Origin of the sequence: Chryseobacterium jejuense, from assembly GCF_900100075.1 — a bacterium.
Taxonomy (GTDB): Bacteria; Bacteroidota; Bacteroidia; order Flavobacteriales; family Weeksellaceae; genus Chryseobacterium; species Chryseobacterium jejuense.
Window position 1 is genome coordinate 57,672 of sequence record NZ_FNEG01000010.1, and the last position, 83,859, is coordinate 141,530.

The following is an 83,859-nucleotide window of genomic DNA, read 5'->3' on the forward strand; positions in this document are numbered from 1 at the left end:
TGCAGCTTTCTGGTGATGATTTAATTAATTATTTGAGATCTGTTCCTGTTAGTGACATAAAAAATATAGAAGTGATTACTACACCTCCAGCTAAATATAGTGCGGAAGGAAATAGTGGGATCATTAATATATCTTTAAAAAAAGCTAAGAACAATAGCTGGAATTCTACCTTTAATACTAGTTATCGACAGGGTTTTTATGGAATGGGAAGTATTGGCGGGCTATTCAATTATCAAAAGAATAAACTTGCCCTAAGTACGAGTATTAATTACTTGAACGGAGCATATTTCAGTGAAGAAAACGCTTCTATTTTTTATCCTGAGAATACCTGGAATAACCGTAACAGGTACAAGAATTATCAGGATAATCTCAATCTCAGGGTATCAATGGATTATGATATTTCAAAAAGATGGACAACTGGATTTCAGTATATTGGCAATTTATCAAATCCCAATGTTTCGGAAAGATTGAATACAGATATTTTAGGATTTAATGGCCAAAGAACTAATCTTTATACTACAGGACTGAATAGAAGGGATAACGATCTTACATCATTAAACTGGCATTCGAAAATAGATTTGGATACATTAGGCAGAAAGTTGAATATCGATTTTGATTATTTTAATTATAAAGCAAGTAATAATAGAGATTATTATACCAAAACAACGGGATCTTTTATAAACGGGATTGAAGATGGGGAAGTTTTTGTAAATAATAGTTCTTTGCAAAAAATCAATAATTATTCTATACAATTTGATATTCAGCACCCACTGAAATGGATGAAACTAAATTATGGTTCTAGATTGTCTTTTTCTACAACCAATAATAACATTACTTTGAACAGGATATCTGAAAATAAAACTGAACTAGATGATTTCCGTTACAAAGAGGATGTACAGGCTGTTTATGTTTCAGGAAATAAAAGCTTTGCAGAAGGCATTTGGGATGTACAGTTAGGGATAAGAGCAGAAAATACACAAACTAATGGAACATCGGGATCTTTGAATGAAACAACTAAAAATAATTATTTAAAATTTTTTCCAACAGCTTACGTAAAATATAAACCTAATAAAAAGCATACATACAGTTTAAATTATAGTAGAAGAATTTACCGGCCTGCTTTCGGACAGCTTAATCCGTTTAGATGGTATTCTAATGATTTTGCATATTCTACGGGGAATCCGTCTCTAATGCCAGTTTTTGTAGATAATTTGGAGTTCAATTATTCATACAAAGAAAATCTGCAGACCACACTTTACTATAGTTATGACAGTAATAACTCTTCGAGGGTAGTTTATTTTGATGAGAATACTTACAATCAGATCTCTATTCCTCTTAATTATTTTGATGATTATAGTATAGGAGTTAAGCAGCTTTATATTTTTCAAAAGCTGAAGTGGTTGGAAAGTACCAATCAGATGGATGTGTATTATTTTCATTCCAATTCTAGAATATATCCGATTACTCCTAGAAGTTCGGAGGGGATTGGAGCTGTGGTATCTACCTATAATAACTTTAGCTTGAATAAAGAAAAAACAATACAGATAGGTTTAAATTTTCAATATTTTTTTCCTAGAAAATCTGGGGATTTGGTTGAAAATAAAGGAATGGCTCTGATGGGCTTGTCTTCGAAGTTTTTGTTTTTAAAGAATAAATTACTTGTAGCACTGTCTGTCAATAACCTATTGAAGTCTTTTGATTATAATACAGAGAGCTACAGAAATAACATTTATAATCAATACAATGGGTATTTTGATTCCCAATATGTAAGACTTTCGCTTCGCTATCAATTTGGTAGCGATAGACCGAAGGACCAGATGCGAAATGTGGGAAATAAAGAAGAAAGACAGAGAATTAATTAGAATATAGTTTCATAAGGTTTTAGTGCGCAATACTACCTTGGATTTTATATAGTTTGCAAACGCTAGTCCAATAATGGTTTTTATGACTTTAAAAGATAAATCAATAACCATCAAATATCATTAACATGAAAAAAAAGTTTGACATCTCTAAATTTGAAGCTCTAGCAGCTTCTGGAGAAAAGCTAAAAGGAGGGTTCTCCAGTGCATTCAAAACTGCTACAACTAAATCTGTAGGTGGTAATAACTGCTTCGGAGGAAACTGTGCTGCAGGATGTAGTATCAAGGATATACCAACTACTACCACTAGCTAAAAGGGTTTATTCCATAATAAAGGTTAACGAAAGGCTTGCCAAGTAGTTAACCTCTTTTTTAAACTTTTAATATCCAAAAAATGAAATATAGTCAGTTTAATAGTATATTGCCTTATAATGGCAGCTTGGCGCTGTACAATTCATTTCAGCAGAAAGTCTTGTTTTTGGAAAATGAACTAAACGATTTGCTGCAGGCAGCCAGGGCAGAAGGAATTGATATTTTGGGGAATTATCATCCGGATTTTTATAACTATTTGAAAGATAATCGTTTTATTATTGAAGACGATATCAATGAACTAGAAGAGGTTAAAAAAAAGAGTAAATCAGTGGATGAAACCCAAGAAGAGTTCGTATTGACAATCAATCCCACTATGAATTGTAATTTTAAGTGCTGGTATTGCTACGAAACTCATATTAAGGATTCCCGATTGGAAGTCACTGTTATGGATTCCATCAATTTACTGGTAAATAAAATTTGTTCAAAACCTGAGTTGAAGACACTTACTTTGGCTTTTTTCGGAGGCGAACCCCTTTTATATTTTAAGAAAAATGTGATCCCGATAGTAGATCATGTAGTAGAGGTTTGTGAAAAATATGATAAAGAGTTTACCATTAGCTTCACAACCAACGGTTATCTTACCGATGATTACTTTATAGAATATTTCAGAAAAAAGAATCTCAATATACACTTGCAGATCACCTTTGACGGATACAAAGAAGAACATGATGAAGTAAGATTTGTCTCTAAAACTAAGGGAAGTTATGATGAGATCATCAAAAACATTAGAAAGTTACTTTCTTATGACAACTTTACGATAAAAGCAAGAATCAATTATACGGATAAAAATATACACAACTGTCACAAGATTGTCGATGATTTCGCTGATATTATTGAGAAGATTGATAAGAATAAATTGATGTTTGATTATCACAGGGTTTGGCAAAATGATCAGTTGGATGATACCAGTAAGTTTCTTGATGAAAACAGCAAAAAAATGCAGGAGAAAGGATTCATGACCCATGTACATTATTCTCCTAATAATGTCAATGATTCGTGTTATGCAGACAAACGAAACAGTGTGGTGGTAAACTACAATGGTGATATCTACAAATGTACTGCCAGAGACTTTGTACCCAAAGACAGAGCAGGATATCTGTCAGAAGACGGAGAGTTAATATGGAATGACGGCTATATTGAAAAAAGGATGGATTCTAAATTCAATAATAAGCCTTGCTTGTCCTGCCGAATTATGCCTCTGTGTAATGGGGGATGCTCACAGCATGCAATAGAAAATCTGGGAGGTGATGGTTACTGTGTGTACCATGGGGACGAACAGCAAAAGAGTAATGTTATATTAGCTAAAATAGATGAGATTGTAAATGCTCCGCAAGAAGTTTAATACCCATTTTCAGTATCAAGTCGAGAGTAGCGACTGTGCTGCAGCCTGTCTGACCATGATTGTGCGTGGCTTCAATAAGCCTTGTTCATTGAATCAGATAAAATCACTGTTTGAATTTACCAGGGTAGGGGTTTCTATCCAGGATATACTGGATGTCTCTGAGAAGCTGGGTTTAGAATCTTCAGCACTGAAATTGTCTTTAGATGATTTATTAGAGATCCCTAAACCTCTTATCTTGTATTGGAAACAGGATCATTTTGTAGTGCTGCAAAAAATAAAATTTAAAAACAACATTCCCTATTTTTATATTGGAGATCCTGGATATGGAGAGATTGTGATTGATGCAGAAACTTTGCAAAGCGAATGGAATGGAGACAATGACAAGGGTGTGGTCATCTACTTTGAGGAGGGAGAAGAGTTTCAGAATCTTCAACTTCCTAAAGTAGAAAAACAATCTTATTTTGATAATAAATATTTCCAGGAGACCTTTTTATTTCTTAAAAAACATAAAGTAAAGTATGCTATTTCCTTTGGTTTGATACTTTTAAGTCTTCTCGCCAATTTTTTTATTCCTTTTGTTTTTCAAAAAACTATTGATTTAGGAGTAGTGCCTAAATCCATTACTATTGTTTATTACTTTTTGCTGGCGCAGTTTGTTCTTTTTATTTCAGGTTTTATCTTCGAATTCGGAAACAATGTTATTCTTACAAGGTTAAATTTCAATTTAAGTATAAGAATGAAAGAGTTTCTGATGAAGAAATTAATAAAATTGCCCATCAATTTTTTTGATACCCGATTAAATACTGAAACATTACAGCGGCTCTCCGACCAGGATAGAATTCAAACCTTTTTAACCTGGAAGGGAATTGATTTTGTGTTGAGTTTTATTAATATTTTAGCATTTGGACTTATTCTTCTTTACTTCAATAAATTTATCTTTTTGGTATATTTTGTCTTTTCAATATTTTCTGTGCTTTGGATTGCTTTCTTTTTGAAAAGAAGAGCCATGATAGAATACGGTATGTTCATAAAACAATCTCAAAATAATAACAATATATATGAGTTTATTATGAATATGCCTGAAATTAAGATTAATAATGCTCAGAATAAGGTGATTGATAAGATACTTACAATCCAAGACAAATTGAATAAATTGTCTTTAAATTCCCTTTTTCTTAATATGTACCAGTTGTTTGGGATGAACTTTTTTACCAAACTCAAAGAGCTGGCGGCATTTGGTATCTGTGCGATTCTAATTATAAATGGTGAATTGACATTGGGAAGCTTATTAAGTATTTCCTATATCATAGGACAGCTGAATACTCCAATCCAGAAAATGTTATTTCTCATTAGAGATACCCAAGATGCAGACATTTCCAATCAAAGAGTTAGTGAAATCTACAGTAAAGAAGAAGAAGATATATGCGCTACGCAACATTTAGATGGATTTGAGATTGAACAGATTCAAATCAGAGATCTGAAGTTCAAATATCCTGGAAAGTTCAGTCCTTATGTGTTGGACGACGTGAGTTTTACCATCAATGCAAATTCTACCACGGCTATTGTTGGTTCAAGCGGTAGCGGAAAGTCGACATTGTTGAAATTGTTACTCAACTTTTACATGATAGAACATGGAACCATTAAGTTGAATGACATCAATATTAATGACGTATATTCCAGTGAATGGCGAAAGAAGTGCGGAATTGTGATGCAGGATGGTAATATATTCAGTGGTACAATTCTGGACAATATTGTATTCTCAGATATTGAAGTTGATGAAGAACGGGTAGTGAATGCCGCTAAAATGGCTTGTATATATGATTTTATTCTGACGTTACCCATGGGTTTTAATACAAGAGTAGGAACCTCTGGAATAGAACTGTCAGGAGGACAAAAGCAGCGTATACTTATTGCAAGAGCAGTATACAAGGACCCAGAATATATCTTTTTTGATGAAGCTACTTCAGCTTTGGATGCAGAAAATGAAAAGAATATCCATGACAATCTTCAAGAGTTCTTCAAAGGTAAAACAGTGATCATTATTGCTCATCGTTTATCCACCGTAAAAAATGCAGACCAAATCATTGTGCTCAAGAATGGAAAAATTGTAGAACAAGGGGGACATCTGGAATTGGTGGAGAATAAATCAAACTATTATAGTTTAGTCAAAAATCAGCTGGAGCTTGGAGGATAATTATGCATTAGAATATAAAACTGTACCCTTCAGATATTTTTTCAGCTTCTTCATAGGAGGAGGCTTATGATCTATTGGCATCTCTTTTTAGAAGCATACTTTTATAGACTTTTCAATACCTTTCGCTTAAAAATAATTTCTATGTTTGAAATCTTTTGTGTTTGATATCATGAGGTTTAAATCAGAATAGCTACTTTTGCATTTTTACAGATGGAACTTAAAGAAAAACAAAGGAAAATATTAGACGTAGCAGTAGAACTTTTCAAAGAGAAAGGGTATATGGGGAGCTCGGTAAGAGACTTGGCTACGAAGCTTAATATCAAAGCTGCATCATTGTATGCACACATCCGCTCGAAGGAAGAAATTCTGGAGTGGGTTTGTTTTGGTATTGCGCAGGAGTTTTTTGATGAACTTCAGGAAGTAAAAAATACAGATATTGCTCCAAGAGAAAAACTGAACTTATTTTTAGATAAACACCTGTCTGTTGTTCTTAAAAACCGTGATGTTACTCATATTTATTCCATAGAATGGAGGCATCTTGAAGAAAGGCTTTCCGAATTTGTGGAATTAAGAAAAAATTATCAGCAGGAAGTTGAGGAGCTTATTTCAGAAGTTTACCTGGCGGAAAACTGGGAACTGAAATCACCTTCATTTACAACAAGATTCATTCTACATACCCTAAATAATTCCTATTTCTGGTTCAAAAGAAGTAGTGATTCTACTGATGAAATTACCGATGAGATAAGGGATAAAATCCTTTATGGCTTACTGGGAAATGAAAAGCAGTAATCTTTTTTCAGTAGTTACTGATTTTTTAAAATTTATTTACAGGCCTGATTGTAAGAAAGTTGATGACTTTTTTGCAGTAAAGATTCAAAAGTTATTGTTACTTTTTTTAATAGTTCTTGTTATAAGAGTAATTCTAATTTCCATGGGCGAATTCTTTATTTCTACTTCTTTTAAAAAGGATATATCCCAACCGGACCTCAAAATTCTTTTACTATCCTGTTCACTGGTTCCGGTCCTGGAAGAAATAGCATTTAGGCTGCCACTGCTTTTCTCTTCAATTAATTTATCTCTTTCAACAAGTATTTTATCTTTTTTTCTAATCAATAGATTCTTTCTTGTAGATAATCATTACGATATTGGAAATTATTTTTTTCTAAGAGCTCTGATGGCGCTGATAATTGGTGCTATAGTTTGGTTTATGAGTAAAAAATATGCTTATAATCTAAAACTTTTTTATAGTAGGAAGCTTTGCCTTATTGTATATGGCTATAGTTTGATATTCGCATTAATGCATATTGGTAATTATGAAATGAAATCAAATTTTCTGATAGCATCTGTTTGGCTTGTTTTACCACATATTGCCGCAGGTTTGTTATATAGTTTTGTAAGAGTAAAATATGGATTTTTTTACTCTCTTTCGATACATGTTATCAACAATTTAATTCCCGTGATCGCTTTCTTTTTTATTTAGAATCGTTCAAAATATGACGAAAATCATAAAAATTTTGCCAGCTTCCAAAATCTTTTTAAATTTACACCTAACAAATGTTAGTTAGTTTTATGGATTTTTCAGTTGAATATCTGGAGCTGGGTCAGTTGAGACAGCTTCAATCCGACCGGTTAGTAAATCTCATGGGTTATCTGAACGGTAAGTCGGAATTTTATAAAAGAAAGTTTGATGAATTGCAGATATCTCCGCAGGATATAAGGACCATTGAGGATATCACGAAACTTCCAATTACTTACAAACAGGATTTAAGAGACCATTACCCATTTGGTTTATTTACAGTTCCAAAAAGTGAACTTCAGAGAATTCATTGTTCAAGCGGAACTACAGGAAAACCAACCGTGGTAGGATATACAAAAGAAGATGTAGATCTTTTCAGTGAAGTAGTGGCTAGATCATTACATGCTGCAGGTGCCAGACCGGGAATGCAACTACACAATGCTTATGGTTATGGGATTTTTACGGGTGGATTAGGGCTTCATTACGGTGCAGAAATGCTGGGAATGAGTGTTCTTCCTATTTCAGGAGGAATGACAGCAAGACAGGTAGATCTTATTGTAGACTTTAAACCGGAAGTGATTTGCTGTTCACCATCCTATGCTCTAACCATTGCAGATGAATTTGCGAAGCGAGGAATTTCAGCAGAAGAAATTAGTCTTAAGTATGCTGTATTGGGCTCTGAACCTTGGACAGAAATTATCAGAGGCCATATCGAGGAAAGATTAGGTGTTCATGCTACCAATATTTATGGTTTAAGCGAAATTATCGGTCCTGGAGTCTCCATGGAAGATTTTGAAGAAAAAGGAGGTTCCTACATTTGGGAAGATCATTTTTATCCTGAAATTTTGGACCCGATCACCAAAGAACCAGTTCCTTTCGGAGAAGAAGGTGTATTGGTGATTACAACGTTAACGAAAAAGGCAATGCCGCTGCTGCGTTACTGGACGAATGATATTACGAGCCTTTATTACGACGAAAATGCCAAAAGAACAATGGTGAAAATGAAACCGATTGTGGGCAGAGCAGATGATATGCTGATTGTAAGAGGTGTAAATGTATACCCTAGCCAGATTGAAGATGCATTTTCTTATGTAGAAGGGGTGGTTCCTAATTATTATTTGACTCCTGTTGAAAAAGAACAGATGTGTGTAGCCTTAGATATTGACATTGAAATTGATGATGAATTGGTAAAGGCTCGAAAAATAGAAGCAAATACCGATGATTATTTTAATTTTGTCGGAAGCTTCGGAAAAAATATAGAAAACGAAATAAAAAAGAGAGTAGGCATCACAACAAAAGTGAAAGTTCATGCTCAGGACAGTTTGCCGAAGTGCGAAGGTGGAAAAATTAATAGAATACTAAAAAAATAATGAATTCATTTTATAAACTTAAAACTGTAAGGGTTCAGAAGGATACTTCAGACGCTGTGAATGTAGCGGTGGAAATTCCTGAAGAACTGAAAGACAAGTTCAGGTTCAAACAAGGACAATACCTTAATTTCCGTATGATGATTAACGGAAATGAAGAAAGACGTTCTTACTCTATCTGTAATGCTCCAAGTGAAAAAAGCAATACATTGGAAGTTTTAGTGAAATTGCTTGAAAACGGAAAAGTATCTGGATACTTCAATGAGCATCTTCACATGGATGAAATGCTGGAAGTAATGCCTCCAATGGGAGGTTTTAATACTTCTTATCACCCGACTAACGTAAAAACATATGTTGGTTTGGCGGCAGGAAGCGGAATTACACCGGTTTTATCCAATATCAAAGAAAGCCTTTACCAGGAACCTAACAGTAATGCTTATTTGTTTTACAGTAACAGAAGCATGAATCACATTTTAAGAAAAGCTGAAATTGATAAGTTGGTAGAACAGTTCAATGGAAGATTTAAAGTGATTTATCTGGTAAGTCGTGAAAAACACGAAGATCCTGTTTTTGAAGGAAGAATTTCCCCTGAAAAGTTGGATCAGCTGTTTGAAAGATATACCGATATAGATGTAAAAGAATCCACTTATTTTATCTGTGGTCCTTCAGAAATGATCAAAGGAATTGCAGATTATCTGAAAAAAGATAAAAAAGTACCAGCTATTCAGGTTTTATTTGAATACTTCACGGCTCCTGATGAAGAAAATACGGAGGAAATGAGTGATGAATTCAAAGCGATTGCCAATATTGAAAGTATGGTAACGGTAATCATTGATGATGATGAGTATTCGTTCCATCTTAATTCCAAAAAAGAAAGTATCTTAGATAAAGCATTGAAAGACAATCTTCCAGTACCTTTTGCATGTAAAGGAGGAGTTTGTTGTACGTGTAAAGCGGAAGTTTTAGAAGGAGAAGTTTTCATGGAGAAAAACTACGCGCTTACCGAAGACGAAGTAGCCAGAGGTTACGTTCTTACCTGCCAATGTCACCCGACAACGAATGTGGTGATGCTTAATTATGATGTTTAAAAATTAATGTAACAATGTAACAATTTACCAGTGTAACAATCATTGGTACATTGCTAGACTGATACATTGCTAAATTGAAAAAATTATGGACTTAGAAAAATTTGTTCAATACGTTCACGAAGAAAATAAAGTAGAACCAAAAGACGTAATGCCTGATGATTACAGAAAATTATTGGTTCGTCAGATTTCACAGCACGCCCATTCTGAAATTGTAGGAATGCTACCGGAAGCCAACTGGATTTCCAGAGCCCCTTCATTGAGAAGAAAAATGGCGCTTTTGGCCAAAGTTCAGGATGAAGCAGGACATGGTTTATACTTATATTCTGCTACTGAAACTCTAGGAGACGGAAGCATCAGAGCAGACAGAGATGCTACTTATGATGACATGCTGGAAGGAAAAGCAAAATACTCAAGTATCTTCAATTATCCAACGTTAAGCTGGGCTGATATCGGTGCCATCGGTTGGTTGGTTGATGGTGCGGCTATTATGAATCAGGTAATGTTAATGGGGAATTCTTATGGGCCTTATTCAAGAGCGATGGTGAAGATCTGTAAAGAAGAATCTTTCCACCAAAGACAAGGCTATGAGATTCTGATGGCTCTTTGCCGTGGTACAAAACAACAGAAAGAAATGGCTCAAGCATCGTTAAACCGTTTCTGGTGGCCAGCTTTAATGATGTTTGGACCGAATGATGACAGCTCGCCAAACTCTAAAATCTCTATGAATTACAGAGTAAAAAGAGAAAGTAACGACAGTCTTCGTCAGAGATTTATTGATGTTACTGTTTCTCAGGCTGAATTCTTAGGGTTAACCATTCCGGATAAAGACCTGAAATGGAATGAGGAAAGGCAACATTATGATTTCGGAGAGCTTCCTTGGGGTGAATTCATGGAAATCTTAAAAGGAAACGGACCTTGCAACAAAAAGCGTATCGAAACCAAGAGAAAAGCTCAGAGAGAAAATTCGTGGGTAAAAGAAGCAGCGATTGCTTTTGCAGAAAAACAACAAAAAGAAGTAATATAATAATGTAACAATATACCAATGTAAAAATGTAACAATCAATTGTCATGCTGAGCGAAGCAAAGCATCTCATTGGTAAACTGGTACATTGATGCATTGTTAAATTAATTTGAATATGGCAAATTTAGATATGTGGGAAGTGTTTATTCAGACTAAACCGGGATTATCTCACAAACACGTTGGAATAGTACAGGCGCCAACAGCAGAAATGGCTTTACAGAACGCAAGAGACGTTTATACAAGAAGAAAAGAAGGAACTTCTGTTTGGGTAGTTCCAAGTAAATATATTGTAACTTCGGAAGGAGTGGATAAAGAAGCATTCTTCGATCCGGCTGATGACAAACTATACCGTCATCCAACTTTCTACGAGATTCCAAACGACGTAAAAAATATGTAATATGAATAAGACTTGAAGATAATAGACGAATAGATAAAAGACTTTAAGGTTTACCCATCTATTATCTATCCGTCTATTATCTATTGGTCTTCAAATCTATTAAACAATGAACCCATTATATAATTATTTATTAAAACTAGCAGACGACAGTTTCATTATGGGGCAACGTTTGTCTGCGTGGTGCGGTGAAGGTCCTTATTTAGAGGAAGATATTGCATTAACGAACATCGCTTTGGATCAACTTGGGCAGGCTAACAACTTTTATGTGTATGCTTCAAGGGTTATTGACAATGGTAAAAGTGAGGATGATATCGCTTTTTTAAGATACGAGCACGAATATGTGAACGCACACTGGACAGAGCTTCCCAATGAAGATTATGCTCAGACGATCCTAAAAGTGTATGTTTTCTCTGTGTATCAGAAATTGATGTACGAGGCGTTGTCAAATTCGGCTAATGAAGAACTATCGGCAATTGCTCAAAAATCATTGAAAGAAGTAAGGTATCACTATACTCACACTGCATCCTGGATGAAAATTTTCGCTCAGGGAACAGAAGAAAGCCGTACACGTTTAGAAAGAGCTATTGAAGATATCTGGGAATATACAAAAGGACTTTTTGCAAAATCAGAAGGTGAAGATGATCTTGTTGTTTTAAACATTGTTCCTAATGTTGATGAACTATACAAAGAGTTTATTTCCATTACAGAGAAGGATTTCCAGAGCTTCGGATTAGAATATCCAACAAATCCTTTCATGCAGCCAAAATCAAGAACAGGATATCATACAGAGTATTTCGGATTTATTCTTTGTGAGCTTCAGTATATGCAGAGAGCGTATCCTGGATGTACGTGGTAGATTTTGGAATGTAACAGTGTAGCAATTTATCAATGTAACAATCTTAAAATTGAGATATTGATAAACTGTTTTTTGTTGACTTTGCTAAGTGAAACGTCTTTGCGAACTTAAAAACATTTAGCTTTCAAAAAAATCTTAGCGCATTTTGCGTTAAAAAAATTAGAAAAAAGATTGAAAAATCCTTTAGAAATATTAGAATTAGTTCCCGATCCGGAAATTCCGGTGATTAACATTGTGGAGCTGGGAATTGTAAGAGGTGCACAAATTACAGGAGATAATTCTTGTGAAGTGACAATCACCCCTACATATTCTGCTTGTCCGGCAATGTTCACCATTGAAGAAGATATCATGAAGATCATGAAGGAAAACGGATGGGAAGCCAAAGTAGTCACCAAAATGTTTCCAATATGGACAACAGATTGGCTGACAGATGAAGCGAGAGAAAAACTTCGTGCTTTCGGAATCACACCACCTGAAAAGGGAGCAGATGAACATCACATCGGGAAACCGAAAAAATGTCCACGTTGTGGTTCTGAACACACCAAACAGATCAGCAGATTTGGGTCTACTTTGTGTAAGGCTTCTTATCAATGCTTAGACTGTTTAGAACCTTTTGATTATTTTAAATGTCACTAAAATGAATGAGACAATAAATCAAAGTATCAGTTTATTGATAAGGTTTACGGACTATGCAAAACATAACGATGATAGGGCTAGATTGTTAAATTGTTAAGCTGTTACATTGATTAATATTGTTAAATTAGTGCATTGTTAAATATAAAATATAAAAACTATGTATACACAACTTGATATTGAATCGCATTTTGACGGAAAGCTTAAAATTGCATATCTAAATCAGCCTGAAACGATGAATGCGCTTACGAAGCCAGCTTTAGGAGATTTGAAAGATTTCATTAAAGAATGCAGTGAAGATGAAACTGTAAGATGCGTTGCTATTTCTGGAAGAGGAAGAGCTTTTTGTTCCGGTCAAAACCTTGAAGAAGCTTTTGCTGTAGGCAAAGAGCACCACGATCAGGACATCATCAGAAAAATTGTGGTAGATTACTATAACCCATTGGTAATGGAAGTTACCCGTTGTAAGAAACCAGTTATTGCGTTAGTAAACGGTCCTGCTGTAGGGGCTGGCGCCATGTTGGCATTAATCTGTGACTTTGTGTTAGCCAATAACAAAGCTTATTTTGCTCAGGCGTTTTCAAATATCGGTTTAATTCCTGATACAGGAGGAACCTATTTCTTACCGAAGCTTTTAGGTAGACAATTGGCTAATTATTTAGCTTTTACAGGTAAAAAATTATCTGCTGAAGAATCTAAAACCCATGGTCTTGTTGCTGAGGTCTTCACTGAAGAAGAGTTCGGACCAAAATCAATGGAAATTCTTGAGAAAATGGCGAATATGCCAACAGCAGCTCTTAAATTAACTAAAAAAGCTTTTGCTAGTTCTTATACCAATACTTTAAAAGAACAGTTGGAACTGGAAGGTGACCTACAACAGGAAGCGGCAGAAACAGAAGACTTCATAGAAGGTGTAAATGCCTTTTTACAGAAAAGAAAACCTGACTATAAAGGAAAATAAGATTAATATAACAATTTACCAATGTAACAGTTTACCAATCAATATAAATGCTTAGTCAAGATTCAATTTTTTCGATAAAATTGTTACATTGGTAAACTGATACATTGTTACATTACTTTTTTTAACTATGAATATTGGAATTATTGGGGCTGGAACCATGGGCGTAGGAATTGCTCAGGTGGCTGCAACAGCAGGATGCAAGGTCGTTTTATTCGATGCTAATGCTCCACAAATAGATAAAGCACTTACAGGTTTAGAGAAAACCCTTCAGAAATTAACTGAAAAAGGAAAGATTTCTCAGGAAAAAGCTGCAGAGATCAGAAACAATATCGTAAAAGGTGAAGCATTGCAGGATTTAAAAGATTCTAATCTAGTCATCGAAGCGATTATTGAAAACAAAGACATTAAAACCAAAGTTTTTACAGAACTTGAAACGTATGTTTCTGAAGACTGTATCATCGGTTCCAATACATCATCCATCTCTATCACCTCTCTAGGTGCAGAATTAAAGAAACCAGAACGCTTCATAGGAATTCACTTTTTCAATCCGGCTCCATTGATGCCTTTAGTAGAAGTAATTCCCTCTTTATTAACAGAAAAAACTTTAGCTGAAAAAATATACAACCTCATGAAAGAATGGGGAAAAATACCTGTTATTGCTAAAGATATTCCAGGATTTATCGTCAACAGAATTGCCCGTCCATATTATGGTGAAGCCTTAAGAATTGTTGAAGAAAATATTGCAACACCTGAGCAGGTAGATGAAGCGATGAAAACTTTAGGAAACTTCAAAATGGGCCCTTTTGAATTAATGGATCTTATTGGAGTAGATGTAAACTTTGCTGTAACCACAACAGTTTACAAAGATTATTTCTATGATCCTAAGTATAAGCCTTCTTTACTGCAACAGAGAATGTCTGAAGCTAAACTTCACGGCAGAAAAACAGGAAAAGGTTTCTATGATTACAGCGAAGGAGCTGCAAAACCGGAAGCGCAGAAAGACGATGCTCTTTATCAGCAGATCTTTTTAAGAATTATTTCAATGCTGATTAATGAAGCTGTGGAAGCTAAAAGATTAGGAGTTGCCAATGATGAAGACATCGAACTGGCCATGCAGAAAGGAGTAAATTATCCAAAAGGATTATTAGGTTGGGGACAGGAAATTGGATATTCAAAAATCTCAGAAACCCTACAGAACCTTTACAACGAATATCAGGAAGAAAGGTATAGACAAAGCCCTTTACTGCGTAAAATGTAACAATATACCAATCTAACAATGTAGCAATTGCGCTGTCATGCTGAGCTTGTCGAAGCATCTCATTGGTAAACTGTTACATTGTTAAATTATTAGATTGAATAAATGAATATAGAAGAATTCAGAGCTGAGTTGGAGACCAGACTTTTAATTGAGAAGCAGTATTTAACTCAGGAAGCTTCCTCTATTGATGAGCAGGAAAGACTTGAGTTGCTAGGAGAGTTTAATGAGAAATATAGAACGCTGATTAATAGATTAGCCAATGAAAATGGAATTGATCTAAATGCACTGTATGAAGAAGAAAACAGTTCAGCCAGCTCCGATACTCATCTTACATATGAACAGGTAATTCTCGGTAAAACCATGAGTGTTTATGATAGATTATCCGATGAATTATATGAAGAAATAACAAACATATAGAAATGAATCCAAGACAAGTTGCAGATTATATGTTCGATCAGGATTATTTTTCCCAATGGATGAATATTAAAATGATTGAAGTAAAAGAAAACTATTGCCTGATAGAAATGCCTATCAAAAAGGATATGATTAATGGCCTTAAAACGGTTCATGGTGGAGTAACATTTGCTTTTGCAGATTCTGCACTGGCATTTTCATCCAACAATACAGGCGATGCAGCCGTAGCTTTAAACTGTATCATCAATTTTACCAAAGCCGGAAAAGAAGGAGATGTTTTCAGAGCAGAAAGTGTCTTGGTGAATGATACCAGAAAAACAGCTGTGTACGACATTCAAATCACCAATCAGAACAGTGAGCTGATTGCAAAATTTGTAGGGACAGTGTATAAAATAGGAAAGAAAGTAACTGAGCTGTAAGCTCAATGTAACAATATACCATTATAACAATGTACCAATAATGAAATAAAATTAATTCCTAACACACATGATAAATTTCGAGAATAATCCATTAATTGAGAAAACTGTTCAATTTTCTTTAGATATAATTGAATTTTGTGAATTGTTAGAAGAAAAAAGAAAATTTGTTATAGCAAAACAACTATTACGTTCTGGAACAGGTATAGGGGCAAATGCTTTTGAAGCACAAAATCCTCACAGTAAGAATGATTTTGTAAATAAAATTAAAATTGCAGCTAAAGAACTGGAAGAAACCAAATATTGGCTATATCTGTGTAAACATTCTAAAACTTATCCTTTTGATGAAAAATTGGAAATTCAGATTACAGAGATTGGAAAGATTATATATAAAATATTAAGTACAAGTTTAAATAAAAATCAATCAATCTAGTATTGTTACACTGTTACATTGCTAAATTGTTATATTAAAATAATTATGAACAACGTATACATCATAGACTATGTCAGAACTCCCATTTCAAAGTTACAGGGAGGATTATCAGAAGTAAGAGCAGATGATCTTGCAGCTATTGTTATCAAAGAAGTGGTGGCAAGAAACCCTGAAGTTCCTGTGGAGGAAATTGAGGATGTGATTTTCGGGTGTGCTAATCAGGCTGGAGAAGATAACAGAAACGTAGCTAGAATGGGACTTTTATTAGCTGGTCTGCCTTATAAAATTGGTGGAGAGACGGTAAATAGGCTTTGTGCTTCAGGAATGTCAGCCGTAGCGAATGCTTTCCGTTCTATTGCAGCGGGTGAAGGTGAAATTTATATTGCAGGTGGAGTAGAGCATATGACGCGTTCTCCTTATGTAATGTCTAAACCAAGTGCAGCTTTTGGAAGAGACAGTCAGATGTATGATACCACTTTCGGATGGAGATTTATCAACCCGAAGATGAAAGAAATGTATGGCGTTGACGGAATGGGTGAAACTGCAGAAAATCTTGCAGACATGCACCAGATCAACAGAGAAGATCAGGACAAATTTGCCCTTTGGTCTCAGCAAAAAGCGACTAAAGCTCAGGAAAACGGAAGATTGGCTGAAGAAATCGTGAAAGTTGAAATTCCACAAAGAAAAGGAGATCCAATCGTTTTTGAAAAAGATGAGTTTATTAAACCAACTTCTTCCATCGAAGGATTAGGAAAACTTCGTCCTGCTTTCAGAAAAGAAGGAACCGTAACAGCAGGAAATGCTTCAGGAATGAACGATGGAGCAGCCGCTTTAATCTTAGCTAGCGAAGAAGCAGTAAAAAAATATGGATTAAAGCCGAAAGCTAAAATCTTAGGATCTTCTGTAGCAGGTGTAGAGCCAAGAATTATGGGAATAGGGCCTGTAGAAGCTACTCAGAAATTATTAAAGAGATTAAACCTGTCTCTTGAAGATATGGACATCATCGAACTAAACGAAGCTTTTGCAGCACAGGCTTTAGCCGTAACAAGAAGCTTAGGTTTACAGGATGATGATGCAAGAATAAATCCAAACGGTGGAGCTATTGCGATTGGTCACCCACTGGGCGTTTCCGGAGCAAGAATCATCGGTTCTGCAGCCATGGAACTTCAGAAACAGAATAAGAAATATGCATTATGTACCCTTTGTATCGGTGTTGGACAAGGGTATGCAATGGTCATTGAAAAAGTATAACTTTTTCAATAATGTACCAATATAACAATGTATCAGTGTACCAATATTAAAGCATGATTTTCAAATTGGTACATTGGTAAACTGGTACATTTCTAAATTAAATTTTTAATAAAAATTTTTATGAACATCTACTCATATCACGGAATCCGCCCCATTATCAAACCTTCTGCCTATATCCATCCACAGGCAGTCATTATCGGGAATGTGGAAATTGGTGAAGAAGTCTATATCGGTCCCAATGCTGTGATCCGTGGCGACTGGGGAAAAATTATCATTAAAGACGGAGCCAATGTTCAGGAGAACTGTACCCTTCATGTTTTCCCCAATATAGAAACCATTTTGGAGGAATCAGCACATATTGGACATGGAGCGATTATTCATTCCGGACACATCGGAAAGAACTGTTTAATTGGAATGAATTCCGTTGTGATGGACAAAGCTTATATCGGTGACGAAAGTATTGTCGGAGCTTTAGCTTTTGTTCCTGCGAACTTCAGATGTGAACCCAGAAAACTGATTGTAGGTAGCCCTGCAAAAATTATCCGTGATGTTTCTGATGAAATGATCCATTGGAAAACAGAAGGAACAAAACTATATCAGGAATTGGCCAGAGAAGGAAAAGAAGCTATTCTGCCTTGTGAGCCTTTTACAGAATATGTTCAGCAAATCCCTACAAAAATTGTTGATTACAGCATTTGGGATGATGTGAAATAATAACCTTTCAAAATTAAATATGATAAAGAAAATTGCTCTTGTATGCAGTATGATGTTGGCGGTAAATTCTATGGTATCAGCACAGACTGCTGCTGTTAAACCGCTTACGATAGGAGAAGTGAGGACCATTAAGTCCAAAGCTCTAAATGAAGAAAGAACATTGAATATCTATCTTCCTCAAAATTTTGATAAATCAAAGTCATACCCAATCATCTATCTCTTAGACGGAAGTATGAGTGAAGATTTTATCCATGTTACAGGGCTGGTGCAGTTCTTTAATCAAATGTATTCTATGCCGGAAACTATCGTGGTGGGAATTGCGAATATAGACAGAAAAAGAGATTTTACTTTCCATACAGATCTGAAGGATTTACAGAAAGACTATCCAACAACAGGACATTCAGATAAGTTTATCACCTTTTTTGAAAAAGAATTGAAACCTTATGTGGAAAGCCAGTTTAAAACAACAGAGAAATATTTGTTCGGGCAATCTCTTGGAGGGTTGTTAGCAACAGAAATCTTGCTGAAGAAACCGGAAATGTTCAACAATTATTTCATCATCAGCCCAAGTTTATGGTGGGATGATGAAAGCCTTTTAAAACAGGCTCCTCAGTTACTTGCAAAATCTGCAGATACTAAAAAATTCGTTTATGTTTCTGTGGGAAAAGGGGAGCATCCTGTGATGATAAAAGACGCAGGAAATTTTTATGATGTTTTGAAAAAAGCAGGTAAGAAAAACTGGACAGTAGAATATAAAATGATGGAAACAGACAACCATGCAACTATTCTTCACAGAAGTTTATATGAAGGATTGGTAAAGCTGTTTCCGTATCAGGAACCGAAATAATTATAAATGTAACAATATACCAATGTAAAAATATAACAGCCATTTGTCATTCCTAGCAAAGCGAAGAATTTCATGGGTAAACTGTTAGATTGATACACTGTTAAATTAAGTATTATATGGAAAAACTAAAAAACTATATCTACGGACAATGGGTAGAAGGAACCGGAGCTGGAATTCCTCTATATAATGCCGTAACAGGAGAGCAGGTAGCTATTTCTGATACTGAAGGACTGAACTTTGAGCAAGCTCTTGATTATGGTAGAACGGTAGGTTACAAAAACCTTTCTTCCATGACGTTCTACGACCGTGGAGAAATGTTGAAAAGAGTAGCACTTTACTTATTAGAAAGAAAGAAAAAATATTACGAGTTATCATACAAAACAGGAGCAACACATGTTGATTCTTGGGTGGATATTGAAGGAGGTTTCGGAACCTTCTTTACCTATTCAGGATTAGCGAAGAGAATGCTTCCTAACACTCCGTTTTGGGTAGATGGAGATACTCAGAAGATTTCAGCTAATGGAACTCATTTGGGAACTCACATCCTGACACCAAGTGAAGGCGTTTCTGTGCAGATCAACGCCTATAACTTTCCTGTTTGGGGAATGTTAGAAAAGTTATCCACATCATTGTTGGCAGGAGTGCCGTCTATCGTGAAACCATCACCTTTCGGATCTTATCTTACGAATGTTGTTTTTCAGGATATGATTGAAAGTGGTGTTTTACCAGAAGGTGCAGTACAATTGGTATGTGGAGAACCTGGAAATATTCTGGATTATGTTCAGGATGGAGACTCAGTTCTGTTTACAGGTTCTGCCACTACAGGAAGAAAACTGAAATCACTTCCATCTGTTGCAGGAAATGCTGTTCGTTTCAATATGGAAGCAGATTCATTGAACTGCTCTATTCTTGGGTTGGAAGCAAAACCGGGAACTCCGGAATTTGATTTATTCATCAAAGAAGTGCGTAACGAAATGACCACAAAAGCAGGTCAGAAATGTACAGCCATCAGAAGAATCATTGTTCCTGAGCATTTAATTGGAGATGTTCAGAATGCTTTATCTAAAGCTTTAGATCAAACAAAAATCGGAAACCCATTAAGCAGAGAAACAAGAATGGGATCTTTGGTGGGAAGACAGCAATATGAAGAAGTTTTAAGAAAAGTAAATATCTTAAAATCAGAAACCGAACTTGTTTATGACGGAAAGCACGAGTTGGTAGACGCCAGCTATGAAAACGGAGCATTTATGAGTCCTAAGTTATTCCTGAATGACAAACCTTTCGAGAAAAACATATCTCACGATGTAGAAGCTTTCGGGCCGGTATCTACATTAATGCCATACAAAGATGCCGAAGAAGCAGCTGCACTGGCAAAAAGAGGAAAAGGAAGTTTGGTAGGATCTATTGTTTCTCATGATGAAAACTTTATTGCAGAAACGTCATGGAAAATGGCTTCTCAACACGGTAGAATCTTTGTACTAAACAGAGATAATGCTAAAGAAAGTACAGGTCACGGCTCACCACTTCCTACATTAATGCATGGCGGACCTGGTAGAGCAGGTGGCGGAGAAGAAATGGGAGGTCTTAGCGGTCTTCATTTCTTCCTACAAAAAACAGCGATTCAGGGATCTCCGGATGTATTGAAAGCTATTACCAAGATTTATCAACAGGGTGCAGAGAAAAAATTCTCAGATAAACACCCTTTCCAGAAGTATTTTGAAGAAGTTGAAGTTGGAGATTCCTTAGAAACAGCAGGAAGAACCGTTACTGATGCAGATATCGTAAACTTCTCAAACGTTTCATGGGATCACTTCTACGCACATACTGATGCTACAAGCTTAACAGGGACTATTTTCGATAAAACGGTTGCACACGGATACTTCATCCTTTCGGCAGCAGCAGGATTATTTGTTTCTGGTAAAAAAGGACCTGTAATTGCGAATTACGGATTAGAAGAATGTAGTTTCTTCAAGCCAGTATATGCTGGAGATACCATTACGGTTTATTTAACAGCAAAAGAAAAAATCAACAGAGGTGTAAAAGGAAGAAATATTCCTTCTGGCGTGGTAAAATGGTTGGTAGAAGTAATCAACCAAAGAGATGAGATAGTTTGTGTAGCTACGATCTTAACATTGGTGGCAAAACAATCTCCTTTTATTGATCTGAATGTGAAAAATGTTCAGAAGATATTAGGTGGATTAACAGAAAGTACAACTGCAGCGTGGGGGAAAATGTCTGCACAGCAAATGATTGAGCACTTAGAACAAGGAGTGTTGGTAAGTTTGGGAGAACCAGAAGCAGAGAAATGCTTCACTCCTGAAGAACATCTTGAAAAATGGCAGGATTCTCTTTATAATCACAGAGCAATGCCAAAAGACTTTACAGCTCCATTCCTACCACAGGATGGTTCCCTTCCGGAACTTACCCACAAGAATCTGGAAGCTGCCAAACAATCATTTATTGATAACCTGAAACGATTTGTAGTGTATTACAAAGAAAATCCACAGGCAGAGCATATGAACTTTGTATTCGGAAAACTGAATAAAGAAATGTGGGAACTGATGCATAAGAAGCATTTTACCCATCATTTTGAACAATTTGGATTAATTTAATTTAAATCAAAATATAAATTTATAGTCCCTTTAGGTTTTTGCTTAAAGGGATTTTTTTAACCTTGACAAGGATGGGTAACTTTTATAATACCAGGTTATTATATGAAATATTTGCTAGGAAATGATTAACTTTAATAGGCGAAATCCGAAAAGCATATAGAGTAGGAGAGAATATCAAAACTAATTGCTATGAAAAACTTAAAAAAACTTTCAAGAAATGAATTGAGATCTCTTAAAGGAGCAGGACCAATATGGAATTGTACTCCTCATTCCTGTCCTCCGGGAGTTTGTTGTATTCCTGGAAGATGGCCAGACCTTGGAGCTGCATGTGTCATATGTGCAAGTTCTTAGTTTAATTAATCTTTAAAATTTAAAATAGGTAAAGCAGCATTTCATCAGATTTGCTGCTTTGTTTTAATAATCTTTTGTTAAAACACTCAACTATATTTGATCGCATTGCATTTATTCGTTATTTTCAAGATTAAAATCAATTCAAAAAATAAGCAACAATGAATGAAAGCTGGATGCAAAAATGGGAAGAGATAAAAGACAAATTGATATCTCCTGTAGATATTGAAACCTATTTTACCTCAGATGAAATCATGGATCAGAAGATGGAGGTTATGGAAATAGGAAATGTTTCCCTGCCATCAGGAAAAGTAATCGTAAGAGATCCTCTTGTATATCTGAATCAGAAGGAACAACCTTTTTTTGTTGAGACTCCCAAAGGAAATTTTCCTGTAACCATTGCTGTGGTAAAATTGGAGGATTGGGGAGATCGGTATGCCGCGGCAAAAGTAGAGTTTACTAAAGAAAAACCTGTTCTTTACAGAGAAGCCTTAATTGGTATTGAAAATATTGATGATACTAATGAGGATGCTTTTTTCGGGTTTAATGTGGATGCTGGCTTAGCTTGTATTACCGATCCTGAAGTAGTTCCTCATGTAGATAAGTTTATTGAAGAACTGGATGTAGAGAATATTTACGATGACTATTTTGCTGAACTTTTTGCAAAAAGCTATAAAGAAAATCCGAGAAACCAAAGAGATCTGGGAGACTGGATTAATTGGACAGTTCCTAATACAGAATATCAGATCCCAATATTTGCTAGTGGAGTAGGAGATGGAGTATATCCTGTTTATTTTGCCTATGATGAACAGAACAAATTATGTGGATTATATATTCATTTTATTGATATTGAATTAGAGCTGTCAGAATATGATGAAGATGAGGAGGAAGAGGATGAAGATTCAGATCAGCCGGATAATTTTGTTTTTCTGAAATAAATGATTCTATGAATAAAACTTTTGCAGAACAGGTTATTGAATTCAATGAAACCATTGTTTACTCAGGAAGTCTTCCAGATGGTTTCGAAGTATTGAATCCGTATCTGGATAATCCGGAGACAATGCAGGTGATGCAAAAGTTTTATCACAAATATTATAATGATTTCCACAAAAGAAAATTTATTATTGGAATTAATCCCAGCCGCCATGGAGCAGGCGTAACAGGAGTTCCGTTTACAGATACCAAGAGGCTGGAAAGTGTATGTGGAATAGAAATGAAATCTGCCCATACCCATGAAGTTTCCTCCGTGTTTATGTACGATATGATTGCAGACTATGGAGGTGCAGATCTGTTTTATAAAGATATTTACATCAACTCACCATTTCCTTTGGCCATTGTTAGAAAAACAAAGAATGGTTGGCTCAATGCTAATTATTATGATGATAAAGAGCTTTTCCGGGATGTAAAAGATTTTATGATCGAAACATTGAAAAAGCATCTCAGTCTAAATCTGGACACTTCAGAAGTCTTTGTTCTTGGTAAAAAAAATGCCGAATTTATTTCAAAACTCAATAAAGAAGCTCAGCTTTTCGATACAATGACTGTTTTGGAGCATCCCCGCTATATTCAGCAATACAAATCAAAAGAGAAACAGTTGTATATCGATAAATATATTTTAGCTTTAAAAGATAAAAATCAGTAATTCTGGTAATCCTGTTTTTTATTAAATTGTAAACATGAATGTTTTCCCTAAGAACACAACTTTTAAATATAACTGGCGGACTTATCAGAAGAAATTTCTGGATCATCTCGACGAATACCTTATAGATAATCATCTGCATGTCTCTGCGCCACCAGGTTCAGGAAAAACAGTTCTCGGATTAGAAGTGATGCTGAGGCTGGATAAACCCACACTCATCGTTGCTCCTACATTAGCTATTAAAAACCAATGGATCCAGAGATTCTGTGAACTATTTCTTAATACAGAAACCGTTCCTGAATGGATATCTTCTGACATCAGAAAACCAGGAATTATTACAGTAACAACCTATCAGGGAATTCATTCCGCTTCCGAAGCAACCGAAGAAGAAGGAGAAACAGTTGTGAAATCTTCAAAAGTCCCGGCCTCAGAAATTATAAAACGATTGCAGAAGCAAAAAGTAGGAACCCTCATTTTGGATGAAGCCCATCATTTGAAAAATGCATGGTGGAGAAGCCTTATGGATTTGAAGAATAAAATTGAACCCACCATTGTTTCCCTTACAGCTACACCTCCCTTTGATGTTTCCGGCTCGGAATGGCAAAAATATATCCAGTTGAACGGGCCAATAGATGTAGAAATATCTGTTCCTGAGCTGATGATTGAAGGAGACCTTTGTCCCCATCAGGATTTAGTACACTTTACATTACCTTCTCAGGAAGAACAAAAGAAAATTGAATACTATCATACCCATGCTTTAAGCTTTTTTGATGAAATAAAAAAAGATGAAGTATTCCTTAATGCTATTGAGCAGCATCCTGTATACCAAAAACCGTTGGAGAATTTAGATTGGATCTATGAAAATATATCTTCCTATACTTCTGGTCTGGTATATCTTCATTTCAGAGGGAAAGAAATTCCCGAAGTCCATTTTGAAATTATTGGGGATCAGCAGAAGTATATTCCCGAATTTGATTTCTTCTGGATGGAAGAATTGCTTGACTTTTACTTATTGGTAGATGAGGTTCAATTTAAAAATTATGAAGATCACCGTACTGATCTCGGAAACAGGTTAAAGAGATATGGATTTCTGGAACAAAAAACCTTGAGTTTCTTTAATAGTAAAAATCTAAATCAGATCCTTAATTCAAGTATAGGTAAACTTCAAGGAATAAAAGATATTGCTGATTTTGAGTTTTCCGTTCTTAAAGATAATTTAAGAATGGTTATTCTTACCGATTTTATCAAAAAGGAGTATTTAAATAATGAGACTCAGAATACACTCAATCTTGATAAAATAGGAGCTATTCCAATCTTTGAAAAATTAAGACGTGAAAATTCTCAGCAGAAAAAAATCGGAATTCTTACAGGAAGTCTGGTGATTATTCCTGCAAGTGCAAAAAGTATATTTGAAGAGCTTTGTACGAAAAAAACATTGTCCGGAATAGGTCTTGTGCCTTTGAGTTATGATCCGGATTATCTCATCATTAGCCTTACAGAACAAATAAAGCATGGTATTGTACACATTATTACAGAAATTTTCCAAAGCGGAGAAATTCATATTTTAATTGGAACAAAATCCTTGCTAGGTGAAGGTTGGGATGCTCCCAAAATGAATACTTTAGTCCTGGCTAGTTTTATAAGTTCCTTTGTTCTTTCAAATCAGATGAGAGGAAGAGTTATAAGGACAGATAAGGATATTCCCCATAAAACCGGGAATATTTGGCATCTGGTATGCTTTGACCCTGGTGACGAAAACGGGGGCCAGGATCTGAATATTATGAAACGTCGTTTCAAGACTTTTGTTGGAGTTTCCAATAAAGAGACTCCTACCATTGAAAACAATTTTGAAAGACTCAATATTAAAACCATAGAAACTACGGAAGACGTTTCAGGAATTAATGACTTATTCTTTGCTTTGGCGAAAGATAGAGATAATCTTATCAAACGCTGGGAAGGGGCTCTTGAGCAGGGAAATATCTTAGTAGAAGAAATACAGGTTCCATCTATCAATATGACTGCTATGCAAGATGTGAAGATGAACTATCTTGGGAAAATGTCGGGAAATATGATGAAGGTGATGGTGTCTTCGGTATTATTATTCTGGCAGAATATTTTATTGGGTATCTTCAGAAATTTACAGGCAATTAATTCTGTAAAAACCTTTTCATTGTTTGTATCTCTATTTGGACTTGCAGGTTTTGTGGTGTATGGAAGAAAGTTATATAGATCTGCAAAACAATATTGGAGGTATCGGGATGTGGGGAAACAACTTGGTGCACTTGCAGAAGTAGTTTTACATGGACTGATTCATGAAAAAATAATAAGAACTTCTTTTGAGCAGTTGAAAATTGTAAGCTCATCCAACAGTAGTGAAGGAGCGTTCTGTTACCTGAAAGGAGGCAGCCAATATGAAAATGCACAGTTTATCCAGACTTTACAGGAATTAGTCTCTCAGATAGATAATCCAAGGTATCTCCTGAAGCAGGAAAGAAAGTCTTTTTTTCTGAAGAATGAACAGTATTTTCCGGTGCCTGAAATTTTTGCGAAAAATAAAAAAAGTGCAGAATTTTTTAATAAAACCTGGAATAAAATTATAGGAACATCAGAACTTCTTTTTACCAGAACTGTGGAAGGACGTAAAATTTTATTAAAACTGAGATTTGAAGCCCTTTTAAAAAGAAATGGAAGAATAGAACATCTTCATAAATGGACAAGATAAATAACAAATCCCTTAATATAATCAAGGGATTTTGTCTTTATGAATTAGAATCTTTATGGGAACAAGTTCGGACGGAACTTATAAATATTAGTTTTTAATAACTTTAGTCGACTCATTAGCTGTTTTGATAAAGTAGATTCCTTTAGGGAATTCTGAGATATTGATTTCATTAGAACCCTTTTGAACCTGAACAGCTTTTAGCATTTTACCATCAGTACTATAAATTTTTGCTTCTGAGCTTTTTTCTGAATGAATAGTAAGAGGTCCATTGGTTGGATTAGGATAAATACTTGCCTCTTTTTTAGAAACTTTAGTCTCTGTTGTATTCAGTGCAATACCGCTGTCTTTTACCCAGGTGAAAGCATCGAGACCTACGTATCTAAAGCCTCCATTTGCCGTAATACGAAGCTCATCAATGATGATGTTTGAGTAATTTTGACCATTTAAGTTAGTCATATCAATTAAGGTATAACCATTGGTAGACCCTAAACTTGTTGCAAACCCATTCGTTTTTGTTTGGGTAAATTTAGTGACACCACTCAACTTTCCGGTTACCGTAATAGAGCCTGTTACATTGAGATCAAGTTCCAGAGAAGAAAGAAACAGCCAAAATTTATTTACTTTAAATAAATTAGAAGTCGTTCTAATACTAAAAGATGGTGGAGATTCAGTATTACTGGAATTATCAATATAACGGTTGTCGTTTGCGGTCCCATTCCAGCCTGTTCCTGGATAGTTAGATTGGATATCAAAAACACTTACATGGGAAATGATATTAAAAATAACCCCGTTATCAGTGAAGCTTGTACTTCCATTTGATTCTGTCTCAAATTGCTCTGTACTGGTCTGCCCAAATGAAAAAATTGAAATGAGCAGACTACAAATCGTAAAAATAGTAGTGCTTTTCATGATTTTTTGTTTTAAATATTAGGTTATGATATATTTTAATCACGTGGAGGGTAAATTCCTTCAACACAGATGATATAATTGAGTCCTAAATAAGGAGGCATATTATTCATAGGTAAATTTTGTCCTACAAATGCAATACTCTGCCCGTTAATAATGGTGTCTGGGTTTGCATTATTTACATAACTTGGGACAACATTGAAGTCCCTTCCAACTTGTGTTCCTGTTATAGCAATAGATGTTGTAGCTGTAGGAGTAGATGTATTGGCATTTTTGTTAGCCACTTTAAGCTGAAATCCAGCGCCAACACTTGGTAGGTTTGAAGCCAATAGTGTGTTTTGGGTTGTTCCTGCCATTACTCCCAATGGATAGTATTCATTAGCGTTTACATTTCCTGCTCCAAGAGCCATACGGCCTTTCAGGTTTGGTAAAGCAAAAGTGGTTATACCATCTCCACCATATGTGGTTCCTAATATAGAGAATAGTGCCGAATTTCTCGAAATGCTTAGTAAGCTTCCGTCACAAAACATCCAGCCTCTAGGTGCAAAATTTCCTGCAAATAATTTAACGATTCCAATGTATTCGTCCATGGTAAATATTTTTTAGCCTTTAATTTTCTTACTCTATTACGGCTTTTCAGATTCCGCCGATTATTGTTTTATTTCCTAGTCAAAGGAACAATTAATATGAAGGCTGTACTAGCGTAGAAAATACCAAATTGAAAACTAGGTATTTCTACGTAAAGGGATATTTTCCTATTCCTTAAGAGCGAAATCAGATCTTTTAATTGGATAACCAATAATTAATTATTTAATAGGAATTTCCAGCTTCCAGCCTAAAAAAATGTATGCATTAAGTTTCTCTAAAAGCACTGTATTTAGTATTTTTGTAAGAATCCAATAAAAATTAAAATGAACGAATTTGTAGTATCAGAAATTAAAAATAATATTGCCGAAATTACTTTCGGAACCCCAAAAAGCAATGCTCTTCCGGGAGCAATTTTAGAAAAACTGGCTCAGACTATTTTAGATGAAGCAGCCAAAGATGAGGTAAAAGCTATTTTAGTAAAAAGCGAAGGTGAAAAAGCATTCTGTGCAGGAGCAAGTTTCGATGAACTTCTGGCCATTGAAGAGCTGGAAGCTTCCACGAAGTTCTTCGGAGGTTTTGCTAAGGTTCTGAATGCAATGAGAAACTGCGGAAAGATTGTTGTAGTAAGAGTTCAGGGAAAAACAACCGGCGGTGGAGTAGGTATTGCCTGCGGTGCTGACTACTGTTTTGCAACAAAAGATTCTGCATTAGCGCTTACAGAGATCAATTTAGGAATAGGACCATTCGTAATTGGACCTTATGTGGAAAGAAAAATTGGAAAATCACAGTTCTCAGCAATGGCTATTGATGCCGACTTCAGATCTGCTGAATGGGCAGAACAGCATAATGTATATCATTCTGTTTCAGACAGCATACAGGAAATGGATGAGAAACTTGAGAAATTTTTACAGACTTTAGCATCAAGAAGCAGTGATGCTCTTGCATTGATTAAAAAAGTTTCGTGGGAAGGAACCGATCATTTTAATGAACTGATGCCGGCAAGAATTCATATGAGTGCAAGCCTTATTTTAGAAGATTCTGCAAAGAAAAATATTGAAGCTATTAAAGAAAGACTGAGAGCCAAATAGGTTTTCATCCCATCCAAAAATAACCAGCCGTTGATTCTTTCAGCGGCTTTTTTAATTCATACGCTCATCGTGATCAAGAGAAAGAACTTCCTTACTGTATTTAAAATAAGTTACCATTACTTTTGTTCCTGTCTCATATTCATCATAAACCTTTTTTTTAACAGGAAGTCTTATCTTTTCTCCTTTGCTGCACCCTGCAAAAGTGATGATATATTCGTCACCTTCCGTTTTATGCTTGGAAATAATAATACTTTTTAATCTGTTTTTGCCATTTTCAAGATCCTTTTTCCATCTTCCTTTGACGTATTGATAGATAAGCCAATGGATAAGCAAAAAAAAGAGATAGAGCGATACTGCAGCTGCAATAAATAAAATGTAATGGTAATATTTGAAGTTCTTAAACTCATTTTTCAAAAAAAAAGCAGCGATAAGCGTTGTTATCATAATAACAGCAATTACAACACCTGAAAAATCTTTAAAAAAATCTTTTTTATGGGTCGCGATCATATTAACCTCTTCCTCGCTTAAAGGAATATTTTCTTGTAAGTATATTTGAGAATAATCAATTAAAACTTTTGTCATAATAAGATAATTAAAGTGAACGGCTATTCTTTTATTTACTTCTATGGATGAATTATAATTGGATCTTTGGCTTCTATGATTTTGATAATCTTAAAGTTAAGAATAATATACAGAGCTTGATTAAAAAATCACTTTAACTGAAAAAAATATTTTGCAGATTAAAAATAAATTATAACTTTGTAATTCAAAGTTCTTTTTATGGATAAGAAAAATTATCACGAAGATTTGTCTCATATCCGTTCCATGATGGAGCGGTCTTCCAGATTTATTTCTTTGAGTGGTCTCTCCGGAGTTGTAGCTGGTGTAGTAGCCCTTTTAGGGGCAGGATATGCCTATTTTGCTATGGAAAGTAAAAAAGTGGAATACATTAACGGAGACAGGCTAAGCTTTACACCTGCATTGGTTCAGGAGTTAATTATCACCGGGTTGGTAGTTTTAGTACTGGCAGTTTTCAGTGGATATATTTTTACTGCCAATAAAAGTAAAAAGAAAGGATTGAAGATCTGGGATTCTACTACCAAGCGGCTTTTAGTTACCTTTGCAGTCCCATTAGCTGCCGGAGGAATCTTTTGTGCGGCTCTTATTTATCATCATCTAGTAGTTTGGGTTGCTCCTACTACTTTGATCTTCTATGGATTGGGATTGATAAGTGCTGAAAGATACACCTTGCCGGATGTAAAATACCTGGGATATTGCGAAGTAACTCTTGGTTTATTTTCCTTGTTCTTTCTGGGCTGGGGATTATTTTTCTGGGCGGTAGGATTCGGTATTTTGCATATAGTTTATGGACTGATTATGCATAAAAAGTATAAATAAAAATTAACTTTGCAGCTTCTTAGGTGCTATTCTACGTAGACAGCACCTGATATCTGCAATCATTATCTATTATGATCAAAATAAGTCAACTCAATAAAGAATTTGAAAGTCGTGTAAGATTGGGCATTATGTCTGTTCTTATGGTGAACGACTGGGTTGATTTCTCTGAAATGAAAGGATTGTTGGAGATCACAGACGGAAATCTTGCCAGTCACAGTAATGCCCTTGAAAAAGTGGGATATATTGAAGTGAAAAAAGAATTTGTAGGAAAGAAACCTAAAACCTCTTATCGTGTTACCCAAAGTGGGAGACAGGCTTTTACAGATCATCTGGATGCCCTTGAAAAATTATTAGGCCGTTAGTCCTATATTTTTTTGAAATTTTACTTTGTAATTCAAAGTTCTTTGTTTTGAAATAAAATTAATTACTATACATTATGAAAGATCAGGAAATTATAAACCTAAGTAAATCAGTGTTTTGGATATGTTTTGTCATTGGAAGTATTTGTCTTCTGGGAGGATTATTCAAACAAGAATCGTTTGCTGTAGCAGGTTATCTGCTGCTGCTTTTTGCTACTCCCATCAACTTATTATTGGTATTAGTTTTTTGGATTTGTGGGCTTGTCAACAGACCCAGATTAAAAACCTATGATAAAGCCATTGGCATACTTTCCATCAATATACCTATTGCTATTCTCTATACATTCATTGGTCTTTATTTATTTTCTGATGGGAACTGGTAAACTGTTTATCCTAATTAAGTTGAAATCTTGTTTTTAAATACATACACTATGAAAAAAATACGCGTTCAGTTTCTGCTTTTTGTGTACGATAAAACGCAAAAACTCTACAGAAAATACTTTAAAAAGAAAAAAAGACAATGGCAGTTCAATGAGAGGCAGCTGCTGGAATTCAAAGAAGATTCACTGGGAAGGAAATTAGGTGAATTTTACCATAAACACGGGTTTTCAATGATTCCCAAAATGGAAAACCACGATGTTCACCATCTGATTACAGATTGTGGAACCAATTTCGAGGATGAAATTGCCATGCAATATCTCCTGTTGGGCAACGGAAAACTCAATGCTCATCTTTTGGCAGCTATCGTATTGGGAAGCCTTATCCTTCCGGAATATATGAAAATCTATCTTAAAGCATACCGGAAAGGGCAGAACATGAGAGCCTTTCATGAATGGGATTTCGAAGGCTTGCTCTGGCAAAATTTTGAGCATCTGAAAGACTTTATCCAACAGAAAGATACCATTGTTCTACATTAAAAATATTGATATGGAAAATATAGAGTTCAGTGCAACCGGAAAATATACTTTTCTTATTTCATTTGGTCTGGGAACATTTCTGTTTATATTATTTATTATCACCCAAAATGAATTTTTACTGTTGTCTGGGTTTATATACGTAATCATTGCAATACTTGTGAATGTTATTGTGCTTTTATATGAACTTCTTGCATTCCTGTTAGACGTTTCAGAAGAAAAGTCTTCCGGTAATTCTGTTCTTCTTCTATTATCCAATATCCCTATTGCAGCAATATATCTTTTGATCATTATCAACTTTTCTCAACTCAATCTTTAAACCTTATATCTTATGAAAACACATCATTATATATTTCTCACAACAGCCCTGTTTGTTATTTTGTTCTACGATCAGGATATGGGGCTGAATTTTGGAATCCTTGGCATTCTATACGCCATTCTGAATTTCTTCAAAACACCAGAAAAAAATAAAACCAGACCTTTTTATATTCTCACAGCTACAAGTATGTTTTCAGGGATTGCATTTGCGTGGTATGGAGACTTTCCTTCATTCCTTGCAGTGGTAAGCTCACTTCTTTTGCTGGCCTATAAATCAAGGAATAGGAGAATGAAAATCCTCTTTCTCATTCCGGTTTTTATAACGAACTGTTGTACTTCAATTTGTAGAATTTTTATGCTTGATAAATGGCTGCCTCAAAGAAATGTTCCGGGAATGTGGCAGAAGATCATGGCATTTGTGCTTATCCCGTTAGTTCTTATATCCGTTTTCTTTGGGATTTATGCAGCAGGAAGTGACCATTTTGCAGCTCTCTTCACAGATTATGAATTAGATATCAACCTTTGGCAGGTTTTCTGTCTTTCCGTGTTAGGATTTTTTATTGCTTTTAGTTTCTGGAATTATGCTGTTGAAAAATTGATTTACAAAAATCATCACTATTTAGATAATGACTTTCATAAAAGTGCTCAGGAACCGAAGTCAACCTATTCTTTCCTTGATCTTGATGCTGAAAGAACGAGTGGAGTAGTATCCTTCTTTTGTCTGAATATTTTGTTGATATTTTTCATTATCACTTATAATTATGAACAATTTTATGAAGTCTCAAAAACACCGGTTCAGCTTTCGGAAGAAACCCATGAGCGTGTTAATGCGGTAATTATGTCTATTGTAATGGCTATTCTGGTCATCATGTTCTATTTCAAATCAGGATTTAATTTTGATCCAAAAGCAAAATTGCTGAAAGTTCTAGCTAAAGTCTGGATTGTTTTGAATGCTGTACTTATCCTGTCTGCAGCAGCTAAAAACTATGAATATATTGTGAACTATGCTTTTACATATAAAAGACTGGGTGTTTTTGCTTTCCTTATTTTATCTCTGGTAGGTCTTGGCTTAACTTTTATTAAAATTCAAAAGCAGAAAAGAAATGCATTCCTGTTCAATACCATGGTGTGGTACTTTTATGGAACTGTTTTGATGTGCAGCTATATCAACTGGGGCGGTTTTATTACCTCACAGAATATAACCAGTAAGAACTTTGATTTACGTTATCATTGGACATCGGTTAATTTCAACTCCGAAAGCCTGATGAAATATGCGGATGAAAAGAATAATCAAGAGCTTAAAAGAGATCTTCAAAATAAAATTAAGGCAGAAAAATCAAAGTCTTTCCTTTCAAAGATCATCTATTATCAAACCATCAAATAATAAGAATACACGATGAAAAAGTTAATGGAATCTCCAAGATTTAAAATGAATGCTTTGCTGGTATTCATGACCTTATTTTGTCTCAGTCTCTCTATTTTCAGGTATTATATTAGTGAAACAAAGGTATTTTTCTTTCTGAATTGGAATCTTTTTCTGGCATGGATTCCTTTATTGCTAAGTACTTTTATTCTGGCATTCAATATTAAAAGTAAATTATCCATCGCTGTGATTATTATGGTCTGGATTTTATTTTTCCCCAATTCACCTTATATTCTGACTGATCTTTTTCATTTAAAAGTAAGAAATACAATTCCTATCTGGTATGATTTGATCGTAATCCTTTCCTATGCCTGGACGGGATTAATCTGTGGTTTCTTAAGTCTTAATGATATTGAAAAGCTCTTATCTGGTTACAGTAAAGAAAGAATTATTAACGGGATCGTAGTACTCTTTTTGTTTATGAGCAGCTTTGGAGTGTATTTAGGAAGATTCCTGAGATGGAACAGTTGGGATATTCTGAACAATCCTTTTGGGCTATTCAATGATATTGTAGTACGGTTTATTTATCCGCTGGAGTATACAAAAACCTGGGGCGTTACCCTTTTAATGGGGATTATGCTCAATTTTATGTATTTCACTTTTAAATTCATTAGAAATAATAACGAAAAGCTTGTTCAGCCTAAAAATATAGACTGTTAAAAAGAGTTGGAACAATTTTAGCATTTAAAAAGGACTGATTAACCAGGATGGTGTTGAAAATAGATAATGGAGATCTGCTTCAAAAAGAGATTTAAATATTGATAATTTCCAATTGAGCATATTTCAAAGGTATGGGAAACTAGAAGAACTTTCATCTCTCAACCTCCAGCTTCCATCTTTCTCACTTCCTCAAAATTAATTATTATGAAAAAAAGCTTATTGTTAATTCCATTGATTATTATTTCATGTAAAAAGGATCCTGCTGTGACAGATATATCTCAAAAGGATTCAACCATTGTAACGGAACTGCCGGACTCTGTCTATAAAGCAGATTCTGTAGCGCTGAGAAAAAAAGATTCAATTATTAACAATGCTCCTGCTACTAAGGAGATTTTACGTAAAGGTGTGATGAGAAGCGAAAAAGAAGGGCAGATTGTAAGAACAGCAGATGCCTCTCAGCTTCCTTTTACACTAGGAGAAGAATTTAAGAAAGATGATCAGGAGCTTATTTTAAAGCTTACCCATTTTGAACAGTCCAATATTAAAGCAACAATTTCTACTAAAGAAAAAGATTTTAATATCAGATTCAACCAAATAAAACTTCCCAATGGAAACTATGATGGTCCTTTTGGAAGAGAAATCACTTATGAGATTCCTGAAAAAGGAGAAGTATGGTTGATTATCGGAAAAAGTAATATGGCTTCAGGAAATACCAAAGGACATTTTACCGTAAGTATTGAATAACATCAATTAATTTGGTACAGTTTCTGCAAATTAACATCAGAAGTTTAAATTTTAAAATTATGAAAAATATCGTTCTAACAGCAATGGCCGCCTCAGCTGTACTTGTAAGTTGCGGAACCGTACAGTCGCTGGTTCAGAATACATTTCCCTATACAACGAATGTTTTAGTTTCCACAGGAGTACCGGCTGATAAAGAAGTTTCTTCCACAGCAACCGCTACCAATGTACAAACATGGTTTGGAGGAAATAATAATGCTCAGATCAAAGATGTAAGAATTTCTGACGCCAAAATTTCCGTAGCCTCTCCTTCCGGAGGAAATTTAAGTGCGTTTAAAACTATTAAAATATATGTTTCATCCAGCGGAACAGGAGAGAGACTGATAGCATCCCGTTCTAATATTTCTACCAATTCATCCAGCATGAGTCTGGATCTGAATGATACAGGATTCCTGGATAGTATTGTAAAAAGCTCGGGGCTTACCGTAAGAACAGTTTATGAATTGAAGAACCAAACATCTTCAGACATGAATATTAAAGTAGCCCTTAATTTCAGCAGTGTCCCTGCGAAATAATTGTTATAAAAGTCTATAAAACAAACCCACCTTCAGAAATACTGCAAGGTGGGTTTGTTACATTATACCTAATAAGTCTTTAATTCTTATAAATATTGAATTGAAGGACTAAACATTCCCCTCCGCTGGAGGGGTGGCAAATCAAAGATTTGACGGGGTGGGTTATAATTTAGTAAATTTCTCTACAACACGTCTTGATCCTTCATTGATATTGATGAGATATTGACCAGTAGGAAGATTGGAAATATTAATTTTTTCACCTGAAGAAACCGTATTTTTTATTACAGATCTTCCTTGCATATTAATGATTTCAATATCCAGCTTTTTATCTTCAGTATTTTGAATAGCAATATAATTGCTGGATGGATTAGGATAAATTTTCACTTCCAGAACAGGTAAAGCTTTAGCAGAAGCTGTAGATTTACCTTCCAGCTGTAAAATGGCATTTTTAACATTCGGAAGCGGACCAATTTTTTTATTAACATCAGTACCACCTTGTGGAATTCCTGTAGAAACCAAAAGACTTCTCATAGCTGCTGGAGTTAAATTCTGTCCTGTAGTCTGACGGTAAAAAGACTGAACAAGTACTGCGGCAGATGCCACAGTAGGCGTTGCAGAACTGGTTCCGCTGAAATAATTATAAGTCCTGTTATTATCATTATCATACTTTGCATACGATCCATAACCTGCTGCCAGAACACTGCTTCCCCATCCTTGTACATCCACTCTGCTTCCATAAGTACTGAAACTTTGTTTGGAGTGAGTAGTATTAGGAGTTCCGGCACCTACAATGATAGCACCGCTGTTTCCTCTTGCTCTGTAGGTAGCATAGAAAGGATCATCAAGATCCTGATTTCCATTTCCTGCCGCTGCAATGATAATAATTCCTGAATCTGTAGCAGCTTTTGTGAGATCCCAGATCACACTGTCATATTCAGCAGGGCAATATTGACCGTCTTTTCCCCCAGTCTGCATTTCATATAAGATAACATCTCCAGATTGAGAAGCATTGATGGATCTGCTTACCGCTGAAGCTCTGTTGTATCCAACAGTAGTCCATTCCATATATCCTTTGATTTCTGAAGCACTGTAAACAGCACCAGTAAGTCCAATATTATCTTTTATTGATCCTAAAATACTTACTACAGCCGTTCCATGATCCCGGTAGTTATTATTGGCTAATCCTGAATTGGGAGAATATCCAGGTTCCAATTGTATAGAATTCTGATTGGTTAACATTTCATGAGTTTTGTAGAACCCATATTCCACATCACGGATACGGATGTTTTGTCCGGTAATCCCTCTTGACCATGCATATTTTGCATTGATTCCCGGGTTGTCATTCAGATAAGTCTGTACACTTTCCAGATCCGGAGTCGCTACAAACATATTGACCAACGGTGGCTCAACTGGAGTACTGCTCATTACAGACACATATTCTATTTCCGGAAATTTTTCAAGGATTTTTGTAATTCTTTGAAAAGTGTCACCATCCTGAGCAGGAATATTGGCTTTAAATATTCTTTTCAGCTTTTGAACAGATTCACCTGAATTTCCGTTCCGTTGGCTGCTGGCGATCATTTCATTAATTTTTTCATTGTTGAAACCCAGATCATAAGTGAAGGATATTCCATTTTCCCTGGCAAACCTTTCCAGTTCCGGATTTTTACTGAGTGCATCCTTTTCCGAAGAGATGCCTTTTGAAAAACATACATAGATCAGATCATTTTGTTTAACGCTGCGATCCGATGGAGATTGTCCAAAGGAAAAGAAGAACGAGAACACCAATAAGGAAAGGAGTTTGATTTTTGTTTTCATATTATTTATATTAAATGGTTGTGAATTGTTTTGGATAATATCAAAAATAATAATAAAATGAAAACAAATCACGTTTTTGTGAATTTATTTTTTAATCAGATTGCATTCGTCTTTGTATAAAGGATTTGCTCTGGTTTTTATAAAAAATACCTTTCAGCAAAACTGAAAGGTATTTCTTGGTTAGGATGTAGTAATTATTTTAACTTCTTAGTAATCAGATTGATTTCCATTAATTTTATGATAGAAAATCTGTTTTTTATTCATGATTTTATATTCAATTCCAATGCTGTCTTTATTAGCATTCACGAGCTTTGCTTGTTGAATAGGCTCATTTCGATCATCACTAGGAATATCAATTGAAGAACGTTGTAAAACCTTTTCTAAAATTTCAATATCGGGTGTTCTGCCTATTTCTTTTTCAAAAATACCTTTCTGTTTATAAATTGATATTTGCGGCTTAGCTAATGCTCCCGGACGATGTCTCTCAATTCGATAGTCGTTATTAAGCGAAATCCTCTGGTAACTATCTATGGTTGAAAAATAGCTGAGAAGAGCGAAAAAAGGAATCATCATGGGCAGAATACTCAAAATAATTCCGGCCACCAAAAGTCCAAAATAGGCTTTAATTGCTTTTTTCTTCCAAAGCCTGATGATAATAAAAACAGTCAGGGCCAGCCAAAGCCAGCCAATAATTTTATTTGTGTAATATCCGGCATAGCTGTATTGATTAAAATTTAAAACAACCTCACTCAGGAAAACTAAGGTGATTACTAAATAAGCGATGACAATATTTTTGTTCTTCATCTGTGTTCTGTTATCAGCTTTTTGTAATAGAATCCATAACGATGGTTACAGGTCCGTCATTGATTAATGAAACTTTCATATCTGCTCCGAAAATGCCGCTTTCAGTTTTCAATCCGGATTTTGCTATTTCTTCTTTAAAATAATCAAATAACGGAACGGCTTTATCGGGTTTGGCTGCTTTAATGAAAGAAGGGCGGTTTCCTTTTTTATAATCTGCAATTAAGGTAAACTGGCTGATGCATAGGATCTCTCCGGAAATATCCTTTACAGAAAGATTGAGCTTGTCATCTTCATCACCAAAGATCCTCAGATTAAGTATTTTCTGAACCAGCCAATCTGCATCCGTTTTTTCATCATTCTCATCAATGCCTACCAGCAGCATTAAGCCTTTCCTTATTTCTCCTACTATTTTTCCATCTACTTTTACATTGGCTTCAGAGACTCTTTGTATAACGATCTTCATTTTTTATTTTAAAAGTAAATATTTAAGGTTTTGCTTGCAGGATCATAATTATAAGAAGTATAAGTCTTAGGAGGAAGAGAGGTTTTAGCCCCATCCAGTGGCTGACCGGTTCTTAAAATCCATTTGGTTCCATCCTTTGGACATAGTATTGCAATATTATCCTTTACCTCAAGGGTGGTATCATTATCAGGACATAAATGAGGAGCATTACGATCATAAACCTTGAAGGTATTTCCAACACGAACTATGATTAATCCTCTGGTTCCGGATTGCTGTTCATTAACATAAATCCAGCCATCATCATAATTCAAAGCGTTATATGCAGGAAGGTTTAAATTTAAAGAAACATTGATTGGGTTGTTCGGAAAGCAGTTCACAGTATCTTCTCTACTTCCGCATGAGTTTATAGATAAATTACTGAAAATCAATAAAATGAAAATAGATAATATCGAAAAAGTTTTTTTCATTTCAATTTAAATTTTTATATATTTGTAGAAATTAAACGATTATAACACGTAAAACATTGTCCGGCAAATGTCGGATTATTTTTTTATACTAAAACTAAATTTTGAAAATTATGGCAAGCTATGTAACAAAGGAGGGCCTTGAGAAAATGAAAGCTGAGCTGGAACAGTTGGAAACTGTGGAAAGACCAAAAATTACTCAGCAGATCGCAGAAGCTAGAGATAAAGGAGATTTGTCTGAAAATGCAGAATATGATGCGGCTAAAGAGGCTCAGGGGATGCTTGAAATGAGAATTTCTAAGCTGAAGGATGTTATCTCAACTTCTAAAATTATAGACGAAAGCCAATTAGATACTTCAAAAGTTTCTATCTTAACTACAGTGAAGCTTAAGAATAATGCAACTAAACAAGAGCAGGTATTTACATTGGTACCAGATAACGAAAGCGACCTTAAAACAGGAAGAATTTCTGTAAACACTCCAATTGCGAAAGGATTACTAGGAAAAGTTAAAGGCGAAACAGCTGAGATTACTTTACCTAACGGAAACAAACTTTCTTTTGAAGTATTAGACATCACTCTATAGTCTGATACCACCTTTCATTTCTAAACTTCCAGTACTTAATCTCTAACTTTTATAAAAATGAGCACTATATTCACAAAAATCATCAATGGCGAAATTCCCTCTTATAAAATTGCAGAGGATGAAAACTTTATTGCATTCCTCGACGCAATGCCTTTGGTGAAAGGACATACTTTAGTAGTTCCCAAGAAAGAAGTGGATTTGATTTTTGATCTTGAAAGTGAAGAATACAAAAACCTTTGGGGATTTGCCCAAGAGGTAGCCAAGAAGATCAAAACTGCAATTCCATGTGTAAGAGTAGGAGTAGCGGTTGTAGGACTTGAAGTTCCCCATGCTCATATCCATCTTATTCCTTTAAACAAGATGGAAGAAATGAACTTCAGAAATGAAAGACTAAAATTAACGAACGAAGAATATACAGAGATTCAAAACTCAATTATTAATTCTTAAAACACAGAAAATCGTAAAAAAGAAATTTTTTACGATTTTCTTTAACATATACATACCTATATATTATATAAAATATGAATCCAAACCAATGTTCATTCTGCGGAAGAAAAAGAAATGAAGTACAAATGTTGATTTCTGGGCAGAACGGTTTTATTTGTGAAAATTGTATAGAGCAGGCACACGTTATTGTGAAAGACAGTGCTTCAAAGTCAGGACATTCACCTGCAGACAATATGGAAGATCTTAAAAAGCCAAAAGAGATCAAAGGATTTCTGGATCAATATGTCATCGGACAGGATCAGGCTAAAAAGCAGCTTTCCATTGCGGTGTATAACCATTATAAGAGATTGCTTCACGCTCAGGACGAAAACAGAGAAGTAGAGCTTGAAAAGTCCAATATCATCATGATAGGAGAGACCGGAACAGGAAAAACCCTTTTGGCTAAAACTATTGCCAGAGAACTTAACGTTCCTTTCTGTATCGTAGATGCTACTATTTTAACAGAAGCAGGATATGTAGGAGAAGATGTTGAAAGCATCCTTTCAAGATTATTGATGGTGGCAGATTATGATGTGGAAAAAGCAGAAAAAGGAATTGTCTTTATTGATGAGATTGATAAGATTGCAAGAAAATCAGACAATCCAAGTATTACAAGAGATGTTTCTGGAGAAGGAGTACAGCAGGGATTGTTGAAGCTGTTGGAAGGAAGTATTGTAAACGTACCGCCACAGGGAGGAAGAAAGCATCCTGATCAAAAATATATTCAGGTGAATACTCAGAATATTCTGTTTATTGCTGGTGGAGCCTTTGACGGAATCAAAGAAATCATTGAAAGAAGAATGAATAAGCAGGCTATTGGTTTCAGTTCTGAAAAAATCAATAAAACTGATGAAGATGAATATGTATTAACAAATATTAATGCAATCGATTTACGTTCTTTCGGGTTAATTCCCGAACTTTTAGGAAGATTTCCAATCATCACTTACCTTGATAAACTCACAAAAGAGACACTGGTAAGAATTATGAAAGAACCTAAAAATTCAATTGTGAATCAATTTGTGGAACTTTTCAAAATGGATGGCACGAATTTGGCAATTACGGACGGAGCAATCGAAAGAATTGTGGAGGAAACCATTGAAAAAGGGTTAGGAGCAAGAGGTCTTAGAGGGACTACAGAAAAGGTCTTGGAAGACTATATGTTTTCAATCGGAGAGGAAAAAGATATAGTATTAACAGAAGATAATATTTTGATTAATAGATAAAAAAGTTTTTTTTTTAAAGAAAAAAATAATACCTTTGCGGGTGAAGATTGTATTAACACACAAATAATTTATACAATGAGAAAAAGTTTATTTGCTATAGGTCTTTTAGCAATTAGTTACTCTGTTCAGGCGCAGATACTATGTCATGTTGACACTAATGCTAATATGTATGTGAGCGAAGGCACCCTAGTTTATAGTGGTGGAGGTGTACAAACAAAAGGCACGGGTCTTTTGGAAGTACATGGAAATGTAATGGTCGTAGGATCAGGCGCAGACGCTTTTAAAACGATTGATGCTGGCGGGGCAAATAAAACCGACGGAGGAAACATCGTTTTGAAAATGAATACTCCTAGTAGCTACGCTACATCTACGTACGGACAGTTGTACATCGATGGATTATCCCAATCCAATGTTACTGGTGTTGTAAGTAAAGAGTATAGAAATGCGAAGCACGGTGATGGTAATTTTTACCAACAAATGGCTTTACCTTTTAATAATAAAGTATTAAGCACTCTATCTCCTGAACTTAACAAAACCTTTACTGATGCCAGATATTCTAAGAATGAAATCTTAACTTGGGATAATGCTACAGTTGTAAGTAATACATTAACAACTGCTTCTGCTACTCAGGTTCCTTATGGGTATTATATGCTGGGATCAAATAATAACAATTTAGATCTTAGCACTCCTCCTGGAGGCGCTAATGCGGTTTACACCGTTAATGGTCAGCCATTCTCAAATTTACCAATCGCTAATTTACAGAACGCGGGTAATAATATTGATTTTGGACCAAGTGGTACTTATAAAAACTCTTATAACGAGAAGTATAATACCTACCTTTATGATCAGTTTGAAGAAACAGCAAGCCCTTGGGCAGGTAATTATGGAAAGAATATCTACGAATTTGGTAACCCTTTTTTAACAAATCTGGATTTATCAGCTATTGGATATCTTGAAACTACTCCGAATGGTATCACAGATGGTAATGCTATCAATAATATCTGGGCAGTTCAATATTATCCAGGTTCTGTGCAATACACCAATGCAGGAAGTTCATTTACGGATCCTCTTATTATGACCTATGATGAAAATACTCATATTCCAGTAGGTGACGTTAATAACCTTATGGTAAAGCCAATGGGGGTTTTCATTATGAAGTTAAGAGATAATACTGCTCAAACTTTGAACTTCAATACTCTTAGAAGATTTAGCAATACAGCAAGACCAGTAAATACTGATTATAATGTAAATGCTAAGAAAGCTTTTGGTAAAGCAACCGGAACTATAAAACAATTAGGAGTAATTGGTCTGGATGCTAATGGTAAAGAGTTAGGAAGAACTTATTATGTGGTTTCAGGACATGCTACTACAGGACATCAGACTTCTACAGCAACTACTGTACAGGCTGCTGCTGGAGATAACTTGTTTGTTACATATGAAGAAAAACAAAGTGGAGGAATTGATCCTAACTATCAATCCAATTATTCATTATACATTAATGAAGCGAATGAGAAAGATTTCTTAGGAAAAGAAATTTTATTAAACAGTTTTGATTATAATGAACCTAATCATATTCAGAAAATTGTTTCTTATAAATTTGAGGTGAGGGAAAATGCTGATAAAATTCCTGCAGGAATTCATCAGTTATCTTCCGGAACAGGATTCTATTATAAAACTGCTAATGGTAATGTAGAAGAGATTAAGCAAGATGCTGTAATTCCTGTAAATTCAAAAACTTACAGTCTATATTATGGAGCTCCAGATAGAGGGTCATTAGCAACTAAAGAAGATAATACTAAAACACTTTCCAGAACAATGGTTGTATATAACCCAGCGGTTAGCAACTATATTGTCAGATTTGATAAAAATTGGAAAAAAGCAGATATTGAAGTTTATGATATGAGTGGTAAACTTATCATCTCTAAGAAAGCAGTAGATGCATCTAAAGATTTCGTGATTGAACTTGATGGTTCAGTGAAGAGCTCTTATGTTGTAAAAGTGGTTTCTGATAAAGGAGTAATAGTTAACACCAAAATCTTAAAATAAATAATATGAAAACTATAAATAAACTAATATCCGCTCTTTTGCTTTTTGTGGTATCATTTGCTTATGCAGAAGAAAATAATGCTATTCCTCCGGCTCCAGAAGCTGCAGCTAGAGGGGGAATTGGAGGAGGTGGTCCAGGTGCACCATCATCACCAATTGATATGTATGTATATTTGCTTGCTGTAGTAGCGATTGTGTTCATTGCATTCTATACAAAAAAGTATAAAAGTATAAAAGCATAAAATTTTATTAAAATAATATGAAACTCTCTGATTAATCAGAGAGTTTTTTTATTTTTACTCTATGAAAAAGATTTATACACTATCTGCGGTTTTAGCTGCATTTGCACTGCAGGCTCAGTTTACTGTTACAGTTCAAACACCAGCAGATTTTAAAGATCAGGATGCCATTCTATATACACTAAACGGTTCAAAAGATATTATTGTTACCAAAGAACAAAGTAAGAATAATACTTGGACGTTTAAATATCCAAATAATTATATGGGAATGATGAAGATTTACTTCCCTACAACCAATAATACGGTAAGCTTTATTTCTGAAAACAAGAATGTAAATATCAAACTTGATATTCAGAACAATAAAGTGAAGGATGTTATTTATTTGGATGAAGCCAATGAGATAATGAGTAAACAACAGGAAGGTTCTCAAAAGAAGGAGCTTATTCTTCCTGCTTTAAGCCAGATTAAAGAATATTATAAAGATAACACAGACTTTGGAAAAGCTTTGAAAACAGAGATTGACAGGCTTTCCGGTACATCAACTTCCATTGATGCCGCTAAACACCCGTTTATTACTTATTACAACACCAATTACAGTAAGTTCTTGGGAAATTCTACGGATAGTACTAAAAAGCCAGATCAAGATGAAATTATTAACTTCCTGGATAAGTCCAATGATATGCTTGAAAGCTCATCTTTGCTAAGACCTGTTTTGGTGGCTTATTTGAATTCTGGTGGAAATACTAATGTTGCAGGTTCGGTAGATAAGCTTTTAGACCGTTTAAAAGTAGAAACTCCAAGAGGACAGACTGTATTATCTGAGCTTATCGACATTTTTGATGTTTATCAGATGGATGATTTTAAAACCAAATACCTTGGTATGGCTAAAAATCTTAAATGTACCATTAATGATAGATTGGCTTCCACATTGAAATCCAACGCAAATATAGAAATGGGAGCAATATTCCCTAATAATAAGTTCCAGTCGGCAACGAATACTACTGCGAAATCAATTCATGATGTGAAGGCGGATAAGAAAGTTATTGTATTCTGGTCATCTACTTGTTCGCATTGTGAAACTGAACTTCCGAAGCTATTGGAAAAATATAACGACTTAAAAGCAAAAAATATTCAGGTTATTGCTTTGTCTTTAGACGTAGATAAAACTTCTTATTCTAAAAAGATTGCTGCATTTCCATGGATCAATGACTCGGAATTGAGAGGCTGGAACAGTAGTTATGTAGATACCTACAATGTTCATGCAACTCCAACATATTTTATTTTAGATGCTAACAATAAGATAATCAACAAACCAGATCATGTTGGTAATGTTTTAGAATATTTTATGCTAAAATAATTTTGGGAGTGTAAAATATTTTTCTATATTTGCACCACCAAAACGGCGAGGTAGCTCAGTTGGTTAGAGCGCAGGATTCATAACCCTGAGGTCACGGGTTCAATTCCCGTCTTCGCTACAAAAACCGCAATCATTATTAAATGATTGCGGTTTTCATTTTTATGCAATAGCTTTTATTTTTCGAAATTACTTTCGCTTATTGTTACCCGTTCCCCTTAGAAAATGTCATCTGAAGACTTCAGTTTTATTTTAGTTACGCCATCTTCTATACTGTATGTTTCAAGTAAAAGATATTTAAACTTTATTTCCATTATGGAATATAGGTGAAAATATTTTTCTATATTTGCACCACCAAAACGGCGAGGTAGCTCAGTTGGTTAGAGCGCAGGATTCATAACCCTGAGGTCACGGGTTCAATTCCCGTCTTCGCTACAAAAACCGCAATCATTAATAAATGGTTGCGGTTTTCATTTTTGTATAATAGCTTTCATTTTTCGAAATTACTTTTGCTTATTATTACTCGTTCCCCTTAGAAAATGTCATCCGAAAATTTAAGTTACTAGTATATACCGTTTCGTTTTCCTAATATAAATGGTGTTTCAATCTTTATTTCTCTGAATAGAATGGGAATGGAATATATAGCCATAAAAAAGCCGTTTCCTTACATTGAGAAACGGCACATTTTATTTGTTGTAAAGTTTTTACTAAGCCTGGTAACCTAATAGCTTTCTGATTTGATAGAAGAATCTTTCAATAAGTCTTAGATCCTCAGTTACAATTTCTGCACTTCCTCTAAGTTCTTTATCAAATTTCAGATTTTTATTATAGCTTGTTTTTAATCCTTTTGGTAATACTACATCTACATAGTAATTTCCTTTATCATCAGGAATAAGAGATATGTTTTGAACTTTTCCTTCTACAATTCCATATTCCTGGAAACGGTAGTTGTCTAGTTTGATTAACACTTTTTCCCCAGGAAGAATCTTTCCGGAGTTTGCTGTAGGAACAGACATTCTGCCTACTAATTTCTCCTTATTCTTAGGAAGGATAGATACCATGGCTTCACCTGCTTTTACGAACTGATTTTCGCCGAAAAACTGCTGAAAGCTGGCAACACCATCCGTAGATGAAATAACAAGGTAATTTTGCTCCCAAAGTTTTAAAGCTTTTCTTAGTTGTTCAAAAAGCTGTAAGGTTTGTGAAGAATAATTGATTTTGTCTTTTTCTGTATTAATTACTGTTCCGCTTTTGGTTTTGTTAAGGTTGGAAATTCCTTCTTCAGCCTGCGAAATAGAAATATTGATATTTTCAAGATTCTGTTGAGCCTGAAGATATTTGATCTTTTCACTTTCAAGTTCCATCGCAGAGATCACTCCCTGATTGAACAGTTCCTGAGATCGTTGAAAGTTCTTTCTTGTAAGATCATATTTAGCTGATTCCAGACTTTTTTGCTGTTTTAAGGTGGAAATTCTTGCTTTGGACTCAGATAAACTAAGGTTCGTAGCCAGATTTTCAGGTGCATAAGGCTGTAATCTTGTAAAAAGCTCCTCATCTTGGAAAGCTTTTGCAAAACTGTTGTATTCTCCCTGTAATTCACCCAATTTATACCTTGAAGTCTGAGCAATCGGAAAAGAACTAAGCTGATTAGGAGATATTGAATCTACCAATTTTTTTAATGCTATAACATCTTTGTAATTGGCAGCAGACAACATCACCATCAGTACGTCATTCTTTTTTACTTCCTGATGATCTTTTATGAATATTTTTTCAATCTTGGAATTGATTCTCGCTTCTAATTTTTCCGGTGGATTCTGAGAGGTTACTATAATAGGAGCCGGGATGAATTCCGGATATTTTATAATGTAACTCATAACAAAAATGAGCAGGATAATTACGAATATAATGGTGTTCCCCCAGCGGATCATCCAATTGGGAGGCTGCGTAAGGATATCCTGTACACTTTCTGAGCGGAGTTCAATATTGTCTAAAACGTCTTCTTTCATTGTTTTCTGAGGTAAAATTTCCCCCAATATTTCAGGGGGAATATAATTTAAATACGTGGGCAAGTCCCATCATACCATGATGGTGGTGAAGTATCTGCGTCCGGTGGACATTCAAAATGATGCATACGACATGGCATCCAGCTACCAAGACACCATGATCCACAACAGTTGTCATCCGGAATTATTACACCTCCGCTGACAAAAACTAAATCTTTTCTTGAAAGTTTTTTTAGATTTTTCATAATTAATAGATGTTTTTAATTTCCTACTCTATAAGCTTTTCGGATTCCGCTATATATTGATTCTCTTTGGTTAATTTCCTAATTCAAGCTGGTTTCTTACCAATCGGTAATATTCACCGCGAAGGTCTACCAATTCGGCATGGCTGCCTTCTTCTACTACTTTTCCCTTATCCAGCACAATAATCTTATCGGCATGTTTTACAGTGGAAAGCCTGTGGGCAATAACTACGGCTGTTTTACCTCTAAAGAATTGTTCAAGGTTTTCCATGATAACCTTTTCATTATTGGCATCCAATGCAGAGGTAGCTTCATCAAATAAAATATATTCCGGAGATTTATAAACGGCTCTTGCAATGAAAAGTCTTTGCTTTTGTCCGCCACTTACTCCAACTCCTTCATTTCCGATTTTTGTGTTATAACTTAGCGGAAGCCCTTCCACAAATTCTTTGATATTGGCTATTTCTACTGCACGTCTTAGTTTCTTTTTATCAATATGATCTTCACCAACAGCAATATTATTGGCAATCGTATCATTGAATACATATCCTTCCTGCATTACAACCCCGCAATGGTCTCTCCAGAATCGGGGAGAAATGTTCTTTAGTGCGGTATTTCCGATCTTGATATCTCCTTGGTCTGGTTCATAAAACTTCATCAGAAGTTTCAGTAAGGTTGTTTTTCCACTTCCACTGGCTCCCACAATTGCGGTAGTTTTCTGATACGGAATAGTAAGGCTTAGATTCTCAAAAACCGGAACATCAGATCCGATGTATCTGAATGACATATCGGTAACCTCAATATCTTTTTGTGGTATTTCCATGGCATATTGTTCGTCCTTACTTTCTTCATCTTCTTTATCATGAATTTCGCCCAATCTTTCCAGAGAGATTTTGGCATCCTGAGTTTGTTTAATAAAGTCAATAAGCTGAAGAAGCGGGCTATTCAGCTGTCCGATGATATATTGAACAGAAAGCATCATCCCTAAGGTTAAGTTTCCGCTTAATACCAATTTTGCAGACAGGAAACTTACCAGAATATCTTTCATCTGATTAATGAAGTTTCCTCCTACAGACTGCCATTGTTCTAAAGACAATGATTTTATTCTGATTTTAAATAATTTTACCTGCAGGAATTCCCAATCCCATCTTTTTTGCTTTTCGGCATTATGCATTTTGATTTCCTGCATTCCGTTGATAAGCTCAATTACTTTACTCTGTTCCTGAGAAACCTGGGAAAATCTTTTGTAATCAAGTTCTTTTCTCTTTTTAAGGAAGAAACTGATCCATCCGATATAGGCTACTGCACCAACAAGATAAACTATGAAAAGTCTGTAATCATAAAATAAAAGGACAATACTGAAGATAATCAGATTGACTAATGAAAACAGTGTGTTTAGTGAAGAACTCGTAAGGAGCTGTTCTATTCTGTGGTGGTCATTGATCCTTTGCATAATATCTCCAGTCATTCTGGTATCAAAGAAGCTGATAGGAAGTTTCATCAGTTTGATAAAGAAATCGGAAATAATTGAAATATTGATTCTGGCAGAAAGATGGAGAAGAATCCAGCTTCGAATAGTCTCAATACCCATTCTGCCGAAGAATAACATAATTTGTGCAAGCAGGACAAGATAAATAAAGTTAATATCCTGATTCTGTATTCCGACGTCTACAATACTCTGGGTAAGAAACGGAAAAACCAAGGATAGTAAACTTCCTGCGAGAAGCCCTACTGCAAGTTGAATAACAAGCGATTTGTATTTAAGAAGATATTTGGAAAGAAAAGAAAAGCTGGCTTTACTTTCTTCATTATCAAATTCGGTTTGAAAGAATGCAGGTGTTGTTTCCAGTATAAGGGCTATTCCTTCCTCAGTGTTTTCATTGGCATTTTCCCCGATCCATGCTTTGATAAATTCTTCCTGATTGTAGGTAATCAGTCCGTAGCTGGGATCAGAGATGTAGATCTTGTTATTTTTATCAACCTTATAAACAACCACAAAGTGATTTTTATTCCAGTGTGCAACACATGGAAGCGGAACTTCTTCTACGAGGGTTTTAAAGTCGACCTGAACTCCTAATGAACGGAAACCCAAATTCTCTGCAGCATCACTTAAGCCAAGAAGGCTGCTTCCTTCACGGGTAGTTTCAGAAAGGGCCCGGATTTGTTGCAGGGATATACTTTTACCGTAATATTTACTTACAATTCTAAGACATGTAGGTCCACAGTCTTTAGTGTCTGGTTGTTTATAAAAAGGAAATTTTCTCAAAACTAATAATCATTATAAAATGCCGTCATATTCTGACGACATTTTTGCTTTATTCAATATTATAATTCAATGAAATGGCAGGCTAGTAGTAGCACCATTTGTTACATGCATTTATTGCTCCCTCCTTAGGTGGGTTAATCTTGGATTCGCAATAGCTTGCTTCACTTTGAATTCTTGCACATTCCTGAGTAATGCCGCCTTTCAGTATTCTTAGGCCTTCTCTTGAAAGTTTTTTTAGATTTTTCATAATAAATAGTTTTTGGTTTACCTACTCTTTTATAGCTTTTCGGATACCGCTTTTATTTTTCCTAAGATAGTGAATTTTGAATCACTGATTATGATTAAATTTCGTCGTCTTCTATTAATTCATCAACAAAGAATACAATATCTTCCCTGTCATATTTTTCCGGGAACTGGTAGCCATTAATCACAAGAATAGGAGTGAAGTTAAGTCCTGCATTACTGTTTTCTACAGTCATCTGGTTTAATGAATCCAGGTTTTCTGATGTAGGAACTCCTCCGGACAGCATATTAATTTTGCTTTCATCTCTTGTTTCGAACCATTCTTCTACTGCATGCAGGAATTCATTTTCCGGTTTATTGTTGTAGATATAGGCAAGATCTGAGATTAATGCATCGTATTTTTCATTAGATCTTTCTGAAGTATAATTGAATCTCATTTGTAAGGAAACATCCTCAGGATATTTCTTTAAAAGACTTTCTGCCAGTTTATGACCATCTTTACAGAAACCACAGTAAGGATTTGAAATAACGGAAATACGAATTCTTGCATCCTTTTTCCCCACTGAAAATGTATCAGTATCCTGAAATTCTATTTTATCTTTTTCTAATAGCTGACTTTTGAATAGTTCATAGTTTCTTTTGAATCTAAGATTTTTAGCATTGTTTTTTTGAAGTTCTTCTTTTTGCTCAAGAAGAGTATTGAAATACATTACTGCAGAAAAAATCATTGCCCATAAAATAACTGTAAGTAAAAGGGCACCAACTCCAAAAGTAAGATTCTGGAAAAAGAAAGCGCTGATCACTAATTGTCCAACCAGGATAGAGATAATTAACAGACAAACTCTACAAAATGTTTTTTCAACAAAAGCCTGAACATATAGGGAATAACCAATAGCAAGTATAGAAACAAAAGTAAATCCTTTTACAATATAAGCTGTAGCTGGTAAAAATAATCCTAATATGGCTAATCCTGTAAAGTAGATGAGCGAAAAGTCTGAAAACTTTAATCCTAAAATACTGGTTTTATCTTGTTTGATAATCCTGTCACATGAATTCGCTGTTTGGGTTGCAGGAGCAGCTCCACAAATACTTCCAATGACAGCAGATGTATTTCCAAATTTCTGATTGAATAGTTCCAATGAAATATAAACACCAGCTAATGAAAGAAGATTAAAGATTGCTTCAAGTGGCCCTTGATATATAAATGAATAGATAAGAATCACTGCAAAAACAGCATATAGAATGGGTTTGAAATTGAAAGCTGTTTTATTTTCAACATTCTCAGCCTTTTCAAACAGGAGTACAAAGTCTGAAGAGTTCTTGTAAAGCTCCTCTTTTCCTAGTGTTTTTGCTTTTTCAGAATACACAGAATAGTTGCTTCCTGATTTTTTCACTAATGAGAAAGCGTTGTCAACAATTGCAATAAACTCTTCAGGAAGCTCGTCCCAGTACTCTTTATCAAGCTGATAGGCATCGTTTTTTACTCCCAAAAAGTTTAAAGTATCACTGAAAGCTAATGCAGACGGATAATTGGGATGAGAATTGAACTGGAAAATAAATTCCTGTTTATCAAGTTTTAGGTAGTTAATTAGTTTATCAAAAATCATATTAATATTTTCATCTAAAATACACAGATGTTTTAAATTAACAAAAAAATTTTTCTTTTATCAGTGAGATATAACCTACAGGTGGTAGATATAGTTTGAATTTCAATATTTTATTTTTCAGAATTTGGTCTGAAAAGCATTTTTATCTGCTATAATATAAATCTGAAGTAAAAATATCAAATAGAAATTTTCTGATTGGTGGGTATCCCATTTTCCCACAGATGCATATAAAGATTTTCATGGTTAATGTTTACATTCATAATTAGCGCATCTGTGGGATTTGGAATAACCAACTTGTGTTCTGTCTTTTTAATTTGGAATATTTTCCCTATTGTAATGTTTCAAAGCCTTTTGTTTCAAAGGATTTTTACTCCAGTCTTCCCATATTCCTGTATAAGGGTCATATCCACATTTTAAAGGTTTTGAAATATCAAGGCCTTCTTTATTCTTGTGGGTTCTTGCTGTATACGCGCGGCAATCGGTGCAGATATAGCGAAACTCACAATCTTTACAAGTTTCTATTTTGTCCTTAGTGAGGTTCCAATATTTTTTGAAATCACTTTGTATCAGAACCTCTTCAAGACTGGATTGATGGATATTTCCAAACTTTTCGGACATTAAAGGGCAGTTTTTTATATTTCCATCTATATCAATTCCCATTTTTTTGTGTAAACAGGAATTATGGTTGATTGCTTCAAGAACCTTTGGAAGGTTAGTATTGAAATATTTTAGATCTACTTTTCCGCAAGCGGATATTTTGATGTTTTCATGGTTAAAGTTGATACTAAACCTAAATATTTCTTTAGTCTTAAAAGGAATCTCTTTGCAGTTATAAAAAATGAAATTATAAATTCTTGTGGTTGATTGATTAAGGATTTGAAAAAACTCTTTATCTAAGGCATTATGAAATGGAGCGTATATTTCTATACCTTCTAAAACTGAGTCTTTAAATTTATCGTCGATCTCCTGATATTCTTCAAGAGAAAGTCCTTTAGTACAATAAATTACTAAATGTTTTATGCCTAAATTGTTGATAGAGTTTTTTATTTTGTCGAGAATAATGACATTATCAATTTCAATGAAAACATTTGAGATCTTGCTTACTTCTTGAAATTCATAGGATAATGGAGGGAAATTCCTATCCCAATCCCCATTAGTTATAAAACCATATTCTTTTTCAAGCAGAAAATCTATATATTCATAAATGATCTCTTTAGAATCATTATCATAATTTTCTAAGATGTTTTCAATAGAATCATTCTTCAGCTCTTCAATAATATCATTTAATTCCAAAGGATATAGATCAGAAGTATTTCTCTGGAGATCAGATACCAGTATTCTCTGGGCTCCTTTCGTGATTAAAATATTACTGAATAAGTTGAAAAATTTCATAATAGTCTTGTAAGTGGTTTGTATGGTTTTTCTATGGTAATAAAATCAGTTTGAAACTTGCTACACGACATAAAATAAATTCTTTTACGGCGTTTTTGTGATTTTTTAATAACTTCTGCATAAGTAAAAGTAAGAGGTAATTTGTGGTTTTCTTTAAAGCTATTCTTCATAGATCATAATATTTGTAGTCAACAGGATAAGTTATGTATGTCAGCTGAAAATAATTACAAATAACATGCGATCTCTTTTTCTAAAGAATAATTACAAATTAATGATAACCCTAAAAATTGCCCTATGGGATTAACTTCTAAGAAATAATATTTATCTCCACTTTTGAGCAAATCCAGCGAACCACAGTTTAAGTCCAAAGATTGCATTAGCAGATGTATTTTTTTTTCAATATCAGTAGGAAGTTTATATGGGACGTTTCTGTTGGGCTTTTTATCATTATATTTTCTGAAATCAATCTGAGTCTGTTCATCGTTTTGTGAAATGATTGCAATAGACCATATTCTTCCATTCAGGTAAAAACATCGAATTTCAAAATCCTTTTCTATTTTTTCCTGAAAAAAAGAAATGAAAAAGGGATTCTCTTCTCTTTCTTCAACAATAGAAGTATACATCAACAGTTCTGAATTTTCATAAGATTCTACACCTGCAACTCCTGTAATAGACTTTGTAATGGTTTTTCCTATCGTTACTTGATCTGTATTTTCTGACAGAAAATAAGACGGGACATCCAGGCCAACCTCTTGTGCCAATTCTAAGACCTGAAGTTTGTTGACATTGCTGTTGCTTTGTTTATTTATGCATTTTTTAGATTCAAGCTTTTTAATTACATAATCTTCTAGCCAATGCTGATGTTCATTCATATATGAATTTATAGAAGAATTGTTATATTTTAATCTTTTAAATTTTAATCCTCCTCTTCTATACCATACGCTGGTTATATCATCGATAAAAAAACTGTTTCTCGAACTCTCAATATAGATCCTCTTATTGTTTGTTTTAATTTCAAAAAATTCATCTTCATGAACACGGATAAATTTTTTGCCCATTGCTAATAACCATTTGATAACCTCATTGGTAGTTGTTTCCCTATTCCTTGATAAGATTAATATCATTTGTCTTGAGTTTTTTTAAAAAATCTTTTTTAATGATAGCTGTATGTTTCAAACTTGGAAGCCCTATACTTTTCCTATGGCGATCAATTGTAACAGAATCTATTTCTTTTAGGAAAGTTCTTCCCATCCCATAATATGTACCTTTACCAGGAGTGAAATCATGAGCATCTACCATCATTGAATAATCAAGGGGAGGGCAGTCTCCGGATTGTACATATTCTAATATTTTGGGCTGTAAATAAGGATAAAGAATCTTTGATTCCGACATATGACTAATCAGTGTAAGCATTGGCCCTTCTCCTATTTTATCTTTTGATGGAAATCCGAAATTTTCAAAGGTCCATTTAAAAAGGCGGGCATTTTTTTCAACATTTTTTCTGACTAAAGCGGTATCATAAGGCCGTCCTTCCTGATCTCTTTTAAACGCTATCCTGAAAGAATCAATGAGTTGTTTATTTAAATTATTCTTCCAGTCCTTTATTTTTTGTTGAACCTCAGTGTTATCTATACCATACTTCTCAAAAAGTGGAAGGTATTCTTTATATTGTTGATCAGATGGTGCTATCAGGGAGATTAAGTGATATAAACTTTTCTTTCCTCCAAAATCCTCATTGTATTGATCCGCAAGTGTAATGTAAGTTGCATATTCCTCAATACGCTCCTGATTTTTAGGAGCATATTCTTTGAAAAGCTCCTGATACTCTTTTATAGCAGCTTTAGGATTGTTAGCTAGTCTAAATGTACTATCGGTTTTATTAACTTCATTGTAGTAAATAATGTAATTCTTTTTACAAGAAGATAAAATAAAAAGACAGATTATCAATGTTAAGATACGAGCTGATTTAAATGAATTATATTGTAAGAAATTCATACTTTATCACATTTTTTAATAATACAAATTTAGAATAGAAGAGGGAAAACTCCCTCTTCTATTTTTTTATATTATCCGGCACATAGCCAAGCTCTTCCCTTGTAACCACCAGTTCCGCCTACTCCTTCATAATAGTCAGTTTCTCCACATCCTGCAGAGTTTACAAGATCAGATTTGATAGCATAACCTCCATTTACTGATTTTAGCTCGTCTCTATTTAGCTTTTTGTTTTCAGAAGAGAAAGCTCTCTTCATTCCTGTTAATTTTTTCATTGTTAGAATTTTTTTAATTAATACTTTGTCTGTTTGCCATATTATCCCTGGCGAAGGATGATGAAAGCTGATCAGCTTATATTTAGATTTTGTACTGTACACATACAAAAAATAAATCATTGTGTTTTTACCTGAAGCAAACATACACAAGTAGAAATCATAAAAAAAGTCCTGGGGTTTTAGATTTATAAATCTATAAATGTAAATTTATAAAAAACAGATTATTCAGTAGTCTGTGAATTAGTTAGTTAGGGTTGTTTTGAGAATCGTTTAAACTATCGATTTCTTTAATGTACATAGAGAGTGTAGTGCCTGTTTTTTTCTTAAAAGCTAAAGAAAATGCTTGCTCATTGTTGTATCCAAGCTCTTCAGCAATGACAGATAATTTGTAGGAACGAAATTTTTTATCTTTTACTAATCTGTTTAAGGCAAAATCAATACGGAGGTCATTAAGATAAGCTGCAAAGTTTTTTCCTTTGTAGGTATTAATAATTTCGGATAAATAAGTAGTATTGGTTTTTATACTTTTTGCTAAACTAGCTAATGTAATGCCTTTTTTTAAATAAAGCTCTTTTGTTTCAAAAGTGGTTAGTTCTTTTAATATAAACTGAGCAACATCTTCTGATATTGTTTTTTGATTTTTATTTTCTATGTCAATTTGCTTTGGAATTTGTACCTGAGATATAAGCACTACATTATCTATTTTAGCTGGTTCCGGATCTCGTTTTTCTATTGAGATAATTAGATCCTGAGCAATTTTTCTATGCTGCTGTTCTGTTTTTTTAGTCTTATAGTAAAGATATGTAATGAAAATAAGTACTAAGAATAGTATGCTAATAGATAGATAGAGTATCTTTTTTCTCATTTTTAATTCTCCAATGATATTTTCTTTTTCTTGCAAAAGATTGGGAGTATCATACTTTCTAGGTATTTCTGTTGAAAGGTATTTGAACTGCTCATCGAGTTTATGATCTACCTTTAAAAAGCGTTCAATGTAATAAAGCTGTTTTTCTTTATCATTATTTTCTTTATAGTGATCAATAAGAAAAGTATATACATCTCTTAATTCAGGAAATGTATAACCACTTTTTGAAATAATAGAGTCTAGCTTTGTGTAGTTTTCAACTGCTTTTGTTTTATCTTTTAAGCCTTCATAAGATTTACCAATATTTAAAAGACTATAGTTCATATTCTGATCTTGAACCCCGGAAAAATATTTATAAGCCGCTAAAAAGTTTTTAGCAGCAATATCATATTTTTTTAGTTTTAAATTGTATGCCCCTACGTAATAAATATATTGATGATGGACATATTTATTTGTGAAAGCTAATGGAGTTTTTAATCCTTCCTTGATTAGAATATTTGCAGAATCCAATTTATTGAGCTCAATATAACAGTATATAAGGCTTATACGCATTTGATTATGTTGGGATTCATCTGTAATATCATTGCCATTATATAAATAGTATCTGAACGTTTTGGCAGCATCAGCATTTTTGCCAATGTAGCTATTCAGATAAGCAATGTCCATATTAGCATATGCAGTCTGTTTCTGATCTTTTTGATCTTTTGCGTATTGCAGTCCTAAAATATAATTATCTAAAGCTTTTTTTAAATTATCATGTTTGTAATAAAGATTTCCCTTCATTAGATAAGTCTGAGATGGGTATTTTGTTCCTTTTAAATTTTTTGTAACTGTTGCTGTGCTGTCAAGATATTTTAGAGCATTTGAAAGATTTTCGTTAAAATGAATAAGCACATATCCGTCGGCTATTTGAAGAGTATTTTGTTCTTTTTTTGCTTTTTGGAGGTAATATTGGGCTATAATTTTAGATTGATCGGTCTTTATATTCTCATAATAGTTATAAAATTTATTTTTCAATTCTTTATAACTAAATGTTTTTAAACTATCAATTTTGTCATTCTGTGCGTAACATAAATTACTCAGAAAAATAAATATAAATAAGGCTTTCAATCTCATTATTTCATAAATACATTACAAATTTACATTTTTTAATCCATAAAAAAATTAACAATAAATAGGTGAAATTTGTCATTGTTTATCATATTGTTATGCTATTGTTGTATTCTATTTGGACTTTGAATTTATAAATCTATAGTATAAAATTTTATTTGAATTTAAAAATATTACTTTCTTTGTAAAAAGTAATATTTAAATATCAACCAAGCTATGAAAAAGAAAATTAAAGAAGAAAAGAAGTTATCTTTAAAAAAGATGCAATTGATGAAACCAAATCAGATGAAAATCATTAACGGAGGAGGTATTGCCCTTGCCGGTTTGAATGATGAAAATGATGATCCTGTTCCTACACCTCTTCAAACTCCAAGTGGTAAATAATTTTTAGGAATAATGAAAATAAAAATATTTGTTATTATCTGTTTATTATCTGTTTTCATTAACGCTCAAAAAACAAATTTAGCTCCCTCAAAACCTGTTACTGATAGGTATTTTGAAACTAATATTGTTGATGAATACAGAAATCTGGAAAATGTTGAAGATACCCAAACTCTTAATTGGATGAAGTCTCAGACTGCTTACACCAATTCTGTTCTTAATCTGATTCCTAAAAAGAATTATTATTTAGAGAAAAGACTGGAGATTGATAAAAGGCAAGGTAATTCTGTATCTAATTTAAAAATATCAGGTAGTAATAAATATTTCTATTTAAAGAAAAACGGGGATGAAAAAGTAGATAAATTGTATTATCGGGATGGATTTTCCGGTAAGGAAAAATTGCTTTATGATCCTGCTAATTACAAAAGCTCAGAAGGCAATCACAATTTTGTTATCAATCATATAAGTCCAAGTTGGGACGGTAGTAAAATTGCTATTTCAATGTCTGAAAAAGGAAATGAATTAGCAGATGTAATTATTATGGATGTTAAAACAAAATATATTCATCCTGAAATTATTACGAATGGCGCTCCTGCTTCCTTTGATGGAATAAGATGGACAGATGATAACAGTGGTTTTTTCTATGTGGCATTTTCGGTGACAGATCCTAAGTCTAAAAATTTCTATAGAAATACCCGGACCGTTTTATATAAAATAGGTACAGATCCTAATTCTATTCGTGAGGTTTTTTCTGCCAAGAATAACCCTAATCTAAACATAAGTGAGGATCAGTTTCCTATGATTTTGAACTTTGACTTAGATCAGGATTATTATATAGGAATGGTAGTAGATTATCAAACCTATAGAAAAACATATAGTATTAAGAAAAAAGATTTATTGGAAGGTAAGAATAATTGGCAAGCACTATCTGACCCTAGCGATAAAGCAAAGAATTTAGATATACGAAAAGATCAGATTATCTTTTTATCAAGCTATAATTCTCCTTTTGTTAAGCTTTGTAAAACCAATATTAAAAACCCTGATTTCAAAAATGCAGAGGTTTTAGTCCCTGAAAAGAAGGATGAAATCATTAAAAGTTATCGAGTAACAAAAGATGGTATTTATTATACTACTACCCGAAATGGAGTAGAAGCTAAATTATATTTATATAAAGATGGAAAAGATAACCCCATCAAACTTCCTTATGCATCTGGAAATATTGGATTAGAAAATAAAGGTGAAAAGTTTTCAGATATATGGATCACATGTTCTGGTTGGGCAAATGACGAGCAACGTTTTAGCTATGATGTAAAAACAAATACTTTCAAACCGGAAAATCTTTCTCCTGTCGCAGAATATCCTGAATTTAAAAATATTGTAGTTAAAGAAATTACTATAAAAGCAAGGGATGGTGAAGAAGTTCCTGTCTCCTTAATTTATAATAAAGACATCATAAGAAATAGTCAAAACCCAGTTTTAATTGACAGCTATGGATCTTATGGAATATCCAGCACTCCTTTTTTTGCAAAAACTTATTTATTATGGGTAAATGAAGGAGGTATGGTTGCTATTGCCCATGTAAGAGGAGGAAGTGAAAAGGGAGATCAATGGCGTTTAGCAGGCTTTAAAGGAACAAAACCTAATACCTGGAGAGATTTAATAGACTGTACAGAATATTTAATAAGTGAAAAGTATACTTCAAAAGAGAAAGTGGCTATCTGGGGAGCAAGCGCTGGAGGAATTACTGTAGGCCGGGCAATGACTGAAAGACCCGATCTTTTTAAAGCCGTTATTGCGGAAGTAGGAGCGTTGAATATGATTAGAGATGAAGCAGCAGTTAATAGCCAGCCAAAAGAATTCGGTTCTGTAAAAGATCCTGAAGAATTTAAAGGGCTGTTAGAGATGGACGCTTATCATCATATTAAGAAAGGAACAAAATACCCTGCTACTTTTATCACTGCAGGTATGAACGATCAGAGAGTAACTCCATGGATGCCTACAAAATTTGGAGCTAAATTAATAGCAGATAATACTTCTGATAGTCCCATCCTGCTGAAAATTGATTTTGAAGGAGGCCATGCAGGTAATGTACCCATAGCACAACGATATGCTAACATAGGAGATATGTTTGAATTTGCATTCTGGCAATTGGGGCATCCTGACTATCAACCTAAAGAAGAAATTAAAAAGTAAATGTCTCGTTTTCCCTATCAATTTTTCGATGAATATATTGTTCGTACTCCTTTATTTTCAAGCAGAAAATTTCTTGAAGTAATAAATAAAGACGAAATTTCAGATGAAGAATTAAAAATTAAATTTGCTGATCATTCAGAATTTCTGGAAGCCATTTATTTGGCTTCACCTGATTTGCATGAGGAAATTACCAGATGGCTTCACGCAGAAAAATCACTTTCACAAAAAGAACACCAAAAATTAAAACATACTTTATTAAAATATTATAGCCGAATGAGTACCCGTTGTACTCCATTCGGCTTATTTTCTGGAGTTGGGTTGGGGAAATTTAATGAAGATTATAAAAATAGAGTATCACGTGAAGATAATTTATATGCAGACTATTTAGTTAGGGATACGAAATTGGATATGTATTTTCTGGTATCTCTGGCTCAATACTTTGTAAAAACGCTGGAAATAAGAAATAAGCTTTTATTTTATCCTAATAATACGATTTATAGAGTAGGAACAAAAATCCGATATATAGAATATCAATATTTAGGTGGGAAAAGGGATTATATTATCTCATCGGCCCCACTGTCTGATGAATTAAAAGATGTATTACAATTTTCAAAACAAGGGAAGACAATACAGGAACTTACAGATATTCTGATTTCGGAAGAAATAACCAGAGAAGATGCATCAGAATTTATAGATGAGCTAATCGATAATCAGGTTCTCACAAGCGAAATTGAGCCTAATGTTTCAGGAAGAGACTTTTTAGATACTATAATTTCTGTTTTACAAAGACTCAAAGCAAATGAAGCTGATATTTTAATTTCTATAAAAAGTAAGTTGGATGCATTAGATCAGAATATTGGTAATCCTACTTCAAACTATGCTGAGATTGAGAAACTCATTGCATCTTTTGAGATAGAATATGAGCAAAAATATTTGTTTCAAACCGACTTATATCATAAAGATAAAGCGACCTTATCACCCTCTTGGAAAAAAGAGATTAAAATAGCCTTTAGTTTTTTGAATAAAATAATTCTACCTTCAAAAGATATCCGCTTGGAAAAATTCAAAAGGGCATTTAATGAAAGATTTGAAGGGCAGGAGTTACCCTTACAGTATGTTCTTGATTCTGAAATCGGTCTTGGTTATAAGCAAAGTGCTTCATTAAAAGGAATTCATTCTTACTTAGATGACTTAATACTTCCAGGTTCTGAAATAAATAACAATCTAAGTATTGAACTTAACCCGGTTCAAAAGGTTCTTAACGAAAAATTACAGGATGCATTATTAGAAAGCCAATACAAGATAGAGTTATCTGATGATGATTTTAAGGAATTAGATGAGAAATGGGATGATCTGCCTGATACGATATCTTTTATGACGGAGATTATTTCAGACGATGATCAAGAAAAATTATTTTTAAATGGGAGTACAGGAAGCAGTGCTGCAAATTTATTAGGAAGATTTTGTTCTGAGAAATCAGAAATACATAAGTTAACAAGAACTATTGCTGATAAAGAAGAAAGTCTGAATCCCGAGTACATTTTAGCAGAAGTTATTCATTTGCCTGAAGCCAGAATAGGAAATGTGGTGAGAAGGCCTACCATAAGACCGTATGAGATTCCTTATATGGCACAGTCTGTTGTACCGGAGGAAAATCAAATAGCTGTGGATGATCTTTATATCTCATTGCAAAATAATAGAATTGTTTTACGATCTAAAAGACTTAATAAAGAAATAAGACCCTATTTGACGAATGCTCATAACTATTTTCATAATACACTGCCGGTTTATCACTTTCTTTCTGACCTTTATTCCCAGGAAATAAGAAATGGATTACATTTTAACTGGGGTGGACTGAAGGATATTTATAAGTTTTTCCCAAGAGTAGAATATAAAAATATTATCCTTTCAAAAGCTTCCTGGAAGATCTTTGATAAAGATATTTCCTTTTCAGAACAATTAATTTTAGATAAAGAATGCTTTTTATCTGAATTGAAAAACTGGAGAATTAAAAGGAAAATTCCTGCAAGGATACAGTGGGTAGAATCGGATAATACTTTAATGCTTAATCTTGAAAATTATGATATGGCCACTCTTTTTATTCACACGATTAAAAAGAAAAAAATAATCATGATAGAAGAGTTTTTGTTTAATGAGAATGAAAGGTTTAAGTATGAATTTGTTTTTCCAATGTATAAAATAAATACTGATGAATAGAAAGTTTATTCCCGGAAGCGAGTGGCTGTATGTCAAGATTTATACAGGAGTAAAAACTGCAGATATTATTTTGGAAGAAGCTGTAATACCTTTATTGCAACAACTTCAGGAGGAAGATTTAATTAAAAAATGGTTTTTTATCCGTTATAATGATCCGCGGGTTCATCTTCGGCTTCGTTTTGAACTTTCAGAACTTAAGCATTTTACTAAGGTTCTTTCATTAGTAAATGGTTATTTGCAGGAATATAGAGATTCCGGAGAAATATCGGAATTTATGATAGACATTTATCAGCGGGAAATTGAGCGGTATGGAGAAGCAACAATGGAAGAAGCTGAGTTTTTATTTTGGAAGAGCAGCGAGAGTATCCTTTATGAATTCCTTCATTTTGATGATGAAGAAAAAATTATAGTATCTCTTTATTATATAGATAAGCTATTAGAATGCCTTGGGTTGTCCATTCAGGAAAAATTAAGTTGGATCAAAGAGCTTAATCTTGCTTTTAAGGAGGAGTTTAACGCTGAAAAAAAACTCAACAATCAGCTGGATAAAAAATATAGAATATTTATTATTAAATATCTTGAGTTTATTGAGTCAGACGATTATATTCCTTTTAGAACTGTTATTTTAGATAATATTCAAGAGTCTAAAGGAGTCCTGCAATACATAAAACAGCATTCAAATTCTCTTCAAAGCCTTTTTTCCAGTGTATTCCATATGCATATCAATAGAATGTTTGTTTCAAATCAACGACTTTTTGAAATGGTTATTTATGATTATCTGTTCAGATACTACAAGACCCTTATTTTTAAAAATAGCGGAACTATATAGTAGTGATAAGTTCACTGTATAACCTAATTCCATATACCATTATTTTGATTATTATTTTTGATTCAGACTCACGTTTGATCTCTTATAAAAGTACCTTTAAAATTTAGCGACCCAAAAGGGTTGGAATAGTAGAGATATTTTAAATTTTTAGTAGAATAACTCTAATTTTTCCATCACTTAAAATTAAGGATAAATGGAATATTTTATATTTAAACAAATGTTTGATTTTGTATATTTTTCGCAGTTTAAGTATAATTTGTTTATTATTTTAATAGTGTGTGCGAGACTTGATTGTAATTCATATTAATGCTTGCCAAACTCAAAAAAACTTAAAAAATCATAAAGTTTTCATAAAGTTTCAAAAAAGGATAGAAATGTTTTTGTATTTATAAAATATGTCGTACTTTTACATCGCCTTGAATGAGGGAACAAGTCAAGGTAATAAATTTTTTTTCATCATTTGTGTTTTTAGAATCGTATCGCCTGATACGATTCTTTTTTTATGCCTATTTTTCGTAGTTGAGAAGGAGATCTATAAAGTAGGAATAGGTCACTGAACCTTCCTGTTGGTTGCTCTTCAGGAACAGATTATTAGTGAACCCAAAGAAGTCATCCAGCCAGCCTTGATGTCTGAACGCGAAGCTTTTTTCATAAGCACGGTCTCTTTTCATTCCGGGAGAATAATTTCGGATAACAGATTTTACAAATTCAGGATCTTCTTCAACAATATATCGTAAAAGACTTTTTAAGGTAAAATATTCGGTGCTGTACCGTAAGTCCGGATTGTTAGAATGAATTCCCATTAGATACCCGATAAAATTAGCCTCCTGTTCTCTGGCAAAACCAAGCTGATGAGAACTTTCATGGGCTGTTGTAAAAGGAATGTAGGTATGCGGTAATTCTGCGTTATATTGTGCTTCTGCCGTAAAAGGATTATAGTATCCCAATATGCCGGTAAAGTTCATTACTTTTTTAAATAAGCTTGGTTTAATAGCAAGAATCTGAGTTGCTTTCTTATCCGAAATATATTGAGGAAGCCGGGTTTGCTGGAATAGAATTTCCTGTTGTACAGCCTTAAGATTGGTGACAACGAAGATACCGTTATGATCCTCATGTACCAATGCACGGGTAAGTTTGCACTTTTCAAGATATTGTAAGGTCAGTTTTTTCGCTTTATAGATTTCAGGAGCATCCTGTCTGGAAAGCTTTTTAATGATTGGAGTCTGGAAGTACAGCATTCCCCAGAATATCTGATAGGCAAAATAAAAGATATTGGCTGTAACAAGGATTCTTAATAGGGAAGTGTTCCTGCTTTTCTTTCTAAATAAGGTAATAAGGCTATATAAAAGGACGATTCCCAGTAATACATAGATAATGTCTCCTACTGAAAAAGAAAGCCCGCTAAAGGCCGTCTGATGGAGTTTTTTCTGAAATTCAAAAAACTTTTCAAAGAAAGAAATCATCAGTGAAGATTTCGAGAAGCTATAAAACAAAAGAAATTGGGCAAGTAATACACCTGCCCAAAATCTTTTCTTTTTATATATATGTAGTCTATTAGTGTGCACCTTCGGATTCTAAAACGTCAACATTAATTCCCTGTCTAAATAAAGATTTTTTAGCCAGATAAGCAAATAAAGTAATGTACACAAAGCACAGTACCGGAATTATATAAGAGCTGTGGATTCCGATAATATCAGAAAGCTTACCCTGAAGTGGTGGGATAATACCTCCTCCCAGAATCATCATAACCAGGAATGCAGATCCCTGAGCAGTATATTTTCCTAACCCGGTAATAGCTAATGTAAAAATGGATGGCCACATGATACTGCAGGCAAGACCTCCGGAAAGGAATGCATAGATGGCAACATTTCCTGTAGTGAGTAATCCTGTAATCATAGCCGCAGTTCCAAATAATCCAAAAATAATTAGCGTTACAGCAGGTTTGTTTTTACTGATTAAGAACAATATAACCTGAATAGCCACACAAACAGCATAAAAATACAGGTGAGACATATCTTTTTGAGCTATCGTATTGATTCCGATAATCACAGAAAAAGCGATAAAAGGAACAATGATAGTTGCAATAGTTTGTTGTTGTTTGTTGAGGTTGAAAACTGCGATAGCACCTGTCCATCTTCCAATCATCAAACTTCCCCAATACATTGATATATAAGGGGCAAGATCAGAAGACTGATGTCCTCCGAATTCTGGCATGCTTAAAAGCTCTCCAAGGTTACTTCCTATGGCAACTTCCACCCCTACATAAGCAAGAATAGCAATCATTCCCAGAACAAGTTGCGGATATTTCATGGCACCCCAGCCTTCAGCGTTTTTCTTGGCACTGGAGTTGGCGAACACAAGAGAAATAATAACAACAAGTAATGCACCTCCCAGATACATCATTCTTTTTTTCTCCAATGGATGTTTAATGGTTTCCAGTTCAGTCTTTTTATCTGTAATATGTTGTTTAAGCTCTGTGATTTTTACAGCATCAGTTTCTTTTTCAAGAGTTTTGTCTAATGCCGTAATTTCATTGCCTAACGTTTCAATACTCTTAGCTTCATCAGAATTGTAGCTGCTGAATACAGGAATAAAGAAAAGGATAACAAGAACTGTCATTGCGATCAAAGTTTTTCTTGCTTTGCCAGCTTTTTCCATAGGTTCAGTAGAAATTCCGTCAGGAAGTTTCTTTGAAAAGTAAAAGATTCCCGCAGCAATAAGGAAAAGAGCTCCTACAGCTGTGTAAAGCAGGATTACTTTGTCAAGAGCTAGATGTTTGATCTGGTCATCATCTACTGTAGCAGTGGTTCCAAAAAGTGCCAGTCCAACAATAATTGGCCCGATGGATGTTCCAAAAGAGTTAATTCCTCCTGCAAGGTTCTGTCTGCTGGCTCCGGTTTTAGGATCTCCAAGCAATACGGCAAAAGGATTCGCAGCAGTCTGCTGAATAGAGAAACCTAATGCTACCACAAAGAGTCCTATAAGCATCCCATAGTATACATTACTTTTAACAGCAATAATCATGATGGCAGCACCAAGGGCAGAGAGGAGGAGTCCGTAGACAATACTCTTTTTATAACCCCATTTTCCGATAATGTCAATTCCTTTTATAGTACTGAATATAAAAAGCAATAAAGCTCCCAGGAAATAAGCAGTATAAAAAGCAAAATCTATTAACTGGGACTGAAATTGGTCTAAAGAAAAATAGTTTTTACAGAAAGGGATGAAAATACTATTGCCGGCAGCAATAAACCCCCAGAAAAAAAATACAAGTACAAGCGTGTACAGTGCCGGGTAATTAGTCGGCTGGTTGGTTTTTGACATAATTTATTGAAAATTTCGCAAACAAATATAATTAATTCTTTTAAATAGAATGCTCTGTCAAGGTTTTTTTAATTACTTGATAAGCCTCTGCTTTTAAGTCTTTTGGAGAATCAGTAGGTTCAATAATTCCATTGAAATACACTTTTACTCTTCCGGGATAGCCTTTAGCATTGTCAAAAGGAAACATTTCCTTAAGCCCGATAAAGGTATAAACAGCAATAGGAGAGTTGTGTTTTGAGGATAGCATAAATGCACCGTCTTTAAAGTCATCCAGAATAATAGAAGTATCATCCGGTACACCACCTTCAGGGAAAATGGCAATACTGTTTCCTTCTTCCATCTTTTCAGCACATCTGCGATAAACATCAGCACGGCTTTTTGCGCTTGTTCTGTCTACCATTACACATATCCTTTGATAAATAGTCCCAAAAATAGGAATTTTAACAAGTTCCTTTTTTCCTACAAAACAAATCGGATGGTGTGGGAAAAGAATGCAGGTAAGCATAATATCCATAATCGAAGTATGGTTCGAGATGAAAACATACTCTTTAGTTTTATCCTTTTTTTGCTCAGAAAGTTTGATGAGGTCATATCGGAAACCCATGCCGTAAAACATACCGAAGCACCATAAACGGACGAATTTATAAGCGTATTTATAATGCTTTTTACTAAACGATAAAATAAAAACAGGGATCCCAAGAGTGGTTGTTAGAATAAATGCTAATAACAAAAGCCAGAACCTCCAGAGATAATTTAAAATTTTTGCCACAGTTTAACCGTTAAAAATTACTTTCTTTTTTACCGAATAATTAAGAATGGAAACCAGCAGAATGGCTGCAATCTTGCTCGTCATTTCCGGACTCAAGGTATAAAAAATTAAATTGATATTATCTTTAAAAATGAAACTATAAAATACCTGGAAGAAGCCAAGGCTTAATAATGTTGAAACAAATGAGACTCCCATGAAATACGCAAACTCTCTTTTCTTGGAATGTTTTCCTCTTTCAAAAACAAACCAGATGCTCAGGAAGTAATTGCTGATAATCCCGCAGCTTGTAGAGAAAATATTGCTTAAAGGATAATGTATACCATGAAAGTTAGTTTCTTTTGCAAAGAAGTGAGGCAGATAGGTGCTGAATATTTTAAAGCTGCCAATCTCAACAATAGCACTTAGTCCTCCCGCAATAATAAAGAACAAAACCTGTTTCTGGCGTATGAGTAATTCTTTCATTTAATTAATATAAAAACTGAAAATATATCTTTTATTGTATTGGAAACTAGAATGTTTTATAAGAGAAACACACAGTTGTCCTTGCAATCCTATGTATTCATAATGTTTTTCAATTATTTCAAATTAGGATTCTTTACAATATGAATATGCAAATTTATAACTATATGTTAAACACTGAAAAAAGTTGTTAAAATATTTTTTTAAATAAAAATTATTTCTAATTTTAATAAGCGGAATGATGCTACTATAACCTGATAATAAATTCATTTTCAAATCCTTGTGATAATGGTTTTTTCTATCTTGTAATGCCCAGTTGAAAGCATACTACTCTCATTTTTTATGACCAATTGTTAATAATATTTGTATGAAACGTCAAAACAAATACAGAAAATTCCAGCTTCAACAGAAAAATATTGAAGCACTGGAAAAAGAAAACTCCCGCTTCAAACGAGTGTATTCTGAATATGAAAATATGTCCAATGAACTTTGGAATCTTGAAAACTCCAATGGTGAACCCGTTCCCGATGATTTTATCAATGCTATGGTGTTGCAGGCATCTTATCTGGAAGATGAAATTGAAGATTGGCTTTTGCAGTTCAACGAAAAAAAAACTGAGATTAAACATTAATGATTTTAGACAGCTTCCAGGTTGTTTTTAAATGCTAATTGAAGATAAATTCATAATTTAGCACCCTTAAATTAAAATCTAAAATATGGTTGCTATTGTAGATAGTGGTTCTACTAAATCGGATTGGGTAATACTTGATGACTTCAAAAAGGTTTTCCTGAAAACTGAAACCATCGGCTTCAATCCGAATTTTATCAACAGAGAACTTATCGCTCCTGAAATACAGAAGAACAGCAACCTGATATCGGTAAAGAATTCAATTACCAAAGTCTTTTTTTATGGCTCCGGATGTGGAGTGGAGAAAAACCGCAAAACTATCGAAGCTGAGCTTAAAAAAGTATTTGATAAATCTGAAATCGTTGTAAAAGAAGACCTCATGGCCGCTGCTTATGCTGCCTATAAAGGAAAACCTGCGATTGTGTGTATTTTAGGCACAGGATCAAACTCATGTTATTTTGATGGAGAAAACCTGAAAATCGAATTGCCATCCCTTGGATTCCTTATTGGAGATGAGGGAAGCGGAAGTGCGATTGGAAAGCAATTGGTACGCAGGTATTTCATGAAAAAACTTCCTGCAGATCTTCACAATGAATTTGAGGCAGATTACAACCTTACCATAGAAGATGCATTGAAACATATGTATCATGCTCCAAGACCAAATGCATATTTGGCTGATTTCAATAAATTTGTTGTGGAAAGAAAGGATCACCCTTACTTTGTGAACATGGTTTTCGAAGAAATGAAAAGCTTCTTCGAATATCAGGTTATGCCTTATCAGGAAGCACATGATGCTGAAATCAATTTTATTGGCTCCATTGCATATTATTATGAAAATATTTTACGCTCTGTAGCTGAAGAACTTAATTTAAATGTGGGACATGTAGTTCAGAAACCAATTGAAAGCTTAGTAGATTACCACATTAAATATATACTCTAACAAAAAATTAAACGTATGTCAAGTAACAACAATCGCGACGAAAAGAATTTTAGTCAGGCCGCGTTAGATTATCATAAAGCAGAACCCAAAGGGAAAATTGAAGTTATACCATCCAAGCCACACTCATCTCAAAGAGACTTATCATTGGCTTATTCTCCCGGAGTAGCGGTTCCTTGTATGGAAATCCACGATAAGCCGGAGACAGTATACGATTACACAGGAAAAGGAAACCTGGTAGCTGTAATTTCTAACGGTACTGCTGTACTTGGATTAGGAGATATTGGTGCAGAAGCATCAAAACCAGTAATGGAAGGGAAAGGACTTTTGTTCAAAATTTTTGCTGATATCAACGTTTTTGATATTGAGATTGATGAAAAAGACCCGGATAAATTCATTGAAATCGTAAAAGGAATTGCTCCTACCTTTGGAGGAATCAACCTTGAAGATATTAAAGCTCCTGAAGCATTCTATATTGAACAAAGGTTAAAAGAGGAATTGAATATTCCTTTGATGCATGATGATCAGCACGGAACAGCAATTATTTCTGCGGCTGCCTTAATCAATTCATTGCAGATTGCTAATAAAGATATTGATAAAGTAAAAATGGTAGTGAATGGAGCTGGAGCAGCTGCAATCGCTTGTACCAAACTTTATATTTCATTAGGACTGAAAAAAGAAAACGTTCTGATGTGCGACAGTAAAGGAGTAATTAATCACAAGAGAGAAAACCTTACTCCTGAAAAATTAGACTTCATTGCTCAGACAGATATTGAAACATTAGAAGATGCTGTAAAAGGTTCTGATATTTTCATAGGATTATCCAAAGGAAATGTAATGACTACTGAAATGCTGTTAAGTATGGGGGAGAATCCTATTGTATTTGCTTTAGCGAACCCGGATCCGGAAATTGCTTATGATCTAGCTCTTTCAACCCGTAAAGATGTAATCATGGCAACAGGAAGAAGTGATTATCCTAACCAGGTAAACAACGTATTAGGATTCCCTTATATTTTCCGTGGAGCATTAGATGTTCAGGCTACAGGAATTAATGAAGATATGAAGCTTGCGGCTGTACACGCTATTGCTGATCTTGCAAAAGAACCAGTGCCGGAAGCTGTTATCCTTGCTTATAATGTTCAAAGCTTACAGTTTGGAAGAGAATATTTCATTCCAAAGCCATTTGACAACAGATTGATTACGAAAGTATCAAGTGCGGTTGCAAAAGCTGCTATTGAAAGCGGTGTAGCAAGAAAAACTATTACTGATTTTGAAGAGTACGAGCACCAGCTTCTAGACAGAATGGGGAGAGATGAAAGATTGGTAAGAATGATGCAGAGCCGTGCAAAATCCAATCCGAAGAGAATTACCCTTGGAAATGCTGAAGAATATAATGTATTAAAGGCCGCTCAGATTCTTTACGAAGAAGGAATTGCTTACCCAAGTCTTTTAGGAGATAAAAAATACATCAAGGAGCAAATGGAGCGTTACGGGATGAACCTGGATATTCCAATTATTGATCCAAGTGATGACGATCAGAAAGAAAACAGAAAGAAATACAGAGAAACACTTTGGAAACTTCGTCAGAGAAAAGGGATGAACGAGTACAAAGCGAAGAGATATGTTCGTCAGAGAGACTATTTCGGACCTTTAATGTTGAAACATGGTGATACTGATGGTCTTATTGTTGGTTTCTCTAAAAACTATACTTCTGTGCTACGTCCTGTTTTAGAAGTTATTGAAAAAGATAAAGGAGTAGATAAAGTAGCGGCAATGATGATGATTCTTTCTGAAAAGAAACCTATTTTCTTTGCAGATACCTCTATCAACCAAAATCCAACTTCGGAAGACCTTGTGAATATTGCTAAAATGGCAGAATTTACAGTGAAATCTTTTGCTATTGAACCTAGAATTGCAATGCTTGGATTCGAAAACTTTGCTGCCATTTCTGAAACTTCTAAAAAAGTAGCTAAAGCAGTGAGTATTCTTCATGAGAAATATCCTAAGATGATTGTTGATGGAGAAATTCAACCGGATTTTGCAATGAATGCAGATCATTTAAGTGATTATCCTTTCTCAAAATTAGGAACAACACCAGCCAACACATTCATCTTCCCAAACCTTGAAAGTGCAAATCTTTCTTACAAGATTCTAAGAGGAATGAAAGTAGCACAGGTTATCGGACCAATCCTTATGGGATTAAAACAACCGGTACACGTTCTTCAGATGCGTTCAAGCGTAGATGAAATCGTAAACCTTGCAACTATCGCTGTTCTTGACGCGCAGAGAAGAGAGAAAAAGTAATTGATTTACTATATATATTTAAAAAGCATCTTGTAAAAGATGCTTTTTTTTGTTTGTATATCCGTTCTTCTTATAGCAGTTGATACTACTAATAATAATGTTTTTATTACCTTTGAGGTCAATATATGGTGATATACTCTTGCTTAAAATTGGTGAGATAAAAAACAAAACTAATAATCTGATATATGCAATTGAAAACGTTCATCGCAATTCTACTTTTCTCATTTGTTCAAAATTTTTATTCTCAGAATATGAGAATAGATTATAATCTTGTCTATAAAGAAGATTCTTTAAGTACTGAAACAGTATCCAAAAAAATGGTACTTCTTGTCCAGGATGGAGAATCCAGATTTTGCACGGAAAAACAATATCAGGTAGATTCTCTGAGAAGTATTGGCTTTTATGGTTTTGCCGTGGGAGACTATGCTTTTGATGCAGTAAGAGATAAGCAGAATAGAATCTCAAAGCATTACTATTTGTCAGCCGATGTATATAAACTTACAGAACCTATACAGTTAGACTGGAAAATAGAGAAAGAGGTTGCTAAAAAATATGGTTATAGCTGCCAGAAAGCAACATTAAGCTATAAAGGAAGAATTTGGGAAGCTTGGTTTACACAAGATATTCCCTTGCAGGAAGGTCCCTATGTTTTCAAAGGATTACCAGGGTTGATTGTGGAGATGGAAGATGAAAGTCATTCCTATAAATTCTCCTTTTCAGGGTTGAAAAAAGGTTTTCAAAAAATCAACTTTGTGAGTTTGGGCTTTAAGCTGGTAAATGTTTCAAGGAATAATCTTAAAAAGGTAATGCTGGACTATTATAATGATCCGTTTCGTGAGATGACCTCTGGAAATGTGAAAGCAAAATTCAGGGATGAAAAGGGAAATGAGATGGAACCCAATTTTAGGGAAATGACAAAAAAAACACAAACTTCCCTGAAAAAAAACAATAATCCTATAGAATTATCAGAAGCCATTAAATATCCATAGTCGTTAAAAACAATTTATTTTGACCTTTAATGCTGTATTTGGAGGTTAAATTTTTATATTTGGGGAGTTTCAAAAATTAATAATGATATTTTCTTTACAAGGTACTGTTCAAGAACTTACACCTACCTACGCAGTAATCAATGTACAAGGCGTTGGCTACTATGTGGGGATCAGCTTAATGACCTCACAAACACTTACATTAAATCAGCAAACTGTTTTATTTATTCAGCAGATTATTCGTGAAGATGCTCACCTTTTGTTCGGCTTTAACACTCGTTCAGAAAAAGAGATGTTCAATCTGTTAATAAGCGTTAATGGAGTAGGGGCTATTTCAGCTCTTATTTTGCTATCCACATTAAGCCTTGATGAGATTGCTTCGGGAATACTTTCTGGCAATAGTGCGCTGATTCAGAAAGCCAAAGGAATCGGAGCTAAAACCGCAGAAAGAATTATTGTTGATCTTAAAGATAAAGTACAGAAATTCAGTGGTCCAGCGGAGAATATTTCGTCGCTGATGAATAATAAAATCAAGGATGAAGCGTTATCTGCATTAGAAGTTTTAGGAATTCCTAAGCGAACAAGTGAGAAGATGGCGGATAAGATCTTAAAACAAAATCCTGACCTCTCGGTTGAAGAACTGGTTAAACAAATTTTAAAAAACATTTAACATTTGGTGGCGAATAATAAGCATTTTAAAATATTTTTGTTCCTGTCGTTCCTGTTTATGTCTGTAAGTGCCTTTACGCAGCAGACAAAAGACACAACGATCATACGAAAGCAATATGAGGTAGCAGACCCCACGAGGTATGAAGCCTATTTTGATATAAAAACCGGGATGTACTATGTATATCCCAAAATTGGAAATACAATTACTGGTCCTCCTACTGCCATGTCTCCGGAAGAGTATAAAGAATATGTACTCGCCCTCCAGACCAGAGCATACTATAAGGAGAAATCGGAGAAATATAATCTCCTTTTTAGAAAAGACAAAAGTGATGCAAGAAAGAAGGGGCTTATTCCTTCAGTAATGATCAACAACAAATTATTTGAAACCTTATTCGGTGGTAATAAAATTGAGATCATTCCTTCTGGATACGCATCCATTGACTTCGCAGGACTTTACCAAAAAATAGATAACCCGCTGATCCTACCACAGAATAGGACCAGCTTTACTTTTGATATAGACCAGAGAATCCAGCTTGGATTACTCGGGAAAGTAGGGGAAAACCTTCAGTTAAAAGCCAATTATGATACCCAAAGTGGTTTTGCTTTTGAAAACAGAATGAATCTCGTATGGCAGGCAAAAGGAAGCTGGAAGGATCTTCAGAGTAAAGGTCTTGGAAACGTAGATAAACCTAATGAAGGCGGTGAAGATAAAATCATTAAAAGAGTAGAATTCGGTAACGTAAATATGCCGCTTTCCACGAGCTTAATCCGTGGTTCACAATCATTGTTTGGGGTGAAAACCGAATTCCAGTTAGGAAAAACATTTGGAACAGTTGTTCTTTCCCAGCAACAAGGTGAAGCCAGAAATATTGTAGTACAAGGTGGTGGGGTAATGAATAACTTTAAAGTTAATGTAACTGAGTATGAAGAAAACCAACACTACTTTTTAGGACATTACTTCCTGGATAAATATGATAATGCTTTAGTTAATTATCCACAAATTAATTCCAAGATTAATATTACCAGGCTTGAGGTTTGGGTTTTGGATCAAGGAAACAGTAATTTGGCTTATCAGAAAGGAATCATTGGGATTAGAGATCTTGGTGAAGGTGGTACTGCTGGAGCCGTATTGCCGGATAACTCAGTGAGTGATTTATATAATGAGGTTTCAGCAAAAGCAGGAACAAGAGAAGCTGGTAAGGATTATAATGGAGTTTATCAGGGACAATCATTTGCCGGATCACCTCCTTATGTAAACGGAGAGCATTTTATCTTTAATAGCAAGGCAAGAAAGCTTAATAGTAATGAATTTACATTCCATCCACAATTAGGATATATTTCATTGAACCAGAAACTTAATGATCAACAGCTTTTGGCAGTGTCCTATTCATATACGGTAAGTGGAAGTAATAAAGTATACAAAGTAGGAGAATTTTCAGAAGAAAGCCCGGTTTTGATTACTAAGGTATTGAAAGTAAACAATAGTGTAGATGTATCTTCTCCGATGTGGAAGCTGATGATGAAGAACATTTATTCTTTAGATGCAGGCCAGGTTTCTCCTGACGGGTTTATTCTTAATTTATACTATAGGGACCAGAAAACCGGAGGTAAGGTAAATTATCTTCCGGATACCAATGTTAAAGATGTAAACCTATTGAAATTGATGAACTGGGATCGTCTTAACATGAATGGTGATATCCAGGGCAATAAAGATGGAACTAAAGGAGACGGAATTTTCGATTTTGTGCCCGGAGTTACCATCAGACCAGAAACCGGTAGGATTATTTTTACCAAAGTACAGCCTTTCGGAGACTATATGCAACAGGTATTAGGAACTAATGATCCTCAATATGTTTTCCATGATCTGTACGATCAGATAAAGCCTACAGGAGGGCAATCTATTGTTCCTCAACGTTACACCATTGAAGGTCGTTACAAAGGAGTTCAGGGACAAGGTATTTCCCTTGGAGCAGTAAACGTACCTCAGGGATCTGTAAAAGTTTCGGCCAATGGAGTACAGCTTTCCGAAGGGGTAGACTATACTGTAGATTATATGCTTGGTACAGTTACTATCATCAATGAGAATGTAAAACAATCTGGGCAGGCTATTAATATTTCATTGGAAAACCAGCTTACCTTCAATACCCAAAGAAAAAGATTCCTTGGATTGAATTTAGAAAGAAGATTCAATGAACACTTTATTTTAGGAGGAACGGTTATCAATTACTCAGAATCTCCGCTTACCCAAAAGGTAAACTTTGGGCAGGAAGCTGTTAACAATACAATGGCGGGGATTAATATGATGTATAATAATCAGGCGCCTTATCTTACAAGATTTACAGATAAGCTGCCATTGATAAAGACTGAAGCTCCATCCAATATTAACTTCAAGATGGAAGCGGCATACCTTCTTCCAGGACTGAATAATGCAACTAATAATCAGTCTTATATTGACGATTTTGAGCAGACAACTTCTAAAATATCTTTAAAAGAACCTGCGGCTTGGAGCTTAGCATCAAGACCAGAAAAAAATACAGAACCACCTTTCAATATTCCGCCAAAAAGTGATGATATTACAAGTGGTTATGGAAGAGGATTATTATCATGGTATTATATTGATCCAAGATTCTGGGGTGTTGGGGGGAAAGCCCCTGGAGGAATTACTCCACAGTCAGTTTCCAACCATGCATCAAGAAGGGTAATGCTTTCAGAAATTTATAATAGTAGAGATTTTGTAGCGGGAGATCAAACCTTTACCAATACTTTTGATATCTCTTTCTATCCTAAAGAAAAAGGACCTTATAACGTTAATCCGGGAACAGAGCCAGCGCTTAGCAGATGGGGTGGTATTATGAGACCCATCAGTGTTCCTAACTTTGTAAGTTCAAACATTGAATATGTTGAATTTTGGATGATGGATCCTTATGCTGATGGTAATGCACTTGGAAGCAATCCTAAATTACTATTACACTTAGGAAACGTATCTGAAGATATCCTTAAAGATGGGAAAATGTTGTATGAAAATGGTATTCCTGCACCAGGAACGGCATCTGCTACAACAACTTCCAATTGGGGAGTACAGCCAAAACAACCGCCAATTCTATACGCATTTTCTACCGAAGGAGATGGAAGAAAAGCGCAGGATGTTGGATATGATGGTTTAAGTTCAGATCAGGAAGCCATGAGATTTGGAAATACCTTTGTGAACCCGGTAACCAATATTGTTGACCCTGCTGTGGATGACTTTGTATTTTATTTATCAGATAAATTTACAGGCAGCCAAGCTGCTTCATTGGTTGAACGTTATAAATACTTCAGAAACCCGGATGGAAACTCTGAAGCAAATTCACTGAGTGTGGCTTCACAGACTCCGGATGCTGAAGATATCAACAGAGACTATAACCTGGATCAGATTGAAAGCTATAACGAATATCCAATAAAACTAGATCAGGCCAGCCTTTCATTAGGTGCTGATAATAATATTGTTGATGTTAAAACAGTAAAAGCAGATTTCCTGAATGGACAGTCTGCTGATGTGAAATGGTACCTGTTCAGAATTCCGGTTTCCAAGTTTGATAAAACGCAGGGAGCTCATAGTGAAACAGTACTTAATAATGTAAGATTTGCAAGATTAATGCTTACAGGATTTGAAAACACGTCTACTTTGAGATTCGGTACCATGGACCTTGTAAGATCAGACTGGAGAAAATATCCTAAGAGCCTAGCTCCTTATTCAGATAAAGAGCTAGAGCCAGTAACGGATGAAGGAGTAATAACAGATTCAGAAATTGAAAAACTTGAGGTGGGTAGTGTGAATATTGAAGAGAATGCTCTTAATCAGCCCCCATATGTATTACCTCCTGGAATTGACAGACAGATTTTAAGTGGAAATGCCGGAGCACAAAGGCAGAATGAAGCTTCATTGTATATGAAAGCTAACGAGTTGAGACCGGGTAAAGCACAAGGGGTATTTAAGAATACAAGTCTGGATATGAGAAGGTATAAAAAGCTTAAGCTTTTTGTTCATGCCCATGAGCCTAAAGGAACTATAACAGGAATTGATAATAACACTAAATTCTTTATTCGTTTCGGGAATGATGCCACAGATAATTATTATGAATATGAAGCATCATTGAAGCTAACTCCAACTACAGCTGCAGCTCCAATGGAAATCTGGCCAATGGAAAATGAAGTGAATCTTGACATTCAGAATTTTGTTGATGCCAAGATCCGAAGAGATAAAATGTATGCCGATAAAATTATGCAACGATTCCTTGATCCAACTTTTGGAGGAGGTGATAATCAGAAAAGGATCTATATCAAAGGACGTCCAAGTTTAGGAAATGTAGCAACCATTATGATTGGGGTTAGGAATGCTGGGGCATCAAGAGTTCCTATAGACAGAATTTTATGGGTTAACGAAATCCGTCTTTCTGAGATTGAAAATGATGGCGGGTATGCTGGAAATGCGAGCTTAAACTTCAACTTGGGAGATTTTGCAACTGTTAATACCAATGCATCATATACTTCAGTAGGATTTGGAAATATTGATTCTAAACCGGCGGAGAGAAATCAGTCTACTCAATCGGCATTCAGTATCAATACGGCGGTTAATGTAGATAAACTTTTACCGGAAAAGACAGGGATAAAAATACCATTGAACTATTCTTACTCACAAACAATCGAAGATCCTAAGTATAATCCTTTGGATACCGACGTTGAATTCAGCAAGGCTCCCAACAGAGAGCAGCTGAAAAAAGTGGCAAGAACGTATACTCAACAAAGAAGTATCGGAGTTGTTAATATGCGTAAAGAAAGAGTAAATCAGAATAAGAAGCCTAAGTTTTATGATATCGAAAACGTTTCGGTGACTGCGGTATATAATGATGACTATTTCAGAGATATTTATACAAAGAGAAATTACAGACAGTATCTGAGAGGGTATATTGATTACAACTATACTTTCAAACCATGGGTGATAAAACCTTTCAATAAAATGATTAGTGATACTGCAAAATCTACTAAATATCTGAGGTGGGTAAAAGAATTTAACATTAATCCTATTCCGACAAGATTATCTTTCAGAACAGAGATTGACAGAAACTATAACGAACTTGAGTTTAGAAATATCGAAGCTATTTTAGGGGGAAATACCAGTGGAGATATCAACGCGATCAGAAATAGAAACTTCTACTTCGGATGGCAGTATGGTTTAGGATTCAACTTTACAAAATCATTAAAACTGGAGATCAACTCTGCAACCAGAACGCTTAATGATAACCTTGACGTAAATACAATGGATAATAAAGCCATTTTCGGAAATGTATTCAGAGCAGGTAGACCGGTATTGTATAATCACAGAGCTCAGCTGAACTATAAACTACCATTCCAATATTTGCCTTATCTGGACTTTATTGATGCTGAAGTAGGCTACGGATTTACGTATAATTGGAATGCAAGAAGTACTGCATTATATGGCATGGTGAATCCGGAAAATAACAGAACGGAAAGTTTAGGTTCAATAGGTCAGAATACCAATGTTATTCAGGCTACAGCAACAGCTGATCTTCCTAAATTCTTCGGACAGTTTAACTATTTTAAAAATATTAATACTAAACTTCAGAAACGTAAGCAGGAAATGGATTCCCTGAACAATGTGTACACAAAACAGTGGGAAAAGAACAGATACAGATATAAGAAGTATAAATTCAAAAATAAGCTTACCCCACTTCAAAGTGCAGCGTTCTTCCTTACTTCATTTAAACAATTGGATGTAAGTTATACTGAAAATAATGGTACTGTACTTCCTGGTATATTATCAGCTCCCAACTGGTATGGTTCTGGGCAGACATTGGGTGGTCCTACTATTGGATTCCTGTTAGGATCTCAGGCAGATATCAGAAGAACCGTAATGGAAAATGGATGGGTAAGTGCCTCTAATTATATGACTGATGCCTATGTAAGAATGTCAACTAGAGAATTACGGGCCAACTTGCAGGTAATGCCAATGAATGATTTCAGAATTGATCTGAATGTATTACATAACTTCAACAGTAATTTTTCACATAGCGGATTTAATTATGTGAATGGAGGAGTTCCGGATCCTAATTTTACATTCGCAACAGATATGATTACCTATTCAAACTCTACCATGATGCTTAATTCGTCATTCAAAGATGGTACAGCAATATATCAGGCAATCAGAGATAATGCAATAAATATTTCACAACAGTTGGGAGGTCCTAATGCAGAAATAGGCAATGATGGATTTGCAAAACATTACAGTATAGCGAATGCCTATGTATTGATCCCAGCATTCAGAGCTGCTCTTGAAGGGAAATCTGTTTCTCCGATGGGTAACCCTAAAAAAGCAGGAATGCCATTACCAAACTGGAGAATTACCTATTCGGGATTAAAGAATATTCCAATAATTAGTGGGCAGTTTACGAAGTTTGATATCTTACATGGGTATACAGCTACCTATACTGCAACAGGAATTCAAAGTAATATTGATTACCATAGTAACCCGAACGGATATTATCAAACAGTAGATAATGCAGGGAATATTAAACCGAATGATGGGGATAAGATTAACCCCTATACTTTCGCTCAGGTAGGTTATGTAGAGTCATTTTCACCACTTCTAGGAATTGATGTTACGATGAGAAATAATATGCAGTTCGGATTACAGTACAACAAAAACCGAATGATGGTATTAGGGCTGGTAAACCATACCCTTACTGAAGATTCCAATACAGAATATGTAGTAAGGTTGGGATATATTGTTCGTAATTTCAGATTGGGTACAGCCAACGTAAGAGGAAGAGGAACCAGAGGAAAAGGAAGTGATCTTAATATCAGAGGAGATATTTCATTAAGAGATAGTAGAACTTCCATTATGAATATCCTGTTGAATGATTCACAGATTACAGGAGGTCAAAGACTTCTTAATATCAAGCTTTCAGCAGACTATAATGTCTCAGAAAACTTAAACCTGAGAGTCTTCTACGAACAGATGACCTCGAAGTATAAGATCTCAACAGCCTTTCCGCTGTCTACGATCAGAGCAGGGATCTCTGCAACATTTACATTCGGTGAGTCAGGTGGTGGACTCTAGGGATAAGATAAACTTTATAATAAAGCCTCTTTCTGGAAAGAAAGAGGCTTTAATTTTATTTAATAATCCACGCTCTTTTGAATTAATTGTTATCTTCGCAGAAAATTTTGAGGAAAATATGAAAAAACAGTTATTAGCTTTTGTAATGATGTCATCTCTACTATCAGCACAACAGGAATTTACTGAACTAAAAATTAAAAATTATTCCCCTACTATTATTTTAGAAAGGAATACTAATACAGGTGGATTCATCCAAGGTATTCAGAGTAGATTAGTTGATGGAACTGACAATTGGTATTTTGGGAATCTTGGTCCCGGAGAATGGGTAGTATCAAAAGGAAGCTGGGAAAATCCTAAATTTTTGATTACTGAAAATGGTAATGTAGGTATTGGAATCAGGAATCCCCAATCGAGATTAGATATTGCAGGAGGGATCAATATAGCAGCTGGATTTCCTATCCAGTTAGGTGGTAATGATTTAGCTCATGGTTTGAAATATAAAAGGAATAACAGCGATAACTCTTTATTAGATGGCCCTTTTCTTTACGGCTGGACAGGAGGTGGTCTAGGAATTAAAAAAGATGGGATTGAATTCAATGTTTTGAGTTGGAAAGAAAATGGTAATGTTGCTATCCAAGGTAAGCTTGAAGCAAAAGAGGTTAAAGTAACCTTAACCCCAACTGCCGATTTTGTATTTGATGAAAACTATGACCTACCCAAGTTAGAAACTGTTGAAAAACATATCAAAGAAAAAAAACATCTTCCTGAAATAGCTTCTGCAAAAGAGATGGAAAAGAAAGGCGTAAATGTTGGGGAGTTCCAAATTAAATTATTACAAAAAATAGAAGAGTTGACGCTATATACAATTGAACTAAATAAGAAGGTGAAAAAACAAACGGAGGAAATTGAAGCTTTAAAAAAAACGAATAATAAGCATTAAACTTAAAAAAATATGCAACTTTATTTTAATGCGGAGTCCCTGCAATGAATACAGATAGCTTAATATATCAGGAGTGAAATTAAAAAGACTATTATAAATGAATAAATATTTCTGGGTATATTATCAATTTAAAATGAGAAAAACACTATTATTTTCCTTAACATTAGCTGCTACGCTGATGTTTGGACAGACACTTATAGAAAAACAAATGATGAATGCCAGAGCAACCGGATATGCTATAATTGCTGCCAAAAATCCAGGTTTGGATTTTGCTGTTATGGTGATCCCTTGGGATGGGGTCAATTCACTGGAGTATAATGCTAATAACCAAATTAATTATGCTTGGCATCCCCAAGCTGTGGTTAAAGGAAACTCTTTTGATCAGCCTTTTGATGGTTCTGAGTTTACAACTTATAGCTCCTTTTTAACGAGTCAAGCTCAGTTTGATCAATTTAAATCTACAGGAACACAATGGTGGATCATCTGTAGTGCTATGCCAGCATTCAATTCACGTATTAGTGGGAATCAGAATAATCAGAATGTTGGGGTAGGAATTGAAAATCCCTTATATAATTTAGATGTGAAGGGTACATTTAGAGTAGGTTATTCCGGTTATCTTACATACAATGGGGCTGCAGATTTACTGTTCAATTATCCGCTCAGAGGTTCTGGGGGAAGGGCCATGGTTCATGATGATGGAAATGTTTTAGCCCTGAATTATGGCAATGACTTTACGGGAGGAACAAGATTAGGAACTTCTTTATTGGTAAAAGGAAATAATGCTTTGCTTCAGGGTAAATTTGAAGCAAAAGAAATTAAAGTAACGCTAACCCCAACAGCGGATTTTGTATTTGATGAAAACTATGGCCTACCCAAGTTAGAAGACGTTGAAAAACATATCAAAGAAAAGAAACATCTTCCAGAAATAGCTTCTGCCAAAGAAATGGAAAAAGAAGGCGTGAATGTAGGGGAGTTTCAGATTAAGTTATTGCAGAAAATAGAAGAATTAACGCTATATACAATAGAACAAAACAAACAACTTAAGAAACTTCAGGAGAATAATGATAAGTTGATAAAAGAAGTGTATGAGTTAAAATCTAACAGGAAATAATCTTGTAATGAGAAAAGCAACCCTTTGCCTACAGATATTACATACTGAATAAATAGTAAATGCTTCAAAACACTGGAAGTGTATTCTATGGATGGTAAAAAGATCGCAACAAAGAAATAACCTTTTTGAAATCTGTTGGGCTGAATTGATGTCAATACCTTCCGGGAATCTATATGGTAACCTTTATAGGTTTAACCAGAAAGAACTATTCAAATAAGATTATAAAGAAATAATTATTTGACCTAAATCGCTGCTTTTGCAGCGATTTTTTTATTTACAGCCAAAATTTAGTGAAGATGCCCATTAAGGCTTTGAACCTTTTATAATTTTGAATACATTTGTAGAAAATAAAAATTTAAAAATGAACACACCATCAGAATTAAAGTACACTAAAGATCACGAATGGATCAAGATTGAAGGTAATGTAGCTACAATCGGTATTACAGACTTTGCTCAGGGAGAACTTGGAGACATCGTTTATGTAGATGTAGATACAGTAGATGATGATCTTAATGGCGGAGATGTTTTCGGAAGTGTAGAAGCAGTAAAAACTGTTTCAGACTTATTCTTACCTATTTCAGGAAAGGTTATCGAATTCAACTCAGAATTAGAAGACCAACCAGAACTGTTAAATACAGATCCTTATGGAAACGGATGGATTATCAAGTTAGAACTTGCTGATGGAGCAGATCAGTCAGAATTACTTTCTGCAGAAGATTACCAAGCGATCATTGGATAAAATTTCAAAAATATTTAGTAAGATATTGCCCATTTATTGGGCATTTCTTACTTATATGCTCCTTAAACCTGGAGAAGAGAATCAAGAATATTGGTTCATGTTCAGCGGTATCGATAAAGTGTTGCACGTAAGCATTTTTGCAGCTTTAGGATTTTCTTTCATTGCCGCATTTCCTAAAATTAAATTCTCTTACTTTTTCCAGATCATTCTTATATATGCCTTCCTCACAGAAATCCTACAGGAAGAAATGGGATTGGGAAGATCCATGGAAACATTGGACATTGTTGCGGATACGGTTGGTTGTCTTATAGGATACGCTGTATATAAACTGTTCCTCAAGCATTTTTTCTAATTCCATCCTTTGAAAAACGTTCTCCCCTAAATCAGCATTCTCATTCTTTGCTGCCTTATATCTTTATCACTTCCATTTTACTTTATCCTTTCCTACTCCCAAACCCTCGAACTCTCAAACTTCATCAGGAGCTTAATCCCGCTCTCCACTCATACTCCTCGCGCCATTGCCCTCCAACGCTCAAACCCTTTCTCTCACCAACCCATGCTGTGGGGTAACCGTTTCTATCGGGGCTAGGGTAGGGGACAAGAATTATATATAATAAGTAATAAGTAATAAGTAATGAGTAATGAGTAATGAGTAATGAGTGGCGGGAAATAGAGAATAGGTATCATTAATTAGTAATATTAAGCCTTATTCATAAGGAATGGCTTGAATCATTCCCCTCCTTTGGAGGGGTGTCAAAAATTCAAAGAATTTTTGACGGGGTGGTTATCCAATTATTTCCAGTCCTCTGTGCAAATCTGCGCGATCTGCGGGAAAATAAAAAAATATAGATTCCACACTATTTTTATAGCAGCTTCTCAATAATAGAATCATCCATAATAAGCATTCTATTATTGAGTCCCTTCATCTTTCATCCTGTTTTGTGTAATCTTTGTTATCCTGTAAGGATCTCCACAACGTATTATTTAAAAAACAATATTAAAAAAGACTTTAATTATTCTTTCCAAACCACTAGAAGTCCATCAATAGAAACGGGCTTTAGCCCGTTTACATTAAAAAGCCCCTTCCTCTGGCTTTAGCCCAAACCTATATCAGCCTAACGACTCACATCATATATATTATATAGTAACATATCTATTATATATAGGTATAAAACCCTATTATATCCCCCTCAAAACGACATTCCATACCTTTTAAAAAACAATTCCACTCTTGTGGATAAGTGTTAATAACTACATAAATATAAATATATCAATAGGTTAGATATGGAACTTACTCACAATTGGTATGGTAATGTAAACTTTATGTTAAATAGATTTGTGTGGTATGGTATAAGTGTCTATCTTTGCCCCACTGAAAAACGAAAGAGATTCGGTAAGCGCAGAAGAGCTTTTAGATAAGCAAGGAACATTTATTCTACTAAAGGAAACGGACGGAAAAAGCTTTTAAATTTTATCGAATAAAATTTGCGAGTTAAAATAAAGTTCTTATCTTTGCAGTCCCAATTAAGGGAGCGCAGGAGTAGATGGAT

Annotated in this window: 76 protein-coding genes and 2 tRNA genes (1 of these 78 cut by a window edge); 57 read left to right on the forward strand and 21 right to left on the reverse strand. The window is 34.6% G+C overall.

All coding sequences use genetic code 11. From position 1 onward, the window contains the following. From BLS98_RS22300 to BLS98_RS22415, 25 genes are all read left to right on the forward strand, one after another. Positions 1–1,862: the 3' portion of a TonB-dependent receptor domain-containing protein gene (locus BLS98_RS22300; RefSeq protein ID WP_167356273.1), read on the forward strand. It extends 457 nt beyond the left edge of the window; only the last 1,862 of its 2,319 coding nucleotides appear in the window; its start codon lies beyond the left edge, outside the window; the stop codon is at positions 1,860–1,862. Positions 1,863–1,987: 125 nt separating this feature from the next. Next, positions 1,988–2,173, forward strand: coding sequence for a hypothetical protein (locus tag BLS98_RS22305; RefSeq protein ID WP_089739624.1), 186 nt, complete (start codon positions 1,988–1,990; stop codon positions 2,171–2,173). Between the two features lie 80 nt (positions 2,174–2,253). After that, positions 2,254–3,573 (forward strand): radical SAM/SPASM domain-containing protein, encoded by a 1,320-nt coding sequence (locus BLS98_RS22310; protein WP_089739626.1) that lies wholly within the window; start codon positions 2,254–2,256, stop codon positions 3,571–3,573. Then, entirely contained in the window at positions 3,554–5,767 is a 2,214-nt protein-coding gene (locus BLS98_RS22315; protein ID WP_089739628.1) for a peptidase domain-containing ABC transporter, read from the forward strand. Before BLS98_RS22310 ends, BLS98_RS22315 begins: the two co-directional genes overlap by 20 nt. A 210-nt stretch (positions 5,768–5,977) precedes the next feature. Then, the gene (locus BLS98_RS22320; RefSeq protein WP_089739630.1) at positions 5,978–6,556 is read left to right on the forward strand and encodes a TetR/AcrR family transcriptional regulator; all 579 of its coding nucleotides are present in this window, start codon (positions 5,978–5,980) and stop codon (positions 6,554–6,556) included. After that, positions 6,528–7,247 (forward strand): CPBP family glutamic-type intramembrane protease, encoded by a 720-nt coding sequence (locus tag BLS98_RS22325; protein ID WP_089739632.1) that lies wholly within the window; start codon positions 6,528–6,530, stop codon positions 7,245–7,247. The genes BLS98_RS22320 and BLS98_RS22325 overlap by 29 nt, the downstream gene beginning before the upstream one ends. Positions 7,248–7,336: 89 nt before the next feature. Further along, complete coding sequence (locus BLS98_RS22330) at positions 7,337–8,653, forward strand: phenylacetate--CoA ligase family protein (protein WP_089739634.1); 1,317 nt, start codon at positions 7,337–7,339, stop codon at positions 8,651–8,653. Then, the gene (locus BLS98_RS22335) at positions 8,653–9,738 is read left to right on the forward strand and encodes a 2Fe-2S iron-sulfur cluster-binding protein (protein ID WP_089739636.1); all 1,086 of its coding nucleotides are present in this window, start codon (positions 8,653–8,655) and stop codon (positions 9,736–9,738) included. The genes BLS98_RS22330 and BLS98_RS22335 overlap by 1 nt, the downstream gene beginning before the upstream one ends. An 85-nt stretch (positions 9,739–9,823) precedes the next feature. Further along, entirely contained in the window at positions 9,824–10,762 is a 939-nt protein-coding gene (gene paaA, locus BLS98_RS22340; RefSeq protein ID WP_045501831.1) for a 1,2-phenylacetyl-CoA epoxidase subunit PaaA, read from the forward strand. Positions 10,763–10,874: 112 nt separating this feature from the next. Continuing rightward, positions 10,875–11,156, forward strand: a complete 282-nt coding sequence (gene paaB / locus BLS98_RS22345; protein WP_002981782.1) for a 1,2-phenylacetyl-CoA epoxidase subunit PaaB — start codon at positions 10,875–10,877, stop codon at positions 11,154–11,156. A gap of 106 nt (positions 11,157–11,262) precedes the next feature. Beyond that, positions 11,263–12,012 carry a 1,2-phenylacetyl-CoA epoxidase subunit PaaC gene (paaC, locus tag BLS98_RS22350; RefSeq protein WP_089739638.1) on the forward strand — a complete coding sequence of 250 codons (750 nt, stop codon included), beginning with the start codon at positions 11,263–11,265 and terminating at the stop codon, positions 12,010–12,012. A gap of 171 nt (positions 12,013–12,183) precedes the next feature. Beyond that, a complete protein-coding gene (paaD, locus tag BLS98_RS22355; protein WP_089739640.1) occupies positions 12,184–12,648 on the forward strand; it encodes a 1,2-phenylacetyl-CoA epoxidase subunit PaaD in 465 nt (154 codons plus the stop codon). A gap of 157 nt (positions 12,649–12,805) precedes the next feature. Next, a complete protein-coding gene (locus BLS98_RS22360) occupies positions 12,806–13,606 on the forward strand; it encodes an enoyl-CoA hydratase-related protein (protein WP_089739642.1) in 801 nt (266 codons plus the stop codon). A 127-nt stretch (positions 13,607–13,733) separates the two neighbouring features. Beyond that, on the forward strand, positions 13,734–14,864 hold the full coding sequence (locus BLS98_RS22365) for a 3-hydroxyacyl-CoA dehydrogenase NAD-binding domain-containing protein (RefSeq protein ID WP_089739644.1): 1,131 nt from the start codon (positions 13,734–13,736) through the stop codon (positions 14,862–14,864). Between the two features lie 102 nt (positions 14,865–14,966). After that, on the forward strand, positions 14,967–15,281 hold the full coding sequence (locus tag BLS98_RS22370) for a hypothetical protein (protein ID WP_089739645.1): 315 nt from the start codon (positions 14,967–14,969) through the stop codon (positions 15,279–15,281). 2 nt (positions 15,282–15,283) lie between these two features. After that, entirely contained in the window at positions 15,284–15,697 is a 414-nt protein-coding gene (locus tag BLS98_RS22375) for a PaaI family thioesterase (protein ID WP_089739647.1), read from the forward strand. A gap of 67 nt (positions 15,698–15,764) precedes the next feature. Continuing rightward, a complete protein-coding gene (locus BLS98_RS22380; RefSeq protein WP_089739650.1) occupies positions 15,765–16,127 on the forward strand; it encodes a four helix bundle protein in 363 nt (120 codons plus the stop codon). Between the two features lie 45 nt (positions 16,128–16,172). Then, positions 16,173–17,378, forward strand: coding sequence for a 3-oxoadipyl-CoA thiolase (gene pcaF, locus BLS98_RS22385; RefSeq protein ID WP_089739652.1), 1,206 nt, complete (start codon positions 16,173–16,175; stop codon positions 17,376–17,378). A gap of 120 nt (positions 17,379–17,498) precedes the next feature. Continuing rightward, positions 17,499–18,092, forward strand: a complete 594-nt coding sequence (locus tag BLS98_RS22390) for an acyltransferase (RefSeq protein ID WP_047382988.1) — start codon at positions 17,499–17,501, stop codon at positions 18,090–18,092. Between the two features lie 19 nt (positions 18,093–18,111). Continuing rightward, positions 18,112–18,939 carry an alpha/beta hydrolase gene (locus BLS98_RS22395; protein WP_089739655.1) on the forward strand — a complete coding sequence of 276 codons (828 nt, stop codon included), beginning with the start codon at positions 18,112–18,114 and terminating at the stop codon, positions 18,937–18,939. A gap of 116 nt (positions 18,940–19,055) precedes the next feature. After that, entirely contained in the window at positions 19,056–21,551 is a 2,496-nt protein-coding gene (paaZ, locus tag BLS98_RS22400) for a phenylacetic acid degradation bifunctional protein PaaZ (RefSeq protein WP_089739657.1), read from the forward strand. Between the two features lie 189 nt (positions 21,552–21,740). Beyond that, positions 21,741–21,902, forward strand: coding sequence for a bacteriocin-like protein (locus BLS98_RS23470; RefSeq protein WP_167356274.1), 162 nt, complete (start codon positions 21,741–21,743; stop codon positions 21,900–21,902). 158 nt (positions 21,903–22,060) lie between these two features. After that, on the forward strand, positions 22,061–22,837 hold the full coding sequence (locus BLS98_RS22405; RefSeq protein WP_089739659.1) for a DUF4241 domain-containing protein: 777 nt from the start codon (positions 22,061–22,063) through the stop codon (positions 22,835–22,837). Positions 22,838–22,845: 8 nt separating this feature from the next. Continuing rightward, positions 22,846–23,541 (forward strand): SMUG2 DNA glycosylase family protein, encoded by a 696-nt coding sequence (locus tag BLS98_RS22410; protein WP_089739661.1) that lies wholly within the window; start codon positions 22,846–22,848, stop codon positions 23,539–23,541. A gap of 34 nt (positions 23,542–23,575) precedes the next feature. After that, complete coding sequence (locus BLS98_RS22415) at positions 23,576–26,260, forward strand: DEAD/DEAH box helicase family protein (RefSeq protein WP_089739663.1); 2,685 nt, start codon at positions 23,576–23,578, stop codon at positions 26,258–26,260. Positions 26,261–26,347: 87 nt separating this feature from the next. On the opposite strand, the gene BLS98_RS22420 is transcribed toward BLS98_RS22415, so the two are convergent. Together BLS98_RS22420 and BLS98_RS22425 are read right to left on the reverse strand one after the other, a co-directional pair. Beyond that, positions 26,348–27,169 carry a T9SS type A sorting domain-containing protein gene (locus BLS98_RS22420; protein WP_089739666.1) on the reverse strand — a complete coding sequence of 274 codons (822 nt, stop codon included), beginning with the start codon at positions 27,167–27,169 and terminating at the stop codon, positions 26,348–26,350. A 35-nt stretch (positions 27,170–27,204) separates the two neighbouring features. Beyond that, positions 27,205–27,756 (reverse strand): phage tail protein, encoded by a 552-nt coding sequence (locus BLS98_RS22425; RefSeq protein WP_089739667.1) that lies wholly within the window; start codon positions 27,754–27,756, stop codon positions 27,205–27,207. Positions 27,757–28,077: 321 nt separating this feature from the next. On the opposite strand from BLS98_RS22425, the gene BLS98_RS22430 reads away from it, so the two are divergent. After that, entirely contained in the window at positions 28,078–28,842 is a 765-nt protein-coding gene (locus BLS98_RS22430; protein ID WP_089739670.1) for an enoyl-CoA hydratase/isomerase family protein, read from the forward strand. A gap of 51 nt (positions 28,843–28,893) precedes the next feature. Here the strand turns inward: BLS98_RS22430 and BLS98_RS22435 are convergent, their stop codons facing one another. Next, complete coding sequence (locus BLS98_RS22435; RefSeq protein ID WP_089739671.1) at positions 28,894–29,424, reverse strand: hypothetical protein; 531 nt, start codon at positions 29,422–29,424, stop codon at positions 28,894–28,896. A 198-nt stretch (positions 29,425–29,622) separates the two neighbouring features. Here BLS98_RS22435 and BLS98_RS22440 point away from each other — a divergent pair, with 198 nt between their 5' ends. The 9 genes from BLS98_RS22440 to BLS98_RS22480 all read left to right on the forward strand — a co-directional run bounded on the left by BLS98_RS22440 (position 29,623) and on the right by BLS98_RS22480 (position 35,230). Further along, positions 29,623–30,240, forward strand: a complete 618-nt coding sequence (locus tag BLS98_RS22440) for a hypothetical protein (protein ID WP_089739674.1) — start codon at positions 29,623–29,625, stop codon at positions 30,238–30,240. Positions 30,241–30,311: 71 nt separating this feature from the next. Beyond that, the gene (locus tag BLS98_RS22445; protein WP_045492574.1) at positions 30,312–30,602 is read left to right on the forward strand and encodes a winged helix-turn-helix domain-containing protein; all 291 of its coding nucleotides are present in this window, start codon (positions 30,312–30,314) and stop codon (positions 30,600–30,602) included. Positions 30,603–30,676: 74 nt separating this feature from the next. Further along, on the forward strand, positions 30,677–30,982 hold the full coding sequence (locus tag BLS98_RS22450; protein ID WP_089739676.1) for a hypothetical protein: 306 nt from the start codon (positions 30,677–30,679) through the stop codon (positions 30,980–30,982). Positions 30,983–31,030: 48 nt separating this feature from the next. Continuing rightward, positions 31,031–31,516: a Coq4 family protein gene (locus BLS98_RS22455; RefSeq protein ID WP_089739678.1), complete on the forward strand. Its 486-nt coding sequence runs from the start codon at positions 31,031–31,033 to the stop codon at positions 31,514–31,516. Between the two features lie 10 nt (positions 31,517–31,526). Then, on the forward strand, positions 31,527–31,832 hold the full coding sequence (locus BLS98_RS22460; protein WP_139166172.1) for a hypothetical protein: 306 nt from the start codon (positions 31,527–31,529) through the stop codon (positions 31,830–31,832). 12 nt (positions 31,833–31,844) lie between these two features. Further along, positions 31,845–33,215: a DUF4153 domain-containing protein gene (locus BLS98_RS22465; RefSeq protein WP_089739683.1), complete on the forward strand. Its 1,371-nt coding sequence runs from the start codon at positions 31,845–31,847 to the stop codon at positions 33,213–33,215. Positions 33,216–33,227: 12 nt separating this feature from the next. Beyond that, positions 33,228–33,914: a DUF1361 domain-containing protein gene (locus BLS98_RS22470; RefSeq protein WP_089739685.1), complete on the forward strand. Its 687-nt coding sequence runs from the start codon at positions 33,228–33,230 to the stop codon at positions 33,912–33,914. Between the two features lie 204 nt (positions 33,915–34,118). Next, positions 34,119–34,658 (forward strand): hypothetical protein, encoded by a 540-nt coding sequence (locus BLS98_RS22475; protein WP_089739687.1) that lies wholly within the window; start codon positions 34,119–34,121, stop codon positions 34,656–34,658. 59 nt (positions 34,659–34,717) lie between these two features. After that, entirely contained in the window at positions 34,718–35,230 is a 513-nt protein-coding gene (locus BLS98_RS22480; protein ID WP_045501846.1) for a hypothetical protein, read from the forward strand. A gap of 162 nt (positions 35,231–35,392) precedes the next feature. Here the strand turns inward: BLS98_RS22480 and BLS98_RS22485 are convergent, their stop codons facing one another. From BLS98_RS22485 to BLS98_RS22500, 4 genes are all read right to left on the reverse strand, one after another. Next, entirely contained in the window at positions 35,393–37,048 is a 1,656-nt protein-coding gene (locus BLS98_RS22485; protein ID WP_089739688.1) for a S8/S53 family peptidase, read from the reverse strand. 207 nt (positions 37,049–37,255) lie between these two features. After that, the gene (locus tag BLS98_RS22490; RefSeq protein WP_089739690.1) at positions 37,256–37,852 is read right to left on the reverse strand and encodes a hypothetical protein; all 597 of its coding nucleotides are present in this window, start codon (positions 37,850–37,852) and stop codon (positions 37,256–37,258) included. 13 nt (positions 37,853–37,865) lie between these two features. Then, entirely contained in the window at positions 37,866–38,315 is a 450-nt protein-coding gene (dtd, locus tag BLS98_RS22495) for a D-aminoacyl-tRNA deacylase (protein WP_089739692.1), read from the reverse strand. 8 nt (positions 38,316–38,323) lie between these two features. After that, a complete protein-coding gene (locus BLS98_RS22500; protein ID WP_089739694.1) occupies positions 38,324–38,782 on the reverse strand; it encodes a Rieske (2Fe-2S) protein in 459 nt (152 codons plus the stop codon). Positions 38,783–38,892: 110 nt separating this feature from the next. Between BLS98_RS22500 and greA the strand changes: the two genes are divergently transcribed. The 8 genes from greA to BLS98_RS22540 all read left to right on the forward strand — a co-directional run bounded on the left by greA (position 38,893) and on the right by BLS98_RS22540 (position 45,146). Continuing rightward, positions 38,893–39,363 carry a transcription elongation factor GreA gene (gene greA, locus BLS98_RS22505; protein ID WP_089739696.1) on the forward strand — a complete coding sequence of 157 codons (471 nt, stop codon included), beginning with the start codon at positions 38,893–38,895 and terminating at the stop codon, positions 39,361–39,363. 57 nt (positions 39,364–39,420) lie between these two features. Then, complete coding sequence (locus BLS98_RS22510; protein WP_089739698.1) at positions 39,421–39,810, forward strand: HIT family protein; 390 nt, start codon at positions 39,421–39,423, stop codon at positions 39,808–39,810. 74 nt (positions 39,811–39,884) lie between these two features. Then, positions 39,885–41,072, forward strand: coding sequence for an ATP-dependent Clp protease ATP-binding subunit ClpX (gene clpX, locus BLS98_RS22515; RefSeq protein ID WP_089739700.1), 1,188 nt, complete (start codon positions 39,885–39,887; stop codon positions 41,070–41,072). 75 nt (positions 41,073–41,147) lie between these two features. Then, the gene (locus BLS98_RS22520) at positions 41,148–43,118 is read left to right on the forward strand and encodes a T9SS type A sorting domain-containing protein (protein ID WP_089739702.1); all 1,971 of its coding nucleotides are present in this window, start codon (positions 41,148–41,150) and stop codon (positions 43,116–43,118) included. 5 nt (positions 43,119–43,123) lie between these two features. Next, the gene (locus BLS98_RS22525; RefSeq protein WP_089739703.1) at positions 43,124–43,360 is read left to right on the forward strand and encodes a signal peptidase; all 237 of its coding nucleotides are present in this window, start codon (positions 43,124–43,126) and stop codon (positions 43,358–43,360) included. A 61-nt stretch (positions 43,361–43,421) separates the two neighbouring features. Then, positions 43,422–44,714 carry a peroxiredoxin family protein gene (locus tag BLS98_RS22530; RefSeq protein ID WP_089739705.1) on the forward strand — a complete coding sequence of 431 codons (1,293 nt, stop codon included), beginning with the start codon at positions 43,422–43,424 and terminating at the stop codon, positions 44,712–44,714. A 44-nt stretch (positions 44,715–44,758) separates the two neighbouring features. Beyond that, positions 44,759–44,832: transfer RNA gene (locus BLS98_RS22535), tRNA-Met, on the forward strand. A 240-nt stretch (positions 44,833–45,072) separates the two neighbouring features. Beyond that, positions 45,073–45,146 (forward strand) — tRNA-Met (locus BLS98_RS22540). A gap of 272 nt (positions 45,147–45,418) precedes the next feature. On the opposite strand, the gene BLS98_RS22545 is transcribed toward BLS98_RS22540, so the two are convergent. From BLS98_RS22545 to BLS98_RS22580, 10 genes are all read right to left on the reverse strand, one after another. Then, positions 45,419–46,717 carry an HlyD family secretion protein gene (locus BLS98_RS22545; protein ID WP_089739754.1) on the reverse strand — a complete coding sequence of 433 codons (1,299 nt, stop codon included), beginning with the start codon at positions 46,715–46,717 and terminating at the stop codon, positions 45,419–45,421. A gap of 47 nt (positions 46,718–46,764) precedes the next feature. After that, positions 46,765–46,959 carry a bacteriocin-like protein gene (locus BLS98_RS23835; protein ID WP_410493386.1) on the reverse strand — a complete coding sequence of 65 codons (195 nt, stop codon included), beginning with the start codon at positions 46,957–46,959 and terminating at the stop codon, positions 46,765–46,767. A 70-nt stretch (positions 46,960–47,029) separates the two neighbouring features. Continuing rightward, positions 47,030–49,222, reverse strand: a complete 2,193-nt coding sequence (locus BLS98_RS22550) for a peptidase domain-containing ABC transporter (protein WP_089739707.1) — start codon at positions 49,220–49,222, stop codon at positions 47,030–47,032. A gap of 82 nt (positions 49,223–49,304) precedes the next feature. Beyond that, positions 49,305–49,469, reverse strand: coding sequence for a bacteriocin-like protein (locus tag BLS98_RS23475; protein WP_164466599.1), 165 nt, complete (start codon positions 49,467–49,469; stop codon positions 49,305–49,307). Positions 49,470–49,563: 94 nt separating this feature from the next. Further along, entirely contained in the window at positions 49,564–51,072 is a 1,509-nt protein-coding gene (locus BLS98_RS22555) for a vitamin K epoxide reductase family protein (protein WP_089739708.1), read from the reverse strand. A gap of 309 nt (positions 51,073–51,381) precedes the next feature. Beyond that, positions 51,382–52,464, reverse strand: coding sequence for a grasp-with-spasm system SPASM domain peptide maturase (gene gwsS / locus BLS98_RS22560; protein ID WP_089739710.1), 1,083 nt, complete (start codon positions 52,462–52,464; stop codon positions 51,382–51,384). 224 nt (positions 52,465–52,688) lie between these two features. Further along, positions 52,689–53,588, reverse strand: coding sequence for a grasp-with-spasm system ATP-grasp peptide maturase (gwsG, locus tag BLS98_RS22565; protein ID WP_089739711.1), 900 nt, complete (start codon positions 53,586–53,588; stop codon positions 52,689–52,691). Then, complete coding sequence (locus BLS98_RS22570; RefSeq protein WP_089739714.1) at positions 53,563–54,459, reverse strand: hypothetical protein; 897 nt, start codon at positions 54,457–54,459, stop codon at positions 53,563–53,565. The genes gwsG and BLS98_RS22570 overlap by 26 nt, the downstream gene beginning before the upstream one ends. 71 nt (positions 54,460–54,530) lie before the next feature. Next, the gene (locus tag BLS98_RS23480) at positions 54,531–54,731 is read right to left on the reverse strand and encodes a TIGR04139 family peptide modification target (RefSeq protein WP_167356275.1); all 201 of its coding nucleotides are present in this window, start codon (positions 54,729–54,731) and stop codon (positions 54,531–54,533) included. Between the two features lie 244 nt (positions 54,732–54,975). Beyond that, the gene (locus BLS98_RS22580) at positions 54,976–56,706 is read right to left on the reverse strand and encodes a helix-turn-helix domain-containing protein (RefSeq protein ID WP_167356276.1); all 1,731 of its coding nucleotides are present in this window, start codon (positions 56,704–56,706) and stop codon (positions 54,976–54,978) included. Positions 56,707–56,922: 216 nt separating this feature from the next. Here BLS98_RS22580 and BLS98_RS23485 point away from each other — a divergent pair, with 216 nt between their 5' ends. Genes BLS98_RS23485 through BLS98_RS22595 form a run of 4 tightly spaced genes read left to right on the forward strand, consistent with a single transcriptional unit; the run spans position 56,923 to position 62,326 of the window. Then, entirely contained in the window at positions 56,923–57,090 is a 168-nt protein-coding gene (locus BLS98_RS23485; protein ID WP_167356277.1) for a hypothetical protein, read from the forward strand. Positions 57,091–57,102: 12 nt separating this feature from the next. Next, positions 57,103–59,280 (forward strand): prolyl oligopeptidase family serine peptidase, encoded by a 2,178-nt coding sequence (locus BLS98_RS22585; RefSeq protein WP_089739719.1) that lies wholly within the window; start codon positions 57,103–57,105, stop codon positions 59,278–59,280. Then, entirely contained in the window at positions 59,281–61,497 is a 2,217-nt protein-coding gene (locus BLS98_RS22590) for a lantibiotic dehydratase family protein (protein ID WP_089739721.1), read from the forward strand. Then, positions 61,490–62,326 carry a thiopeptide-type bacteriocin biosynthesis protein gene (locus BLS98_RS22595; protein WP_228425353.1) on the forward strand — a complete coding sequence of 279 codons (837 nt, stop codon included), beginning with the start codon at positions 61,490–61,492 and terminating at the stop codon, positions 62,324–62,326. Before BLS98_RS22590 ends, BLS98_RS22595 begins: the two co-directional genes overlap by 8 nt. 506 nt (positions 62,327–62,832) lie before the next feature. Here BLS98_RS22595 and BLS98_RS22600 read toward each other — a convergent pair. The 4 genes from BLS98_RS22600 to BLS98_RS22615 all read right to left on the reverse strand — a co-directional run bounded on the left by BLS98_RS22600 (position 62,833) and on the right by BLS98_RS22615 (position 66,881). Beyond that, positions 62,833–63,789 (reverse strand): DUF3810 domain-containing protein, encoded by a 957-nt coding sequence (locus tag BLS98_RS22600; protein WP_228425351.1) that lies wholly within the window; start codon positions 63,787–63,789, stop codon positions 62,833–62,835. 91 nt (positions 63,790–63,880) lie between these two features. Continuing rightward, positions 63,881–65,650 carry an MFS transporter gene (locus BLS98_RS22605; protein ID WP_089739727.1) on the reverse strand — a complete coding sequence of 590 codons (1,770 nt, stop codon included), beginning with the start codon at positions 65,648–65,650 and terminating at the stop codon, positions 63,881–63,883. 40 nt (positions 65,651–65,690) lie between these two features. Further along, positions 65,691–66,419 carry a lysophospholipid acyltransferase family protein gene (locus BLS98_RS22610; RefSeq protein WP_089739730.1) on the reverse strand — a complete coding sequence of 243 codons (729 nt, stop codon included), beginning with the start codon at positions 66,417–66,419 and terminating at the stop codon, positions 65,691–65,693. Positions 66,420–66,422: 3 nt separating this feature from the next. Beyond that, entirely contained in the window at positions 66,423–66,881 is a 459-nt protein-coding gene (locus tag BLS98_RS22615) for a GtrA family protein (protein WP_089739732.1), read from the reverse strand. A 364-nt stretch (positions 66,882–67,245) separates the two neighbouring features. Here BLS98_RS22615 and BLS98_RS22620 point away from each other — a divergent pair, with 364 nt between their 5' ends. From BLS98_RS22620 to BLS98_RS22665, 10 genes are all read left to right on the forward strand, one after another. After that, the gene (locus BLS98_RS22620; RefSeq protein WP_089739734.1) at positions 67,246–67,509 is read left to right on the forward strand and encodes a hypothetical protein; all 264 of its coding nucleotides are present in this window, start codon (positions 67,246–67,248) and stop codon (positions 67,507–67,509) included. Between the two features lie 85 nt (positions 67,510–67,594). Next, a complete protein-coding gene (locus BLS98_RS22625) occupies positions 67,595–68,446 on the forward strand; it encodes a BadF/BadG/BcrA/BcrD ATPase family protein (protein WP_089739736.1) in 852 nt (283 codons plus the stop codon). A gap of 15 nt (positions 68,447–68,461) precedes the next feature. Further along, the gene (locus tag BLS98_RS22630) at positions 68,462–70,747 is read left to right on the forward strand and encodes an NADP-dependent malic enzyme (RefSeq protein WP_089739738.1); all 2,286 of its coding nucleotides are present in this window, start codon (positions 68,462–68,464) and stop codon (positions 70,745–70,747) included. A gap of 185 nt (positions 70,748–70,932) precedes the next feature. Further along, positions 70,933–71,736, forward strand: a complete 804-nt coding sequence (locus BLS98_RS22635) for a GLPGLI family protein (protein ID WP_089739740.1) — start codon at positions 70,933–70,935, stop codon at positions 71,734–71,736. An 82-nt stretch (positions 71,737–71,818) separates the two neighbouring features. Beyond that, positions 71,819–72,403 carry a Holliday junction branch migration protein RuvA gene (ruvA, locus tag BLS98_RS22640; protein WP_089739741.1) on the forward strand — a complete coding sequence of 195 codons (585 nt, stop codon included), beginning with the start codon at positions 71,819–71,821 and terminating at the stop codon, positions 72,401–72,403. A gap of 57 nt (positions 72,404–72,460) precedes the next feature. Beyond that, on the forward strand, positions 72,461–79,519 hold the full coding sequence (sov, locus tag BLS98_RS22645; protein ID WP_089739743.1) for a T9SS outer membrane translocon Sov/SprA: 7,059 nt from the start codon (positions 72,461–72,463) through the stop codon (positions 79,517–79,519). A 118-nt stretch (positions 79,520–79,637) separates the two neighbouring features. Then, a complete protein-coding gene (locus tag BLS98_RS23635) occupies positions 79,638–80,459 on the forward strand; it encodes a hypothetical protein (protein WP_228436045.1) in 822 nt (273 codons plus the stop codon). A 97-nt stretch (positions 80,460–80,556) separates the two neighbouring features. Continuing rightward, entirely contained in the window at positions 80,557–81,570 is a 1,014-nt protein-coding gene (locus BLS98_RS22655; RefSeq protein WP_228436047.1) for a hypothetical protein, read from the forward strand. A 361-nt stretch (positions 81,571–81,931) separates the two neighbouring features. Beyond that, the gene (gcvH, locus tag BLS98_RS22660; protein WP_045492676.1) at positions 81,932–82,309 is read left to right on the forward strand and encodes a glycine cleavage system protein GcvH; all 378 of its coding nucleotides are present in this window, start codon (positions 81,932–81,934) and stop codon (positions 82,307–82,309) included. Positions 82,310–82,334: 25 nt separating this feature from the next. Further along, positions 82,335–82,661, forward strand: coding sequence for a VanZ family protein (locus tag BLS98_RS22665; RefSeq protein WP_262487369.1), 327 nt, complete (start codon positions 82,335–82,337; stop codon positions 82,659–82,661). Positions 82,662–83,859 lie beyond the last annotated feature (1,198 nt).

Bases quoted from the DNA above. Each gene is read 5' to 3' on its own strand.
- BLS98_RS22525 (WP_089739703.1), top strand. From the start codon at position 43,124: ATGAAAACTATAAATAAACTAATATCCGCTCTTTTGCTTTTTGTGGTA.
- BLS98_RS22415 (WP_089739663.1), top strand. From the start codon at position 23,576: ATGAATGTTTTCCCTAAGAACACAACTTTTAAATATAACTGGCGGACT.
- BLS98_RS22360 (WP_089739642.1), top strand. From the start codon at position 12,806: ATGTATACACAACTTGATATTGAATCGCATTTTGACGGAAAGCTTAAA.
- BLS98_RS22625 (WP_089739736.1), top strand. From the start codon at position 67,595: ATGGTTGCTATTGTAGATAGTGGTTCTACTAAATCGGATTGGGTAATA.
- BLS98_RS22630 (WP_089739738.1), top strand. From the start codon at position 68,462: ATGTCAAGTAACAACAATCGCGACGAAAAGAATTTTAGTCAGGCCGCG.
- ruvA (WP_089739741.1), top strand. From the start codon at position 71,819: ATGATATTTTCTTTACAAGGTACTGTTCAAGAACTTACACCTACCTAC.
- BLS98_RS22445 (WP_045492574.1), top strand. From the start codon at position 30,312: ATGATCAAAATAAGTCAACTCAATAAAGAATTTGAAAGTCGTGTAAGA.
- BLS98_RS22475 (WP_089739687.1), top strand. From the start codon at position 34,119: ATGAAAAAAAGCTTATTGTTAATTCCATTGATTATTATTTCATGTAAA.
- BLS98_RS22460 (WP_139166172.1), top strand. From the start codon at position 31,527: ATGGAAAATATAGAGTTCAGTGCAACCGGAAAATATACTTTTCTTATT.
- BLS98_RS23485 (WP_167356277.1), top strand. From the start codon at position 56,923: ATGAAAAAGAAAATTAAAGAAGAAAAGAAGTTATCTTTAAAAAAGATG.
- BLS98_RS23635 (WP_228436045.1), top strand. From the start codon at position 79,638: ATGAAAAAACAGTTATTAGCTTTTGTAATGATGTCATCTCTACTATCA.
- pcaF (WP_089739652.1), top strand. From the start codon at position 16,173: ATGAACAACGTATACATCATAGACTATGTCAGAACTCCCATTTCAAAG.
- BLS98_RS22470 (WP_089739685.1), top strand. From the start codon at position 33,228: ATGAAAAAGTTAATGGAATCTCCAAGATTTAAAATGAATGCTTTGCTG.
- BLS98_RS22440 (WP_089739674.1), top strand. From the start codon at position 29,623: ATGGATAAGAAAAATTATCACGAAGATTTGTCTCATATCCGTTCCATG.
- BLS98_RS22655 (WP_228436047.1), top strand. From the start codon at position 80,557: ATGAATAAATATTTCTGGGTATATTATCAATTTAAAATGAGAAAAACA.
- BLS98_RS22500 (WP_089739694.1), bottom strand. From the start codon at position 38,782: ATGAAAAAAACTTTTTCGATATTATCTATTTTCATTTTATTGATTTTC.
- BLS98_RS22520 (WP_089739702.1), top strand. From the start codon at position 41,148: ATGAGAAAAAGTTTATTTGCTATAGGTCTTTTAGCAATTAGTTACTCT.
- BLS98_RS22485 (WP_089739688.1), bottom strand. From the start codon at position 37,048: ATGAAAACAAAAATCAAACTCCTTTCCTTATTGGTGTTCTCGTTCTTC.
- gwsS (WP_089739710.1), bottom strand. From the start codon at position 52,464: ATGAAATTTTTCAACTTATTCAGTAATATTTTAATCACGAAAGGAGCC.
- BLS98_RS22510 (WP_089739698.1), top strand. From the start codon at position 39,421: ATGAGCACTATATTCACAAAAATCATCAATGGCGAAATTCCCTCTTAT.
- BLS98_RS22585 (WP_089739719.1), top strand. From the start codon at position 57,103: ATGAAAATAAAAATATTTGTTATTATCTGTTTATTATCTGTTTTCATT.
- BLS98_RS22435 (WP_089739671.1), bottom strand. From the start codon at position 29,424: ATGACAAAAGTTTTAATTGATTATTCTCAAATATACTTACAAGAAAAT.
- BLS98_RS22330 (WP_089739634.1), top strand. From the start codon at position 7,337: ATGGATTTTTCAGTTGAATATCTGGAGCTGGGTCAGTTGAGACAGCTT.
- BLS98_RS22320 (WP_089739630.1), top strand. From the start codon at position 5,978: ATGGAACTTAAAGAAAAACAAAGGAAAATATTAGACGTAGCAGTAGAA.
- BLS98_RS22425 (WP_089739667.1), bottom strand. From the start codon at position 27,756: ATGGACGAATACATTGGAATCGTTAAATTATTTGCAGGAAATTTTGCA.
- BLS98_RS22325 (WP_089739632.1), top strand. From the start codon at position 6,528: ATGGCTTACTGGGAAATGAAAAGCAGTAATCTTTTTTCAGTAGTTACT.
- BLS98_RS22430 (WP_089739670.1), top strand. From the start codon at position 28,078: ATGAACGAATTTGTAGTATCAGAAATTAAAAATAATATTGCCGAAATT.
- BLS98_RS22545 (WP_089739754.1), bottom strand. From the start codon at position 46,717: ATGAAAGAAGACGTTTTAGACAATATTGAACTCCGCTCAGAAAGTGTA.
- BLS98_RS22315 (WP_089739628.1), top strand. From the start codon at position 3,554: ATGCTCCGCAAGAAGTTTAATACCCATTTTCAGTATCAAGTCGAGAGT.
- BLS98_RS23470 (WP_167356274.1), top strand. From the start codon at position 21,741: ATGAAAAACTTAAAAAAACTTTCAAGAAATGAATTGAGATCTCTTAAA.
- paaB (WP_002981782.1), top strand. From the start codon at position 10,875: ATGGCAAATTTAGATATGTGGGAAGTGTTTATTCAGACTAAACCGGGA.
- BLS98_RS22600 (WP_228425351.1), bottom strand. From the start codon at position 63,789: ATGATTTCTTTCTTTGAAAAGTTTTTTGAATTTCAGAAAAAACTCCAT.
- BLS98_RS22615 (WP_089739732.1), bottom strand. From the start codon at position 66,881: ATGAAAGAATTACTCATACGCCAGAAACAGGTTTTGTTCTTTATTATT.
- BLS98_RS22375 (WP_089739647.1), top strand. From the start codon at position 15,284: ATGAATCCAAGACAAGTTGCAGATTATATGTTCGATCAGGATTATTTT.
- BLS98_RS22370 (WP_089739645.1), top strand. From the start codon at position 14,967: ATGAATATAGAAGAATTCAGAGCTGAGTTGGAGACCAGACTTTTAATT.
- BLS98_RS22380 (WP_089739650.1), top strand. From the start codon at position 15,765: ATGATAAATTTCGAGAATAATCCATTAATTGAGAAAACTGTTCAATTT.
- BLS98_RS22410 (WP_089739661.1), top strand. From the start codon at position 22,846: ATGAATAAAACTTTTGCAGAACAGGTTATTGAATTCAATGAAACCATT.
- BLS98_RS22590 (WP_089739721.1), top strand. From the start codon at position 59,281: ATGTCTCGTTTTCCCTATCAATTTTTCGATGAATATATTGTTCGTACT.
- BLS98_RS22305 (WP_089739624.1), top strand. From the start codon at position 1,988: ATGAAAAAAAAGTTTGACATCTCTAAATTTGAAGCTCTAGCAGCTTCT.
- sov (WP_089739743.1), top strand. From the start codon at position 72,461: ATGTCTGTAAGTGCCTTTACGCAGCAGACAAAAGACACAACGATCATA.
- BLS98_RS22450 (WP_089739676.1), top strand. From the start codon at position 30,677: ATGAAAGATCAGGAAATTATAAACCTAAGTAAATCAGTGTTTTGGATA.
- BLS98_RS22405 (WP_089739659.1), top strand. From the start codon at position 22,061: ATGAATGAAAGCTGGATGCAAAAATGGGAAGAGATAAAAGACAAATTG.
- BLS98_RS22365 (WP_089739644.1), top strand. From the start codon at position 13,734: ATGAATATTGGAATTATTGGGGCTGGAACCATGGGCGTAGGAATTGCT.
- paaA (WP_045501831.1), top strand. From the start codon at position 9,824: ATGGACTTAGAAAAATTTGTTCAATACGTTCACGAAGAAAATAAAGTA.
- BLS98_RS22595 (WP_228425353.1), top strand. From the start codon at position 61,490: ATGAATAGAAAGTTTATTCCCGGAAGCGAGTGGCTGTATGTCAAGATT.
- gcvH (WP_045492676.1), top strand. From the start codon at position 81,932: ATGAACACACCATCAGAATTAAAGTACACTAAAGATCACGAATGGATC.
- paaZ (WP_089739657.1), top strand. From the start codon at position 19,056: ATGGAAAAACTAAAAAACTATATCTACGGACAATGGGTAGAAGGAACC.
- BLS98_RS22490 (WP_089739690.1), bottom strand. From the start codon at position 37,852: ATGAAGAACAAAAATATTGTCATCGCTTATTTAGTAATCACCTTAGTT.
- BLS98_RS22310 (WP_089739626.1), top strand. From the start codon at position 2,254: ATGAAATATAGTCAGTTTAATAGTATATTGCCTTATAATGGCAGCTTG.
- BLS98_RS22635 (WP_089739740.1), top strand. From the start codon at position 70,933: ATGCAATTGAAAACGTTCATCGCAATTCTACTTTTCTCATTTGTTCAA.
- paaC (WP_089739638.1), top strand. From the start codon at position 11,263: ATGAACCCATTATATAATTATTTATTAAAACTAGCAGACGACAGTTTC.
- BLS98_RS22570 (WP_089739714.1), bottom strand. From the start codon at position 54,459: ATGAATTTCTTACAATATAATTCATTTAAATCAGCTCGTATCTTAACA.
- BLS98_RS22605 (WP_089739727.1), bottom strand. From the start codon at position 65,650: ATGTCAAAAACCAACCAGCCGACTAATTACCCGGCACTGTACACGCTT.
- dtd (WP_089739692.1), bottom strand. From the start codon at position 38,315: ATGAAGATCGTTATACAAAGAGTCTCTGAAGCCAATGTAAAAGTAGAT.
- BLS98_RS22390 (WP_047382988.1), top strand. From the start codon at position 17,499: ATGAACATCTACTCATATCACGGAATCCGCCCCATTATCAAACCTTCT.
- BLS98_RS22480 (WP_045501846.1), top strand. From the start codon at position 34,718: ATGAAAAATATCGTTCTAACAGCAATGGCCGCCTCAGCTGTACTTGTA.
- BLS98_RS22555 (WP_089739708.1), bottom strand. From the start codon at position 51,072: ATGATTTTTGATAAACTAATTAACTACCTAAAACTTGATAAACAGGAA.
- BLS98_RS22395 (WP_089739655.1), top strand. From the start codon at position 18,112: ATGATAAAGAAAATTGCTCTTGTATGCAGTATGATGTTGGCGGTAAAT.
- BLS98_RS22620 (WP_089739734.1), top strand. From the start codon at position 67,246: ATGAAACGTCAAAACAAATACAGAAAATTCCAGCTTCAACAGAAAAAT.
- BLS98_RS22465 (WP_089739683.1), top strand. From the start codon at position 31,845: ATGAAAACACATCATTATATATTTCTCACAACAGCCCTGTTTGTTATT.
- gwsG (WP_089739711.1), bottom strand. From the start codon at position 53,588: ATGATATTAATCTTATCAAGGAATAGGGAAACAACTACCAATGAGGTT.
- BLS98_RS23475 (WP_164466599.1), bottom strand. From the start codon at position 49,469: ATGAAAAATCTAAAAAAACTTTCAAGAGAAGGCCTAAGAATACTGAAA.
- BLS98_RS23480 (WP_167356275.1), bottom strand. From the start codon at position 54,731: ATGAAAAAATTAACAGGAATGAAGAGAGCTTTCTCTTCTGAAAACAAA.
- BLS98_RS22530 (WP_089739705.1), top strand. From the start codon at position 43,422: ATGAAAAAGATTTATACACTATCTGCGGTTTTAGCTGCATTTGCACTG.
- greA (WP_089739696.1), top strand. From the start codon at position 38,893: ATGGCAAGCTATGTAACAAAGGAGGGCCTTGAGAAAATGAAAGCTGAG.
- clpX (WP_089739700.1), top strand. From the start codon at position 39,885: ATGAATCCAAACCAATGTTCATTCTGCGGAAGAAAAAGAAATGAAGTA.
- BLS98_RS23835 (WP_410493386.1), bottom strand. From the start codon at position 46,959: ATGAAAAATCTAAAAAAACTTTCAAGAAAAGATTTAGTTTTTGTCAGC.
- BLS98_RS22455 (WP_089739678.1), top strand. From the start codon at position 31,031: ATGAAAAAAATACGCGTTCAGTTTCTGCTTTTTGTGTACGATAAAACG.
- BLS98_RS22335 (WP_089739636.1), top strand. From the start codon at position 8,653: ATGAATTCATTTTATAAACTTAAAACTGTAAGGGTTCAGAAGGATACT.
- BLS98_RS22420 (WP_089739666.1), bottom strand. From the start codon at position 27,169: ATGAAAAGCACTACTATTTTTACGATTTGTAGTCTGCTCATTTCAATT.